The 114312-nt window shown below is 73.4% G+C and carries 93 protein-coding genes, 2 pseudogenes and 1 riboswitch (2 of these 96 only partly in view); of the genes and pseudogenes, 50 read left to right on the forward strand and 45 right to left on the reverse strand.

Going from position 1 to position 114312, the window contains the following annotated elements; all coding sequences use genetic code 11:
- Window positions 1–355: the 5' portion of a winged helix-turn-helix domain-containing protein gene (locus ACFYVL_RS03235; RefSeq protein WP_389241041.1), read on the reverse strand. The gene continues 266 nt to the left of window position 1, outside the view; only the first 355 of its 621 coding nucleotides appear in the window; the start codon lies at window positions 353–355; its stop codon lies beyond the left edge, outside the window.
- A gap of 240 nt (window positions 356–595) precedes the next feature.
- On the opposite strand from ACFYVL_RS03235, the gene def reads away from it, so the two are divergent.
- On the forward strand, window positions 596–1273 hold the full coding sequence (def, locus tag ACFYVL_RS03240; RefSeq protein WP_389241042.1) for a peptide deformylase: 678 nt from the start codon (window positions 596–598) through the stop codon (window positions 1271–1273).
- A gap of 244 nt (window positions 1274–1517) precedes the next feature.
- Window positions 1518–1916 carry a GNAT family N-acetyltransferase gene (locus tag ACFYVL_RS03245; protein WP_389241043.1) on the forward strand — a complete coding sequence of 133 codons (399 nt, stop codon included), beginning with the start codon at window positions 1518–1520 and terminating at the stop codon, window positions 1914–1916.
- Between the two features lie 250 nt (window positions 1917–2166).
- On the opposite strand, the gene ACFYVL_RS03250 is transcribed toward ACFYVL_RS03245, so the two are convergent.
- The 5 genes from ACFYVL_RS03250 to ACFYVL_RS03270 all read right to left on the reverse strand — a co-directional run bounded on the left by ACFYVL_RS03250 (window position 2167) and on the right by ACFYVL_RS03270 (window position 9875).
- Window positions 2167–5214 carry an alpha-mannosidase gene (locus ACFYVL_RS03250; protein ID WP_389241044.1) on the reverse strand — a complete coding sequence of 1016 codons (3048 nt, stop codon included), beginning with the start codon at window positions 5212–5214 and terminating at the stop codon, window positions 2167–2169.
- Window positions 5215–5311: 97 nt separating this feature from the next.
- Window positions 5312–6583, reverse strand: a complete 1272-nt coding sequence (locus ACFYVL_RS03255; protein WP_389241045.1) for a glycosyl hydrolase — start codon at window positions 6581–6583, stop codon at window positions 5312–5314.
- A 57-nt stretch (window positions 6584–6640) separates the two neighbouring features.
- Window positions 6641–7546, reverse strand: coding sequence for a carbohydrate ABC transporter permease (locus ACFYVL_RS03260; protein WP_389241046.1), 906 nt, complete (start codon window positions 7544–7546; stop codon window positions 6641–6643).
- Window positions 7546–8562, reverse strand: a complete 1017-nt coding sequence (locus tag ACFYVL_RS03265) for a carbohydrate ABC transporter permease (protein WP_389241047.1) — start codon at window positions 8560–8562, stop codon at window positions 7546–7548. Before ACFYVL_RS03265 ends, ACFYVL_RS03260 begins: the two co-directional genes overlap by 1 nt.
- A gap of 17 nt (window positions 8563–8579) precedes the next feature.
- Complete coding sequence (locus tag ACFYVL_RS03270; protein WP_389241048.1) at window positions 8580–9875, reverse strand: ABC transporter substrate-binding protein; 1296 nt, start codon at window positions 9873–9875, stop codon at window positions 8580–8582.
- A 364-nt stretch (window positions 9876–10239) separates the two neighbouring features.
- Here ACFYVL_RS03270 and ACFYVL_RS03275 point away from each other — a divergent pair, with 364 nt between their 5' ends.
- Window positions 10240–11391, forward strand: coding sequence for a LacI family DNA-binding transcriptional regulator (locus ACFYVL_RS03275; RefSeq protein WP_389241049.1), 1152 nt, complete (start codon window positions 10240–10242; stop codon window positions 11389–11391).
- Between the two features lie 291 nt (window positions 11392–11682).
- A complete protein-coding gene (locus ACFYVL_RS03280) occupies window positions 11683–12690 on the forward strand; it encodes an ROK family protein (protein WP_389241050.1) in 1008 nt (335 codons plus the stop codon).
- 315 nt (window positions 12691–13005) lie between these two features.
- Here the strand turns inward: ACFYVL_RS03280 and ACFYVL_RS03285 are convergent, their stop codons facing one another.
- Entirely contained in the window at window positions 13006–14097 is a 1092-nt protein-coding gene (locus ACFYVL_RS03285; protein WP_389241051.1) for an ABC transporter ATP-binding protein, read from the reverse strand.
- A gap of 530 nt (window positions 14098–14627) precedes the next feature.
- Between ACFYVL_RS03285 and ACFYVL_RS03290 the strand changes: the two genes are divergently transcribed.
- The gene (locus ACFYVL_RS03290) at window positions 14628–14909 is read left to right on the forward strand and encodes a WhiB family transcriptional regulator (protein ID WP_389241052.1); all 282 of its coding nucleotides are present in this window, start codon (window positions 14628–14630) and stop codon (window positions 14907–14909) included.
- Between the two features lie 109 nt (window positions 14910–15018).
- Here the strand turns inward: ACFYVL_RS03290 and ACFYVL_RS03295 are convergent, their stop codons facing one another.
- The gene (locus ACFYVL_RS03295) at window positions 15019–15609 is read right to left on the reverse strand and encodes a TetR/AcrR family transcriptional regulator (RefSeq protein ID WP_389241053.1); all 591 of its coding nucleotides are present in this window, start codon (window positions 15607–15609) and stop codon (window positions 15019–15021) included.
- 130 nt (window positions 15610–15739) lie between these two features.
- Here ACFYVL_RS03295 and ACFYVL_RS03300 point away from each other — a divergent pair, with 130 nt between their 5' ends.
- The gene (locus tag ACFYVL_RS03300; protein ID WP_389241054.1) at window positions 15740–16813 is read left to right on the forward strand and encodes a saccharopine dehydrogenase; all 1074 of its coding nucleotides are present in this window, start codon (window positions 15740–15742) and stop codon (window positions 16811–16813) included.
- 42 nt (window positions 16814–16855) lie between these two features.
- Window positions 16856–17524 (forward strand): class I SAM-dependent methyltransferase, encoded by a 669-nt coding sequence (locus ACFYVL_RS03305; protein WP_389241055.1) that lies wholly within the window; start codon window positions 16856–16858, stop codon window positions 17522–17524.
- Here the strand turns inward: ACFYVL_RS03305 and ACFYVL_RS03310 are convergent.
- The gene (locus ACFYVL_RS03310) at window positions 17496–19748 is read right to left on the reverse strand and encodes an MMPL family transporter (RefSeq protein WP_389241056.1); all 2253 of its coding nucleotides are present in this window, start codon (window positions 19746–19748) and stop codon (window positions 17496–17498) included. The genes ACFYVL_RS03305 and ACFYVL_RS03310 overlap by 29 nt on opposite strands.
- A gap of 341 nt (window positions 19749–20089) precedes the next feature.
- Here ACFYVL_RS03310 and ACFYVL_RS03315 point away from each other — a divergent pair, with 341 nt between their 5' ends.
- Together ACFYVL_RS03315 and ACFYVL_RS03320 are read left to right on the forward strand one after the other, a co-directional pair.
- On the forward strand, window positions 20090–21400 hold the full coding sequence (locus ACFYVL_RS03315) for a sensor histidine kinase (protein ID WP_389241057.1): 1311 nt from the start codon (window positions 20090–20092) through the stop codon (window positions 21398–21400).
- Window positions 21397–22161, forward strand: coding sequence for a response regulator (locus ACFYVL_RS03320; RefSeq protein WP_389241058.1), 765 nt, complete (start codon window positions 21397–21399; stop codon window positions 22159–22161). The genes ACFYVL_RS03315 and ACFYVL_RS03320 overlap by 4 nt, the downstream gene beginning before the upstream one ends.
- A gap of 19 nt (window positions 22162–22180) precedes the next feature.
- Here ACFYVL_RS03320 and sigJ read toward each other — a convergent pair whose 3' ends face one another.
- Window positions 22181–23167 carry an RNA polymerase sigma factor SigJ gene (gene sigJ, locus ACFYVL_RS03325; RefSeq protein ID WP_389241059.1) on the reverse strand — a complete coding sequence of 329 codons (987 nt, stop codon included), beginning with the start codon at window positions 23165–23167 and terminating at the stop codon, window positions 22181–22183.
- 186 nt (window positions 23168–23353) lie between these two features.
- On the opposite strand from sigJ, the gene ACFYVL_RS03330 reads away from it, so the two are divergent.
- The 3 genes from ACFYVL_RS03330 (at window position 23354) to ACFYVL_RS03340 (ending at window position 25371) form a co-directional block, all read left to right on the forward strand.
- Window positions 23354–23827 (forward strand): carboxymuconolactone decarboxylase family protein, encoded by a 474-nt coding sequence (locus tag ACFYVL_RS03330; protein ID WP_389241060.1) that lies wholly within the window; start codon window positions 23354–23356, stop codon window positions 23825–23827.
- Window positions 23828–23959: 132 nt separating this feature from the next.
- Window positions 23960–24517 (forward strand): YceI family protein, encoded by a 558-nt coding sequence (locus tag ACFYVL_RS03335; RefSeq protein ID WP_389241061.1) that lies wholly within the window; start codon window positions 23960–23962, stop codon window positions 24515–24517.
- A complete protein-coding gene (locus ACFYVL_RS03340) occupies window positions 24514–25371 on the forward strand; it encodes an endonuclease/exonuclease/phosphatase family protein (protein WP_389241062.1) in 858 nt (285 codons plus the stop codon). The genes ACFYVL_RS03335 and ACFYVL_RS03340 overlap by 4 nt, the downstream gene beginning before the upstream one ends.
- Window positions 25372–25496: 125 nt before the next feature.
- On the opposite strand, the gene ACFYVL_RS03345 is transcribed toward ACFYVL_RS03340, so the two are convergent.
- Together ACFYVL_RS03345 and ACFYVL_RS03350 are read right to left on the reverse strand one after the other, a co-directional pair.
- A complete protein-coding gene (locus ACFYVL_RS03345; RefSeq protein WP_389241063.1) occupies window positions 25497–25853 on the reverse strand; it encodes a hypothetical protein in 357 nt (118 codons plus the stop codon).
- A gap of 134 nt (window positions 25854–25987) precedes the next feature.
- Complete coding sequence (locus ACFYVL_RS03350) at window positions 25988–26650, reverse strand: TetR-like C-terminal domain-containing protein (protein ID WP_389241064.1); 663 nt, start codon at window positions 26648–26650, stop codon at window positions 25988–25990.
- A gap of 292 nt (window positions 26651–26942) precedes the next feature.
- Between ACFYVL_RS03350 and ACFYVL_RS03355 the strand changes: the two genes are divergently transcribed.
- Entirely contained in the window at window positions 26943–28451 is a 1509-nt protein-coding gene (locus tag ACFYVL_RS03355; protein WP_389241065.1) for an MFS transporter, read from the forward strand.
- A gap of 236 nt (window positions 28452–28687) precedes the next feature.
- On the opposite strand, the gene ACFYVL_RS03360 is transcribed toward ACFYVL_RS03355, so the two are convergent.
- The 4 genes from ACFYVL_RS03360 to ACFYVL_RS03375 all read right to left on the reverse strand — a co-directional run bounded on the left by ACFYVL_RS03360 (window position 28688) and on the right by ACFYVL_RS03375 (window position 33606).
- Complete coding sequence (locus ACFYVL_RS03360; protein WP_389241066.1) at window positions 28688–29503, reverse strand: polysaccharide deacetylase family protein; 816 nt, start codon at window positions 29501–29503, stop codon at window positions 28688–28690.
- Window positions 29504–29659: 156 nt separating this feature from the next.
- Window positions 29660–31051 carry an META domain-containing protein gene (locus ACFYVL_RS03365; RefSeq protein ID WP_389241067.1) on the reverse strand — a complete coding sequence of 464 codons (1392 nt, stop codon included), beginning with the start codon at window positions 31049–31051 and terminating at the stop codon, window positions 29660–29662.
- A gap of 93 nt (window positions 31052–31144) precedes the next feature.
- Window positions 31145–33133: an ABC transporter ATP-binding protein gene (locus ACFYVL_RS03370; RefSeq protein WP_389241068.1), complete on the reverse strand. Its 1989-nt coding sequence runs from the start codon at window positions 33131–33133 to the stop codon at window positions 31145–31147.
- Complete coding sequence (locus tag ACFYVL_RS03375; protein WP_389241069.1) at window positions 33130–33606, reverse strand: NUDIX domain-containing protein; 477 nt, start codon at window positions 33604–33606, stop codon at window positions 33130–33132. The genes ACFYVL_RS03370 and ACFYVL_RS03375 overlap by 4 nt, the downstream gene beginning before the upstream one ends.
- 437 nt (window positions 33607–34043) lie before the next feature.
- On the opposite strand from ACFYVL_RS03375, the gene ACFYVL_RS03380 reads away from it, so the two are divergent.
- Window positions 34044–35270: a glycosyltransferase gene (locus tag ACFYVL_RS03380; RefSeq protein ID WP_389241070.1), complete on the forward strand. Its 1227-nt coding sequence runs from the start codon at window positions 34044–34046 to the stop codon at window positions 35268–35270.
- 111 nt (window positions 35271–35381) lie between these two features.
- Here ACFYVL_RS03380 and ACFYVL_RS03385 read toward each other — a convergent pair whose 3' ends face one another.
- Together ACFYVL_RS03385 and ACFYVL_RS03390 are read right to left on the reverse strand one after the other, a co-directional pair.
- Window positions 35382–35804 (reverse strand): hypothetical protein, encoded by a 423-nt coding sequence (locus ACFYVL_RS03385; protein ID WP_389241071.1) that lies wholly within the window; start codon window positions 35802–35804, stop codon window positions 35382–35384.
- The gene (locus ACFYVL_RS03390; RefSeq protein WP_389241072.1) at window positions 35798–36478 is read right to left on the reverse strand and encodes a TIGR03086 family metal-binding protein; all 681 of its coding nucleotides are present in this window, start codon (window positions 36476–36478) and stop codon (window positions 35798–35800) included. The genes ACFYVL_RS03385 and ACFYVL_RS03390 overlap by 7 nt, the downstream gene beginning before the upstream one ends.
- Window positions 36479–36537: 59 nt before the next feature.
- On the opposite strand from ACFYVL_RS03390, the gene ACFYVL_RS03395 reads away from it, so the two are divergent.
- A complete protein-coding gene (locus tag ACFYVL_RS03395) occupies window positions 36538–37113 on the forward strand; it encodes a MarR family winged helix-turn-helix transcriptional regulator (protein WP_389241073.1) in 576 nt (191 codons plus the stop codon).
- A gap of 387 nt (window positions 37114–37500) precedes the next feature.
- Here ACFYVL_RS03395 and ACFYVL_RS03400 read toward each other — a convergent pair whose 3' ends face one another.
- Window positions 37501–38067: a DinB family protein gene (locus tag ACFYVL_RS03400; protein WP_389241074.1), complete on the reverse strand. Its 567-nt coding sequence runs from the start codon at window positions 38065–38067 to the stop codon at window positions 37501–37503.
- Between the two features lie 148 nt (window positions 38068–38215).
- On the opposite strand from ACFYVL_RS03400, the gene ACFYVL_RS03405 reads away from it, so the two are divergent.
- Window positions 38216–39163, forward strand: coding sequence for an aminoglycoside phosphotransferase (locus ACFYVL_RS03405; protein ID WP_389241075.1), 948 nt, complete (start codon window positions 38216–38218; stop codon window positions 39161–39163).
- Between the two features lie 542 nt (window positions 39164–39705).
- On the opposite strand, the gene ACFYVL_RS03410 is transcribed toward ACFYVL_RS03405, so the two are convergent.
- Entirely contained in the window at window positions 39706–41238 is a 1533-nt protein-coding gene (locus ACFYVL_RS03410; protein WP_389241076.1) for a hypothetical protein, read from the reverse strand.
- A gap of 364 nt (window positions 41239–41602) precedes the next feature.
- Here ACFYVL_RS03410 and ACFYVL_RS03415 point away from each other — a divergent pair, with 364 nt between their 5' ends.
- Complete coding sequence (locus ACFYVL_RS03415; RefSeq protein ID WP_389241077.1) at window positions 41603–42844, forward strand: MFS transporter; 1242 nt, start codon at window positions 41603–41605, stop codon at window positions 42842–42844.
- Window positions 42845–42921: 77 nt separating this feature from the next.
- Here ACFYVL_RS03415 and ACFYVL_RS03420 read toward each other — a convergent pair whose 3' ends face one another.
- The 3 genes from ACFYVL_RS03420 to ACFYVL_RS03430 all read right to left on the reverse strand — a co-directional run bounded on the left by ACFYVL_RS03420 (window position 42922) and on the right by ACFYVL_RS03430 (window position 45926).
- Window positions 42922–43395: a GNAT family N-acetyltransferase gene (locus tag ACFYVL_RS03420; protein WP_389241078.1), complete on the reverse strand. Its 474-nt coding sequence runs from the start codon at window positions 43393–43395 to the stop codon at window positions 42922–42924.
- A gap of 27 nt (window positions 43396–43422) precedes the next feature.
- The gene (locus ACFYVL_RS03425; protein ID WP_389241079.1) at window positions 43423–44013 is read right to left on the reverse strand and encodes an anaerobic ribonucleoside-triphosphate reductase activating protein; all 591 of its coding nucleotides are present in this window, start codon (window positions 44011–44013) and stop codon (window positions 43423–43425) included.
- Window positions 44010–45926: a ribonucleoside triphosphate reductase gene (locus ACFYVL_RS03430; RefSeq protein ID WP_389241308.1), complete on the reverse strand. Its 1917-nt coding sequence runs from the start codon at window positions 45924–45926 to the stop codon at window positions 44010–44012. Before ACFYVL_RS03430 ends, ACFYVL_RS03425 begins: the two co-directional genes overlap by 4 nt.
- Window positions 45923–46076: riboswitch (cobalamin riboswitch) on the reverse strand. It overlaps the preceding gene by 4 nt.
- 329 nt (window positions 46077–46405) lie before the next feature.
- Here ACFYVL_RS03430 and ACFYVL_RS03435 point away from each other — a divergent pair.
- On the forward strand, window positions 46406–46912 hold the full coding sequence (locus tag ACFYVL_RS03435) for an NUDIX domain-containing protein (RefSeq protein WP_389241080.1): 507 nt from the start codon (window positions 46406–46408) through the stop codon (window positions 46910–46912).
- Between the two features lie 234 nt (window positions 46913–47146).
- On the opposite strand, the gene ACFYVL_RS03440 is transcribed toward ACFYVL_RS03435, so the two are convergent.
- The 3 genes from ACFYVL_RS03440 to ACFYVL_RS03450 all read right to left on the reverse strand — a co-directional run bounded on the left by ACFYVL_RS03440 (window position 47147) and on the right by ACFYVL_RS03450 (window position 49689).
- The gene (locus tag ACFYVL_RS03440; RefSeq protein WP_389241081.1) at window positions 47147–47332 is read right to left on the reverse strand and encodes a hypothetical protein; all 186 of its coding nucleotides are present in this window, start codon (window positions 47330–47332) and stop codon (window positions 47147–47149) included.
- Between the two features lie 108 nt (window positions 47333–47440).
- Complete coding sequence (locus ACFYVL_RS03445; RefSeq protein WP_389241082.1) at window positions 47441–48358, reverse strand: class I SAM-dependent methyltransferase; 918 nt, start codon at window positions 48356–48358, stop codon at window positions 47441–47443.
- Window positions 48355–49689, reverse strand: coding sequence for a cytochrome P450 (locus ACFYVL_RS03450; RefSeq protein WP_389241083.1), 1335 nt, complete (start codon window positions 49687–49689; stop codon window positions 48355–48357). Before ACFYVL_RS03450 ends, ACFYVL_RS03445 begins: the two co-directional genes overlap by 4 nt.
- 421 nt (window positions 49690–50110) lie before the next feature.
- Here ACFYVL_RS03450 and ACFYVL_RS03455 point away from each other — a divergent pair, with 421 nt between their 5' ends.
- The 9 genes from ACFYVL_RS03455 (at window position 50111) to ACFYVL_RS03495 (ending at window position 59992) form a co-directional block, all read left to right on the forward strand.
- Window positions 50111–50479 (forward strand): hypothetical protein, encoded by a 369-nt coding sequence (locus ACFYVL_RS03455; RefSeq protein ID WP_389241084.1) that lies wholly within the window; start codon window positions 50111–50113, stop codon window positions 50477–50479.
- 46 nt (window positions 50480–50525) lie between these two features.
- The gene (locus tag ACFYVL_RS03460; protein ID WP_389241085.1) at window positions 50526–51470 is read left to right on the forward strand and encodes an ABC transporter ATP-binding protein; all 945 of its coding nucleotides are present in this window, start codon (window positions 50526–50528) and stop codon (window positions 51468–51470) included.
- Window positions 51461–52342 (forward strand): ABC transporter permease, encoded by an 882-nt coding sequence (locus tag ACFYVL_RS03465; protein ID WP_389241086.1) that lies wholly within the window; start codon window positions 51461–51463, stop codon window positions 52340–52342. The genes ACFYVL_RS03460 and ACFYVL_RS03465 overlap by 10 nt, the downstream gene beginning before the upstream one ends.
- A 29-nt stretch (window positions 52343–52371) precedes the next feature.
- Complete coding sequence (locus ACFYVL_RS03470) at window positions 52372–53661, forward strand: cytochrome P450 (RefSeq protein ID WP_389241087.1); 1290 nt, start codon at window positions 52372–52374, stop codon at window positions 53659–53661.
- Window positions 53654–54955 carry a flavin monoamine oxidase family protein gene (locus ACFYVL_RS03475; RefSeq protein ID WP_389241088.1) on the forward strand — a complete coding sequence of 434 codons (1302 nt, stop codon included), beginning with the start codon at window positions 53654–53656 and terminating at the stop codon, window positions 54953–54955. The genes ACFYVL_RS03470 and ACFYVL_RS03475 overlap by 8 nt, the downstream gene beginning before the upstream one ends.
- On the forward strand, window positions 54952–56010 hold the full coding sequence (locus tag ACFYVL_RS03480; protein ID WP_389241089.1) for a Rieske 2Fe-2S domain-containing protein: 1059 nt from the start codon (window positions 54952–54954) through the stop codon (window positions 56008–56010). The genes ACFYVL_RS03475 and ACFYVL_RS03480 overlap by 4 nt, the downstream gene beginning before the upstream one ends.
- A complete protein-coding gene (locus ACFYVL_RS03485; RefSeq protein ID WP_389241090.1) occupies window positions 56010–56858 on the forward strand; it encodes an alpha/beta fold hydrolase in 849 nt (282 codons plus the stop codon). The genes ACFYVL_RS03480 and ACFYVL_RS03485 overlap by 1 nt, the downstream gene beginning before the upstream one ends.
- Before the next feature lie 122 nt (window positions 56859–56980).
- Window positions 56981–57949: a hypothetical protein gene (locus ACFYVL_RS03490; RefSeq protein WP_389241091.1), complete on the forward strand. Its 969-nt coding sequence runs from the start codon at window positions 56981–56983 to the stop codon at window positions 57947–57949.
- Window positions 57950–58582: 633 nt separating this feature from the next.
- The gene (locus ACFYVL_RS03495) at window positions 58583–59992 is read left to right on the forward strand and encodes an NAD(P)/FAD-dependent oxidoreductase (protein ID WP_389241092.1); all 1410 of its coding nucleotides are present in this window, start codon (window positions 58583–58585) and stop codon (window positions 59990–59992) included.
- Between the two features lie 139 nt (window positions 59993–60131).
- Here ACFYVL_RS03495 and ACFYVL_RS03500 read toward each other — a convergent pair whose 3' ends face one another.
- Window positions 60132–63077 (reverse strand): AAA family ATPase, encoded by a 2946-nt coding sequence (locus ACFYVL_RS03500; protein WP_389241093.1) that lies wholly within the window; start codon window positions 63075–63077, stop codon window positions 60132–60134.
- Window positions 63078–63164: 87 nt separating this feature from the next.
- Here ACFYVL_RS03500 and ACFYVL_RS03505 point away from each other — a divergent pair, with 87 nt between their 5' ends.
- The 6 genes from ACFYVL_RS03505 (at window position 63165) to ACFYVL_RS03530 (ending at window position 73982) form a co-directional block, all read left to right on the forward strand.
- On the forward strand, window positions 63165–65417 hold the full coding sequence (locus ACFYVL_RS03505) for a TOMM precursor leader peptide-binding protein (protein ID WP_389241094.1): 2253 nt from the start codon (window positions 63165–63167) through the stop codon (window positions 65415–65417).
- 104 nt (window positions 65418–65521) lie between these two features.
- The gene (locus ACFYVL_RS03510) at window positions 65522–67135 is read left to right on the forward strand and encodes a SagB family peptide dehydrogenase (RefSeq protein ID WP_389241095.1); all 1614 of its coding nucleotides are present in this window, start codon (window positions 65522–65524) and stop codon (window positions 67133–67135) included.
- A 32-nt stretch (window positions 67136–67167) separates the two neighbouring features.
- Window positions 67168–67980, forward strand: coding sequence for an HlyD family efflux transporter periplasmic adaptor subunit (locus ACFYVL_RS03515; protein ID WP_389241096.1), 813 nt, complete (start codon window positions 67168–67170; stop codon window positions 67978–67980).
- Window positions 67981–67995: 15 nt separating this feature from the next.
- Window positions 67996–70530 carry an NHLP family bacteriocin export ABC transporter peptidase/permease/ATPase subunit gene (locus ACFYVL_RS03520; RefSeq protein ID WP_389241097.1) on the forward strand — a complete coding sequence of 845 codons (2535 nt, stop codon included), beginning with the start codon at window positions 67996–67998 and terminating at the stop codon, window positions 70528–70530.
- Window positions 70527–73625, forward strand: a complete 3099-nt coding sequence (locus ACFYVL_RS03525; protein WP_389241098.1) for an NHLP bacteriocin export ABC transporter permease/ATPase subunit — start codon at window positions 70527–70529, stop codon at window positions 73623–73625. Before ACFYVL_RS03520 ends, ACFYVL_RS03525 begins: the two co-directional genes overlap by 4 nt.
- 171 nt (window positions 73626–73796) lie before the next feature.
- Window positions 73797–73982, forward strand: coding sequence for a hypothetical protein (locus tag ACFYVL_RS03530; protein ID WP_389241099.1), 186 nt, complete (start codon window positions 73797–73799; stop codon window positions 73980–73982).
- On the opposite strand, the gene ACFYVL_RS03535 is transcribed toward ACFYVL_RS03530, so the two are convergent.
- The 4 genes from ACFYVL_RS03535 to ACFYVL_RS03550 all read right to left on the reverse strand — a co-directional run bounded on the left by ACFYVL_RS03535 (window position 73943) and on the right by ACFYVL_RS03550 (window position 79131).
- Window positions 73943–75367: a cation:proton antiporter gene (locus tag ACFYVL_RS03535; protein ID WP_389241100.1), complete on the reverse strand. Its 1425-nt coding sequence runs from the start codon at window positions 75365–75367 to the stop codon at window positions 73943–73945. The genes ACFYVL_RS03530 and ACFYVL_RS03535 overlap by 40 nt on opposite strands.
- A 103-nt stretch (window positions 75368–75470) precedes the next feature.
- A complete protein-coding gene (locus tag ACFYVL_RS03540; RefSeq protein ID WP_389241101.1) occupies window positions 75471–76574 on the reverse strand; it encodes a protein kinase family protein in 1104 nt (367 codons plus the stop codon).
- The gene (gene nadE, locus ACFYVL_RS03545; RefSeq protein WP_389241102.1) at window positions 76571–77401 is read right to left on the reverse strand and encodes an ammonia-dependent NAD(+) synthetase; all 831 of its coding nucleotides are present in this window, start codon (window positions 77399–77401) and stop codon (window positions 76571–76573) included. The genes ACFYVL_RS03540 and nadE overlap by 4 nt, the downstream gene beginning before the upstream one ends.
- 296 nt (window positions 77402–77697) lie before the next feature.
- Window positions 77698–79131 carry a GMC oxidoreductase gene (locus ACFYVL_RS03550; protein ID WP_389241309.1) on the reverse strand — a complete coding sequence of 478 codons (1434 nt, stop codon included), beginning with the start codon at window positions 79129–79131 and terminating at the stop codon, window positions 77698–77700.
- A 528-nt stretch (window positions 79132–79659) separates the two neighbouring features.
- Between ACFYVL_RS03550 and ACFYVL_RS03555 the strand changes: the two genes are divergently transcribed.
- The 5 genes from ACFYVL_RS03555 (at window position 79660) to ACFYVL_RS03575 (ending at window position 85034) form a co-directional block, all read left to right on the forward strand.
- Window positions 79660–80961, forward strand: a complete 1302-nt coding sequence (locus ACFYVL_RS03555) for a serine hydrolase domain-containing protein (RefSeq protein ID WP_389241103.1) — start codon at window positions 79660–79662, stop codon at window positions 80959–80961.
- A gap of 391 nt (window positions 80962–81352) precedes the next feature.
- A complete protein-coding gene (locus tag ACFYVL_RS03560) occupies window positions 81353–82009 on the forward strand; it encodes a carbonic anhydrase (protein WP_389241104.1) in 657 nt (218 codons plus the stop codon).
- A gap of 65 nt (window positions 82010–82074) precedes the next feature.
- Window positions 82075–83646, forward strand: a complete 1572-nt coding sequence (locus tag ACFYVL_RS03565) for a SulP family inorganic anion transporter (RefSeq protein WP_389241105.1) — start codon at window positions 82075–82077, stop codon at window positions 83644–83646.
- A 173-nt stretch (window positions 83647–83819) separates the two neighbouring features.
- Entirely contained in the window at window positions 83820–84227 is a 408-nt protein-coding gene (locus ACFYVL_RS03570) for a RidA family protein (RefSeq protein ID WP_389241106.1), read from the forward strand.
- Window positions 84228–84410: 183 nt separating this feature from the next.
- Window positions 84411–85034, forward strand: coding sequence for an RraA family protein (locus ACFYVL_RS03575; protein ID WP_389241107.1), 624 nt, complete (start codon window positions 84411–84413; stop codon window positions 85032–85034).
- A gap of 10 nt (window positions 85035–85044) precedes the next feature.
- Here ACFYVL_RS03575 and ACFYVL_RS03580 read toward each other — a convergent pair whose 3' ends face one another.
- Window positions 85045–85479: a PPOX class F420-dependent oxidoreductase gene (locus tag ACFYVL_RS03580; RefSeq protein WP_389241108.1), complete on the reverse strand. Its 435-nt coding sequence runs from the start codon at window positions 85477–85479 to the stop codon at window positions 85045–85047.
- 150 nt (window positions 85480–85629) lie between these two features.
- The gene (locus ACFYVL_RS03585) at window positions 85630–87027 is read right to left on the reverse strand and encodes an MFS transporter (protein WP_389241109.1); all 1398 of its coding nucleotides are present in this window, start codon (window positions 87025–87027) and stop codon (window positions 85630–85632) included.
- A 71-nt stretch (window positions 87028–87098) separates the two neighbouring features.
- On the opposite strand from ACFYVL_RS03585, the gene ACFYVL_RS03590 reads away from it, so the two are divergent.
- Complete coding sequence (locus tag ACFYVL_RS03590) at window positions 87099–88178, forward strand: GlxA family transcriptional regulator (protein WP_389241110.1); 1080 nt, start codon at window positions 87099–87101, stop codon at window positions 88176–88178.
- Here the strand turns inward: ACFYVL_RS03590 and ACFYVL_RS03595 are convergent, their stop codons facing one another.
- Window positions 88179–91736 carry a DUF4157 domain-containing protein gene (locus ACFYVL_RS03595; RefSeq protein WP_389241111.1) on the reverse strand — a complete coding sequence of 1186 codons (3558 nt, stop codon included), beginning with the start codon at window positions 91734–91736 and terminating at the stop codon, window positions 88179–88181.
- A 125-nt stretch (window positions 91737–91861) separates the two neighbouring features.
- Entirely contained in the window at window positions 91862–92167 is a 306-nt protein-coding gene (locus tag ACFYVL_RS03600) for a putative quinol monooxygenase (protein ID WP_389241112.1), read from the reverse strand.
- 146 nt (window positions 92168–92313) lie between these two features.
- Between ACFYVL_RS03600 and ACFYVL_RS03605 the strand changes: the two genes are divergently transcribed.
- On the forward strand, window positions 92314–92649 hold the full coding sequence (locus ACFYVL_RS03605) for an ArsR/SmtB family transcription factor (RefSeq protein ID WP_389241113.1): 336 nt from the start codon (window positions 92314–92316) through the stop codon (window positions 92647–92649).
- A 103-nt stretch (window positions 92650–92752) separates the two neighbouring features.
- On the opposite strand, the gene ACFYVL_RS03610 is transcribed toward ACFYVL_RS03605, so the two are convergent.
- A complete protein-coding gene (locus ACFYVL_RS03610) occupies window positions 92753–93931 on the reverse strand; it encodes a DUF1266 domain-containing protein (protein ID WP_389241114.1) in 1179 nt (392 codons plus the stop codon).
- Between the two features lie 5 nt (window positions 93932–93936).
- Window positions 93937–95220, reverse strand: coding sequence for a DUF1266 domain-containing protein (locus tag ACFYVL_RS03615; RefSeq protein ID WP_389241115.1), 1284 nt, complete (start codon window positions 95218–95220; stop codon window positions 93937–93939).
- A gap of 374 nt (window positions 95221–95594) precedes the next feature.
- Between ACFYVL_RS03615 and ACFYVL_RS03620 the strand changes: the two genes are divergently transcribed.
- Window positions 95595–96356, forward strand: a complete 762-nt coding sequence (locus ACFYVL_RS03620) for a DUF1838 family protein (protein ID WP_389241116.1) — start codon at window positions 95595–95597, stop codon at window positions 96354–96356.
- A gap of 113 nt (window positions 96357–96469) precedes the next feature.
- Here ACFYVL_RS03620 and ACFYVL_RS03625 read toward each other — a convergent pair whose 3' ends face one another.
- A complete protein-coding gene (locus tag ACFYVL_RS03625) occupies window positions 96470–97213 on the reverse strand; it encodes a TetR/AcrR family transcriptional regulator (protein WP_389241117.1) in 744 nt (247 codons plus the stop codon).
- A gap of 166 nt (window positions 97214–97379) precedes the next feature.
- Here ACFYVL_RS03625 and ACFYVL_RS03630 point away from each other — a divergent pair, with 166 nt between their 5' ends.
- Window positions 97380–98144: an N-acetyltransferase gene (locus ACFYVL_RS03630; protein WP_389241118.1), complete on the forward strand. Its 765-nt coding sequence runs from the start codon at window positions 97380–97382 to the stop codon at window positions 98142–98144.
- A gap of 200 nt (window positions 98145–98344) precedes the next feature.
- Here ACFYVL_RS03630 and ACFYVL_RS03635 read toward each other — a convergent pair whose 3' ends face one another.
- The gene (locus tag ACFYVL_RS03635; RefSeq protein ID WP_389241119.1) at window positions 98345–99388 is read right to left on the reverse strand and encodes a GNAT family N-acetyltransferase; all 1044 of its coding nucleotides are present in this window, start codon (window positions 99386–99388) and stop codon (window positions 98345–98347) included.
- 53 nt (window positions 99389–99441) lie between these two features.
- On the opposite strand from ACFYVL_RS03635, the gene ACFYVL_RS03640 reads away from it, so the two are divergent.
- Window positions 99442–100038 (forward strand): TetR/AcrR family transcriptional regulator, encoded by a 597-nt coding sequence (locus ACFYVL_RS03640; protein ID WP_389241120.1) that lies wholly within the window; start codon window positions 99442–99444, stop codon window positions 100036–100038.
- Window positions 100039–100110: 72 nt separating this feature from the next.
- Here ACFYVL_RS03640 and ACFYVL_RS03645 read toward each other — a convergent pair whose 3' ends face one another.
- The 5 genes and pseudogenes from ACFYVL_RS03645 to ACFYVL_RS03665 form a co-directional block, all read right to left on the reverse strand.
- Window positions 100111–102708 (reverse strand): ABC transporter permease, encoded by a 2598-nt coding sequence (locus tag ACFYVL_RS03645; protein WP_389241121.1) that lies wholly within the window; start codon window positions 102706–102708, stop codon window positions 100111–100113.
- A gap of 130 nt (window positions 102709–102838) precedes the next feature.
- A complete protein-coding gene (locus tag ACFYVL_RS03650; RefSeq protein ID WP_389241122.1) occupies window positions 102839–103684 on the reverse strand; it encodes an ABC transporter ATP-binding protein in 846 nt (281 codons plus the stop codon).
- 159 nt (window positions 103685–103843) lie between these two features.
- A pseudogene (locus ACFYVL_RS03655) lies at window positions 103844–104164 on the reverse strand (sensor histidine kinase); the annotation flags it as partial.
- 843 nt (window positions 104165–105007) lie between these two features.
- Window positions 105008–105823, reverse strand: a pseudogene (locus ACFYVL_RS03660) (HAMP domain-containing protein); the annotation flags it as partial.
- A 5-nt stretch (window positions 105824–105828) separates the two neighbouring features.
- Window positions 105829–106527, reverse strand: coding sequence for a response regulator transcription factor (locus tag ACFYVL_RS03665; RefSeq protein WP_389241310.1), 699 nt, complete (start codon window positions 106525–106527; stop codon window positions 105829–105831).
- Between the two features lie 433 nt (window positions 106528–106960).
- Here ACFYVL_RS03665 and ACFYVL_RS03670 point away from each other — a divergent pair, with 433 nt between their 5' ends.
- The 4 genes from ACFYVL_RS03670 to ACFYVL_RS03685 all read left to right on the forward strand — a co-directional run bounded on the left by ACFYVL_RS03670 (window position 106961) and on the right by ACFYVL_RS03685 (window position 111411).
- Window positions 106961–107860 (forward strand): ATP-binding cassette domain-containing protein, encoded by a 900-nt coding sequence (locus ACFYVL_RS03670; protein ID WP_389241123.1) that lies wholly within the window; start codon window positions 106961–106963, stop codon window positions 107858–107860.
- Window positions 107857–109536, forward strand: a complete 1680-nt coding sequence (locus ACFYVL_RS03675; protein WP_389241124.1) for a DUF6297 family protein — start codon at window positions 107857–107859, stop codon at window positions 109534–109536. The genes ACFYVL_RS03670 and ACFYVL_RS03675 overlap by 4 nt, the downstream gene beginning before the upstream one ends.
- Before the next feature lie 169 nt (window positions 109537–109705).
- Window positions 109706–110056 carry a YciI family protein gene (locus ACFYVL_RS03680; protein ID WP_389241125.1) on the forward strand — a complete coding sequence of 117 codons (351 nt, stop codon included), beginning with the start codon at window positions 109706–109708 and terminating at the stop codon, window positions 110054–110056.
- A gap of 2 nt (window positions 110057–110058) precedes the next feature.
- Complete coding sequence (locus ACFYVL_RS03685) at window positions 110059–111411, forward strand: RNA polymerase sigma factor (protein ID WP_389241126.1); 1353 nt, start codon at window positions 110059–110061, stop codon at window positions 111409–111411.
- Here ACFYVL_RS03685 and ACFYVL_RS03690 read toward each other — a convergent pair.
- Window positions 111395–111973 (reverse strand): helix-turn-helix domain-containing protein, encoded by a 579-nt coding sequence (locus ACFYVL_RS03690; RefSeq protein ID WP_389241127.1) that lies wholly within the window; start codon window positions 111971–111973, stop codon window positions 111395–111397. The two genes, ACFYVL_RS03685 and ACFYVL_RS03690, sit on opposite strands and share 17 nt — an antisense overlap.
- Before the next feature lie 47 nt (window positions 111974–112020).
- Between ACFYVL_RS03690 and ACFYVL_RS03695 the strand changes: the two genes are divergently transcribed.
- The 3 genes from ACFYVL_RS03695 to ACFYVL_RS03705 all read left to right on the forward strand — a co-directional run.
- Window positions 112021–112998 carry a class I SAM-dependent methyltransferase gene (locus tag ACFYVL_RS03695; RefSeq protein WP_389241128.1) on the forward strand — a complete coding sequence of 326 codons (978 nt, stop codon included), beginning with the start codon at window positions 112021–112023 and terminating at the stop codon, window positions 112996–112998.
- A gap of 108 nt (window positions 112999–113106) precedes the next feature.
- On the forward strand, window positions 113107–113892 hold the full coding sequence (locus ACFYVL_RS03700) for an ArsR/SmtB family transcription factor (protein ID WP_389241311.1): 786 nt from the start codon (window positions 113107–113109) through the stop codon (window positions 113890–113892).
- A 122-nt stretch (window positions 113893–114014) separates the two neighbouring features.
- On the forward strand, window positions 114015–114312 hold the 5' end (the start) of the coding sequence (locus tag ACFYVL_RS03705; protein WP_389241129.1) for a transglutaminase domain-containing protein. 638 nt of this gene lie beyond the right edge of the window; the window shows 298 of its 936 coding nt (coding positions 1–298); it begins with the start codon at window positions 114015–114017; its stop codon lies beyond the right edge, outside the window.

A 114312-nucleotide genomic window follows, 5' to 3' on the forward strand; every position in this document is an offset into this window, starting at 1 on the left:
CCGTCGGCGACCCGCCGTCGTCCGTCGGCCCGGCTTCCGACTCCCAGCGCAGCTGCCACGGCCTGGCCCTGCCCCCCTCGTGCGGGGCCTCCTCGATGAAACCGTGGCGGGCCAGTTGGCGCAGATGGAACGAGCAGAGGCCGGAGCTGTACCCGAGGCGTCCGGCGGCCTGGGTGGACGTCACCGTGCCGACCTCGGCGAGCAGGTCCAGAAGGGCGAGGCGTACGGGGTGGTCCGGGAGGGTCGACTGCCCTGCGCCGGAGCGGAGTTGGGGCGGAACTGGTGATTTGGGTGATTCTGTGGCCCGTACCGGCTGCCGGGGTGGAGTCTTCTTGGCATTCCCTCGCTCGCTCATTTGCAAAGAGTGCTACTTTGCAAAGCACTTGGTCAAGCTCGCTGCGGGTGGCTGAGGGCTCGTACCCCTGGCCTCAAGGTCTCCGGTCTCAAGGGCTCAAGGGCTCAAGGGCACGGAGGTTCCGGGGGCCAAGGGCTCAAGGCTTCGGGGGTGCAGGTTCCAGGACGCGGTTTCCGGGTTCTGGGCTCTTCGGTGCTCGGGCCCACTCCTGGCGGGATGCGTGGAAGGCATCGGTATCTCATGGCAGTTCGGTTCGATGACAGCGGTTCGCACGGGGACGGTTCGCGGGACCGCCGGGTGCGTGTGCTCGGGAAGCCCGTCGACTCCTTTCCCGTACTCGCGCCCGAGGTCGAGCGGGGAGCGGTCCGCCGCATCACCGTTGTGGGGGAGGACGTCCTGCGGCGGCGGTGCCGGGAGGTCACCCGATTCGGTACACCGGAGCTGTCGAAGTTGATCGACGACATGTTCGCCACGAACCAGGTGGCCGAGGGCGCGGGGCTGGCGGCCAACCAGGTCGATGTGGACCTCCAGCTGTTCGTCTGGGACATGACCGACGACTGGGGCGTCCGCCATGTCGGGCACATCGCCAACCCCGTTCTCGACGAGGTGCCGGCCGAGGACCGGGTGCTGATCGAGGAGTCGGAGGGGTGTCTGTCCGTGCCGGGCCCCTACCGGGTGGTGCCACGGCTCGACCGTGCGGTCGTACGGGGCCAGGACAAGGACGGCAATCCGCTGGTGATCGAGGGGCGCGGCTACTTCGCCCGGTGCCTCCAGCACGAGACGGACCACCTGCGCGGGCAGCTCTACCTGGACCGGCTCGCGCAGCGGGAACGGAAGACCGCGCTGAGGGAGATGGCGGAGGCCAAGGAGGCGATGTTCGCCAAACGGGCCGCCCGCGCGGAGAAGCTCGGCAAGTGACACCGCCGCCGTACGGCATCGACCGCTGGGCATGGTGCGCAACCCGCAGTTCGGTACGGAGTTGACGCGCTCCCGGCATCCTCCGCCGATACGGCTCCCGGCGTCGACCGCCGACACGGCTCCCCGCGTCGACCGCCGACACGGCTCCCCGCGTCCTCCACCGGTACGCCCCCGGCCGCCCGTCCCGCCCTCCGGCCGGAAATGGCCGGGCGGCGTCCGCCGCACCGGGCCTACGATGCGGCGCATGACGATCACGTACGAGTGGCGTGGCGATTTCGAGAACGAGGCCGTCAACGCCCTTCACTCGGAAGCCTTCGACCACGCCCCGCTGCCCATCGACTGGTGGGTACAGGTGAACCGGCACAGCCTCGGCTGGGTCTGCGCCCGGGTGGCCAGCAGGCTCGTGGGGTTCGTGAACGTGGCCTGGGACGGGGGCGTGCACGCCTTCGTCCTCGACACGATGGTCGTCGAGGACATGCGCAAGGCCGGTGTCGGAACGGAGTTGGTGGCGGTCGCGGCGCGCCACGCCCGCGCGGCGCACTGCGAATGGCTCCACGTCGACTTCGACGACCACCTGCGCCCCTTCTACTTCGACGCCTGCGGCTTCGAGCCCACGGATGCGGGGCTCATCGCCCTCCGCTGAACCCTCCCCCCGCTGTCCGAGGCGATCGTGACGACCGGGTCCGCGTCCGCGACCGCACTCCGAGCACGACCGCGGGGCCGCCCCCGACCCATGTCGGCGACGGCCCCGCTCACTCGGGCCAATAGGACCACTGGGACTGCTGGGACTACTGGGGCCACTCAGGCTTCTCAAGCCACCTGAGCCACCCGGGCTGCTCAAGCAACCCGAGCCACTCCAGCCCCCCCCGGAGCCCCCCGAGCCCCCCAAGCCATCAGCCCCTGCGGAACCGCAGCGTCCGCAGTTCGAACGGGCGCAGGCCCACGGTCACGCCGCCGGCCACCGGCTCCGGCTCCGCACCCTCCAGCGGGCGCTCCAGCAGGTCCGTGGCGACCACGTCCACCACCGGGAAGCCCGGGGTGAGGACGGTGTTCGCCCGGCCGCCGTTGGCCTCGTGGAAGCGGACCACCACGTCGCCGCTGCCGTCGTCGGCCAGCTTCAGCGCGGTCACCACGACCGCGTCGTCGTCGACGGTGACCAGCGGCGCGACCTCGCCCGCACCGGCCAGCACGCGCTCGGGCAGGTTCACCCGGTAGCCCTCGCGGACCGCGTCGCCGATCGTGGCGCCCGGCACCAGCGAGTGCCGGAAGCGGTGCACGCCCTGGTCGGTCTCCGGGTCGGGGAAGCGCGGGGCGCGCAGCAGCGAGGCCCGCAGGGTCGTCGTCGTACCGCCGTCGGCGTTCTCGTCGTCCTTGCCGTCCCGTACCGCGCGGGTCACGTCGTGGCCGTACGTCGAGTCGGTGACCAGGGCCACGCCCCAGCCCGGCTCCTCCAGGTGCACGAAGCGGTGGTTGCAGGCCTCGAACTTGGCGGCCTCCCACGAGGTGTTGGTGTGGGTGGCCCGGTAGAAGTGCCCGAACTGGGTCTCCGACGCGTACCGCTCGGCGTGCACGTCCAGCGGGAAGGAGAGCTTCAGGAACTTCTCCGTCTCGTGCCAGTCCACCTCGGTGTCGATGTCGAGGCGGCGCGAGCCCGGACGCAGGCTCAGTACCTGGGTCGCCTTCGAGTCGCCGAAGGAGCGCACGATCCGTACCGCGGCGGCGCCGTCGCCGGACGGCTGCGGGGCCGGAGCGACCTCGTCCGCGTCCGTCAGGTCGGTGACGGTGTTGCGGTAGAAGGCGTCGACGTCCCAGGCGTCCCACATGTTGGGGAAGTCCGGGTGGATCTGGAGCAGGTTCGCCGGGGCGCCGGGGGCCAGTGCCTCGCGTCCGTTGACCAGGTCGTACGCGGAGACGACCAGGCCGCGCGGGTCGACGACGACGCGCAGCAGCCCGTTGTCGAGGACCAGGTTGCCGTCGTCGGAGCGCGTCAGGTGCGCGCCGTCGCCGCGTACCGCGGTCGAGGCGCCGCCGGCCGCGACGCCGTCGCGGGTGTGCGGGGCGGAGTTGAAGACCAGCGGGGTGCTGCCCTCGCCCGCCAGCGCGGCCTGCGCCGCGTCGATGATCGCGTCGAGCTCACCGGCGATCCTGCGGTACGTGGCCTCGGCCTCGCGGTGCACCCAGGCGATGGACGAGCCGGGCAGGATGTCGTGGAACTGGTGGAGTAGGACCGTCTTCCAGATCCGGTCGAGGTCCTCGTACGGGTAGGGGAAGCCGGCCCGCACGGCGGCGGTGGCGGCCCACAGTTCGGCCTCGCGCAGGAGGTGTTCGCTGCGCCGGTTGCCCTGCTTGGTGCCGGCCTGGCTGGTCAGCGTCGCGCGGTGCAGTTCCAGGTACAGCTCGCCCACCCACACGGGCGGCTTGGGGTACTCGGCCTGTGCCTTCTCGAAGAAGTCGGCGGGGGTGCCCCACTCGACCTTCGCGGAGCCCTCCAGGTCCCGCAGCCGGGCCGCCTTGGCGATCATCTCGCGGGTGGTGCCGCCGCCGCCGTCGCCCCAGCCGGTCGGGGCGAGGGACTGCGAGGCGACGCCCTTGTCCTTGAAGTTCTTCGCCGCGTGGGCGATCTCGCTGCCCTTCATCGAGCAGTTGTAGGTGTCGACGGGCGGGAAGTGGGTGAAGATCCGGGTGCCGTCGATGCCCTCCCACTGGAAGGTGTGGTGCGGGAACTTGTTCACCTGCGACCAGGAGATCTTCTGCGTGAGGAGCCACTTGGCGCCCGACGCCTTGATGATCTGCGGCAGTCCGGCCGCGAAGCCGAAGGTGTCCGGCAGCCAGGCCTCGTCGTTCTCGACGCCGAAGTTCTCCATGAAGAAGCGCTTGCCGTGCACGAACTGACGGGCCATCGCCTCGGAGCCCGGCATGTTGGTGTCGGCCTCGACCCACATGCCGCCGGTCGGTACGAAGCGGCCGTCCTCGACGGCGGCGACGACCTTCTTCCACACCTCGGGGCGGTGCTCCTTGATCCACGCCCACTGCTGGGCCTGCGACATCGCGAAGACGAAGTCGGGCTCGTCCTCCAGCAGTGCCGTCATGTTGGACGTCGTACGGGCGACCTTGCGGACCGTCTCGCGCAGCGGCCACAGCCAGGCGGAGTCGATGTGGGCGTGGCCGACGGCGGTGATGCGGTGGGCGGACGGCTCGGCGGGCGTCGAGAGCACGTCCTCCAGGCAGGCGCGGGCGGCGGCGGCGCTGCCGCCCACGTCCTGGAGGTCGACGGCGTCCAGCGCCCGGTCCACGGCGCGCAGGATGTCGTAGCGGCGGGCGGACTCGACGGGCAGCTCCGCCATCAGCTCGCCCAGCACCTCCAGGTCCACGACCAGCTGCCAGACCGTCTCGTCGAAGACGGCGAGGTCCATCCGCTCCAGCTTGTAGAGGGGGTTGGAGTGCGAGGTCTCGATGTCGCCGAGCTGGGTGGGGAGGAAGGGGTGGTAGTCCAGGAGTACGGGGTTGGAGGCGCCCTCGATGCGCAGCTCGACCTTCTCGCCGCCCTCCACGGGGGCGCCGACGCGCACCCACTGGTTGCGCGGGTTGAGGCCCTTCACCGGGGTGCCGTCGGGGCGGTAGACCAGGCCCTCGCACTGGAAGCCGGGCATGTTCTCGTCGAAGCCGAGGTCGAGGACGGCCTCGACGTGGCGGCCGGCCCACTCCTGGGGCACGGTGCCGGTCACGGTGAACCAGCTGGTGCCCCACGGCTTGCCCCACATGTCGCCCACGGCGACCGGCTTCGGCTCGGCGGCCAGGCCCTCCTCGACGGGCACCGGCTCGCCCGGCGCGTCCCACACGGCGACGTCGAGGGGCACCGACACGGGGTATACGGCAGGACGGATGCGTTCGTCGAGTACGCGCTTGAGCCTGGCCTCGACGAGTCCGCGGTCGTCGTGCATGGGGAGGTCTCCTTCGGTGCGGTGGTGCTGGTGTGACGAGAATGAGGGCAGGGAGGTGAGCGGGGCGTGAGGCGTACCGGTGCCCCGCGGGGGTGTGTCAGGCGACCTGTTCGACGGTGAGTACGTCGGTGATGCCCCGCGCCGCCAGGTGCTCGGTGTCGGTGGCCCGTTCGGCGAGGACCGCGGTGGGGCGGGCGCCCTCGGCGGTGAGCCGGAAGAACGCCTCGTAGAAGGCGCCGCCCGGGGCGCACACCGACCGGGCGGGTGTGGTGAGGGTGTCGCCCGCGTCGACCACCAAGGCGGTGGTGCGCGGGGCGGGGGCGAAGGTGCGGGACCCGTCGGCGTACTCGGCGGCGACCCGGGCCAGTACCTGCGCGGTGTCCTTGGGCTTGCGGTCGTTGGTGAGCAGTCCGAGCCCGTACTCCAGCTCGGGGAAGTCGGCCAGGGAGCGCGAGACGTCGTGCGAGCACCACCAGGTGACGCCCCACAGGTTCGGGCAGTCCAGTGCGGCCCGCAGCGTCGCCTCGGTGAACTGGGCGGCGTGCTCCGGCGGCACCAGCGGGGCGGGGGCGCCCACCTCCTGGAGCCAGACCGGGCGGTGCGGGTCGCGGGCCCACGCCTGGGACAGCTCGACGAGGTACGCGGCGTGGTGCTCGCTGGGCACCGAGGCCCGGCCGTGCAGCTGGGCGGTGCCGTTGAACACCCAGGAGTGCACCGCCGTCATCGCCCCGTGCCGGGCGGCGTGGTCGGGGGTGAAGGGCATGTCGTCCTGGTACCAGGTGGCGTCGTACTCGGCGTGCAGGTGGGGGCGGCCGGGGGCGCCCTCCTCGCAGGCGGCGAGCATCGTCGTCAGCCAGGCGTCGATCTGCTCGGGGGTGGCCCGGTCCGGGTCGGGGTGCGGGTCGGCGGAGAACTGGTTGACCTCGTTGCCGACGGTCATGCCGATGAAGTTGGGCCGGTCGGACAGGGCCTGGGCGAGCGTCCTGAGGTACTCGGCCTGGCCGGAGACGACGTCCGGGTCGGTGAACAGGTTGCGGCGGTGCCAGGTGCGGGTCCAGGCCGGCAGGAAGTCGAAGCTGGACAGGTGGCCCTGGAGGCCGTCGACGTTGACGTCGAGGCCCAGTTCGGCGGCGGCGTCGGCCATGTCGAGCAGCTGCTCCACGGCCCGGGGCCGGATCAGGGAGCGGTTGGGCTGGAAGTACGGCCAGAGCGGGAAGACCCGTACGTGGTCCAGGCCGAGCGTGGCTATCGACTCCAGGTCGGCGCGGACGGCGCTCGGGTCGTAGTCGAGCCAGTGGTGGAACCAGCCCTGGCTGGGGGTGTAGTTGACGCCGAAGCGGGGTGCGCGGGGTGCGGGAGGGGCAGCCATGGGGGGCTCCAGAAATCGGTGCGGGGCGGGGGCGGGGAGGGCGAGGGGGCAGGGCGGTCAGCCCTTGACCGCGCCTTCGCCGACGCCCTTGAAGAAGAAGCGCTGCAGACAGGCGAACATCACGATCAGCGGTGCGACGGCGATGATGGTGCCGGCCGCGACCACCCGCTGGTTGTTGGCGAAGGTGCCGTGCAGGAAGTTCAGTCCCACGGTGAGCGTGAAGTTCTCGGAGTCCGAGAGCACGATGAGCGGCCACAGGAAGTCGTCCCAGGCGCCCATGAAGGAGAAGATCGCGACGACCGCGAGGGTGCCCTTGACGGCGGGCAGTGCCACCTTGGTGAAGCGCTGCCACACGTTGGCGCCGTCGACGATGGCGGCTTCCTCGATCTCGTACGGGATGCCGCTGAAGGCGTTGCGCATCAGCAGGACGTTCATCGCGCCGATGCAGCCGGGCAGCACCACGGCGACGAGGGTGTCGTTCAGGTCGAGGCTGCGCATGGTCGCGAACTGGGCGATCATGATCGCTTCCATCGGGACCAGCAGTGCCGCCACGAACACCAGGGAGGCGACCGCGCGCCCCTTGAAGCGGAGCCGGGCCAGGGCGTAACCGGCCATGGCGGCGCCGACGATGTTCGTCAGGACGTTGGTGACGGCCACCTTCAGGGAGTTCAGGATGTAGTCCCAGACCGGGATGATGTCCGCGACGCCCTTGTAGTTGTCGAGGGTCGGGTGCTGGGGCAGCAGCTGCGGCGGCGAGGTGAAGATGTCCTCGGTGGCGCCCTTGAGGGAGGTGGAGAGCTGCCAGAGGAACGGGCCGATCATCACCAGCAGGACCAGGGTCAGCGCCAGGTAGCGCACCACGAGTCCCCAGGTGGAACCGGTCCGGCGGCGCGGCTTGCGGCGCGGGGCCTTGGGGGGAGCGGGAGCTGCCGGGACGCCCGCGGATTGGGTCGTGGTGCTCATCAGTCCTTGTCCTTCCGGTCGGCCCGCAGCACGAAGAGCATCAGGATCAGCGTCAGTACGAACAGCGTGATCGAGATCGCCGAGGCGTATCCGGTACGTCCCTGGAGCCCGGTGCCGACCCGCTGGATCAGCATCACGAGCGTGGTGTCCTGGCCGCCGGGACCACCGGTGGGACCGGCGATCATGAAGACCTCGGAGAAGACCTTGAAGGCGGAGACCGAGGAGAGCGCGCCCACCAGCACCATGGTCGAGCGGACCGCGGGCACCGTGATGGAGAAGAAGCGGCGGATCGCGCCGGCCCCGTCCACCTCGGCGGCCTCGTGCAGCTCGCGCGGCACGTTGGTCAGCGCGGCCAAGTAAATGATCATGTAGTAGCCGAGGCCCTTCCAGACCGTCAGCAGCATCGAGCTCAGCAGCAGCAGCCACTGGTTGGAGAGGAACGGCACCGGGTCGATGCCCAGCATCTGCAGGACGCCGTTGACGAACCCGCGGTCGTCCAGCATCCACACCCACATCAGGGCGACGACCACCACCGACGCCACCACGGGGGTGTAGTACGCGGAGCGGAAGAACGCGATGCCCGGCACGTGCTTCTGCACCAGGAGCGCGAGCAGCAGGGGCAGGAAGACCAGCAGGGGGACGACCACGACGACGTACAGCGCGCTGTTGCGCAGCGCCACCCAGAACTGTTCGTCGCTGAACAGCGCCTGGAAGTTCTCCAGCCCGACGAACTTGCCCTCGGTGAGGGTGCGGGCGTCGGTGAGGGACTTCCAGACCGTGGCGAAGAACGGGTAGAGGTTGAACGCCAGGGTGATCAGCAGGCCCGGGGCCAGGAACAGCCAGGGGCTGAGCGGCCGGTGGGTGCGCCGCCCCCGCCCGCCGTCGTGCCCGGAGGCACGGCGGCGGGCGGGCGAGCCACCGGTCGCGGAGGCGGCCGGGGCCGCGGGTGCGGCCTGTGCCGCACCGGCCGCGGGTGCGGCCGATGCTGCGGGGGCCGCTTCGGAGGACGTGCTCACGGGGGGCTGACCTCCTGTCAGTTCTGCTCGAGGAGCTTGTCCATCTGCTCCACGGCGCTGTCGAGCGCGGCCTTCGGGGAGGCCTTGCCCTGGAAGCACTTGGCGATCTCGTTGCGCAGGATCGTCTTCATCTCATCGCTGAACAGCACCGGCGTGTAGTTCACCGCGGTCGGCAGCATCTTGGCCGAGGCGACGCGGATCTTGCCCTCCTCGGTGCCGTCCTCCTTCGTCCAGTACTCCTTGTCCAGCGAGCCCTTGGTGGAGGGGAAGACCGCGACCTTCTTGCCGAAGGCCTCCTGGTTCTTCTCGTTGGTGAGGAAGTGGGCGAAGGCCACGGCGGTGGCCGCGTTCTTGCTCTGCGAGTTCACCGACAGACCCTGGAGGTACATGTTCTGCTTGCCGGTGTTGGTGGGCACCTCGGTGATGCCGATGTTGTCGTACAGCGACGGGGCGTTCTTCTTGAAGTTGTCCAGGTCGTGGGCGCTGCCCGGGTTCATGGCGATTTCCTGCTGGAGGAACTTCTGGCCCGTGGAGTCGTCCTTGAGCGTCAGCGTCTGCTTGTGCAGGCCGCCGTCGTCGTACAACTTCTTGTACTTGGTGAGGAGTTCGACGCCCTTCTCGCTGTTGAGCGTGAACTTCTTCCCCTCCTTGTCCATCGCCTCGACGCCGTAGCGGCCGAAGTCCTCGATGGTCGGCGGCTGTCCGAGGGTGGCCTCACCCTTCTTGGCGAGCTGTTCCGCCGTGCTGAACAGCTCGTCGAAGGTCTTCGGCGCCTTTTCCGCGTCGACCCCGGCCTTCTTGAACATCGTCTTGTTGTAGAACAGCGGGCCGCTGTTGAGGTACCAGGGGAAGGAGTAGGTGCCGTCCATGCCGGGCATCTCGAAGCCCTTCCAAGCACCTTCCAGGTACTCGGGCTTGAACTTCGAGGCCGTCTTGTCCTTGTCCAGATTCAGCAGCAGTCCCGCCTTGGCGAGCGGGAACGCGAGGTCCGGCGACACGTTCATGACGTCCGGCAGCGAGCCGGCCGAGGCGTCGGCACTCAGCTTGTCGGGGTAGCCGTCGGCGGGCTGGTCGACCCACTTGACACTGGTTCCGGGGTGCTGCTTCTCGAAGTCCTTGATGACTCCTTCGAAGTAGTCCTTGAAGTTCGCCCGGAGATTCCAGGTCTGGAACTTGATGCTGCCCTCGATCTTGCCGTCGGTGGCCGAGGCCTTGTCGGAACCTCCACCACCGCAAGCGGTGACAACGGAAAGACAGAGGACTGTGCCGAGGCCGACAGCTGTCCGGATCGCGACGCTGCGACGAATGGACATAGGAACTTACTCCTTGCCTGGGTTCTTGCCTGGTGCGAAGAGCTCGGCGTCAGCCTGTAGTTCAATTCCCTTTACGTCAACGCTAGATAAACGACTAAAAATCGTAAAGCCGCAGGTCAGGCCAACTAAAAAGGACTAAATTCTCTAAAGTTCGGGTCGTGGGACAGCTGTGGAGCTGCATAGGAGGAGGAATATGGGAGGCGATACTGTGGCGCGTAGGAGCTACCCGAAGGGATTTCTGCGGACATGGGTGTGCCCAGGGCAATGGAGCCCTCACACATAGCGAGCGGCCGGGCCCGTACGTCGTACGGGCCGCGGCATGCGGGGGCGCGGCAGGGGTGTGCCGCACGGCAGGGGGTGCCGGATGAAGGGGCGCGGTAACCCGTGGGGCACCGGCGCGGAGAGCCCGCCGCCGCGGGTGCCGACGCTCAAGGAGGTCGCCCGTGAGGCCGGGGTGTCCACGAGCGCGGTGTCCTTCGCCCTGAACAACCGGCCCGGGGTGTCCGACGCGACCCGCCGCAGGGTGATCGCCGTCGCCGACCGGCTCGGCCGGCGCACCGGCCCCGGCAGCGGCGGCGGCCCCGGCGACGAACGCTCCCGGGCGATCGGCATGGTGCTGGCCCGCCCGGCCGGCAGCCTCGGCGTCGAGGCCTTCTTCCTCCAGGTCGTCTCCGGCATCCAGGCCGGCCTCGCCCCGCACGACCACGCCCTCGTCTTCCAGATGGTCGACGACATCGAGGCCGAGTGCGACCTCTACCGGCGCTGGTGGGCCGAGGGCCGGGTGGACGGCGTGATCGTGGTCGACCCCCGGGTCAGCGACCCGCGGCCCGAGGTGCTCGCCGCGCTCCGGATGCCCGCCGTGGTCGTCGGGGCGATGGAGGCACCGGGCACCGCCCGCCCCGGAAACGGTCCCGTCCCCACCACCACCTACGGCCGCCGCGCCCGGCTCTCCAACCTCTGGGCGGACGACGCCGGCGCGATGGAACTGATCATTCAGCACCTGTACGACCTCGGTCACCGCCGCATCGCGCACATGGCGGGTCCCCCCGGGCTCGCCCACACCGCCCGCCGGATCGCCGCCCTGCGCTCCACCGCCCGGCGCCTGGGCCTCGACCACACGGTCTCGGTGACCACCGACTTCAGCGACCACCAGGGCGTGCGGGCGGCCCGTCGGCTCCTCTCGGGCCCGATGTGCCCCACCGCTCTGATCTGCCACAACGAGGTGATGGCGGTGGCGGCGGCGGGCGTCGCCACCGAGCGCGGACTGCGCATCCCGCAGGACGTGTCCATCGTGTCCTGGGAGGACTCGGCGATCTGCCGCACCTTCCACCCCCGGATCACCGCACTGTCCCGCGAGCCGGGCGCGTTCGGGCACCGGGCGGCCACCGAGGTGCTGAGCCTGCTGGCCGGTTCCGAACCGCGCTGCCTCCAGGACCCGCTGCCCCGGCTGGAACCGCGAGAGAGCGTGGGACCGCCGCCGTCGCCGGAGATGCCGGCCCAGCGAACGGCCTCCTGACCGGAGCCCCCGCCGAGCCCGGCCCGTACGCCCCGAGGCGCGGATGTACGGGACCGGGACCGCCGGCCCGTACGGCCGCGCACCACGGGCCGGTCGGTCCGTACCCACGTACCCGGCCTCGGCCCGTGCGTACGTACCCGCCGCCCCGGCCCGTGTGTACGAGTCCCGGCCCCGCGCACGAGCTTCCGCCCGGCCCACGAGAACCGCCCACGAGATCCGCCCACGAGAACCGCTCACGAGATCCGCCCCCAAGCATCCGATCCGCCCACGAGACGAGCGAGCGCCAAACCCATGACTCTTCCTCTTCCGCTCCCGCACAGCCCCTCCCCGGCCGACTCCGCAGACGCCCTGGCACTCGACGCGCTGGCGCCCGACGCCCTCGTCGCGGCCATCGACATCGGCGGCACCAAGATCGCCGGAGCGCTCGTCGACTCCTCCGGCGCGCTGCTGGTCCGCACCCAGCTCCCGACCCCCGCCACCGAGGGAGCCGACGCCCTGATGGCCCAGGTGCACCTGGTGCTCGACGACCTGCGCGCCCACCCGGGCTGGAGCAGGGCGGTCGGCGTCGGCATCGGCTGCGCGGGCCCGGTCAACACCGTCAAGGGCACCGTCAGCCCGGTCAACATCCCCGGCTGGCGCGACTTCCCGCTGGCCGACCGGGTGCGCGACGCCGTCGACGGTCTGCCCGTACGACTCATCGGCGACGGCCCCGCCATCGCCGCCGCGGAATTCTGGTGCGGCGCCGCACGCGGCCGTACCAACGCCCTGTGCATGGTGGTCTCCACCGGCGTCGGCGGCGGACTGCTCCTGGAGGGCAAGCTCTTCACCGGGCTCTCCGGAAACGCGGGCCACATCGGTCACATGAGCGTGGACCTGGAGGGCGAGGAGTGCCCCTGCGGTTCCCGGGGCTGCGTCGAGCGCATCGCCAGCGGTCCGAGCATCGTCCGCTACGCCGTCGCCCACGGCTGGACCCCGCCGACCGGTGTGCCCGCCACCGCCCAGGCGGTGGCCGAGGCGGCGCGGGCGGGTGAGCAGGTGCCGCTGGCGGCCTTCGACCGGGCCGCCCGCGCGGTGGCGGCCTCGGTGGCGGCCACCGCCGCGCTGGTCGAGCTGGAGACGGTGGTGATCGGCGGCGGCGTCGCCAGGGCGGGCGACCTGCTCTTCGACCGCGTACGCCGGGAACTCCAGCGGTACGCGACGCTCTCCTTCACCCGTGACGTACGGGTGGAGCCCGCCGAGTCGGGCACCGACGCGGGCCTGGTGGGAGCCGCGGCGGTCGCCTTCGGCGCGGCACTCTGACGGAGGGGCGGAGGCGCGGCGCTCCGACGGAGGGGTAACGGCAGGCCGCATCCCCGCACCTCTGCACTCCGGCGCCTCGTACGCCTCGTACGTCGCACCCGCACCCGCACCTGCGCCTGCACCCGCACCCATGCCCCGGTCCCGCGCTCTCTCGGGACCGGGGCACAGCCCGTCCTCCCCGCGCGGGGCCCGTAGGGGAGGCCGTACGGCTCCGCAGGGGAACGGTGACCGGCAGGGGCCCGGCACCGTCGTGTGACGGTGCCGGGCCCCTGCCGGTCGTTTGCCGCTGCTCGCGTTCGCCGCCGCCCTGCCGGGTCAGTCGGGCAGCCGCTCGCCCGTCACGTCGGAGAACAGGTGCATCTCCTCCTGGCGCGGTATGACCCGGATCGTCTGGTCGCGCAGACCGCCCTCGCGGCCGAACGTGCGCACGGTCAGCGGGACTTCGGTGCCCCCCTCCACCGCGAGCGTGCCGTACGCGTATCCGTCCGAGCCCAGCTCCTCCACGGTGAAGAAGGTGACCGGCAGCCCCTTGTCGCTGTGCTTCGCGTGGAAGTCGAGGTGCTCGGGACGGATGCCCAGCGTGACGGTCGGGCCGCCGGCCGCCGCGCGGGCGGCCGGGCTGATCTTGAGGATGGTGCCGCCGAACCGGATGCCGTCCTCGTGCAGCGGCAGCGAGATCAGGTTCATCGCGGGGGAGCCGATGAAGCCGGCGACGAACTTGTTGGCGGGCCGGTCGTACATGGTGCGCGGCGAGGCCACCTGCTGGAGGAGTCCGTCCTTCAGCACGGCGACCCGGTCGCCCATCGTCATGGCCTCCACCTGGTCGTGCGTGACGTAGACGGTCGTGGTCTCCAACCGCCGCTGGAGCCGGGCGATCTCGGCGCGGGTCTGCACCCGGAGCTTGGCGTCGAGGTTGGAGAGCGGCTCGTCCATCAGGAACACCTGGGGCTCGCGGACGATGGCGCGGCCCATCGCGACGCGCTGGCGCTGACCGCCGGAGAGCGCCTTGGGCTTGCGCTCCAGGTATTCGGTGAGGTCGAGGATCTTCGCGGCCTCGGCCACCCGGCGGGCGATCTCGTCCTTCGGCTTCTTGGCGATCTTCAGGGCGAAGCCCATGTTCTGAGCGACCGTCATGTGCGGGTAGAGCGCGTAGTTCTGGAACACCATGGAGATGTCCCGTTCCTTGGGCGGCAGATGGGTGACGTCACGGCCCCCGATGCTCAGGGTGCCGCTGCTGACGTCCTCCAGACCGGCCAGCATGCGCAGCGTGGTGGACTTCCCGCAGCCGGAGGGGCCGACGAGCACGAGGAACTCGCCGTCCTCGATGTGCAGGTCGAGCGCGTCCACCGAGGGGCGCTCGGCCCCCGGGTAGATGCAGGTGGTCCTGTCGAACGTGATGTCAGCCACGGGTACGTCGTCCCTTTCACCGGCGGTACGTGCCGGACGATCCGAATGAGGAGGGGGTTCGCCGAACAGGCGCGGTGCACGGGTCGGAAGTGAACGGGTGCACGGGGCGGTGCGCGCGAAACGCACTACCGGAATCACCCTGCGGGGTGCCTGCCGAATTGTCAAAAAGCAATCGGACGGCCGGAAAAGGCGAAGAATCCGCTGCACTCCTTGTCCGTGGCGGAATTCTGCGGCATTCCGTGATTCCGGTCCGGCCCCATGGGAGAAACAGGTGACGAAGGTCCCGGCCGGGCAGAGCCGAAGGTCCCGCCGCGGGCCGGCGCGCCCCGCCCGACCTGCCCCTGTGTCCTCCGTGTGCCGCCGCGCGGCCCGTTCGGGCCGATGGTCCCGGGGGAGAGGACCTTCGGCGGCTTGACCCTCCCGGTGCGGCTCACAAGGGTGGAGGTAGTCGGACCGGTCGGCGAAAAACAATATTCAGGGCCCGGAGCGCGGTTCGCGCAGTGCAGGGGCCACGACCAGAGGGGTTCACCATGACCCGAATTCCCGGACTGCCGCCACAGGTTCGCAAGGACCTCAACTGGCAGCGGCAGGCACTGTGCGTGGAATCCGATCCGGAAATATTCTTCCCGGTGGGCACGTCCGACGCGACGGAACTCGACGAGCGCAGGGCCAAGGACGTCTGCGAGTTGTGCGAGGTGAGGGCGCGCTGTTTCCAGTGGGCCATGAACCACGGTGTTCCCGAGGGAATCTGGGGCGGCTACACGGCGAAGGAACGCCGCGACCTGGCCGCCAGGCTGCACGGCCTGCGCTGACGCCGGCCCGCCGCCGGGCGGGTTCCGGCGCGTGCCCGGCGGCGGTGCTTTCCCGGGCCCGGCGACTTCCGGGCCCCGGCGCGCCTCCCCGCCTCAGCTCTTGCCCGCCTCAGCTCTTGCCCGGCCTGCCGAGGCCGCCCAGGATCAGATCGGTGAGTGCGGCGATCACCTCCGGCGCGGAGGCGCGGCCCCGGTGCAGCGCGGTCGCCAGTTCCTCCGCCGCGCCCAGCACCCCGACGCACCGCAGCCGCAGGGCGCCGGGTGCGACATCGGCGTACGGCAGCAGCGCGGTGGCCATCAGGCCGATGTACTCGTCGAGCATCTCGCGCTGGGCCGCCTCCATCTCCGGGTTCCCCTTCAGTGCGGCGGAGACCGCGTTGAGCTCAGGCATGTCCGTGGCGCAGGCGAAGTAGGCGGCACTGATCACGCGGGCGACCCCGTCGGCGGAGGGCGCGGCGTCCCGCAACGCCTCGGTGACGGCTCTCCGGTGGCGGGCGTCGAGGCGCCGGCAGAGCGCGAGCAGCAGGCCGGAGCGGGTCTTGAAGTGGTCGTAGGCGATGGGGCGGCTGACCCCGGCCGCCTCCGCGAGGGTGACCAGGGTCAGGCCGTCGGCGCCCCGGGCGCGCACCAGTTCAACGGCGGTGTCGAGCAGTTGCTCCCGCCGTGCCTGCTTGGACAGCCGGGCCGGAGTGCTGGCCATGGTTCTTCCCCCTGCTGTGGTTCCCCGGCCGTGAGCCGGTCGTGGCGGGCCTCTGTTGTGCTGCCTCCCAGCCTATGTTACAAAACGTAGGCTACAAAGTGTAGCTTGATGGATGCGAGGAGAACTCCCCATGCCCGAGCGGCAGTTGACGTCCTTATCCGAGAAGCCGTTGCTGATCCTGGGCGGTTCCGGGCAGGCGGGTTCGGACACCGCGGCCCTGCTGCGCCGGTGGTACCCCGAGTTGCCGCTGACCCTCGCGGGCCGTGACCTCGGACGTGCGCGACGGGTGGCCGACGCACTGGGCGGGGCCACCGCCGTCACCGTCGACCTGCGGCGCGCGGATCTGGGCCTGCCGTCCGGCCCCGGCTGGTCGGCCGTGGTCGCCGCACTGTGGGACCAGCAGCAGAACGCACTGCACTACGCCCAGCAGCACGGCGTGCCGTACCTCAGCATCTCCAGCGGCCTGGTGGAGATCGCACCGGAAGTCGTCGCCACCGCGCACCGCCCGACCGCCGCACCGGTCCTGATGGCCAGCCACTTCTGCGCCGGGATCCTCACCCTCGCGACGCTCGGACTGGCCCGGGAGTTCGACCGGATCGACACCCTCCGCGTCCGTGCCGCCCTGGACGAGTCGGACGTCGGCGGGCCCGCGGGAGTGGCCGACCTGGCACGGTGGACCACCGCGGGCACGGCGGGCCTGGTGCGCCGTGACTCCGTCTTCACCTGGGTCAACGGCCCCGACGCGGAGGCGGACGTACCGACCGGCGACGGCACGGTACTGCCCGGCGTGAGCGTCGCGGTCCTGGACGTGCCGAGCCTCGCGCGGGCGACAGGGGCGCCGAACGTCCGCTTCGACATGGCCGTCGGCCGGTCCCCGGCCCGGCGGCACGGCGAACCCGCCCCCTTCGAGGCCCGGATCGACATCGAAGGCGTCGGCCCGACGGGCGCGCCGCTGCGGGTCGGCCGCCGTCTCGTCCACCCGCGGGGCCAGCGGCCGGTGACCGCGCTCGGGATCGCGCTCGGCGTCGAACGGCTGCTGGGCCTGCGCGGCGAACCCGTCCCGCCGGGCCTGCACACCCCCGAGTCCCTGATCGACCCGGCGCACGCGACGCGGCGCCTGCGGGAGACGGGCGCCACCTTCCTCGAAGCGGCGGACGGCGGGAATTCACCGTCGGGCGACCGTGCGGCTTGTACGGTCCGATGAGCCGGACGGACCGGGCCCCGGACACCGATGGAGGCACCCGCCATGCCCGAAACCGACCTCGACCGTCAGACCGCCTACTGGGACGCGGTCGCCGACACCAAACGGTTCGCGCATCCGCTGCACGAGCCGTGGCTGGCGGAGGTCGACCGCGCCGCCGCCGTCCTCGACTACGGCTGCGGGTACGGCCGTACCCTGCACCACCTCGAACAGCTCGGCTTCCGCCGGCTGTCCGGCGCCGACACCTCGCCCGGCATGATCGCCCGCGCCCGCGACCTGCACCCCGCGCCGCGCTTCGAGGTGCTCGACGAGCCGCCGGCCCTGACCGGAACCGCCGACGGGAGCGTCGATCTGGCCGTGCTGTTCGCCGTACTGACCTGCGTACCCGGCGACGAGGCACAGCAGGGGCTGATCGCCGAACTGGGCCGGGTCCTGGCACCGGGCGGGCTGCTGTACGTCAGTGACCTGCTGCTCCAGGACGACGAGCGCAACCTCGACCGGTACGCCAGGTTCGCCGGACGGTACGGCACGCACGGCGTGTTCGAGACCGGCGACGGCGCGGTCTGCCGCCACCACTCCGCCGACCGCCTCGCCGCCCTGCTGGCCGCCTTCGAAACGGTCCACACCCGCCGGATCACCGTGCCGACGATGAACGGCCACGAGGCGCAGGGCATGCAACTGCTGGTCAGGAAGCCGCTCGACGACGGGCGGTGACATACGGGGAGGTGTCCTCTCCGCGCTCCGGATCCCGCGCCGCGGTCGTGCCGTGACCCGGATCCCGGGGCCCGGTGGTGCGCGGGGCGAACGGCCACCAGAGGGCCCGGCCCAGCAGAGCGGCGACGGCGGGGACCAGTACCAGGGAGACGATCAGCGCGGAGAGCAGGATGCCGAGGGTCATGGCGAACGCCGTCTGGCCGTTGCCGGGAGCGGTGGCGAGGGTGGCGAAGGAGGCGGCGAGCACCAGACCCGCGGTCGCGACGGCGGGCGCCGTGTGCCGCACGGCGCGTGCCACGGCGGCGCGCCCCGTTCCCGGCAGCCGCATCTCCTCCCGGATCCGGTCGGTGACCAGGATGTTGTAGTCGGTGCCCAGGGCCACGACGAACAGGAACAGCACCAGCGGCAGGGTGTAGTGGAGGCCCGGCCCGCCGAGCCCGTGCTGGAACAGGAGCGTTGTGGCGCCGAGCGTCGCGGCGAAGCCCAGCCCGACCGAGAGCAGCAGCACCACCGGCGCCGGCAGGCTGCGCAGGAGGAGCAGCAGGATCAGCGCGATCAGCCCGGCCGCCACCGGGAACACCGTCCGCAGGTCCTGCGCGACGGCCGTCGAGATGTCGGCGTGGATGGCCGCGGTGCCGCCCACGTGCACCGTCGTCGTGGCGGGCGCGTACCGGGCGACGGCGTCGCGGATCGGACCGGACACCAGGTCGCGGGCCTGCTGGGTGCGCGGGTCCGCGGCCGGGTGGAGGTTGATGCGGGCGGCGCGGTGGTCCTTGTTCAGGACGGTCGCTGCGACGTGCTCCACCCCCTTGACGTGCCCGAGCGCGCGGGAGAGCTCGTCCAGCGCCCCGACGGTCAGGGGGCCGCCGTCCTTGGCGGTGACGTACACGCTCGTCGGGTCCGAGGTGCCCGCCGGGAGCGTGCGGGAGATCTCGGCCGCGGTGACCGCGGCGGGGATTTTTTCCCCGGACGATCCGCCCGTGGAGCCGCCGTAGTCCATGCGCATCCCGGCGAGTCCGGCGGCAAGAGCGGCGAGCAGGGCGACGGAGGCGGCCAGCAGGGCGAGCGGCCGTCGTGTGAGCAGCGAACCGAGGCGGGCGGACCGGCCCTCGGGCGGCTCGCGGTCGAGGGAGCGGGAGGGCCAGAACAGGGCGCGTCCGCACGCCGCGAGCAGCGCCGGCAGCAGGGTGAGGCTACCGAGCAGCATCACCAGTACGGCGACGGCGATGGCGGGCCCCAGCGAACGGAACTGCCCGAAGGCCGCCACCCCCAGCGTCGCGAACGCGGCCACGATGGTCAGCGCGGCCGAGGCTATCGCGGTGCCCACCCGGCCCGAGACCTGCTCGGCCACCTCGCGGACCGGCCGCCCCGGCGCCTTCCGCAGCTGCTCGCGGAAGCGGAACATCAGGAACAGCAGATAGTCGAGGCCGATGCCGAGCAGGACCACGTTGATCAGGTCCGTGCTGCCCGCGTCGAGTTCGCGTCCGGTGAGCAGCGCGCCTCCCGCGACGGCGCCCACCGCCACGAAGCCGATCACGGCGACCGCCAGCAGGGGCAGCAGGGCGGCCAGTGCGCTGCGGAACACCAGCACGTTGAGCAGGACGATCAGTCCGACGGCGAGACCGCCCGCGACCTTGGTGAGGGTGGCGTTGCCGTCGGCCGTGTCCACGGTCCCGGCGAGGTCACCGGTGAAGCCGGTACGCATCCCCGTCTCGGCGAACTGGGTGCGCGCGGAGTCCCGGAAGGCCCGGTAGACCCCCTGCACCCCCTTGTCCGCAGGACTGCCGGTCAGTTCGACCGAGAGCAGCAGGAAGCTCCGGTCCGGGGCGGTGGCTGCCGGGGCGACACGGGGCGTCTGGGAGCGGTCCGGCACCAGGAACCGCGGGCCGTCGTCCTGCCTCGGCATCACCACCCGCCGTTTGCCGAGCTTCGCAGCCTCGGCCCGGATCCGTCCCAGGTCGGCCGCGCCCAGGGACCTGCCGTCCGAGCGGGCGACCAGCACCGTGACGGTGGTGGCGTCGGGGTTCGCCCCGAACCGCTCCCGGGCGATGTGCTGCGCGGCGGCCGAGTCGTAGCTCCGGGGCAGGAAGTTCTCGGTCGGGCCCTGGGTGACGCGGTCCATCAGGGTCGGGGTCAGGGCACTCAGTGCGACACCCAGCACCGCCCACAGGGCGATGACCTTCCAGGGGTGCCGGGTGGAGCAGCGGGTCAGGGCGCGGATCAAGGGGGTCCTCCGGCGGACGGATGGGAAGGGGGAAGAGGGAAGGGGTAAGAGGGATCGGGGAAGAGGGAGTCGGCGTACGGGCCCACGGTTCGGGTGCGGGCCGGTGACACGGACCGGGGTACGGATCGCGGATGTCTGCCGGGGGTTTCCGGCCGGTCTCCAGACCATCAGCCCGGGGGCCCGCGGACGTCGGGACGGCGGATGATCCGGACCGGGGACCCGGGGCCCGGTCACGCCCGCCACCAGGACCGTGGTCCTGGTCCCGTGGCCGGTGCCGTCGCTGCGTTGGCCGTGCAACCCTGTTCCGGGGCCGGGAGGCCGTACGCAGGGAGAACGCAGACATGCCCAGGAGCCGACAGTCCGGACCCGCCGACGCCGACATCGCCACTGACACCGACGCCGACGCCGGGAAGCAGCCGCCCACCGCACCGCCCCCCGGGCGACCCGGCCGCGCCGGTCGACTTGAGCCGCCCTGGACCCGCAACGACGCGTTCGTGACCGGCGGGGCCTGTGTGATGAACCTGCTCAGCTATGTGTTCTTCGACGACCCCGACGGCCGGTACGCCGTCAGCGCCGGCGGGATCCTGCTCGTCGCCGTGGCGGCACTGCCCCTGCTCGCGCGGCGCCGGTATCCGGTGGCCGCGCTCGCCGCCGTGCTCGTCCTCGACGCGACGGCCACTCTCGCCGTGCCGCTGCCCAGCCACTTCGGCGCGGTGCTGCTCGTCGCCCTGTACTCCGTGGCCCGAGCCTGTTCCGCACGGGTGACGGGTGTCGCCGCGGTCGCCGCCGTCCTCACGGTGTGGCTCACCCTGCTGGGAGGCTCGGGCGGCCGGATCCCGCCCTGGCAGGACGTCGCCCTCATGCCCCTGTCCACCCTGATCGTCGTCGGCACCGCCCTGGCGGTCCGCCGCTGGCAACAGGAGGTCGCGGTCAACCGCAGGCTCCTCGCCGACCGCGCCGTGGCCGAGGAACGCCGCCGCATCGCCCGGGAGTTGCACGACATCGTGGCGCACCACATCACCACCATGCAGCTGATGTCCGGCGGTGCCAGGGCCAACCTCGGCCGCCCGGAAGTGGCCCGGGACGCCCTGGTCACCCTGGAGGCCTCCGGCCGGCTCGCGCTGAGCGAGATGCGCCAGCTCCTCGACGTACTGCGGGCCGGTGACGAACCGGAGGACGCGCCCGCGCAGCCGCAGCCCGGCGAGGGCGACCTCGGACGGCTGGTGGCCGAGTCCCGGCTGGCCGGTCTGCCCACCGGGTTCGACGTCGACGGGGTGCGGCGCCCGTTGCCGCCGACGGTCGGGCTCACCGTGTTCCGGATCGTCCAGGAGGCCCTCACCAACTCCCGCAAGCACGCGGGGCCCACCGCCCGCGCCCGGGTGCGGCTGACGTACGGTCAGGAGCGGATCACCGTCGAGGTGCACGACGACGGCGGGGGCGGGCCCCCGCCGGAGGAGCAGACGGACGGGGGTGCGGGCCGGGGCGGTTACGGGCTGATCGGCATGCGGGAGCGCGTCGCGCTGCACGGCGGCACCCTCACCGCGGGCGCACCGGCCGACGGGGGGTTCGCCGTGCGGGCCGAGCTGCCGCTCGCCCCCGGGGAGACGACGGAGGAAGCCGCGCGGCAACGGCACGAAGGGGTACGGCGATGACCACGGGAACCACGGCGGGAGACGGACCGCCCGGGGCGGACGGCAGAGGGGCGGCCGGGGGTGCGGCGCCGCCGTCGCGCATCAGGGTGCTCATCGCGGACGACCAGCCGCTGGTCCGGCGCGGGCTCTCGCTGATCCTTGCGCCGGACCCCTCCTTCGAGGTGGTGGGGGAGGCCGAGGACGGCGGCCGGGCGGTGGCCCTCGCCGAACGGCTCCGCCCCGACGTGGTGGTCATGGACATCCGGATGCCCGTCCTGGACGGGGTCGCCGCCACCAGGGAGCTCGCCGCCGCCGTACCGGGCTGCCGGGTCCTGGCCCTCAGCACCTTCGACATGGACGAGTACGTGGTGGGCGCGCTGCGCGCCGGAGCGTACGGGTTCCTGCCGAAGGACAGCTCCCCGGAGGAGCTGGCCGCCGCGATCCGTACCGTGCACACGGGCGAGGCGGTGGTCGCGCCGCGCCTGCTCACCCGGCTGATCTCCGCCTATGTGAGGACCGCCCCGGCTCCGGCCCGGCCGCCGCACGGCGAAACGGGCGCACTGACGCCCCGCGAGGCCGAGGTGTGGCGCCTGATGGCCACCGGCCTCGACAACGCGGAGATCTCCCGCACCATGGACCTCAGCGTTTCCACGGTCAAGAACTACATCACGAGCATCTTCGACAAGCTGGGCGTCCGCGACCGTGCCCAAGCGGTCATCGCGGCCTATGAATCGGGCCTGGTGACCGCGCGTTCGGCCGCGGGGCCCGAACAGGGCGGGTGAGGGCCGGGCCTCCGGCGTCTCAGCACATCGGCCAGGTCCGGAGCTTCTCCGGGTTGCGGACGGCCCAGCAGCGGACGATGCGGTCGTCGGCGATCTCGAACGCGAGGACCCCGATGGTGGCGCCGTCGAGCTGGGTGACCAGGCCGGGCTGGCCGTTCACCGTGCGCTCCAGGACGGTAAGGCCCGGGACCGCGGTGGCGGCCAGCAGGTAGCGGGCGAACTCCTCACTGCCCGTCATGGGGCGCAGCGCCGCCGCGACCAGACCGCCGCCGTCGGCGAAGCCCGTCACGTTCGGGTCGAGGAGGCCGACGAGCGCCTCGATGTCCTTGGCCTCCCAGGCCTCCTTGAAGGAGCGGACGATCTCGGTCCGGCGGACCGCCGAAGCGGCCGGGGGAGTGTGCGAGTCGCGTATCCGCCGCCGGGCCGAGGTGGCCAGCTGGCGGCAGGCCGCCGGGGTGCGGCCGACGATCTCGGCGACCTCGGCGAAGGAGTACCGGAAGACGTCGTGCAGGATGAACGCGACGCGCTCCGCCGGAGTCATCTCCTCCAGCACGACGAGGAACGCCATGTTCACCGACTCGTCGAGGGTGACCCGGTCGGCCGGGTCCGCGGTCCCGAGGTCCGGGCCCCCGCCGTCCCACTCCGTCCGGTCGGGCAGCGGCTCCGGCAGCCATTCGCCGACGTAGCTCTCCCGGCGGGCCCGCGCGGAGCCCAGCAGGTCGAGGCAGATGCGGCCCGCGACCTTCGTCAGCCAGGCCCCCGGCGACTCGATCGCCTCCTGCCGCTCCCGGGACATCGCGTACCAGCGGGTGTACGCCTCCTGGACGACGTCCTCGGCGTCGGCCAGCGAGCCGAGCAGCCGGTACGCGAGGTTGATCAGCTGGCGGCGCTCGCCGATGATCGCGACCAGGCCCGGGTCCAGCGGCTGCGACGCCCGGTCGGTCGGTTGCGACGCCCGGTCGGTCGGCTGCGCGCCCGGCTCGGACGGGTCGTGCGGGGTTTTCATGGTGTGCCTGCTCCCTGGTGCCGGTACGGGGCCTCGACGGATCTCCCACTCGTCCGACGACACAGCCCCGCGAAATGTGAGGCGGGTCGCGGCGCCTCACATTCCGGCGGGCCGCCTCGTCGGACCGGTGTGGGACGCACACGGTCCCGCAGTCGCTCACGGTTCCGCAGATCCAGGGAGATCATCATGGACACCCGTCTCAATTTCCACGCCAACCCCGTCGGCGCCAAGTACCTCAAGTACCTCGTCTCCGCAGGCCGGTCCGTGATGGAGTCGTCGCTGCCGGACGTGACGCAGCAGCTGGTGGCACTGCGCATCAGCCAGATCAACGGCTGCGGCTACTGCATCGACATGCACACCAAGGACGCCACCGCCGCGGGCGAGACCTCGGTGCGGCTGCACCTGGTCGCCGCCTGGCGCGAGGCCACCGTCTTCACCGACGCCGAGCGCGCCGCGCTGGAACTGGCCGAGCAGGGTACCCGGATCGCGGACGCCGCGGGCGGGGTCCCCGACGAGGTCTGGGCGAACGCGGCCAAGCACTACGACGAGGACCAGCTCGCCGCGCTGCTCGGCCTGCTCGCCGTGATGAACGCGCTCAACCGGCTGAACGTCGTCGCCCAGCAGCCCGCGGGCAGCTACCAGCCGGGCCAGTTCGGCTGACCGGCGGCCGGGAGCGCCGCCGTGGGGGGAAGGGGACCGTCCCCTTCCTCCGCGGCGCCGCCCCGGTACCCGCTCCCACGGAGCTTCCTCGCAGCAACCACGTACCGCGGCACAGTCAGGAGTGACCACCCGATGTCCACCCCCGCTCCCACCCCCACCGACCTCACCTCGCTCACCGGCGACCACGTCCTGGACGTCGCCGCCTCCCGGATCGGCTTCGTGGCGAAGCACACGATGGCCGGCCGGGTGCCGGGGACGTTCGAGGAGTTCGAGGGCGGTGCGCACCTGGACGGCGGCCGGCCGGAGAACTCCAGCGCCTGGCTCTCCGTACGGGCACAGACCCTCGGCACCGGGAACCCGCAGCGCGACGGCCTGTTGCACGGCAAGTTCCTGGACGTCGAGCACCACCCGGCGCTCACCTTCACCTCGACCCGGGTCAAGCAGACGGACGCCACCCACTTCAAGGTCACCGGTGACCTCACCGTGCGCGGCACCACCCGACAGGTCACCCTGGACGTCGAGTTGACCGGCGGTGCGGGCGGTGCCGGGGACGACGGGCGGATCCGCTTCCGAGGCAGCGCCCTGATCAACCGCAACGACTGGGACGTGAACTGGAACGCCACGACCACGTTCCTGGTCAGCGCGAAGGTGCTGCTGGAGTTCGACGCCACCCTCGTGCGGCAGCCGTGACGCCGGAAGCCGGTGGGCCGCTGCGGCTGCGCGTGCTCACGCTGAACGTCTGGAACGACCGGGGGGACGCCGCCGCGCGCACCGCGGTGGTCAACGCCGGTCTGCGGAGCCTCGCCCCGGACCTGCTGGCCCTCCAGGAGGTGCTGCCGGGGCAGTTGCCCGCGCTGCTCGACGGGACCGGGCTGCACGCCACCCACCAGGAAGCGGCCCACCCGACCCGGCCGCCGCACGCGGACCGGTTCGGCGGGACGGCCCTCGCGACGCGGTGGCCGCACCGGATCGTCGAAGTGCTCGACCAGCGCGGCGCGGACGCCCCGGACGTCCCCTGGCTGACACTGGCGGCGCACGTTCCGCTGCCGGAGCTGGGCGACGTCCTGTTCATCGCCCCGACCTCCTCGTTCCGCCCCGACATGGAGGCCCAGCGGGAGCGGCAGTCGGTGGCCCTGAGCGACCTGGCGGCCCGGCACCGTACGGCACTGCCCACGGTGATCGCCGGGGACTTCAACGCGGACCCGGACGCGGCGAGCATCCGCTATCTGACCGGCCGTCAGTCCCTGGCGGGCCGCAGCACCCACTTCCACGACGCCTGGGAGGTCGCGGGTTCGGGCCCCGGCCACACCTGGACCGCCGACAACCCCCGGGCGGCCGAGGACATCGCGTACCTGATCCGCCAGCCCGGCCACCGGCGCCGCTTCGACTACGTGTTCGTCGGCTCGCCGTGGGCCCATCCGCGAGCCTACGCCCGGGTACGGAGCGCCCGGCTCGCCTTCGACGAGCCGGTGGACGGCGTCCGGGCGAGCGACCACTACGGCGTGGTGGCGGACCTGGAGGTGGGGCTGCTGCCGCCGGGGTGAGGCGGACGAGGAAGGGGGGAGGGCGCGGGCGGCCGGGGAGCGTCCGTGCGGCAGAACGCCCCGGCGGCACCCGAGGAAGGGCTCGGGTGCCGCCGGGGCGTCGGCCGTTGTGCCGGTGTTCCGGCTCAGTGGCGGCCGGTCAGGTAGACCGAGCGCAGCTTGAGGCGGTCCGAGGCGGGCTGGCCGTGCGGGCGCAGCGTCCAGGAGTCGCCGCTGCAGTCGGGCTCGGTGAAGACGATCGCCCATTCGTCGGTGTCGTTGTGCGGGGCGAACGCGGGATCGGAGGAGCCCGGGTCCGCGGCCTCGGGGATCGTGACGCAGCCGGGGCTCTGCGGGTCGTGCAGGGTGATCGACTGGGGATACCCGCCGAGTCCGACGAACGAGTACGAGAAGTCGCCGGTGGCGGCGCTCGCGGACGCCGACTGCGTGACGACGAGAGCGAGCGCGCCGAGTACGGCGGCGGCGGTGTGGCGAAGGCGCATGAAACCCTTTTCGATCGGAGGAGTTGGCGGCTTCCTGACGAGCCGGACCCGGCGGGCCGCCGGGTCTGCCTGCGCCTTCCCCCGGTGGCGGACCGCTGATGCGCGATGTCACCCGCGCGGGGCCGCCGAATCGATCATTCCTGGGCCATGTGGGTGAGCGGGGTGCCGGCATCGCGCCACACGCCCTCCCGTGCCGCCGTGCACGCAGCGCGGGCGGCGCGGTCCGCGTCGGCCTCGGTGAGCGGGCGGCCGGTGTTGAGCAGGGCGTAGTACAGGGGTGCGGAGACCGCGGCGACGACCGCGTGCGGGTCGGTGCCCGCCGGCACCTCGCCCCGGGCGACGGCGTCGCGCACACAGCCGGCCCACTCCTCGATGCGCACCGCGTAGAAGTGGTGCAGCGCCTCGGCGGCCTGGTCGTTGCAGAGGGAGGCGGCGATCAGCGCCTTGAAGAGGCGGCTCTGGCGGGACTCGGTGAGGGTGCTGACGACCAGCCGCGCGTTGGCCCGCAGGTCCTCCTCCAGGGTGCCGTGGTCGGTGCGCGGCAGCGACTGCTCGGCCATGTCGGTCAGCAGGTCCGCGGCGAGGGCGCCAGGGTTTCCCCAACGGCGGTAGACGGTCGTCTTGCCGACGCCCGCGCGGCGGGCCACCTCGCCGAGGTCGAGGGTGCTGAAGCCGTCGGCGGCGAGGGTGTCGCCCGCGACCTGGAGGACGGCCTCGCGCACCCGGGCGGTGCGCCCGCCGGGACGCAGGGTGCCGGGGGCATCGGGGGTGGGGGCGGGGGCGGGAGTGTCGGGCACGGCGGGCTCCTTCAGGGGTGTCGGGGGTGCGGCGGACGCGGGGTGTGCCGCACCGCACCGGACTTCGCGGGGCGGACGGGCGGACGGGGGGACAGGCACGGGGCGGACGGGTGCGAGCTGACCGGCGTACGTGCGGTTCACGAGTGCATGCACCCACCTTATCGGAACCACAGTTCCCTTACGGCGATGCGCGTGCTAACTTCTTCGACGTAACGGAACCGCAGACCCGTTAAGGGGGTGGTTCCCGTCTCCTCCGTCTCCGCCCGTCTCCCGTCTGGATGAGGAATCCGCCATGTCCGCAACGAACACCGCGCCCCGGTCGGCCACCCGCACTGCCGCCGGCAGTCCCGTCCCCGAAGCCCAACCCCCGCAGCTCACCGGCAGGTTGAAGCTCGTGCTGGCCGTGCTGCTGGTCGCCCAGTTCATGCTGGCCGTCGACTTCTCGATCCTGAACGTGGCCCTGCCCGCGATCGGCGACGGGCTCGGCTTCTCCCTCGCCGACCTCCAGTGGATCGCCACCGCGTTCGCGCTCTCCGCCGCCGGGTTCACCCTCTTCTTCGGCCGCATCGGAGACCTGGTCGGCCGGAAGAAGATCTTCATCGGCAGCCTCGTCCTCCTGGGCGTCGCCTCCCTGGCGGGCGGCCTGGCCACCAGCTCCGAGGTGCTGCTCGTCGCCCGGGTCGCCCAGGGCCTGGCCACCGCCGCCGCCACCCCGGCGGGACTCTCGCTGCTCACCACCGCGTTCCCCGAGGGCCCGCTGCGGCAGAAGGCGCTCGGCATCAACGGCGCGCTGATGTCCGCCGGGTTCACCACCGGAGCGATCCTCGGCGGCGTACTGACCGAACTGCTCTCCTGGCGCTGGGCGTTCTTCATCAACGTGCCCGTCGCGCTGGCCGTCGTACTGATCGCCCCGGCCGTCATCAAGGAGTCCAGGCCCACCGTCCGGCCCAAGCTGGACCTGCCCGGCGCCCTCACCGTCACCCTCGGACTGCTCGGCCTCGTCTACGGGCTGACCCAGGCGGGCGAGTACGGCTGGACGCACCCCCACGCGCTGGGCGGACTCGGCGCCGGAGTGCTCCTGCTCGCCGCGTTCTTCGCCGTCGAACGCAGGGTCGCGGCCCCGCTCGTCCCGCTGAAGACGCTCGGCCGCCGCAACGTCGCCTGGGGCAATGTCCTCGGCCTGCTCGCCTTCGTCACCGAGACCTCCCTCGTGTACCTCCTGACCCTCTACCTCCAGAAGACCCTCGGCTTCTCCCCGCTCACCGCCGGCATCTCCTTCGGCGTCCTGGGCATCGGCACGGTCGTCGGCGGGCTGCTCGCCCCGAAGGTCATCGCCAGGACCTCGACCCTGACCGCACTGGTCGCCGGCGGCGTCGTCCAGACCGTCTTCACCGCGGCCCTCCTCTTCCTCGGCACCACGACCACGGCCTCCATGGCGCTGCTGCTGCCCGCCACGTTCTTCGGCGGCGTCGGCAACATGCTGGTCATCGTCGGCTTCATGGTCACCGCCACCAGCGGGCTCCCCGACCGGGAACAGGGCCTGGCCACCGGACTGGCCTCCATGTCGCAGCAGGTCGGGATCACCATGGGCACCCCGATCATGGCCGCGGTCGTCACGGCGGCCACCGCAGGAGCGGCCACCGCGTCCGCCGTGCACACGGGCGTCGTGACCGCCATCGCGGTCAACGCGGGGCTGGTGCTGCTGGGAGTCGTGCTCGCGGCGGTCTTCCTGCGGCCCGCCCGCCCGCACCGCACCCGCGCCGCGGAGGCGGCCCCCGAAGCGGCCCCCGAAGCCGCCTGAAGCGACAACTCCCGCGAGACGCGTACGGGGCCAGAGGGGCGGCCCGGGATCCACCGGCCGCCCCGGCCCCGCATCCGCATGTCCGCACCCCGTCCGGCGGCGTGAGAGACCGGCCTCACGAGCCGTCGCACACCGCGCTCAGGGCCGGTGCCGCAGCCACCGGCGGGCGGCGGCCGGGGTCACCTCGATGCCGTCGCTCCAGGAGCAGACCTCCAGCCACGACAGGTGGGCGTGGGTCACCGCACCGGGAAGCCGAACGAGTAGCCCTGCTGCTTGAGCCGGGGCAGCAGCCGGGTCAGGGCCTGGACGGTCTGGGTGCGGTCGCCGCCCGCGTCGTGGAACAGGAGCGTGGGACCGTTGGGCAGTTCCCGCTCGACGGTGGCCACGATGGCGTCGGTGCCCGGACGCTCGAAGTCCTTGGTGTCCACGTTCCAGCCCAGCGGGCGCATGCCCAGCGAAGCGGCGAGCTTGCGGCTGTACGGGGTGAACGCGCCGCCGGGCGCCCGGTAGTACATCGGCCGGACCCCGCCGGACGCCTTGGTGATCATGCGCTCGGCGTCGCGTATCTGCTGCGCCTGGTATGCCTGGGAGCCCTTGTCCATCGCGGTGTTGTGCGACACCGAGTGGTCGCACAGCCGGTGCCCGGCCGCGACGACCTTCTTCACCAGGTCCGGGTGGGCCTGCGCCTGGGTCCCCACCATGCAGAAGGTGGCCTTCGCCCCGTACCGGCGCAGCAGGTCGAGCACCCGGGGGGTCCACACCGGGTCGGGGCCGTCGTCGATGGTGAGGTTGACCCCGCGCCGGCCCGCGTCCGAGGCGTGCACGATGGTGTCCGGGACCTTCTTGACGGCGCTCTCCGGGCTCGCGGTGCTCCCGGGTGCGGCGGGGGCGTCGGGTGCCGGTGCGGGAGCGGCGGAGTTCGGCGCGGCCTTGTCCGCGGGCGGCCCCGCCTGCGCGGTCCACACCGAGGCACCGGTGGCGAGCAGGACCACCCCGAGCGCCGCACCGACGACCTTGCCGTACCAGCCACGCCTCTCGCTGTGCCGTGCCATGTCCGCCCCACTCTCTCGCAGTTCCCCGCCCGGTCCCGGCCGCCTCGCGACCACTCGTGAGGACGAGTGGAACGGGCCGGAGGCTCCATCCGTTACCGTTCGGGGACAGTTTTCGGAAGGTTCGCGGACACACCGCGAAGGGCCGGGGCCCGCGGGTCAGGGGCGTACGAGAGTGAAGCCCGCGCTGCCGTTGGAGGGTTCGGCCCGCCAGCCGGTGCCCGAGGGGTCGCGGGTGTAGCGGAAGCCCGCCGCGAACCGGGCCAGGAAGTCGCGCCCGGCGGCCCGTTCGCCCGGTGTGCAGCGCCCCTGGTCGCCGTTGACGGTCGCTTCCGCGACGTGGGAGGCGTTCAGCTCGGCCGACGAGACCGCGGCGCGGGCGGTGAAGACCTCGCAGCCGGTGTGCCCGAGCACATGGCCGTCCCGCGCCACCTGGAAGTACGCTCCCGAGCCGTCGTTCCCCGAGCTTCCCCGCACCTTCCAGCGGGGGCCGACCAGGCCGTCCGTGTCCGACGGGGGCGGGGCGGTCCGCCGCACGGGGCCGGGCGGCCCGGGGGTGTACAGGACGAAGGTGCCCTTCTCCCCGGCCGTGTTCAGGTACAGGGTGCGGAAGCGCTGGGTGTAGGTCCACGGGGAGTCGAGCCGGTCGAGGAACTTCTTCTCGTACGTGCGCTCATCGGTGTCCGCGCAGCCGTCCCCGCCCTGGGCGCGCACCTCGCCGAACGCCATTTTCCGGGGGCCGGGTTCTACCGTCAGCCGCGCGGTGAAGGGGCGGCAGCCGGTGTGGCCGTGCACCGCCCCGCCCTCCTCGAACCAGAGGTACGGCGCGGTCCGGTCCGCGCGCACGGGCCAGTTGGGTTTGTCCGGATACCACTTGGTGCCGGTGACCGGACCGAGCTCCTGCGCGGTGAGCGGGCGGTGCTCGGCATGGACGCCCTTCTCGTCGACGCCTTCGCCCTCGCTGAGGGTCAGGGTGCTCTCGTAGGGCATGGTCGAGTACTGCCGGACGCGCGACTCCAGCTCCCGCTTCACGGATTCCGGCGTTCCGCTGGTGCCGGCCGCCGTGCAGCCTTCCTTCGTGCGGACGGTGATGTCGTGGAAGGCGAGCGGAACGCCCGTCAGCAGGGGCCGGCCGAAGGGGTCCTGTGCCGCCCCGGGCGCGCTCCCGGGCTCGGGGAACGACGCCCGGCCCGTGTAGTAGTGGCAGCCGTAGTTCCCCTGGACGGAGAGGTCGTCGGAGAGGTAGAGGTACGCGTTCTCCAGGTCCGGAGCCTGGTAGTTGTCGTAGGTGTACGGGTCGGTGAACCTCCACTGCACGCCGGTCAGCGGGAACGGCGCGCCCGGCGGGAGTTCGGCCGCCCTGAACGGCCGGGCGCCGGACGGAACGGGCGCGGGCGGCGCCGCCCCGGGCGAACGCGCCCCGCTGCCCGCCGCCCTGCCCTCCGCGCCGCCGTCGCACGCGGCGGCGAGGCACAGCAGGGCGACCAGTCCCACCGACGCGCGGCGCCGGGCCGGGAGACCGCGAGGGCCCTGAGAGGTCCGAAGGATCATTGGCCAATGGTAGCCAACACCCCTGCGCGGGCAGAGGTGTTGGCCGGTGCGGAGGGTGCGGAGGGTGCGGAGGGTGCGGGCGGTGCGGGCGGGTCAGGCGGGGTCGGCCACCGTCCGGGACGCGGGTTTCGGGATGGGCGGGGCGGGCGCGTACTGGGCGGCCTGGGCCTCGAACATCGTGCGGTAGCGGCCGTCGGCGGCGATGAGTTCGTCGTGGCTGCCCTGTTCGGCGAGCCGGCCCTCGTGCAGGACGTAGATGCGGTCGGCGCGGCGGACGCCGGACATGCGGTGGGTGACCAGGACGACGGCCCGGTTCGGTGCGGCCAGCCGCCGGATGCGGTCGAACGCGGCGATCTCCGCCTCGGGGTCGAGCGCCGAGGTCGGCTCGTCCACGATGAGGATGCTGTCCGCCTCGCACGTGGTGCTGCGCCAGTGGGTACGGGCCAGCCCGACCTTCTGCCACTCGCCGCCGGACAGTTCCACGGCCCCGCGGAACATCCGGGCCAGCAGGGTGCGCAGGCCGTCCGGCAGCTTCGCGACGACCGGCCCCGCCCCCGCGTACTCGACGGAGGGCTCCAGGTCCCCCGGACCGGCCTCCTGGGCGGGGCGGCCGATCCGGATGTTCAGCCCGGCGGTCACGGGCCAACGCTGGAAGTCCTGCGTGAGCAGCGAGACGCGGTCGAAGACCTGGGCACGGTCCAGCGAACGCACCTCGGCGTCCCCCCACCGCACCGTCCCTTCCTGCGGCAGCAGCAGCCCCGACAGCACTTTCATCAGCGTGCTCTTGCCGGAGCCGTTCTCGCCGACGACGGCGGTGACCGAGCCCATGGGCAGGGCGAGCGACACCCCTTCCAGCGCCGCGGCGTCACGGTCCGGGTAGCGGTAGGTGACCTTGTCCAGCTCCACCCGCGCCACCCGCACCGGCACCGGTTCGCCGCCGCCGGGGACGGTCCTGCGCGCGGCCTCGGCCAGGAAGCGGGAGTGGTCGCGCACGTAGAGGGACTCCTCGTGCATCTTGTTCACGTTCATCACCAGCGCGCCCAGGCTCGCCGAGCCCGACCGGACGGCGACGACCGCGGTACCGGCCACGGCGAGGCCCATGTGCCCGCTCGTGATCAGCCAGAACATGATCGCGTACGTCGCCGCCATGGCCAGCCCGGAGAGTGCGGCGGCCACCCACTCGGTCACCGCCTTGCTCTTCGCCAGCCGCTCCTGCTCGGTCTCGGCGCTCTCCGCCATCCGCGCGTAGCGGCTGAGCAGGAAACCGCCCACGGAGTGGATCCGCACCTCCTGGGCGGCGGTGCGCTCGGTGAGCAGGTTGCCGATGAGGCGGGCGGCCCTGACGTGCTCGATCCAGCTCATCACCGAGACGTACCGCTCCTGCGCCACCCGCATCGCGCCCCAGCCGCGCGGTGCCGCGATGAGCAGCAGCATCGGCAGCAGCGCCGGGTGGAGGATGGTGAGGACACTGGCCGTGGAGATCAGCGAGATGGTGCCGTTCAGGGCGGCCACACAGGCGCCGATCATGTGGCGGGCCGATCCCGCCCCGTACTGGGCGACGTCGATCAGCCGCCTGAACTGCGGGTCCTCGATGGCCTCCAGCTCCACCGAAGCGGCGGCGGCCAGGTACTGCGTGGTCGCGATGCGCTCCACCAGCGGCTCCAGGCGGCCCGCGTGCGAGGTGGACCAGCCCGCCAGGACCGAGTTGACGACGGCGGCGCACGCGGCGAGCAGCAGACCGGGCACCAGCGCGTGCAGCCGTTGTACGGGAGTGCCGTCGTCGAGCAGCGCGTGCATGACGCTGTTGACGGCGAGCAGTCCGACGGCGGCGGCGATGCCCTGCCCGACCTCGCTGACCATGACGGCGCGCAGGGAGCGCCGGTTCGCCTGCCAGGCGAGCCGCAGGGTCGCCCCGACCAGCCCCGGCATGGTGCGCAGCGCGGACAGCAGGGTCAGGTCGAGCCGTGCGTGCTCGTGCTCCGACCAGCCGAGGTCGTAGCGCAGCGGGCCGCCGAACAGTTCCTTCTCGGCGTCGGAGACCCGGGGATCGACCATCCGTACACGTCCGAAGAATCTCTTCACAGAACACCTTTCGGGACGGGCCAGTTCAGTGCCCGGTAGGAGGGCCCTTGCGTGAGCAGCCGGAAGACGGCGGCGGTGTGGGAGTGGCAGTCCGGCGGGGGCTCCTCCATCGATACCCAGTAGAGCCCCTCGTGCGCGTCCGGCTCGGCGTTGTGCGGCTCGCCGGTCCAGGACTGGGCGACGAACACGGCGGTGACCAGGTCGCTCCCGCCGGGGACGCGGCGGTGGGCCAGCCCGCAGAACTCCTGCTGCGCGGGCCCCACGCGCACCCCGCTGACGTCCTCGGTCACCCGCCGGGCGGCGGCGTCCAGCGGCTCGCCCGCCCGCAGGAGCCCGCCCACCACGGCGAGCGGCCCCCGACCGCCCGCCGGGCCGGCCTTCGCACGTACGCACAGCGCGAACCCGTTGGTACGCAGCAGGACTTGGGCCACCTCGGCGGCCAGCAGGTGCGGTGCGCTCGCGGACTCCCTCATGCCAGGCACCTCGTATCCGCCCATGACCCGGCGGCCCCGAGCCCGGTGCCGCCCGTCGCGGGGGTCACGGCGGCGGCCGGGCGGACAGCGGTGGGTTCGAACACAGGATGAACGGGCGCAGGGCGATGCACAGGATGCACGGATGCTCCTCGGGACGTGATGCGGACAGGTGGTCGGGTAACCGGAGGGTTCCTGTCGCCGTCACGGGTGGGCGGGGGCGAAATCCCGGATCGGATTTCGAATAGCCGGGCAGCCCCCGGGACGGCAGTGGTTCCTGTGCCGTGATGCTGCGTTCGATCACTCATGTGGGTCTGGGTACTGCTTCAGGGGGATTGCCGGAAGTCGTCATCGGCTTCCGGGGCAGGGGCCTTGCCACCGCACCCCTGTCGTGGCAGAGAATCTCCCGTCCAGGAAATGATCTACGGGGGAGTCTCCTCATGCGTGTTGCACTGGTGACGTACGGGTCGCGCGGCGACATCGAGCCGATGCTGGGGTTCGCGGGCGAACTGCGCGCGCTCGGCGTGGACGTGCGGATGTGCGCGGCGCCGGACTTCGCGGAACTGCTGGCCGCGGCCGGCATACCGCTGACGCCGATCGGCTGGTCGGTGCGCGAGATGGTGAAGGGCGAGGTCGGCGGGGACGCGCCCCGGCCGGCCGACAGTCTGTCCGAGCGGGCGCGGGTGCTGGCCGCGTCGACGTACGAGGCGGTCACCGAGGTCGCCGCCGAGGGGTGCGACGCGGTGGTGGCGACCGGGCTGATCCCGGCGGGGGCGGGCGCGCGGGCGGCGGCGGAGAAGCTCGGCGTCCCGTACGTGTCGGTGTCCTACTTCCCCACCTACCTGCGCTCCCCGCACCACCCGCCGCTGGAGTGGCCCGGTCTGGCGATCCCCGAGGGCGCGATGGACAACCGGGCCCTCTGGGAGCGGAACGCCGCGCACATGAACACCCTCTTCGGCGGGGCGGTCAACGCCCAGCGGGAGTCGGTGGGTCTGGCGCCCGTCGGCGACGTCATCGACCACGTCTTCACGCTCCGGCCGTGGCTGGCGGCCGACCCCGCCCTGGCCCCGTGGATCGAGCCGGCGGACCTGGACGTGGTGCAGACCGGTGCGTGGATCCGGCCGGACTCGCGCCCGCTGCCCCCCGAGGTGGCGGCGTTCCTGGCGGCGGGCGAGCCGCCGGTGTACGTGGGCTTCGGCAGCATGCCGCTCCAGGACGCGGCCGGCGTCGCACGGGCGGCCGTCGCGGCGGCGCGGGCGCACGGCCGGCGCGTACTCCTCGGCAGCGGGTGGGCGGACCTCGCGCTGTCCGACGAGGGCGACGACTGCCTGGTGGTCGGCGAGGTCAACCAGCAGGACCTGTTCGGCCGGGTGGCCGCCGCCGTGCACCACGGCGGTGCGGGCACCACGACGACGGCCGCCAGGGCGGGTGCGCCCCAGGTGGTGGTGCCGCAGATCGCCGACCAGCCGTACTGGGCGGGCCGGGTGGCCGAACTGGGCATCGGCGCGGCCCACGACGGCCCGAACCCGACCTTCGCGTCCCTGTCGGCCGCGCTCGGCATCGCCCTGGCCCCCGAGACCCTCGTACGGGCGAGGGCGCTGGCGGACACCCTCGTCACGGACGGGGCCGCGGTCGCCGCGAAGCTGCTGGTCGGCCGGATCGGCTGAGGGGCGGGCGGGGCGTCCCCGGCCGGCGGCGGCACCTCGCTGCCCCTGCCGGGAGGGGACGCCCCGCCCCCGTACCGCACCGGGCGGGTGCGACCGTCCGGCGATCGAACCTCAGTCGAGCAGCTCCGTGCGGAGGGAGGTGCGGGCGCGCCGGTGGATCGCGGGTACGTCGAAGCTGTCGATCCGCCAGCTGACCGAGGCAAGCTCGCCCCGGCCCACGTACTCCTTCATGATCCGGACGTGCGGCGGCCAGCCGATGAACCCGCGCAGAGCCTCCTCGTCGCGCCAGACCGCCACCGCCCCGCACCGGCGCGCGAACGGCGCCAGCCACAGCCACATGCCGTACGCCCCGTCCAACTCGCCCCATCCCGAACCGAGTTGCCGCCCCGCGCGATGGATTCCCGGCAGGTCGGCGGCCCGGTGGGGGCGGAAGTCGGTGACGCTGACCAGGAGCGGCGCCCCGGGAGATGTCCCGTGCTCGGGCCCCGGGGTCCACCGCGACCGCAGGACGGGTCCCGGCGCCGGCCTCAGCACGGGGACTCCGTACGGGAGGCGGCTGCCGGGCTCCGCCAGTCGGCCGGGCGGCCGAGTTCCGCGAGGAGCGTCTCCAGCGGGTCCGCGTCGTGGGCCGGGGCGAGAGCCGGGGCGAAGGGTCTGTGGGGGGCGAGCCGCGAGGCGCCGCCGGGAACCGCGCGGGCGATCGGCAGGACGGCGGCGAGCAGCTCCGGGCCGGGCGCGTACGGCAGGTCCAGGCTGCGGGCCACGTCCCAGCCGTGCACCACGTAGTCGAGGCAGTGGAAGCCGAGGGCGCGGATCGCGGGGAAGGTGCGGCCGGGGCCGAACTCGGGCAGTACGCAGGGGTGTTGAGGGTCGTCGAGGTCCGCGAAGGCGGCGATGACGCGCTCGGCCTCCTCGGCGTACCGCACGGCGACGTCCGCGCCAGGCGGGGGGCCCGCCGCCCAGTGCGCCGGATCCGCGCCCTGGCCGCGCGCGGCGGCGGCGAATCCCCGGTGCTGGGCGGTCATGTGGGCGAGCAGTGCGCCCAGGTCCCAGTCCGCGCAGGGCGTCGGCCGGGCGAGGTCGTCGGGGACGGCGACCCGGGCCACGAGCGCCGCACTCGTCCGGACGGCCGTCGCGTGCAACAGGCGTAACTCCTGGAACTCCTGGAACTCCCCTAGCGATCGGAGCCCGTTCAAATTCATAGGCATACGCTTACGATGTGCTCGCGCTTACGATCTGTCAACGGGCAGCGGGTATTTTCGTCGCCATGTCGGAGAGAACAGCCGGGGGGAAGCCGCCCCACGGGAAAGCGGTGCGCGCGAAGGCCGCACCCGGGAGCGCGGCCCGCGCGAGGACGCCGGAAGGGGTCGCCGAGGGGGAGAGGGACGGGCCCGTGCAGCCGGTCGGCGGCGCGCCGCGGCGGCCCGATCTCGCGGCGATGGTCGTGCCGTTGGGCCGCGCGCTGATGGCTGCCGAGCAGCCGGTCCTCGACGCGCACGGGCTGACCATGTGGGCGTACACCGTGCTGCTGCGGCTCGACGCGACCGAGTCGCCCGTGCGCACCCAGGCGGCACTCGCCGAGTCCGTACGCGCGGACAAGACGCGCATCATCCCGGTGCTCGACGATCTGGAGGCGCGCGGCCTGCTGGACCGCCGCCCGGACCCCGGGGACCGCCGGGTGCGGCTGCTGTCGCTCACGCCGGAGGGCCGACGGCTGCGGGAGATCGTGCAGTCCGCGATCCAGGAGAGCGAGGAGAGCCTGCTGGCACGGCTGCCGGCCAAGGACCGCGAGGGCTTCCTGCGCGGCTTGCGGCTGCTGTACGAGAGCGAGGGCCAGCCGTAGGGGCGGCCGGTGACGGGCCCGCCGCGCGCGGGGCGGTACGGGGTTCGGCGGGCAGCGGGAGCTTCTCGGGCCGACGCGATCCACCGGGGGCCGCTGGTGCCTTGCGGGGGCGCGCTGGAGTGCTGCGGCCCGCACCGATGGGGGCGACGACGGCCGGTTCTGCGCCCTGCGAAGCTGTGCCCGGCGGCGCCGATGCGTCACTCTGCGGGCGGCCGGTGCCTTGCGGCAGCCTTGGGTCTTGCGGGGTGGCCGTGCGTTGCGGCAGACCCGTTTTTGGGCCCGGCCCGCCCGTGCCCGGCGGCGGACCCGTCTTCTGAGGGCCGTCCGTCCGTGCCTGCCGCCCGCCTTCGTCCGGTGGCCCGCCCGGTCCGGCGGGCCACCCGCGTCCTACTGGCCCACTCGCCCGTCGACGCACTCCCGCAGCAGGTCCGCGTGGCCGCTGTGGCGGGCGTACTCGTCGATCCGGTGCACCATCAGCTCCCGTACCGCGATCTCCTGGCGGCCGATGACCTTGCCCAGGTCCCCGTCCAGGTGTTCGGCGAGTACCGCGTCGGTGGCGGCCTGTTCGCGTTCCAGGTCGGCGAACGCGGCGTCCACCATGGCCTGGTCCGCGACCGCTTCGAGGAAGTCCGCGTCCTTCTTGCCGTACAGCTTCGGCTGCGGCTCGCCGTGGGTGATCCAGTTGCGCCAGTCCAGTTCCACCTCGGCCAGGTGCCGGACGAGACCGAGCAGCGACATCGTCGACGGCGGCACCGACCGCCGGGCCAGCTGCTCCGCGTCCAGGCCGTCGCACTTCATCCGCAGGGTCATGCGGTAGCCGTTCAGGAAGTCCAGCAGCGTCGCGAGTTCGCCCTCCGGTCCGTCGTCGTCGCTCTCGCGGGGGTCGTCGTCCGGGTCGACCCACATGTCCTGGTAGACGGTCGACCGGGTCCATCGCTCTGGTAGATCGCTCATGGGCCCATCGTCGCCCCCGTGGCGCGACCCTGCCAACGCATTTGTACGGAGCGGTACGGCGAGTGCCGGCCCGGCGATCACCGCACGCGGAACTCCGCCGACGCTATATCGGGTTGAGGCGCACGGGAGGCGTCGCCAGGATGCTCTGGTGACCGAGCCGCCGAGTACTCCGCCGAACACCGTGCCGATCCCTTCCCGTGCCGTGCTCGACGCCTTCCGGGTGCCGTCGGACGGGCCGGGGAACAGTCCCGTTCCGCTGTCCGGCGGACAGGGGCGGAGCGTCCTCGTCGGCGGGTACGTGTTCAAACCCGCCGAGGGAGCCGAGGAGGAGGCCGAGTGGGGTACCGCCGTGTGGGAGGAACTGGTGCCGAACGGCGGCTTCCGGGTCCCCCGGCCGCTCCGCGCCGCCGACGGCCGGTGCGTCGTGGACGGCTGGACCGCGAGCGAGTTCCTGCCGGGGGAGCCGGGCCCGCAGGGGCACTGGGACGGAGTGCTGGCCGCCGGACGCGCGTTCCACGCCGCGCTGAAGGGCGTTCCCCGGCCCGCGTTCCTCGACCGGCGCACCCACCCGTGGGCGGTGGCCGACCGGGTCGCCTGGGGCGAGCGGGACATCGAGGCCGCCGCTGACCTCGCCGCACCGCTGGCGGCCCTGCGGGAGGCGTGGCGCCCGGTGAACGAGGAGGCGGCACAGCTCATCCACGGCGACCTCACCGGAAACGTCCTCTTCGGTGGTGGTGGTGGCGGTGGCGGCACGCAGGGGGCCAGTTCGTGCGGGGCGGCCTCGTACGAGCCGCCCACCGTGATCGACTTCTCGCCGTACTGGCGCCCTCCGCTGTTCGCCGAGGCGGTCGTGGTCGTGGACGGTCTGCTGTGGTTCGACCGCCCGGCCGGACTGCTGACGGACGGCGGCGCACACCCCGACTGGCCGCAGCTGCTCATCCGCGCCCTGATCTTCCGGCTCGTCGCCCAGAGCGAGTTGGCGGCTGCGGGCGGCCTCGCGCCGGGCGAATGGGAGCGGGAGCGGGAGCGGTACGAGGTGGCGGCGGACGCAGTGGTGCGGATGGCCCGGCGCGGTCCGGGTGACCGGGTGCGGTGACAGGGCGTCATGGCGCGGCGGCCGGGCAGCGGGCCACACCTGCCGGACGGCGCCTGCCCCGGCCGACTCCGCCTGCCGCCGGGGGACCGTACGGCAACTCCGGCCGGGGGCGCCACGTTCCCGGCTCGGCGGCGGCGCCGTGCTCCCGGGCCGGGTGGCGGACCGCGCTCCCGGCCAGGTAGCGGTACCGCGGTCCTGGTCCGGGTGGCGGACCACGTTCCCTGTCCGGCGGCGGCGCTGCGCTCCAGGCCCGGGTGGCGGACCGCGCTCCTGGCTCGGTAGCGGTACCGCGCCCCTGGCTCGGTAGCGGCACCGCGCTCCCGGCCCGGGTGGCGGACCACGCTCCTGGCTCGGAAGAGGCACCGCGTTCCCTGGCCCGGGTGACGGACCACGCTCCCGGGCCGAAAAGGGCACCACGCTCCGGGCGACGCACCGTGCCCCTCGCCCGGGTGACGGACCGCCCTCCCGCCCGGGGTGGCACCACGACCCCAACCGGGGCGTGACGGACCACGCCCGGCACGAGGACCTGCGCAGCCCCCGCCTCACGGCAGCAGTTCAGCCAGGAGTTCGGCCATCACCTCCCGCGGCAGCGACGGATTGGCCGCTGCCGTCCGTGCGGTCTGCGGGTCGGGGTCGGAGAGGAGGGTGACGAGGGCCGACGGGGGCAGTTCCGGGCGGGCGGCTGCCGTGCGCCGGGCGCGCTTGTCCGTCAGGCAGGCGAGCAGTACCGGAGCCGTCGCACGGGGGTGCCCGGCCAGCTCGCGCAGCGCCCGTACCGGCGGCTCCTGCCGTGCCCACTCCGCGAGCAGCGCCGGCGGCGCGTCCGGGTTCGCCGCTGCCCCGGCCAGCACCTGGGAGCCGTGGCGGTCGACCATCGACCGCAACAGGGCCTCCGTCAGGCCGGGTTGGGGAGCGACCGTCTTGGCCACGCGGGCGTCGGCGTCCCCGGCCAGCGCGTCGCGCAGCGCGGCCGGCAGATCGTTCCGCCGGGCCGCCAGCATCCGCGCAACCGGGTCCGCCGACCGGGCCAGCCGTGCCATCTCGGCCGGGGATGCGGCGGTGATCCGGGGCAGCGGAGCGTCCCCGAGCCGGGTGACGGCCGCCAGCCGGACCAGTACGTCGAGGGGCACCCGGGGATGCTGCGCCAATTGGCGCCGCACGTCGTGGTCCCGGTCGTCGGCCAGCAGCCGGATCAGCGGCTCGTCGATCGCGGGATTCCGGGCGAGATCGGCCCGAACACCGGGTACGGGGTCGGTGGCCAGCCGTGCGTACGCGGCCGTCGGCAGGTCCGTACGGCTCGCCAGGGCCCGGCGCAGCAGCGAGCAGGGATGGTCGGCGAAGGCCGCGGCGGTGGCGCCCGGAGTGGCCGGGTTCAGCAGCGCCGCCTGCCGCAGGCCGTGCACGGTGGACTCGTGCGAGCCGTCGCAGGCGGCGTCCGGCCGCAGGTCGCAGTCGGTGCGCGGACAGTTGCGGTCGTGCGCGAAGGGGACCTCCTCCCGGACGCACACCAGGCACCACCGCGCGGGCGGCAGGCCCTCGCCGGTGAGGAGCGCGGCCAGCACGGCGGCCGGCGTCGACTCGTTGGCGGCGACTGCGAGGCGGACCTCGGCGTGCGGATGCGACGCGAGCCCCACCACCAAGTCCGGCCCGGCGACCCGCGCCAGCTCCGCGACGACCTGTACCTCCGGATCGGCGGCGAGCACCGCCACCACGTCGGCGGGCAGCCCGGGGCATTCCGCCAGCCGCTCCCGGCAGTCGGCGGACGCGTCCGCCGCGAACAGGCGTGCCCACCGGGGATCGCCCGCACCCCGGTCGAGCAGCGCGAGGGCGGCGTCCCGCTGGGTGACCGGATCGATGTCGGGCGCGGTCAGCCGCCCGTTGTACGCGAGCCGTACGGCACTGTGCGGCACGCGCGCGGCCAGCGCGAGCGCCTGCGCGTGGGTGAGGTCCGCGCGGTCGGCCAGCTCCGGGGCGAGGTCATCGACGAGGGCGTCGTCCGCGACCGCGAAAAGCCGGTCGACGAAGGAGGACGGCAGGGCCGGGTTGGCGGCGAGACCGCACAGCACGTCGTTCACAGAGGGCATCCTGCCCGGCAGTTCGGCGGCCCCGGGAACGAGCCCCCGTCAGCAGACCGACTTGACCGGGGAATTACCCTATGTGCAGATGTGTGCCGCTGGTAATGGAGTGGCGGGTGCGTGGGTGCCGGGGAGAGGATCGAGGGCTGTGACCTCCAACGAAGAGCAAGCCGCGGCCCAGCGGTCCGCGTCCGCACAGGCTTCCTCACAGGCTTCCTCCCCGGCGTCCGACCCGGCCTCTTCCCGGACCTCCCCTCGGGCTTCCTCCCGGACTTCCTCCCGGGCTTCTTCTCGGACCTCTTCCCCGGCTCTCGACCCGGCTGCCGTTCCGCCCCTCGACCCGGTTCCGGGCGGGTCCGCCGTCGTGCCGGCCCTCCTCGTGCCGCCCCTGGTGCCGGCCCGCCCCCTCCGCTCGCGTGCCTTCGGGCTCTTCTTCGCCGCCAGGGCCGCCTCCAAGCTGGGCGAGACGATGCTGCCCGTGGCCCTCTCGGCGGGGCTTCTCCAGTACGGGATGGGGGCGAGCGAGGTCGGGCTCGCGATGGCGTCGACCATCGCGACCACAGCCGTCTTCATCATCTTCGGCGGGGTGTTCTCGGACCGGTTCAACACCCTGCGCCTGATGGTGGGTTCGGACGCGGTACGGATCGTCACGCAGGCCGTTGCCGCGCTGCTCTTCCTCACCGGGCACGTGGTGCTCTGGCAGATCTGCCTGATCGGCGCGGTCAACGGCATAGCCACCGGCCTCTTCCAGCCCGGCGTGGCCAGCACGATCCCCCGGGTCGCCGACGACGTGCAGGCCGCCAACGGCACGATTCGCATCGGTGAGTCCCTGGCCATGCTCGCCGGACCGGCCGTCGCGGGTCTGCTGGTCGCGGTGGCCGACCCGGCGGCGGTGTTCGCCGCGCACGCGGCGACGTACGCGATCAGCACCCTGTGCCTGGCGCTGCTGCGGCTGCCCGAGAGCCCGGGGAGCGGAGAGGCGGCACCCGGGCCGAAGCCCCCCACCACCTACTGGTCCGACCTGGCCGAGGGCTGGCGGGAGTTCCGCTCCCGGACCTGGCTGTGGGCGACCATCGTGATCTGGATGTTCTTCATGATCACCGCCTGGGGGCCGCTCGTCCCGCTCACCTCCGTGGAGCTGATCGGCGGGCACGGCGCCCAGACCTACGGCCTGATCAGCTCCGCCCTCGGCCTCGGTACCGCCCTCGGTGCCGTGCCCGCGATGCGGCTGCGCCCCGACCACCCGCTGCGTGCGGGCGCGCTCTCCCTGCTCGGCACGGCCACCTTCCCCGCCGCCGTCGGCGCCCAACTCCCGGTGAGCGCACTGCTGGTGGCCGCCGTCCTGACCGGGGCGGGCATGGGCTTCTGGAGCGTCATGTGGGCCACCAGCATCCAGACCCGGGTGCCGGGCCCGGTACTGAGCCGGCTGCACGCGTACGAGGTGGCGGGATCGGTCGCGATGCTCCCGGTGGGCCAGGCCCTCGCGGGCCCGGCCGCCGGACTGTTCGGCGCCCGTACGGTGCTGCTGGCGGGCGGTGTGCTGACGCTCCTGGTGGTGGCCGCGCTCGTCTCCGTACCGGCGATCCGGGGGCTGAAGCGGGCCTGAGACCACGGGCCGGCCCATTCCCCTCCTCGGGTCATGGGCCGGCCCCCGCCCCCCTCGGGGGGTCTCCCGCTCCGGGTTCAGCCGACGGTGCGGCGGTAGACCTGGCGCGAACCGCCCTCCGGGCCGGGGTCGGTGGCCTCGGCCGGGGCGAAGCCCAGGCGCTCGTAGAAGACGCGCGCACCGCTCTCCACGGCACCCGGGTGATCGGCCCCGAACGTCACCACCTCCAGGGTGCCCGGCCCCTGGACGAACCTGCTCACGGCCTCCGCCATCAGCGCCCGCCCGGCCCCCGTCCCGCGCGCCTTCTCCGAGACCACGAGCCAGTGGACGTGGTGGACGGGCGGCTCGGCACCGAACAGCAGCCCGCCGAGCAGGGCCGGTTCCGAGGGATCGGACGGCACGGCGACGAGCGCGGCCGAGCCGCGTATGTGCTCCCGCACGGCGTCGTGGAAACCGGGTTCCCCGACCATCGCGCCGAACCAGTGCTCGACCTGGGCGGCGAGGTCGAGGAAGCCGGGGAAGTCCTGTTCCTGAGCGAGTCTGACGATCATCCGAGGAGTCTGACAGACCCCGCGGCGTCAGCCGGTGCGCGCCTCCTGCCACACGTGGCCCTCCGCCCCCCGCTCCGCCAGCCAGCCGCGCAGGGCGGTGACGTCGGCGGCGGTCAGGACGGACGGGTCCACGGTGGTGCGGAGCTGGTGCGCGACGCCCGAGTCGCGCAACAGCCGCAGACTGCGTACCGCGGGGGCCGCGCTGTTGCGTACGCCCGTGACCTTCTCGTACGTATCGGGGTGGGCCTTGACGTCGAAGCCGACCCAGTCCAGGAGCCCCGCCTCCAGCAGCGCCCCGAACCTGCGGGGGAGGGCGCCGCCGGTGTGCAGGCCGACGCGGTGCCCGAGCGCGCGGGCGGCCCGTGCCGCGTCGGCCAGGCCCGGCTGGAGCAGGGGCTCGCCGCCGGAGAACACGATGCCGTCGAGCAGGCCCCGGCGGCGGGCGAGGTGCGCCGCCACGTCCGGCCAGCGGACGGCCGGGGCCGTACGCGGGTCGAGCAGGTCCGGGTTGTGGCAGTAGCCGCAGCGCCAGGGGCACCCCTGGCAGAACACGGTGGTGACCAGGCGGCCCGGCCAGTCGCAGGTGGACAGCCGGGACCAGCCGCCGATCCGGATCACGGCGCGGGGGCCGGTGCCGGGGCCGATGCCGGGGCCGGGACCTGTGTGCGTACCGGCTCCGGGGACGGCGTGCGGACCGGTGGCGTCGTGGCCGGTTCCCGGAAGTGCCTGCGTTCGGCGTGCTCGCCCCGCTTGCCGATGTTGAACGAGGCGACCGGCCGGTGGTAGCCCATCACCCGCGTCCACACCTCGCAGCCGCGCCGGCAGGTCGGGCAGCTGGTGTGCTCACCGGCCAGATAGCCGTGCGCCGGGCAGATGGAGAAGGTCGGGGTCACCGTCAGATAGGGCAGCGAGAACCGTTCCAGGGAGCGCCGCACCAGGTTCCGGCAGGCCTCGGCGGTGGAGACGCGTTCGGACAGGTACAGGTGCAGGACGGTGCCGCCGGTGTACTTGGTCTGGAGCTCGTCCTGCCGCTCCAGGGCCTCGAAGGGATCGTCGGTCCAGCCCACCGGCAGCTGCGAGGAGTTGGTGTAGTACGGGTTGCCGTACGGGCCCGCCTGGAGGATGCCGGGGAAGCGGCGCCGGTCCTCCTTGGCGAACCGGTACGTGGTGCCCTCGGCGGGGGTGGCCTCCAGGTTGTAGAGGTGGCCGGTGCGCTCCTGGAACTCGACCATCCGCGCCCGTACGTGGTCCAGCAGCCGGACCGCGAGCGCGTGCCCCTCGGCGGCCGTGATGTCGTGCGCGTCGCGGGTGAAGTTGCGGATCATCTCGTTGACGCCGTTCACGCCGATGGTCGAGAAGTGGTTGCGCAGGGTGCCCAGATAGCGCCTGGTGTACGGGAAGAGGCCCTGGTCGATCAGGTCCTGGACCGTCACCCGCTTGATCTCCAGGCTCTGCACGGCGAGTTCGAGGAGCCGGTCGAGCGCCGCGAACAGGCCCGCCTCGTCGCCCGGATGCAGATGTCCCAGCCGGGCGCAGTTGACGGTGACCACGCCGAGCGAGCCGGTCTGCTCGGCACTGCCGAACAGGCCGTTCCCCCGCTTCAGCAGTTCGGTGAGGTCGAGCTGGAGCCGGCAGCACATCGAGCGGACCATGCCGGGCTCAAGACCGGAGTTGAGGAAGTTCTGGAAGTACGGCAGTCCGTACTTCGCGGTCATCGCGAACAGCCGCGTGGCGTTCTCGCTCTCCCAGGGGAAGTCCCGGGTGATGTTGTACGTGGGGATCGGGAAGGTGAAGACCCGGCCCGCCGCGTCACCGGCCGTCATCACCTCGATGTACGCCCGGTTGATCAGATCCATCTCGGCCTGGAGCTCCCCGTACCGGAAGTCCAGCTCGACGCCGCCGATCACCGGCACCTGGTCGCGCAGGTCGGCGGGGCAGGTCCAGTCGAAGGTGAGGTTGGTGAACGGCGTCTGGGTGCCCCAGCGCGAGGGCACGTTGAGGTTGTGCACCAGCTCCTGCACGCACTGGTGCACCTGCGCGTACGACATGGAGTCCTGGCGCACGAACGGCGCCATGTACGTGTCGAAGGAGCTGAACGCCTGGGCGCCGGCCCATTCGTTCTGCAGGGTGCCCAGGAAGTTGACGATCTGTCCCACGGCGGAGGAGAAGTGCCGCGGCGGCGCGGAGTCGATCTGCCCCGCGACCCCGTTGAACCCCTCGGTCAGCAGGGTGCGCAGCGACCAGCCCGCGCAGTAGCCGGACAGCATGTCCAGGTCGTGGATGTGCAGGTCGCCCTCGCGGTGGGCACGGCCGACGGCCTCGGGATACACCTGGTCCAGCCAGTAGTTGGCGACCACCTTGCCCGCGGTGTTCAGGATGAGTCCGCCGAGCGAGTAGCCCTGGTTCGCGTTGGCGTTGACCCGCCAGTCGCTGCGGTCCAGGTACTCGGTCACCGAGTCCACGGCGTCGATCTGCGTCACGTCGGCCCTCCCACGAGGCGTCCGGGGTGTGTGCCTGCGGTCGCGCGGGATGCGCGGCCGGGGCCGGCAGGTATCGGACTCGGGCCCGTCCGCGGGCCCACACCGTTGCGGGGCAGCTCCGGATTCGCACCGGATTCCCTGTTTCCTCGGCCGCGCACACGAGGGGTGCGCCGACGCCGAACCGACCTTTAGGACACTACATCTTGTGCTGGTCCGACACGCCCGGTACGACATGTGGGGGTTCGTTGGGCCCGGAAGGTGAGGACCTTCGTCCCGGGCGAGGGGGGGGCAGGCCGTGCCCGGTCAGGTGCGGTCGGTCTCCTGCGCCCAGCGCCGGCTCCACGCGTCCAGCGGCGCCCGAGCAGGTCGAGCGCGGCCATGACCGGGCGGCCCGACTCCGAGCCCCGTACCGGTGTACCGGGGCGGGGCGGGCCGGCCGCCGTCCCGCCGTCGCCCCGCCCCGGTGCCCGGGGATCCGGCCGTCCCGTAAACCCGGTGGCCGTCGCGTGCCGTCTCGTTAGGCTGCCCGGATGTCCGAGATGGAGAAGTACTCCCGCCGTGCCGCCCGCGTTCTGCTCTTCGACGCCGCCGACCGTCTGCTGCTGCTGAAGTTCCGTGTCGACCCGGACGTGCCCGCCGGCGGCCACGGCTGGTGCGCGCCCGGGGGAGGGCTGGAGGACGGCGAGAGCGAGGCCGAGGCGGCGGCCCGGGAACTGCGCGAGGAGATCGGCCTCGCGGTGACCCCGGAGGCGGTCGGGCCGAAGGTCGCCCTGACCGCCGGGTACGCCGACCTCGGCTGGGCGGAGGGGATGTTCCAGGACAACTTCTTCCACCTCAGGGTGACGGGCCACCAGGTGGATGTCAGCGGCCAGGGGGCCGAGGAACTGCGATACCACGCCGGGCACCGCTGGTGGACGCTCGACGAACTGGCCGCCAGCACCGAGCGGATCCACCCTCTCGGCCTGTCCGGCCTGGCGCGCGATCTGGTCGCGGGCCGGATACCGGCCGAGCCGGTGCGACTGCCCTGGCACCACTGAGGCCGCCCGCCGCACCCGCCGCATCCGGCTCGTGGAAAGGGGCGAGCCCGGCATCAGGGTGGTGGTGGGCTGATGCCGGGCTCTGGTCGAACCGGAGAGGCACTCTTCCCAGGGCGGCGGGACGGTCGCGTTTCCGCGTCCGGCCTCGATCCGCGTTCGACCGGATCAGAGTAACCGGTGTGCGGACCTCTTTTCCCCCGGGGTGCCGTTCGGGTTCGGGACGGGGCAGCGCCGTCAGAGGCGAGGGCGGCGGCTGAGGGCGATTCCGGCGAGCAGGAAGACGGCGCCGATCACTCCCGCGACGACGGCCGCCGTGGTCTGGGTGGGCTGCTGGCTGGCGTTGAGCACGGCGGTGACCACGCCCATCACGCCGCTGATGTAGCAGAAGATGGTGATGAAGATCTTGACGTTGGGGTGCATGGCGACTGTTCCCATCGGATCGGTTGCGGGTTTGAGGGCTTGCGGCTCGGGGGCTGGGGGGCTCGGGGGCTTGCGGGTTTACGGATTGCGGGGCCGGTCCGCTCGCGTTCAGCGGGGCGGTGCGGGCGGGGTCGCCGGTGAGTGCGCCGGTGCGGGCGCAGTCGTGGGTGCGCAGGCCGGTGCCGTGCCCGCGGCGGTGAGGCCCAGCAGCATCACGTAGGCGTCGGGGTCGGTGCGGAAGCGGTTCCAGCGGTCCGCCGCCAGGGCGAACTCGCCCAGCGAGAGGGCGCCGGAGGCCACCAGGGGCTGGAGCCGCCCGGGGCCCAGGTGCGGGGCGAAGTCCGCGGTGGGGCGGTCGTCGTTGGTGGTGGCGAACGGCCGCAGGACGACGTCCGCGCAGCCCGCCCCGCGCAGCAGCCGGGTGAGCCGGCGGCCGATGGCGCGGTCCCCGCCCGCCGCCTCCTGCGCCTTCGCCAACTTGGCGTGCACCGAGGCCAGTTCGGGGAACGCCGGATCGGCGAGGCCCCAGCACGAGGCGTCCACCTCGGTGACGACCAGCAGGCCGCCGGGCCGTAGTACACGCAGCGCCTCGGCCAGCGCCGGGCGCGGGTCGGCCAGGTGCTGGAGTACGTAGCGCAGCAGTACGTACCCGGCGCAGGCGTCCGGGAGGGGGAGCGCGGCGGCGTCCGCGACCAGGAGTTCGGCCCCGCAGCCCGCCGCGTGCGACAGCAGGCCGCCGTCGATGTCCACGGCGGTGACGGACAGCTCGGGGTGGGCGGCCCGCAGCCGGCGGGTGACCGCGCCCGAGCCGGCGCCGACCTCCACCAGGGGGCCTCGGGCGGGGTCGAGCCCCAGCTCGTGCAGGATGCGCAACTCCTCGGGAAACGACAGGTCCGCCTGCGCCTCCAGCCGGGCCAGTTCGCCGGTCAGGCCGCCGGAGGTGGTCGCCGCGGGGTCGTAGGAGCCGCCCGGCGGGGCCGGGGCAGGCGCGGAGGAAGGGGCCGGGGCGGGCGGGAGCGTGGTCATCGCGGGGTCACCGTCATTCGCATTCCGTGTTTGGGGCGCAGGGTCACCAGGGCCTCGGGTTCCACCGGGAAGCCGGGTTCGAGGGCGAGGTCGGCCGACTGGAGGAGGGTGGCCAGCACCAGCGTGGCCTCGACCAGGGCGAAGTGGCGGCCGATGCAGGTGCGTTCGCCGCCGCCGAACGGGAGGTAGAGGTGGCTGGGCAGATCGGGGGCGGTGAAGCGGGCCGGGACGTAGTCGTCGGGGCGCTCCCAGAAGTCCGGGTGGCGGTGCAGGACCCACTGGCTCACGCAGACCAGGGCCCCGGCCGGGACGTCGTAACCGTCGAGGACGTCGGCGCGGGCGGCCCGCCGGGAGATCAGCCACACCGGCGGGTAGAGCCGCATCGCCTCCTCGATGGCGCGGCGGCAGTGCGGCAGGGCGGGGAGGTCGGCGGCGGTCGGGGTGCGGCCCGCCAGTACTCCGTCGAGTTCCACGCGGAGCAGGGCCGCCTCGGCGGGATGCCGGTCGAGGAGGTAGAGCGTCCAGGTCAGGGCCTTGGCGGTGGTTTCGTGACCGGCCATGATCAGGGTGAGGACCTGGTCGCGCAGGTCGATGTCGTCGAGTTCGCCGATCATCGTGTCCATCAGCGTGCCCCGGCCCGCGGCGTCCCCTCCGGCGGCCCGGCGGGAGGCGATCACGGTGCGGGCGACGAGCTGGAGGAAGGACCGCGCCTGTACGTATCCCCGGCGGCGCAGCGCGGTGTCCTGGGGGTCGGGGTCCGGGTCGGGTACGTAGTGCCCCATGAAGAGGTTCGCCGCGTCCACCGCCCGGCCGAAGCCCTCGCCCGCCGCGCCCAGGTCCACGCCGAGCACCGCCCGGGTGAGGATCGCCAGGGTCAGGGAGGTGAGGTGGTGCTCCACCGGGAGGGCGGAGCCGGGTTCCGCGGCCGACCGCCAGCGCTCCAGGAGGGCCCGGGTCTCCTCGGTGATGATGCCGTCGAAGGTGGTGACGGCGGTGCGGCGGAACGCCGGTGCGCAGAGCCTGCGCTGCCGGGCCCACTCGGCGCCGTCGCTGGTGAGCAGCCCGTTGCCGAGCAGTGGGCGCAGCATCGCGTCGTCCGGGGTGTTCGCCTTGGTGTAGTTGGCGACGTTGTCCTTGAGCACGTGCCTGGCCAGGTCGGGGCGGTGCAGCATGTAGACGCGCTCGCCGTCGCCGACGTGGCTGGTGAGGTCGCCGTACTCGCGGTTCATGCGGGTCACGAAGGCCAGTGGGTCGGCGCGCATGGCCGCCATGTCCACGGGTTCTGCGGGCCCCGGCGGCACGGTGGCCGCCGGTGCGGTGGTGGGTGTCACGTGAACCTCCGTGAAGAGCGGGGCGGCCGGGTGCGCGGGGGCCGGTACGCAGGGCCCCGTACGCAATCCCGAATCCGCATTGCGTATGCGGCGTAAGTAATTCCGTAATCGTCGCGGAATTGCCGCTACCGCCCTCCGGGCACGCGCTCGGAAGGCGGGTGACGTGAGAGTATGCGTTTCCCGGCGGGCGTCAACCGGCCGAAGAACAAAGGTGGTTGATTAACCGTAACGCCGGTCGGTGTTCTGCTCAATGCTTATTCGGAACGGTCAGGGGCGACGCACAATACGTCAGGCCCCGGGGGTTTCGGATTACGTTTCTTTGCGTCTTGGCCGGGCCGTCGAATTCATGTGAATGTTTGTCCGTCGCCGGCACAACGACCGAATCACCAGAACAAGAAACGCCAGACAAGGGAGAGTTCGCATGTCTCTGGACCCCCAGCAGCGGGCAGAATTCGTCAACGCGTACACCCGTGTGCTCATCAGCTCCTGGTCCGACGAGGCGTTCGCCGCCCGGCTCCAGTCCGACCCGAAGGCCGCGCTGGCCGAGGCCGGCCTGGAGATCCCCGAGGGCAGCGAGATCGTCATCGTCACACAGGCCCCCGAGGGTCACCAGGAGGGCAACCTGGACGTCCAGGTGTCCCTGTGGGAGCTCGGTCTGGCCACCGGACGCTACGAGTTCCACATCCCCGAGACGCCGACCGTCGACGCCGCCGAGCTGAGCGAGGGCGACCTCTCGGACGTCGCCGCGGGCTGCAACTACTGCTGCTGCCCCTGCTGCTGCTGCACCTGATCAACAGGTGTGAGCGCGCCACATTCCCACTTCGCTGGAGTGATCCATGCCCACTGCGCAGAAGGCGCATCCGGTTTCCGTCCGCGGTCTCGTCAAGCGCTACGGCGACACCTTCGCGGTCCGCGATATCAGTCTCGACATTCATCGGGGTGAGGTATTCGCACTGCTCGGGCCGAACGGCGCGGGCAAGACCACGACCGTCGACATACTGACGGGCGTAAGACGGCGCACCGGCGGAGAAGTGCGGGTCCTCGGCCGTGATCCGGCCGAGGACCCGCGGGAATGGCGCGCGAGGATCGGCGTGGTTCCCCAGTCGACGGGCGCCTATGTCGATCTGAACGTCCGGGAGGTCGTCGCGCATTTCGCGGCGATGTACCCCGCACCGCTGCCGGTGGGGCAAGTGCTGGACATGGTCGGCCTCGGCCGCCACCAAGCCGCACCCGCCCTGTCGCTTTCCGGCGGCCAGCAGCGCCGGCTCGACGTGGCCGTCGGCGTCGTCGGCGACCCCGAACTGATCTTCCTGGACGAGCCCACCACCGGGCTCGACCCGGTGGCCCGGCGCGAGGCCTGGGACCTGGTCCGCTGGTTCGCGGACCGGGGCCGCACCACCGTCCTGACCACCCACTACCTCGACGAGGCCGAGGAACTCGCCCAGCGGGCGGGCGTCGTCGTCGGTGGCCGGCTCGTCGAGTGCGGCACGCCCGCGGAACTCGGCGGACGGGACACCACCCCGGCCCGTGTCACCTTCCGCCGCTGCCACCGGCTCGCGGACCGGGCACTGCCCGACGGGCTGCCCGCCGGCACCGGGGTGGAGCAGCGGGGCGACGTCGTCACCCTGCGCACCCCCCTGCCCATGGGCGTGCTCGAAACGCTGCTGCCGTGGGCGCGGGAGGCGGGCGTGGCCGAACTCGCCGAACTGAGGGTGCACCGGCCCACCCTCGAAGAGATCTACCTCGACCTCATCGCGCGGGAGGCAGCCACATGTCCCTGACCAGAGCCGCCCAGCTGCGCGAGAGCCCCCGGGCTCCCGCGACGGCCGCACCGCCCCTCGCGGGCCCCGGCCCGGTGCCGGGGCTGCTGCGGGCGAGCGCGGCCCGCTCCTCGGTCGAACTCAAGGCGTTCTTCCGCAACAAGCAGTCCCTCGTCTTCACCCTGTTCTTCCCGGTGATCCTGCTGGTCGTGTTCGGTTCGATCTTCTCCGGGAAGGTCGAGGGCACCGACACCGACTTCCGCCAGGTGTTCATGGCCGGGGTGGTCGCGGCGGGCGTGATGAGCACCGCGTTCTCCGGCCTCGCCATCAGCGTCGCCATCGAACGGGACAACGGCACCGTGCGGCGCCTGGCACTCACCCCCATGCCCAAGGCCGCGTACTTCCTCGGCAAGCTGGCGCGGGTGGTGGTGACCACCGTGCTGGAGACCGTGCTGCTCATCGGCATCGCGGTCGCCGCCTTCGGCCTGCCGCTGCCCGCGACCCCGGGCCGCTGGCTCACGCTCGCCTGGTGCGTCACCCTGGGCACCGCCGCCTGCGCGCTGGCCGGGGTCGCCTACAGCGCGGTGATCCCCAACAGCCGGTCGGCGTCCGCGATCGTGACGCCGGTGTTCATGGTGCTCCAGTTCATCTCCGGGGTGTTCTTCCCCTTCCACCAGCTGCCGCTGTGGATGCAGAACACCGCCGCCCTCTTCCCCGTGAAGTGGATGGCGCAGGGCTTCCGTTCGGTGTTCCTGCCCGACTCCTTCACCGCCGTGGAACCCGCCGGGTCCTGGGAGCTGGGGCGCATCGCCCTGGTCCTCGCCCTGTGGGCGGCCGGCGGTCTCGTCGCGACCGCACTCACCTTCGGCTGGCGCGGACCGCGCGTGCGCTGAACGGCCCATGGAAAGGATGGTGGACCTCCGTGACCACCGCTGCCCACCTGCCCGCCGGCATCGCCCACCCCTTCTCCCCGGCCGGACGCGTCGACCCCTACCCGGCGTACGGCTGGCTGCGGGCGCACGACCCGGTGCACCGGGACGCGATGACCGGCATGTGGCTGGTCACCGGGTACGCCGACTGTGCCGCGCTGCTCAAAGACCCGGCGTTCTCGGCCGCCGCCGGACAGCGCGAGCGGGCCAGGGAGGACGACCTGCCGGTCTCCATGCTCACCTCCGACGGCGCCGACCACGCCCGGCTGCGTGCCCCCGGCGCCCGGCTGCTGGGGCCCGCCGCCATGGCGTCGATCGCCGACGGTGTCGCCCGCGACGCGGACGACCTGCTGGTACGGGCGGGCGAGCGGGGCGATCTCACCGACGCGGTCGAGCAGCTCGGGGCTCCCCTCGCCACCGCGGTGCTCGCCCGGCTGTTCGGGCTGCGCGACGAGCAGCGGGCGCCCTTCGAGCAGCTCGCGCGCGCGGTGGCGGTCAACCTCGACCCGCTCGCCCCGCCTCCGCTGGCCCGCCTCGGCCGGGCCGCGATGGGCGAGCTGACCCGGTACCTGGACGCCCACACGGACCAGGCGCTGCCCGGCCCGCTGCGGGACTTCGCCGCCGACGGACGGCTGACCCGCGGGGAGATGCTCGGCGTGCTCGGGCTCGCCGTCGTCGGCGGCTGGCAGCCGCTCGCGGAGTCCCTCGGCAACGCCCTGTACTGGCTGCTGCCCCGCCCCGGGGCGCGCGAGGCACTGCGCACGGCGGACCCCGCGGCGGCGGAGACCGCCATGGACGAACTGCTCAGGCTCGAAGCCCCCATTCCGTTCACCGCGCGCGTCACCGTCCGCGACGCCGAGCTGCCCGGCGGGCGGATACCCGCCGGTTCCCGGGTGCTGGCCGTGCTCGCCGCCGCCAACCGCGACCCCGCCGTCTTCACCGACCCCGACCGGCTGGTCCTGGACCGCAGCCCCAACCCGCACCTCGCCTTCGGCGGCGGCCCGCACTTCTGCCTCGCCGCCCGCCTGGTGCGGCAGTCGGGCGCACTGCTGCTGACCCGTCTGGTGCGGCGGTTCCCGGCGGCGGCCCTGTCCGGACCGCCGCCGCGCTGGGCGGCGACGCTGATCCCCCGGCGGCTGACCTCACTGGGGGTGGCGCTGCACGGTACGGGCACGGCGGCCACCGGGACCGCCCCGCCGGCCGAATCCGCCGCGTCCCCCGAATCCGCCGCGTCCCCCGAGTCCGCCGTAGCCGCCGCGCCCGTGGAGGCCGCTCGTGCCTGAGGTGATCGTGATCGGCGCGGGTGTCGCCGGGCTCGCCTGTGCGGCGGACCTGGCGCGGGCCGGTGTCGACGTACTCGTCCTGGAGGCCCGCGAGCGGATCGGCGGGCGCGTGCGCACCCACCGGCCCGCCGACGGCGGTCCCGCCGTCGAACTCGGCGCGCAGATCGTGCACGGCGACCGCAACCCCGCGCACACCCTCCTCGGCCAACTGCCCGCCGCCCCGCGCCCGCAGTCCGCGTCCGTCATCAGGGGCCGGATCGCCCGCCCCATGGCGACGCTGGCCGCGAGCCCGCACGCCCCCTGGCTGCTGGAGGCGTCACTCGCACACCACGGGGGCGAGGACCGGGCGGGCCAGGGCACGGGCCGTACGGACGGGACCGGGGACCGGGCCCACGACGGTGTGGCGTCCGGCCCTGTCACGGTCGCCGACCGGCTGGCCCGCAGCGGTGCGGGCGACGCCGAACGGGCGACGGCGGGGGAGTGGCTGCGCCAGACCTGGGCCGCCGACCCGGCACGGCTCGACGCGGCGGCCGTCGCCGGGGCGATGCGGGGGGACGACGGCGGGCGGGGCGAGTTCACCGTGCCCGGCGGACTCGACCGGATACCCGCCGCGCTCGCCGACGGCCTCGCGGTGCGCACCGGCACCCCCGTCCACCGCGTCGACCCGGACGAGGGCCCGGACGGGCTGCGGCTGACCACGGGCGGCGGCACGTTCGTCGCCCGGCAGGTCGTCGTCGCCGTACCGCCGGTCGTGGTGGACCGGGGTGTCCTGGAGATCGGCGGGCTGGACGCGGACCGGCGGGCGGCGGCCCGCACCCTGCGCCCCGGCGACGGCTTCGTGGCCGTCGCCACCCTGTCGGCGCCCGCGCCCGTCGGCGCCTCGGTGTTCGACGCCGACGGCGTGGGCGGCTTCCTGTCCTGTGTGCGGGGGCGGCCCGAGGTGCTGGTGGTCGCCAAGGACGGCGCCGCCCGTTACGTGCGCACCGCCGTCGCGGGCGGACAGCTGGCCGCACTGCTCGCGGTGGGGCTGCCGTGGACCCGTACCGCAGAGGTGACCGCGGTGGACAGTGCCGACTGGGGCGAGGACCCGTTCTCCGGCGGCGCGTTCTGCGCACCCGGGCCCGGCGCGGCCGACGCGGCCCGGTGCTGGGCGCGGCCGACGGACGACGGCCGGCTGTTCTTCACCGGGGAGGCAGCCGTGGTGGGCCGGGCACTGCCCTGGATGCAAGGGGCGATCGCCGATGGACGGCGAGCCGCCGACGACGTGATGGAGGCAAGGAAGCAGTGGCTGTGAACGTGCACTCGGGCTGGTACCTGGCGGCCTTCACCTCCGAACTCACCGACCGGGTGAGCCCGTTGGACATCGGCACCCGACGGCTGACGGCGGTGCGCAGCGGCAGCGGGGTCCGGGTGTTCGACGCCGACTGCCCGCACCGGGGCGCCCACCTCGGCCACGGCGGACGCCTGGACGGCGACTGCCTGGTCTGCCCCTTCCACGGGCGGCGGGTGCTGCTCGGCCGCCCCGAGCGGGAGGGGCGGCGACCCTGGGTGCGCGAGCACGAGGCGGTGGTCTGCGGCCAGGCCCTGTTCGTACGGCTCACCGACGGGCCCGAGGACGACCGGGGGATGCGTACCGTACTGAAGGAACTGGCGGGCAGCCATTCGCTGGTGGCCGCCGTGCACCGGCCGGTCGCCGCCCCCGCCGCGCTGATCGTCGAGAACGCCTTCGACACCGACCACTTCACCGCCCTGCACAAGGTCCACCAGGTGCGCGAGATGCGCCACCGGGCGGGCGCCGAGGGCGAACTGGTGATGGACGGGGTGTTCCCGATGCCCGCCTCGCCGTGGCGCGGCCCCGGCGCGGCCGGGCCGGGGGCCGGGCCCTACGTGCCCAGGTTCTACGCGCGGGCCTTCAGCCCCGGAGTGGTGGTCACCGAGTTCGGGCCGCCGGACGAGGTGCACGTCATCGTCACCGCCGCCGTGCCCGGCGCGGACGGCGGATGCGTCGCCCGGGTGGCCATCGGCGTCCGGGAGGGGCGCGAGCGCGAGCTGCCCATGCTGATCACCGGCAGCAGGCGGGCGCTCGCCGAGGACATCGCGGTGTGGGAGCACCTCGCCCCCGGCTCGGAGTTCGGGCCGCTGGGTCCTGACGCGTCCGACGCGGCGGTGGTCGCCTACCGGGAGTTCTGCACGGGCTTCGCGGACCTCGGCAGCCCGGCCCCGACGGCCGCCCCCGTGGGCCCCGCGTGCCAGGACCCGGCCCGGGGGCCCCAGGACTCGGCCCGGGTGTCCCAGGACCCGCCCCGGGTGTCCCAGGACCCGGACTCTCCCACAGGCGCGGAGGCGTGATGGGCGGCGACCGGTACGCGCTCCCCCTGCCCGGCGAACTGGCCCGGATGCACGACGGGCTGCGCGTCCGCAGCAGCGGCAGCGGCCCGACCGTGCTGTGGGTGCACGGCTACACCATGGACTCCACCCTCTGGCGCCCGCTCTGGGAACTGCTGCCGGGACTGCGCCACGTCGGGGTGGACCTCCCGGGGCACGGCGGCTCCGCACCCCTGGAGCCGGGTACCACCCTGCCCGCGCTGGCCGCCCGGATCCGGTCCGTCGCACGCGCCGAGGGCGCCGCGCGGCTGGTCGGCCTCTCCTTCGGCTCCACCGTCGCCCTCCAGATGGCCATCGACGCACCGGATCTGACGGAGCGTCTGGTGATCGGCGCGCCGACCCCGGCCGGAGGTCCGCCCGACCCGGCCGCCCGCAAGCGCTACATCGAGATGCTGATGCTGCGCCGGATGCGCGGCGCGGCGGCGGCCGACGGGCTGGCCGACCTGTGGATGTCCGCGCCGCCCGACATCTTCCGCGGCACCGAACAACACCCGGCGCTCCGGGCCCGCATCCGCTCCGTCGTCGCCCGGCACTCCTGGGCGGAGCTGGACAACGGGGCGATGGCCGCGCTCAGCGCCCATGTGCACACGCCCGGCGACCTGGCCCGGATCGGGGCCGACACGCTCGCCCTGACCGGCAGTGCCGACATGCCGGTCTTCCACGCCAACGCCGCCCTGCTCGCGGACACGGTCCCGCGCTGCCGCACCGGCGTCGTGCCGGACAGCGGACACCTGCCGTTCCTGGAGCGGCCCGAGGAGGTGGCCGGGCAGCTGGCGGCCCAACTCACGGACGGAGTAAGGCAGTCGACGTAAAGAACACACAAAGACTTTATTGACCGACCCTCAAGAACCCTATCGGTGAAGAACGTTCGGGGTTATCCGCACAAGTGTGCCGTTAGGGTGAGGGCCGGTCCATTCGGGGGAGTTGGGGGACGATGCCGATATTCATGCTGGACTTCTTCGGGGTACTGCTCAATGTGATGGGAGCGGTGGACCTGGCCGATCTGAGCTTCCTCTTCGGACCGCATCTCCGTGACGAGCTGGGGTTGCTCAACCAGGCCGAACTGACCGTCCGTTTCGCCGCCGTCGACGGCATGGGCTCGGAAGTACGGGTCCACGACGGCGACGGCCGGCTGCTGCGCAGGCACGCCTACCACGGACTCGGCGGGATACCGCCCCTGCTGCCGCCGTTCGCGGTGCTCGGCGACCGGTTCGGGGTGCTCCAGGCCGCCGTACTGGCCAAGGGGGACGTGGTCGTGGCGCTCGTCGGGGGCGTGGAATCGCCGCGCAGCGTGCTCGCCCTCGCGCTGGGCGTCCGGGGCTGGCGCATGGTGTCCGGACAGCGCCTGATCGTCGACCGGTTCACCGGCGAGACACTGCCCTACCAGGTGCCGCTGGAGCTGCGCGGCGCCGCCCTGGAGGCGGCCCACGCCTCCGGCCTGCGCGACGGCGACCTGCGCACCGCCACCTCTCCGCTGACCGGCTCCTACCTTCAGGTGCGGCCCGAGAGCCTGCTGGAGACCGTGCCGGTCGACGCCCGGCTCGAACCGGCCAGGATCGTCCGGCTGTGCACGGCGGGCGGCCACCGGGCGAGCCTGGAGGACTGGGGGCGGGCCCCCTCGGTGTGGCCCGCCGACGCCGCCGGACTCCTCGACGGCAACCCCCGGATGCGGCTGCTGCTGCCCCCGGCCGGCGGTGTCGAGGAGGCCGCCGACCTGCTCGACGCACGCCTGTGCCCGCCGCTGGTGAAGGGATACCCGCCATGCCCCGCAGACTCTCCTACGACGAGGGAACGGCCTGCTGGGTCGATCACGTCGGTGTCGATCCGACGGGAGCCAAGGAGTTCTACGGCCCGCTCCTCGACTGGGAGTTCCGCGCCGAGGGCCGCCGCGGCTACCACCTGATCCTGCGCGGCGGCGAGATCGTCGGCGGCCTCGGCCCGAGCCCGCTGGGCCCCGGTTACGGGTCCGCCTGGACGGTGTACCTGGCGGCGAAGGACCTCGCGCACACCCAGCGCCGCGCCGAGGAGCACGGCGCCCGCTTCACCGTCCGCGGCGTGCCCGCGGGCGGCGACGGGCGGCTCAGCCTGGGCACCGACCCCCAGGGCGCCGCCTTCGGCCTCTGGGAGGGGCACCACGACGAGGGGGTGGTGCTGGTCGACGAGCCGGGCGCCCTCGTCGGCGCCGTGCTGCACAGCGCCGAGCCCCAACCCCAGGAGCGCTTCTACCAGGACGTGTTCGGGACTCCGGTCACCGCCGAGCCGCACGGGGCCACCCGCTGGGTGCCCTTCTACGGCGTCGCCGACGGCGCCGGTTTCGAGACACGCGCGCGTGCGGCCGGCGCACGGGTCCTGGCGCCGGGGCTGTTCGGCGACCCCTGGGGCGCGGTCTTCGGCGTACGCAACACCGCGCCGCAGTCCTCCGGTACGTAATCCGCGGTCTGCGTATCGCCCGCTGTTCTCCCGACTTCCCTTTCCGTGGAACTGTTTTCCCGGACGAGACCAACCGGAAGAGATACCCGGAAGAAAAGGGAATGCCATGGGACCGAAGGTAGTGGTGATCGGCGGCGGACCGGCGGGTTCGATCGCCGCGGCATTGCTGGCCCGGCAGGGCGCACGCGTCAAGGTGCTGGAGCGTGCGCATTTCCCGCGCTATCACATCGGCGAATCCGTGGCGACGTCCTGCCGCTCCATCATCGAACTCGCCGGGGCCCTGGAAAAGGTCTCCGAGCGCGGGTACCAGGTGAAGGAGGGGCTGCTGCTGCGCTGGGGCGCCGAGCAGGACTGGGTGGTCGACTGGCCGGAGATCTTCGGCACCGGTGCGCAGACCTCGTGGCAGGTGGACCGGGCCGACTTCGACGACGTCTTGCTCAAGCACGCCGCGTCGCAGGGTGCGGAGGTGGTCGAGGGAGCCCAGGTGCGCAAGGTGCTCTTCGAGGACGGGCGTGCGGTCGGCGTCGAGTGGGACCGGCAGGGCACCACCCTCACCGAGCGCGCCGACTACGTCGTCGACGCCTCGGGCCGGGCCGGGCTGCTCTCGGTCCGGCACTTCCACGACCGGGTCCCGCACGACGTGTTCCGCAACGTCGCGGTGTGGGGCTATTACCGGGGCGGCTCGCTCCTGCCCCGTACACCGCGCGGCGGCATCAACGTGATTTCCGCGCCCGAGGGCTGGTACTGGGTGATTCCGCTGAAGGACGACGAATTCAGCGTCGGATTCGTCACCCACCAGGACCATTTCCTGCGCCGCAAGCAGAAGTACCCCGACATGGAACAGCTCTTCCTGGAAACGGTGCGGGAATCGGAGACCGTACGGGAACTGGTGGCACCCGGCGTCTTCCGGCCCGGCGTGCGCGTCGAACAGGACTTCAGCTACGCCGCCGACAGCTTCTGCGGGCCGGGCTACTTCCTGACCGGCGACTCCGCCTGCTTCCTCGACCCGCTGCTGTCCACCGGCGTCCACCTCGCCATGTACAGCGGGATGCTGGCCGCCGCCTCGATCCTCGGGGTGCACGACGGGGACGTGTCCGAGGACGAGGCGCGCGCGTTTTTCGAGTCGCTGTACCGCAACGCGTACGGCCGGATGTTCTCGATGGTCGCCGGTTTCTACGAGCAGTACCGGGGCAAGGCCACCTACTTCTGGCTCGCCCAGCGCCTCGCGCGCGGGCGCTACCCGGAGCTGGTCCGCAGGCACGACACCGAGACCCCGTTCCGCTCGGCCCCCGACAGCGAGGCCTTCGCGGCGATCACCTCCGGGGCCGCCGACATGGACGACGCGAGCAGGGCCGGCGGCAGCCGCCCGATCAGCGGCCAGGTCCTCGCCGCGCAGGTCGCCCAGCGGGCGATGGAGGGCGACCAGTACGACACCACCACGGGCCTGTACCTGGTGACCGAACCCCGGCTCGGTGTACGCCGCACCCAGCAGCCGGCCGAGAACGCGCCCGCCTGATCCCCCTTCGCGGGCGCACACGCCGGAGGGCGGACCCCGCAAGGGTCCGCCCTCCGGCCGGTCTGCGACGGTCAGCCCCCGGACAAGGTGACGGGGGAGGCCCCGAGGGGCGGCGCACCCGTACCGGCCGGCGCACCCGTCACGCCGTCACCTCCGTGCCCAGCGCCGCGATCAGCTCGTGCCTGCTGCGGATCTTGAGCTTGCGGTAGATCCGGCCCAGATGGGTGTCGACCGTGCGCTTGCTCAGGAACAGGCTCTCGGCCACCTCCAGGCTGGAGTGCCCGCGCACCACCAGGTCCACCACCCGCAGCTCGGCCGGGGTGAGCAGGGCCCGCCCGCGCACCGGACCGGGCGCCTGCCGCGGGGACGGCGGGGACGCGTCCGCGCCGGGCCCGCCGCCGGTGCCGCTCATGATGGTCACCGCCGCGGCGTGCTCGCCGAGCGCGGCGTACGACTGGGCGGCGTGCGCGCGCCACAGCAGTACCTCCGGGTTGGTGATGCCGCGCAGCGCGAGCCGGTGCCCGCAGTCGAGGAAGAGACCGACGGCGGCGGTGTGGTCGCCGCGGGCCGCGGCCACCATGCCCTGTGCCTGGAGGTGCAGGGCCCGGACGAACGGGTGGGTGCCGGCCGCCAGGGGTTCCCGCGCCAGCGCGGCCGCGGCCTCCTCCGCCCGGTCGAGCCCGACCAGCGCCCGTGCCGTGCAGGCGAGGGCGGCCGAGGTCAGCGCGGCGGAGTGCAGCTCGCGGGCGTGGCCCGCCGCCGCCCGCGCGTCGGCCAGCGCGGCCCCGTACTCGTCCTGCCGGTAGGCCGTCTCGGACCTGACGAGCAGCGCGAGCGGGGTCAGCGCGAAGTCGTCCGAGGCGCGGGCGGTGTCCACGACGCGGTGCGCCAGGGCGCTCGCGCGGTCGATCTCGCCGGTCCAGGCCAGGGCGAGGGCGGCGCCGACCAGCCCGCCCGTGGAGGTGGCCGCCCGGCGGCCCGCGTCCGGCCGGGCGGTCGTCTCGGCACGGGCCGCGAGGCGGCGTGCGGTGCCGAGCCGGCCGGTGGCCGCGGCCGTCGCGGCGAGCGCCCCGGCGAAGGTGCGGGCCGCCGCGTCGTCCGGGCGGCGGGCCGCCACCCGGGCCGCCTGCCCGAGCCGGGGGCGGTGCCCCGCGAGCAGCGCCTGCGCGGTCAGCCGCAGCAGGTGGTCGGGCGAGGGGGCGGGCTGCGAGGCGAACTCGCCGCAGGCCCGCAGGAAGGGCCGGGCGCCCTCCACCGAGGCGACGAGCGACGGCGAGGCCAGCGCGACCAGGGCCGCGGCCCGCCGGGCGGGGTCCGGTGCGGTGTCGGCGGCGGCGGCGACCTGGCGGGCCGCACCGTCGAGGTCGCAGTGCAGTTCGACCGCCGCCAGCCAGGCCGTCAACTCGTGGAACGTTTCGGCAAGATCGGCCGCGCCGTCCGTCCGCTCCTCGCCGAACAGCCCGCCGAACGACCCGCCGTCCACGACACCCGCGTCCACCAGCTCGCCGTGCACGAGCTCCCCGTTCACGAACTCCGCGTTCCCGCGGACCCCGTCCGCGCCGCCCTCCCCGGGCACCGCCCCGGCCGGCGCTTCCTCGGCGGAAGCACCGCCGTCCGACGTGTCCAGCAGGGCCAGCGCCCGCCGGAGGTAGCGGGCCGCGGACCGGTGGTCCCCGGCCGCCGCGGCCTGGCCGCCCGCGCTGCGCAGGACGTCGATACCCCAGTCGCTGCCCGCCTTGAGCAGATGCTCGGCGGTCTGCCGGGCGGGCGCACCGGTCCGGCACAGCACGGTGGCCGCGCGAGCGTGCAGTTCCAGCCGAGTACGGGCCGGTACGCGCGCGAGCACGGCCGGCCGTACGGCGGGGTGCACGAACTCGGCGACGCCCCGGTCCGCCCGCAGCAGCCCCGCCCGTACCAGGGAGTCGCGGGCCTGCTGCACATGCGCCTCGCCCCGGTCGGACAGCGCGCCGCACAGCGGGACGTCGGTGCCGGGGCCGAGCACCACCAGCTGGGTGAGCAGTTCGCCGGCCGCCGGGTCGTCCTCGTCGAGCCAGCTCAGCGTGGTCGCCGACAGGGCCTGCGCGGCGATGGCCAGCACCTGTTCGGGATCGGGCGCCCCGGGCTGTACGTGCGCCCTGCGCAGCCGGGACACCAAGTCCTGGAGCACCAGCGGATTTCCGTACGACACGGCGTGGCAGAGCGCCGCCAGGTCGCGGTCCACCGGGGCGTCGAAGGCCTGGTCGACCACGTCGGCGGTGCAGGTCGCGCACAGCGGTTCGGGCCACAGCCTGCGCAGGTAGGGCAGCGAGCCCAGCTCCTCGACGACCCGGGGTGCGGCGGTGGGCAGTGTGGCCACCACCAGGACCGGGAGGTCGTCGAGCCGGCGGGCGATGTAGGCGAACCAGCGCAGCGAGGGCGCGTCGGCGTGGACGAGGTCGTCGACCAGGAGGGCGAGCGGCCGGTCGGCGGCCAGCGAGCGGGTGGTGTGCAGCAGTTGCCGCAGCGCCTCCTGGGCGGGTCCGTCCGCCGAGCCGCGCTCCCCGCCCGGTTCGGGCAGGGCCTGGTCACCTCGGTGCACGGCGCCGCTGAGCACCGGGTCGAAGAGCTGGCGGACCATGCCGTACTCGAAGCCCTGCTCGCTGGGGTGGCAGCGGGCCCGCAGCACCAGGGCGTCGGGCGGCAGCAGTGGCGGCACGGCGCGCAGCAGTGCCGATCTTCCGGTGCCGCGGGCTCCGTGGACCAGAGCGACGGTGGGCCGGCCCGCGGCGAGTTCGGCCATGGATTCACGCAACTGGGCAGTATCACGTTCTCGGTGGTGCAGTTCCCCGTTCGGTTCATGCATTGCGTCAATGTCGCAGCAGTGTGGGGTCAGATCAAGGCTGGAAATGATCCCGGTGGATTTTATCGGGTGGATGCTGGGGTGTGGATCAGCGGTGGAGCGGTTGTGAATGAAATGGGAATTCCAAATTCCGCTTTCTGTTGGTTTCTGTGCGGGCTCCCGGTACGTACGCGAGGGGCCGGTCGGCGTACGTATCGCCTGCCCCCGTACGTATCCGGTGAAGCATTTACCCCCGGACCTCCCCATGTTTGAGTTGCCGCCAAGGTGCCGATTTCAGCGCGGGACCGGCGATCCGTGGGCCGGGAACCGTGGGCCGGAGAACTGGGGGATTCGATGGAAAAGCCGCGTCTCAAGGCGCATTTCCACGTCGAGGTGACGGAAGGGGAGCGCGTCTTTCTTTATGCGGAAGGACAGGATTTCCTGGTTCCGGGAAAGGCGGCTGCCGCCGTCGTGCCGTATCTCGACGGACGCCGGACGGTCCTGGAGATCGTCCAGGAACTCGCCGGCACCCTGCCCATCCCCGCCGTCTTCGCCGCGATCACCCGCTTCGGCGCCGCCGGACACCTCGCGGACGGCCGCCCCGACCTGCCCGAGGAGACCCTCGCCTACTGGGACGCCCTCGGCATCGACCCCGCGCGCACCCTGGACACCGCCCCCGTCACCGTCTGCGCGGCCGAAGGCACCGACCCCGCACCGGTGCTCGACGCCCTGCGCGCGCTCGGCCTGAGCGTCCGCACCGGAGACATGGACACCGTGCCCGCCGAAGGGCTCTCGATCGTCCTCGTCGCGGACTACCTCGACCCGGTCCTGGAACGGCGCAACACCGCCCAGCTCGCCGCCGGACGGCCCTGGCTGCTGGCCAGGCCCGGCGGACTCGCCCCGTGGATCGGCCCGTTCCTCAAGCCCGACCACACCGGCTGCTGGTCCTGCCTCGCCCAGCGCCTCACCGGCAACCGCCAGCTGGAGCGCTACCTCGCCACCCGGCGCGGCGAGAGCGTGCCCCGCCACCCGGCCCGCGCCGGCCTTCCGTCCGGCGCGCTGGCCGCCGCCGGAATCCTGGCCACCGAAGCCGCCATGATCGCCGCCACCGGCGAACCCGCCGCGCTCTGCGGCCAGATGGTCACCCTGGAACTGCCCACCCTGCGCACCGAGACCCACACCGTCGTCCGCCAGCCGCAGTGCCCCTCCTGCGGCGACCCGGCGCTGGTGAGCGAACGCAGCCCGAAGATCGTGCTGTCCGCGCAGGAGGCCAGGCACACCGGCGACGGCGGCTACCGCGTCGACCGCCCCGAGGACACCCTGGCCCGCCTGGAGAAGCACATCAGCCCGTACTTCGGCGCGATCACCCGGCTCGTCTCGCACACCCCCGAGTCCAACACCCTGACCTACAGCTACTCGGCCGGGCACAACTTTGCCATGGTCAACGACAGCATGGACCTGCTGCGCCGCAACCTGCGCGGCCAGAGCGGCGGCAAGGGCCGCAGCGAGATCCAGGCCAAGGTCAGCGCCGTCTGCGAGGCCATCGAGCGCTACTCGGGCGTGTGGCGCGGCGACGAGGCCGTGCGCCGGGCCGCCTACACCGAACTGGACCCCGGCCTCGCCGTCCACCCGCGCGGCCTGCTGCACTTCTCCGAGGCCCAGCAGGCCCACCGCGAGACCTGGAACCAGGACCCCGCCAACCGGCTGCACAAGGTGCCCGACCCCTTCGACGAGAACACCCCCGTCGACTGGGCGCGCGGCTGGTCCCTCACCCACGACGAGGAGCGGCTCGTGCCGGCCGCGTACGCCTGGTACGGCCACCCCGACCTCGACGACCACTTCTTCTGCATCTCCGACTCCAACGGCAGCGCCGCCGGCAACACCCTGGAGGAGGCGGTGCTCCAGGGGCTGTGCGAGCTGACCGAGCGCGACGCGGTCGCCCTGTGGTGGTACAACCGGCTGCGCCGCCCGGCCTTCGACATGGACTCCCTCGACGACCCCTACGTGGACCAACTGCGCGCGCACTACGACGCGATGGACCGCGATCTGTGGATGATCGACATCAGCTTCGACCTGGGCATGCCGGTGTACGTCGCCGCGTCCCGGCGGCGGCACGCCGTCGAGGACATCATGGTCGGCTTCGGCGCCCACCCCGACCCCCGGATCGCGGCCTTCCGGGCGCTCACCGAGCTGAACCAGTTCCTGCCGATGGTCGAGCAGCGCGACGAGAACGGCGACACCGCCTACCTGGTCGACGACCTGGAGACGCTGACCTGGCTGAAGCAGGCCACGGTGGAGGCCGAGCCGTGGCTGCTGCCCGACCCCGGACAGCCCGCGACCGCGGTGGGCCCGCAGGCGGGCTTCGACCTCTCGGCCCGCATCCGCGACCAGGTGGAGCGCATCCGCGAAGCCGGGTCCGAGGTGATCGTCCTCGACCAGACCCGGCCCGACCTGGAGCTGAACGTGGTCAAGGTGATCGCCCCCGGCCTCAGGCACTTCTGGCGGCGGCTGGGCGAGGGGCGGCTGTACGACGCCCCGGTACGCCTCGGCCTGCTGGCGGAGCCCACCGCCGAGGCCGACCTGAACAGCTGGAACGTCTTCTTCTGAGCCGTTCCCGACGGCCCCCAGGGACCGTCGCCCCGAATGTCGTCGCGCAGCACGGGCGGGCCACGGCACTGCCGCGGCCCGCCTCCTCTCAGGGCGGGGAAGCCATGACCACCACAGCACCACGACACCTCCCGGACCACTCGGACCTTCCGGCCGGCGCCGCCGCCGGGACACCGGACCTCCACACCACCACGTACCGGCTGATCCCCGGTACCACCCTCGACGACCAGGTACTCACCACCCGCTTCGGCGAACTGCGCCTCAAGGGACTGACCCCGGGCGCGCTGGCCGCCCTGCGCGCACTGGCCGAGGGCGACCTCACCGAGGCGCGGACCAGTGCCCTCGTCGTCCACGGGGACGGCGAAACGGGCCTGCTGCGCTGGCAGATGCTGCGGGCGCGACTCGAATCGGCGGGCCTGTTCGAGCACGCGGTGCACCGACGCGAGACCGCACCGGGCGAACCAGGCATACCAGGTGTACCAGGCGCAGTCAGCGGCGAATTCGCTGCCACGCCCGGTGAATTCGAGGCCGCGCCCGGAGCACCCGGCACCGCTTCCGGCGCGCCCGGCACCGCGCACGAGGGCTCGCCGTACGGCACCCTCCTGGCCCGGCTCACCCGCGTCGGCCGGGGCGGCACCGCCCTCAGGCCCACCCCCGCGGGTCCCGCCCGCCTCACCCGTCACGCCGTCGTCCGGCCCGCCGACGGCGGCCTCGTCCTCCAGGCCCCGGGCAGCCCGCTCGCCGTCCGGTTCACCGCCGGCGCGGCCCCTTTCCTCGCCCGCCTGAGCGACTGGACCGACGCGGTGCCCGCCCCCGTACTGCGCCTGCTGGCCACCGCCGGGGCCCTCGCGCCCGGCGGCCCGGAGCAGGATCCGGAGGCCACCTCGCGCGGCAGCGTCCAGTGGGACCCCGTCGACCTCGCCTTCCACACCCGCACCAGGGTCCCGGCATCGGCGCCCGGATACGGCGGCACCTACCGGCACGCCGAACGCTTCGGGCCGCTGCCCGTCTCCGTACCGCCGGGGGAGGGCGAGCGGGTGCCCCTGCCGGTGCCCGACCTCGACGCCGTCGCGGCCCTCGACCCGCCCCTCACCCGGGTGCTGGAGGAGCGCACCTCGGTCCGGGAGCACGACGAGGACGCCCCGCTCACCCTCGCCCAGCTCGGCGAACTCCTCTACCGCACCGTGCGGATCCGCTCCACCTTCACCGGCGGCGACGGCCAGGAGCTGGCAGACCGGCCGGTGCCCGCCGGGGGATCGCTGCACGAACTGGACGTCTACCCGCTGGTCTCGCACGTGGACGGCCTGACACCGGGCCTCTACCGCTACTCGGGCGACCGGCACGAACTCGAACTGGTCGCCCCCGCAGGGCCGTTAACCGCACCTCTGGTCAAGGAGGCCAGGGGCGCCGCGATGATGGCGGCCGACCCCCAGGTGGTCCTGCTCGTCGCGGCCCGCTTCGGCCGCGTGATGTGGAAGTACGAGACGGTCGCCTACCCGCTGATCCTCAAGCACGTCGGCGTGCTCTACCAGACGTTCTACCTGGTGGGCACCGCGATGGGGCTCGCCGTGTGCGGGCTGGGCGGCGGGGACACCGCCGCGTTCGCCGCCGCCACCGGGCACGACCCGCTCCTCGAAGGCACCGTCGGCGAACTCGTGCTGGGCAGCCGCCCGAGGACCGCCGGAGCACCGCACGCCCCTGTCGCCGCGGGCGACTGAACCGACCGTAGAAGCGTGGGGGGAGAACCACCGTGCAGTTCCGCTACCAGGCCTTGCAGCGCAAGCGGGAACCCGACGAGCTGGACGCACCGGTCCTGCTCGCCGCGCCCCGCGGCTGGATAGCCGTCTTCGTCGTCATGATCGTGATGGCCGGGGCCTGTGTCTGGGCCGCGTTCGCCAAGCTCGACGTCACCGTTGACGCCCCCGGCGTCCTCAGCCACCCCGGCGGCACCAGCCAGGTGCAGAGCCCCTACACCGGGATGGCCCGCGAACTGCTCGTCAAGCCCGCCCAGCAGGTGCGGGCGGGCCAGGCGGTGGCCAGGGTGACCGACGACGCGGGCCGCGTGCGCACCGTCACCAGCCCGTTCGCGGGAAAGGTCATCAGCGCCACGATGACCAGCGGCCAGCTCGTCCGGGTCGGCGCCACCCTCGCCACCGTGGAACGCACCGATCTGCCCGGCGACCGGCTGGTCGCCCTGGTCTTCGTCCCCGCCGACCAGGCCGCCCGGCTGGTCCCCGGCCGCCCCGTCTCGCTGTCGGTGTCCACCGCGCCCCCGGCCGCGTACGGCCTGCTGCGCGGCAAGGTCGCCCGCGTCGACCCCTACCCGCTCACCCGCGAGGCCCTCGCCTCGCTGGTCGGCGGCGACCTCGCGGCGGACGGCTACCACCGGGGGCAGGCCCCGCGCCTGGTCACCGTGGACCTGCTGGCCGACCCCGGCTCGGCATCCGGGTACGCCTGGTCGACCACCCACACCCCGCCCGTCACGCTCGGTTCGCAGACCTCGGTGTCGGCCTCCATCGAGCTGCGCACCCAGTCGCCGTTCGATCTGGTCCTGGGCCGCTGAGTTGAGGAGGCACCCATGAGCGACACCAGGATTCCCGCGCCCGGCGACGAGGGCACGACGGCCCCCACCGGGGGCACGACTGCCACCTCCGGGGGCGCGGCGACCGCCGCCCCGGCCACCGCCACCCGGGCGTCGGCCCCGGGCACCCGGCCTCCCGGGAAGAAGGCCGACCCGTCCCCGGCGGTGCGCCGCCCGCGCCGTGCCGCGTCGCGGGCCCGCCGCCGGGCCAGAAGGCGTGCCCACCGCGTGCCCACCGTCCTGCAGATGGAGTCGGTGGAGTGCGGCGCGGCCAGCCTCGCCATGGTCCTGGCGCACTACGGGCGCCACGTACCGCTGGAGGAACTGCGCGCCCTGTGCGGGGTCTCCCGGGACGGCGCCAAGGCCAGTTCGCTGATCGCCGCAGCCCGTTCCTTCGGGATGGTCGCCCGCGGCTTCCAGGCCGAGGCGGAACTGCTGCGCGCCCAGACCGGGCCGGTCATCATCTTCTGGGCGTTCCAGCACTTCATGGTGGTCGAGGGCATCTCCACCCGGTTCGGCCGCACGCTGGTGGCGGTCAACGACCCGGCGGGCGGGCCGCGGCTGATGGAGTGGTCGGAGTTCGACTCCGGCTTCACCGGCATCATGCTCACCTTCGAGCCGGGCCCCGACTTCCGGCCCGGCGGGCGCCGCACGTCCACCGCCGCGGCCCTGCTCGGCCGCCGGCTGCCCTCCGGACGCGCGCTTCCGCTGGTCCTCCTGGCCAGCCTGCTGCTGGTGGTCCCCGGCATCATCGGTGCCGCCTACCAGCGCGTCTTCATCGACCGGGTGCTCGGCTCCGGTTCCACCGGCGCGGTGCTGCCGCTGCTGGGGGCGATGACGGGCACCGCCGTCATGATCTTCGTGCTGACCTCGGTGCAGCAGCACTACCTGCTGCGGATGGAGATCCGCGCGGGCCTGATCGGCTCGGCGCGCTTCTTCCGCCATCTGCTGCGGCTGCCCATCGAGTTCTTCCTCCAGCGCAGGCCCGCCGAGGTCGCCAAGCGGGTCGCGGGCAACGACACCGTCGCGATGATCCTCTCCCGCGACCTCGCCGCCACCGTCATCAACCTCGTCCTGGTCGTCTTCTACGGCGGGCTGATGCTGCGGTACGACGCCCTGCTCGGCGCCATCGGCCTGGCGAGCGTCGCGCTCAACATGGTGGTGCTGCAACTGGTCGCCCGCTCCCGCAAGGACGCGGTCGGCGCGCTGCGCACCGACCGGGGCAGCCTGGTCGGCACCACCTTCGCGACCCTCTCCACCATCGAGTCCGTCAAGGCGACCGGCGCCGAACCCGACGCCTTCACCCGCTGGGCGGGCTTCCTCGCCAAGGTCACCTCCGCCCAGCAGCGGCTGGGCCAGGCGACGGCCGTCCTGGTCGTCGTCCCGCCGCTGCTCGCGGTCGTCAACATCGGTGTGCTCCTGCTGGTGGGCGGCCTGCGGGTGGTCGACGGCGCGCTCAGCGTCGGCATCCTGGTCACCTTCCAGACCCTGCTGGCCGCGCTGAGCCGCCCGGTCACCCAGCTCACCAACCTGGGCAGCCGGCTCCAGGACCTGGACGCCGACCTCAAGCGCATCCACGACGTGGAGAAGTACCCGCAGGCCCGCTGCTTCGAGCCGACCGCCCCCGCCGCGCAGCCCGCATTCGCCGCACCGGACGTACTGGACGCACCTGCCGGACCCGATGCCCAGAGCACACCCACCACATCAGACACACAGACCGCACCAGACCCGGCCACCCCAGCCACCCCGACCCGCACCGCCCCCGCCGCCCCCGCGCAGGACAACCGCCTCGACGGCGAACTCACCCTCCGGGACGTCACCTTCGGCTACGGCCCGCTGGCCCCACCGGTTGTCACCGGCCTCAGCCTCACCGTCGCCCCCGGCTCGCGGACCGCCATCGTCGGCGGCTCCGGCAGCGGGAAGTCCACCGTGGGCCGCCTGCTGACCGGTCTGTACGAACCCCGCTCCGGCCAGATCCTGCTCGGCGGACGCCCCCGCGAGGAGATCGGCCGTACGGTGCTCGCCGCCTCCATGGCGTACGTCGACCAGGACATCGCCCTCTTCGCCGGCACCGTCCGCGACAACCTGACCCTCTGGGACGACACCGTCCCCGACGAGGTCGTCCTCGACGCGCTGCACGACGCGGCCGTCTTCGACGAGGTCATGGCCCGCCCCGGCGGTCTCAACGCGACCGTCTGGGAGCACGGCGGCAACTTCAGCGGCGGCCAGCGCCAGCGGCTGGAGCTCGCCCGCGCGCTCGCCGCCCGCCCCACCCTGCTGGTCCTCGACGAGGCCACCAGCGCCCTGGACCCCGCCACCGAACGGACCGTCATGGACAACCTGCGCCGCCGGGGCTGCTCCTGCCTGATCATCGCCCACCGGCTGTCCACGGTGCGCGACGCGGACGAGATCGTCGTACTCGACCGGGGCACCGTCGCCGAACGCGGCAGCCACGACGAACTCCTCGCGGCGGGCGGCAGCTACGCGGCCCTGTTCGAGTCCAGCGACGCGGAGGAGCGTGACGCCCTGTGAACACCCCGCCCCCACGCCCCGCGGACCCCACCCGGCCGCCCGGCACCACCCGCGCCGGCACCACCCGCGCCGGCACCACCCGCGCCGACGCCACTCCCGCCGACGCCACCCCCGCGGAGCCCGCCGCGGGCGGCACCTCCACCGCCACCCTCGCCCCGGCCCGCACCCTCTGCCTGGACACCCCCGGCAGGCTCCTCTACGTCGAGTCCGGCAGCGCCGACCTCTTCGCCGTCGACCGGGGCACCGACACCGCGCGGGCGGGCCGCCGGCACTTCCTGTGCCGGGCCGAAGCGGGGGCCCTGCTGCTCTGCGGGACCACCGACGAGCGGCGGCACACCGTGATCGCCAGGCCCGTACTGGACTCGCGGCTGGTGCAGTTGCCGCTGTCCGTGCTGGACGACATCAGGGCGGGCCGCGCCACCCTCCCGCAGCCCGCCGACGCCCGGCCCGTCGAACTCGACCACGCCCGCCTCCTCGACGGGCTCACCGCCGGCCTCGGCGCCCTCGCCGACGCGTTCCCCGGCTCGCTGCCGCCGCGCCAGTTCACCTCCCTCAGCCCCGCCGGGGTCACCGAACTGGCCGAGCACGACGTGACCCGGTCCGTCGACGGACTGCGGTTCGTGCGGGTGGAGTCCGGACTGCTCGACCTCGGCGACCCGGCCACCGAGAACGGCGCCCCCGACGGCCTCGGCACCGCGACCGACGAACTGCCACTCGCCGCGGCGGGCCCCGGCGCCGTGGTCTGCCTCACCGAACGCGACTGGCTGCGCGCCCGCACCCCCGCCCGCCTCACCTCCGGATCCCTGCTCGACGTGTACCGCGAGGGCCGGCTCATCCCCGTCCTCACCGAGCACGCCGACCGGCTGCGCGCCACCGTCGACCACCGCATCGCCGTCCGGCGCAGCGGCGAACGCGCCGAACTGGCCGCGCGCGCGGCCAAGGACGACGCCGTGCTGTCCACCACCGTGCGCAGCTTCGACGCCGTACTGCACGACACGGAGGCCCGGGTCAGGCTCGCCGACGTCGCGGCGGACCCGCCGCTGCTCGCCGCCGTGCGGCTGGTGGCGTCCCGGCAGGGCTTCTCGGTACGTCCCCCCGTGCGCGGCAGCGGGCAGCGCAGGTCCGACGGCGACGACCTGCGCGCCATCGCGCTGGCCTCCGGGGTGCGCACCCGGGGCGTGCGGCTCGACGGCCGCTGGTGGACCACCGACCTGGGCCCGATGGTCGGCTACCGCACCGCGGGCCGCCCGGTCGCCCTGCTGCCGCTCGGCCGCGGGTACGTCATGGTCGACGACGGCCGCATCACCCCCGTCACCGACCGGGCGGCGGCCCTGCTGCGCAACCAGGCCGTCGTCCTGTACCGCCCGCTGCCCGAGACCGTCCGCGACGTGCCGGGTCTGCTGCGGTTCGGCCTCTCGCCGTCGCTCGGGCACGGCCGGGACCTGACCCGGTTCGCGCTGACCGCCGTCCTGGTCGCGGTGATCGGCCTGGTCATCCCGGTGATGACCGGCAAGGTCCTGGGAACCTTCGTCGCCGCCGCCGAACGCGACCTGATCGTGCAGGGCGCCCTGGTCGTCATGGCGTCCGGCCTGGTCACCGCCACGCTCTCGGTCGTGCAGAACCTCGCCGTGCTGCGGATGGAGAGCCGGGCCGGCGCCGCCATGCAGGCTGGTCTGTGGAACCGGCTGCTCTCGCTGCCCGCCGCCTTCTTCACCCGCTACTCCACCGGTGAACTCGGCACCACCGTCCTCGGCGTCACCGCCGCCCAGGAACTGCTGTCCGGCATGCTCACCACCGCCGTGCTCGCCCTGATGACCGGCCTCGCCAACCTGGCGCTGGTCTTCGCCTACGACGTGCGGCTGGCCCTGCTCGCCGTCGTCCTCACCGGCTTCGGGGTGCTCGTCGCCGCCGTCGCCGGACGTCTCCAACTGCGCTGGTCGCGCCGCGAGTACAAGCACGAGCAGGCCATGTCCGCCATGGTCTTCCAGATGCTCACCGCGATGCCCAAACTGCGGGTCGCCGCCGCCGAGGAGCGGGCCTTCGCCGAGTGGACCCGGCTGGCCGCGCACGGCCACACCCTGTCCGCCCGGGTCCGCCGCATCCAGAACGCGGTGACCACCTTCAACGCGGGCTTCCCGCTGGTGTGTTCGGCGATCGTGTTCGCCGTGACGGCGGGGGTGCTGCACGGGCAGATCCCGCTCGCGTCGTTCCTGCCGTTCTACGCGGCCTTCAACCTGCTGCTGTCGGCGGGGCTCCAGTTCACCGCCGCCGCGGTCACCGCCGTGGGCACCGTACCGATGCTGGAGAAGCTCGCGCCGATCCTCGAAGCGGCCCCGGAGAACGACGGCACCAGGGCCGACCCGGGCGACCTGTCCGGCCGGGTCGCGGTGTCCCACCTGTCCTTCCGGTACGGGCAGGACGGCCCGCTGGTCCTCGACGACCTCAGCCTCAGCGTGCAGCCGGGGGAGTTCGTCGCGGTGGTCGGCGCCTCGGGCAGCGGCAAGTCCACCCTGCTGCGGCTGCTCCTCGGCTTCGAGACCCCGCTGTCGGGCAGTGTGCTGTACGACGGCCAGGACCTCGCCGAACTCGACATCTCGGCGGTCCGCCGCCAGTGTGGGGTCGTCCTGCAGAACGGGGCGCTCCAGCCGGGCGGCATCCAGGCCAACATCGTCGGCTCCGCCGGGCACACCCTGGACGACGCCTGGGCGGCGGCGGAGATGGCGGGCCTCGCCGACGACATCCGGGCCATGCCGATGGGCATGGACACCGTCCTTTCCGAGGGCACCAACACCCTCTCCGGCGGCCAGCGCCAACGCCTCATGATCGCGCGGGCGCTGGTGGCGCGGCCCCGCATCGTCTTCTTCGACGAGGCGACCAGCGCCCTCGACAACCCCACCCAGAGCCTGGTCGCGGAGAGCACCCGGCGGCTGAACGCCACCCGGCTGGTCATCGCGCACCGGCTGTCCACCGTGATCGACGCGGACCGCATCGTGGTCATGGAGGGCGGCCGGATCGTCCAGCAGGGCACCTACGAGCAACTGCTCGCCGAGAGCGGCGGACTGTTCGCCCGGCTGGCCGGACCCCAACTGTCGTGATGCGAGGCCCTGTTGCGCTCGGCCGCCCAAGGCGGGTGCACTGTGCAAGGAGATTGCAAAGCGGCTCCTGCCGCACGGACCGCGATGTCACGATCACCCGAGTTTCACCACCCCCACACACCGCACGCGCCCCAGGGGCGCCGCACCGACGAACAAGCAGAGGACACCACCATGAGCCAGCAGCCGCGGTCCGCAGCCACCAACCCCAACGTGATCCTTCCCGTCCTCTACGCCCTGGTCGTCATCGTGGTCGGCACGCTGGCCGGCGGCACGGTCACGGCCGTGGTGGCGGTGGCGGGCGCCGTACTGCTGGGGCTCTACTTCGCGTTCGGCCGCAAGGGCCGCAACCGGGGCTGAGCCGCCGTACCGGGTACGGGCGGGGCCTGCCCGGTGGCGGGCCCCGCGCCCGTACGCCGGGCCGGCTCCGGTCGGGCGGCCGGTACGGGCCGGCCGCCGCCCGGGGGTGTCCCGCCGGGGGCCCGTCGTCCGGCGGTACGGTCCACCAGCCCGAGCAGCGGGCCGGTGGCGGCCGTGGTCACCAGCGCCATCACGATCAGGGCGAGCACCAGTGGAGCGGGCAGGAGCCCGGCACTGTGCCCCGCCTGGAGCACGATCAGCTCGGTCAGCCCGCGGGTGTTCATCAGCGCCCCGACGCGCAGCGCCTCCGCCTTCTCCAGTCCGCCGGCCCTGGCCCCGGCGTAGCCGCCGACGAGCTTTCCCGCCAGACCGAGCACGAGCGCGGCGGCGACCAGCGTCCACGAGGCGGCGGCGAACGCCTGCGTCAGCACGGTGATTCCGGTGACCACGAAGAACACCGGGGTCAGCGCGAGTCCGGCCCGCGAGACCCGGGCCACCGCGGGCGCCCAGGGCTCGGGCGCCGCCCACCGCACGTCGGTGGGCACGGCCAGTCCGACCAGCGCCGCCCCGACCACGGCGGTCAAGCCGAGGTGTTCCGTCTCCAGGGCCGTCGCCAGCGCGACCGACCCCACCAGCAGGGCGGCGGCCAGGGGCCGTCCGGCGAGGACCCGGCGCATGCCCGCGCCGCGCAGCACCCACCGCAGCAGCAGCGCGACCACCGCCGCGAACAGCAGTGCCCGCCCCGCACCCGGCAGCCCGGACGCCTCTCCCGCGCCCAGCCCGATCGCCAGGGTGAGCAGCACCCAGCCGATCCCGTCGATGACGACGGCGGCGCCCAGCGCGAGGTTCCCGGCGGCCGACTCCGTCATCCCCCGGTCGACGAGGATCCTGGACAGCACGGGCACCGCGGTGATCGACATGGCCACGGCCACCATCACGACGAAGGCGGGGAAGGGGGCGGTGCCCCGGGCGGCGGTGTCGCCGGTCGCGCCGATCACCGCGACCAGCAGCAGGCCCGCGGCCAGGGGCACCAGGAGCGCCCCGCAGACCAGCGAGGACAGTGCCCGCCGGGAGGCCCGCCGGTCTCCGGCCCGGAGCCGGTGCGTGAGTCCCACCAGGAAGAGGACGAGACCGGCCTGTCCGAGGACCTTGAGGTCCGCCAGCACCGGTTCCGGCAGCACCTGGCGGAAGAACCCGGCGCCGAACAGCGCGAGCACCGCGGGCCCCGCCAGCAGCCCCGCCGTCACCTCCCCGATGACGGCGGGCAGCCGCACCCGCCGGGCCAGCGCCCGGCCCCCGGCGGCCAGCAGCAGTACCGCGGCGAGCGCGGCCCCGGTGTGGGCGAGCCGCAGGGGCAGGAGCGGCAGAAGTCCGTGAAGTTCCATGCGCCAGGACCCTTCCTTCTATGTCGAGTTCATGACATATCCGGAAGCGTAGGGTCGGCGGCGCGGGAAGCCGGTACGTCAACCCGGCCTCCCGCTACGTAAATCAGGCTTGCGTACCGTCGCGCGACGCGTCGTACGACGCGAGGAGCCGGCCGACGGCCCCGGCCGGGTAGGGGACGTCCCGGCTCTCCTTCTCGAACCGTCCGACGAAGTCCGTGACGGTCGCCGCGAGCGGGGCGAGACGGGAGAGGAGCGCCGTGGCGCCCGGCGGGCCCGCGGGTGGCGGCTCCCCCTCGGCCCAGGCGCGGATCAGCGCCTCGCGGGCGTCGCGCCGGTGCCCGTACAGGCCCAGGACCAGCCAGTTCACCAGATAGCTGAGCGCGTAGGCGCGGTCGTAGGTGCGGTGCCGGTCGAAGAAGTCCGCCTCGGCGGGGGACAGCGCGAAGCGGGAGGAGAGGGCCAGGCCGAAGTCGGTGAAGTAGAGGCGCCGGCCGTCGGTGAGGATGTTCCCGAAGTGGGCGTCCATGTGCAGCAGCCCGCGGCCGTTCATGAAGGCCACGGTGGCCTCCAGCTCCCGCTCCACGAAGGCACAGGCCCGGTCGACGGCCTCGGCACCGGCGGCCATCTGCCCGTCCAGCCACTCGTGCAGGTTCTGCGGGACGTGCTCCAGGAACAGCACGAGGCTCGCCGGGGAGTCCCGCAGCCCCTCGATCCGCTCGCGCATCCCGGGCCCGCCGCCCCAGTAGTCCACCGCCCGCCCGATGTCGGCCAGCTCCTCGGGGAGCGGCGGTGCGGCCTCCGGCAGTACGCGCCAGTGGTACAGCAGCGGAAAGCCGGAGTGCTCTCCCGAGAGCACCCAGTCCGAGGCCGCCTCCTGCGCCGCCAGCTCCCGCCAGACCCCCGGGCCCGCGTGCCCGATGCCGCCGACGCCGTACTGGCAGAAGACCGGCAGCTCGAACAGGTTCGCCGTGGAGCGGACGTGCTCGGGCCGCAGCTCCCGCGCGGTGAGCGGCACCCGCTTCACGAAGACCCGGGTGCCGCCCACCTCCAGCAGCACGGAGCGTCCGCCGATGCCGGAACCGAGCGGGGCCGCCGTGCGCACCAGCGCGGCCAGGCGGTCGTCGTCGAGCGGGGCCAGCGCGGCGGACACGGCCGTGTGCGCCGCCCGGCGCGCGTCGTCACGGTTCACCCCGGTGCCGCGGCTCACGGCGCGGTCGGAAGCTGCCGCTTGTGCTCGGTGAGGTGGTAGCGGCGCACGATGGTCCCGAAGACGGACTCGGAGACCGGCCTGCCCTCCAGGAAGTCGTCGATGTCGTCGTAGGTCACACCGAGCGCGTCCTCGTCCAGCTTGCCCGGGGACAGCGACTCCAGGTCCGCGGTCGGGGCCTTGCCGACCAGCTGGGCCGGGGCGCCGAGGGCCTCCGCCACGGCACGCACCCGCCGCTTGGTGAGACCGGTGAGCGGCACCAGGTCGGCCGCGCCGTCGCCGAACTTGGTGAAGAACCCGGAGACCGCCTCGGCGGCGTGGTCGGTGCCCACCACCAGACCGTCGTGGGCGCCGCCCACCGTGTACTGGGCGATCATGCGCTCGCGGGCCTTGATGTTGCCGTGCACGAAGTCCTGGTGGTGCGCGTCGCGGAAGACCGTACCGCCGGCCACCGCCGCTTCCAGCGAGGCGTCGCTGGCGGGCTTCACGTCCACGGTCAGCACCTCGTCCGGCCGGATGAACTCCAGCGCCAGCTGTGCGTCCTTCTCGTCGGCCTGGGCGCCGTACGGCAGCCGCATCGCGAAGAACTTCACGTCCCCGCCGCCGGCCCGCACCCGCTCGACGGCCAGCTGGCACAGCCGGCCCGCGGTCGTGGAGTCCACACCGCCGCTGATGCCCAGCACCAGCGCACGCCGGTTCGTGGAGGTCAGCCGCTCGGCGAGGAACGCCACCCGCCGCTCGATCTCGTGCTGTACGTCGAAGGACTCGCTCACCTGGAGATCACGGGCGATCTCCTGCTGGACGGACAGGGGCGCCAGGTCGGTCACGGTTGCTCCTCGTTCGGTGCTCTGGACGGTGCCGCCCCGTCCGCCGGGCCGTGGCCACAGGCGTGTGCGGGGACAGAGTCACTCTAGAGGCTGAAGCCGAAGAGCCCAGTTCAAGGAGGGGAGGACCCCGGTGCGGAGGGGTGACCGGGCGCCGCACCGCTTCTGACGCGAGGGCTCACCGGTGACGCGAAGGCTCACCGGCCACGGGGACGGTCGGGCCGGAGCGTCCCCGAGGGAGGGTCCGGCCGCCCGACCCGGTGCGGAGGGTCAGGGGTGCCGCCTGCGTCGGCCGCGCGCTACGGGCGCAGGTCCTCGGCGAGGATGCGGTCGATGTTGCGCTCGGCGAGGGCCGTGATGGTGACGAACGGGTTCACTCCCGCGTTGCCCGGGATCAGCGAGCCGTCCATCACGTACAGGCCCGGATGGCCGTGCAGCCGGCCGTAGTTGTCGGTGGCCCGGTTGAGGACCACGCCGCCCAGCGGGTGGTAGGTCAGGTGGTCGCCCCAGATCTTGTAGGTGCCGAAGAGATCCGTGCGGTAGATCGTGCCCTCCTTCTTGTTGATCTTGTCGAAGATGGTGCGGGCGGCATCGATGCCCGGCTGCTTCCAGGCGGTCTGCCAGCTGAGGTCGACCCGGCCGGCCGCCGCGTTCCAGCTGAACTCGGCGCGGTGCGGGTTGTTGGTGATGGTCAGGTACAGCGAGGCGTACGTCTCGATGCCGGTGGGCAGCGGGGCGACCTCGGCGAACGCGCCGCCCGCCTCCCAGTTGTCGATGGCGGCCGTCGGCATGGACGCCTGGAGCTTGCCGGTCGCGTCCCACATGTGGTTGGCGCGCCCGCACATGATGTTGCCGTTGTCGCCCCAGCCCTTGCCGATCTCGTCGTTCAGCCGGGGCAGCTCCCCGGTGGCCTTCAGCCGGGTCAGCAGTTTCGAGGTGCCCACGCTGCCCGCCGCGAAGAACACCCGCTCGGCCGTCACCGTCTTGGTGGCGCTCACCGCGCCCGTGGTGTCCAGTTGCTCGACGGCGACGGTGTAGCCCCCGCCCTCGGTGGCCGGACGCACCGAAGTGACCCGGTGCAGCGGCGATATGACGACCCGTCCGGTCTCCCTGGCCGCCGCGAGGTAGGTCTTCTGGAGGGACTTCTTGCCGTAGTTGTTCCCGTACAGCACCTCGGCCGCCAGCGCCGACTTCGGCACCTCGCCCGCCGCCTCCCGCTTCATGTAGTCCCAGTCGTACACGTTCGGTACGAAGACGAACGGGAACCCGGAGCGCTGCGCGTGCTTGCGGCCCACCCGCGCGTACTGGTAGCACTCGGCCGACTCCCACCAGGCGGGGTCCACGTTGGTGACGCCGAGCCCGGCGTTGGCGCGCGGGTAGTACGTGCCGTACATCTCGTCGGCGTTCACCGACGGGAGCACGGCGCTGAATCTCTCCCTGCGGGGAGTCACCGCCATCCCGCCGTTGACCAGCGACCCGCCGCCCACGCCGCGCCCCTGGTAGACGGTGATGCCGCTGAAGTCCTCGGCGTCCAGGATCCCGGTGTGCTTCGGCACGTCCTTGTCGAGCGGGAAGCCGAGGAAGTTGCTCAGCGGCTGCTTGGTCCTGGTGCGCAGCCAGAAGGAGCGGTAGTCGGGCGCGGTGGTGTTGGCGAAGATCTTGCCGTCCGGTCCTGGCCCGTCCCAGGCCATGCCCATCTCCACCATGTGCACGGTGATCCCGGCGCGGGCCATCCGCAGGGCCGCGACGGAGCCGCCGTAGCCGGTGCCGATGACCAGGACGGGAACGCGGTCCCCGGCGGACAGCACCCCGGGCGCGGGGACGGCCGCCCGCGCCGGTACGGCGAGCGGGCCGGAGAGGGCCACGGCCCCGAGGAGGGAGCCGGTGCCTGCGATGAACCGGCGCCGTGAAACACGTGGGGTCCACGGGGAGTTGGGGGAGGGGGTTGAGCCGGAGGATTGTGTGGTTTCGGAGGACTGGGTGGTTTCGGTTGACTGAGTGGTGTGCGTGATCGATCCGCTCATGCGAGGTTCCTCACTCTCATGGGGAAGAGGTGGGAGTTCTACTGCTACGGGCGTGAAGAGTCGACTCATACCTGTAAGTAACTTCAATTCCGCCCCGAAGAGCGCAGGTCGGACCACTTCTCCCGGCGAACCACTGGCCGCCCCCCGCCCCCAACCGTCAACCTGGAGATCCACGTTCGGTGTCCCACCCATCACCGGGGGAACACCGGACACTCGGTTCTCCGGAAGGCGACATCCATGCAGCACCGGCCGGTCTTACGCACTGCCTCCCTCACCCTGGCGCTGGCGGCGGCCCTGACGGCGGCGACGCTCGCCCCGACCGCGTACGCACAGCCCCAAGCCCCCGCGCGCGACCGGCCGTCGGCCGACGGGGCGGCCGGGGCGGACCAGCGGGGCGGCGGGCACACGGCGACCCGGGCAGCCCTGCGCGCCATGGTCGAGGAGGGCACCCTGCCCGGCGTCGGGGCCCAGGCCCGGGACGACCGGGGGCAATGGTTCGGCGCGGCCGGAGCGGCGGACACCGCCACCGGCCGCGCGCGCACGGCGGGCGACCACTTCCGCGTCGCCAGCATCACCAAGACGTTCATCGCCACCGTGGTGCTCCAACTGGAGGCGGAGGGCAGACTCGACCTGGACGACACGGTCGAGAAGTGGCTGCCCGGCCTGCTGAAGGGCAACGGCTACGACGGGCGCACCGTCACCCTGCGCCGGCTCCTCAACCACACCAGCGGCATCGCCAACTACACCGACGACCCCGCGTTCCTCCACAAGGTGGCGGGCCCCGGCTTCCCGGAGCACCGCTACGACACCTACACCCCCGAGGAACTCGTCGCCGTCGCCCTGAAGCACGCCCCGCCGCGCCCCGACCCGCAGAACTCGCCGTACTACTCCAACACCGGCTTCGTGATCGCCGGAATGGTCATCGAGAAGGCGACCGGCCGGTCCTACGAGCGGGAGGTCGCCCGCCGCATCCTCAACCCGCTGAAGCTGCGCGAGACCTCGCTGCCCGGCACCTCGCCGCACCTGCCCGACCCGCACCCGGTGGCGTACTCCCGGTTCCACCAGGAGGGCCCCGGCGGCCAGATCCACGACACCACCGAGCAGAACATGACCTGGCTGGGCGCGGCGGGCGACGCCATCTCCACCACCGGCGACCTCAACCGGTTCCAGCGCGCCCTGATCCAGGGCCGGCTGCTGCCGCGCGCGCAGATGAAGGAGATGCTCACCGAGGTGCCGTCGGATGAGGTGACGGGCTACGGGCTCGGCGTCGAGTTCGCGAAGCTGTCCTGCGGGGTGAAGGTGGTCGGCAAGAGCGGGCGCACGAACGGCTCCCTGTCGGCGATGGTCGGCACCCCGGACGCCAGGCACCAGCTGACGTTCAACGTCAACGGCGACTGGCTGACCGACGGACGGCTCTACGTCAACGTGATCGAGGCGGAGTTCTGCGGCAAGCCGCTGCCCCCGCGCCCCGCGCAGCCGTCCCTGACGGGCGCACATGACGCGGACTCCCTGGCGAACGCCTTCGCCCGGGTCCGGTAGGTCCCGCTGTCCCGCGGTACGTGAGGGGTGTGCCGGTGGCCGTCGGCGGACGGCGGGCGCCCCTCCCGTACCGCCCTCGCACCACGCTCGCCGGGGGCCGTAGCGGAATGTGTGCGGGGCTTCACCGAAGCTCTCCGGAAAGCCTTGACCAACGGTTGAGAGTTGGATCAACTCCCAGCTCAGGGGCGGTAATTACTCATTCTTTGGCAGAAATTTGCTCTGTCATGAAAGGTTAATGAGATGGCAAAGTGAGAGTCACGACAGCCCTGCAAGCTGTTCCCGGGAGCGACGCGGAACCGGCCGTCGGACGGCCGCCGCGACGCACCTCGTGACCATCGACCCGACCACACCGCGTCCGCCCCCACGGCAGGGACGCAGGAGGCAGGCCACCTTGAAGTCCCTGATCGACCACGCCCGTTCGTTCGCCGAGACCCATGTGGCGGACCCCCGGAACACCGCGGCCTTCCGCGCCCTGCGGACCGGACAGGCGCCCGAAGCGCTGTTCGTGACCTGTTCCGACTCGCGCGTCGTCCCCGCCCTCATCACCGGCGCACGCCCGGGAGAGCTCTTCGAACTCCGTACGGCGGGCAACGTCGTCCCGCCCTACCCGTCGTCCGCCACCGCCCCCGGGCGGCCCGACGCCCCCGCCCACCCGCAGAGCGAGGCCGCCACCATCGAGTACGCCGTCCGCGTGCTCGGCGTCCGCGACATCGTCGTCTGCGGGCACTCGCACTGCGGCGCCGTCGGCGCCCTGGTGCGCGGCGAGGACCTGTCCGCCGTACCGGCGGTGCGCGACTGGCTGGAGCACTCGGTGGCGCCCGACACCGCCGTCCGCTCCACCGCCCCCGCCACACCGGACGTCGCGGAAGCCGTCCAGGCCCACGTGCTCGCCCAGGTGGAGCGACTGCGCGCGTACCCCTGCGTCCGGGAGCGGCTCGCCGAGGGCACGCTCACCCTGCACGCCTGGTACTACGAGGTCCACACCGGAACCGTCACCGCCGGCCGGCCGCAGGCCCACGGCCCCCGGCCGGTGTTCGGCCCGCTGTGAGCGCGCCGTCGCGCCCCGCCGACCGGCCACCCGCTCGCCACGACAGTGACAGGACCCCCACAGCCATGTCCGCACAGCCCGCTTCCGCGACACCCCCGCCGTCCCCGCCCGAACCCCCCGCCCCCTCCCTCCGCACCACCCTCCTCGCCCCCTACCGCGAACTGCGCAGGCCCGGCGTCCTGCGGCAGGACCTGCTCGCCTCGCTCGTCGTCTTCCTGGTGGCCCTGCCGCTGTGCGTGGGCGTGGCGGTCGCCTCCGGCGTACCCGCCGAACTCGGCCTGGTCACCGGCATCGTCGGCGGTCTCGTCGTCGGCTGCCTGCCGGGCAGCGCCCTCCAGGTCAGCGGCCCGGCCGCCGGACTGACCGTGCTCGTCCTCGAAGCGGTACGGGAGTTCGGGCTCGGCGTGCTCGGCGCGATCGTGCTGCTCACCGGGGCGCTCCAGATCGTGCTCGGACTGCTGCGCTGCGGCCGGTGGTTCCGGGCGATCTCGGTGTCCGTCGTCCAGGGCATGCTGGCCGGCATCGGACTCGTACTCATCCTCGGCCAGCTCTACAGCATGACCGGCGCCGCCCAGCCGCTCACCGGAGTCGCCAAGGTCACCGGCCTGCCGGGGCTGGTGGCCGACACGTTCACCGCGCCGGGCGCGCTGACCGCCGCGGCCGTCGGACTGGGCACCGTCGCGGTGCTGGTGCTGTGGCCCAGGCTCCCCGCGAAGGTGCGCGTGGTGCCCGCCCCGCTGGCCGCCGTCGCCCTGGCCACCGCGGCCACCGCCGCCCTCTCCCTCGACCTGAGGACGGTCACCGTACGGGGCCTGGCCGACGCGATCCAGCCGCCGGGGGCCTCGGACCTCGCGGCCCTGGGCAGCCTCGCCGTCCTCGGCACCGTCCTCGCCTTCACCCTCATCGCCTCCGCGGAATCGCTGTTCAGCGCGGCGGCCGTGGACCGCATGCACGACGGGCCCCGCACCCACTACGACAAGGAACTCGTCGCGCAGGGCGTCGGCAACACCGTCTGCGGCGCTCTCGGCGCGCTCCCGATGACCGCGGTCATCGTGCGCAGCTCCGCCAACGTCCGGGCGGGCGCCCGCACCCCGCTTTCCCGGATCGCGCACGGCGGCTGGCTGCTGCTGTTCGCGGTGCTGCTGCCGGTCGCGCTCGGCATCATCCCGCTGGCCGCGCTCGCGGGCGTACTGGTCCACGCGGGGTTCAAGCTCCTGCCGGTGAAGGAACTGGTCCCGCTGGCCCGCGCCCACCGGGGCGAGGCGCTGGTGCTCGTCACCACGGCCCTCGCCATCCTGCTCACCAACATGTTCGAGGGCGTCCTCATCGGCCTCGCCCTCGCGGTCCTGAAGTCCGCCTGGGAAACCTCCAAGGCACAGGTCTCGGTACGGGAGCTGACCGGCGGGCGCCTCGTCGTCACCCTCACCGGGAACGCCACCTTCCTGCGGCTGCCCCGCATCCTGGAGACCCTGGAGGCGCTGCCCAAGGACCGCCCGATAGAGCTCGACCTGACCGCCACCCACCACCTCGACCACGCCTGCCGCACCACCCTGGAGAACTGGGCGACCCGGCACAACGACAGCGGCGTGGAGGCGGTCCGCATGACCACCGAGCGGGTGCGGGACCCGGCGGACTGAGAGCTGGCCCCGGGGCGGCCGGAGGGCGGTTGCCCCGGGGCGGTCACCTTGTGGTGACCGGGGCACCAAAAAGTGCGTTCTTCCATGTCAGAGGCGGTTCTCCTACGGTTTTCGGTGGCAGCGGGCCACCGCCGTCGCCTCCGGGAACAGCACGAGAAGGAAGCAGACCCACCATGCCCCTCACCCTGATCAACCCCAGCGGCCTGCCCGAGGCCGACGCCTACCGGCAGGTGTCGGTCGCGACCGGATCGAAGCTGGTCTTCGTCGCCGGGCAGGTCGCCCAGGACGCCGACGGCACCACGGTCGGCGCGGGCGACCTCGCCGCCCAGGTCGAGCAGTGCTACCTGAACGTCGCCACCGCCCTGGCCGGCGCGGGCGCCACCTTCGACGACGTGGCGAAGCTGACCGTCCACGTCGTCGACTGGACGCCGGAGAAGATGCCGCTGTTCCTGGAGGGGGTCGCCAGGGCCGCGGCCACCCTGGGCACCACCCCGGTGCCACCGGGCACACTGCTCGGCGCCGCCGCACTCGCGGCCCCCGACCACCTGGTGGAGGTCGAGGCCACGGCGGTCCTCGACTGAAACGCGGCCGGCCGGGGCCGGTGCGGCCCGCGCGCGGCCGGTCCAACCGGAAAGCGCGCGGCCGGTCCGCCCGGAAAGGGGGAGGGGGCACCGCACGCGTCCGGACGCGGAAGGTACTGTCCACCGCGCCGGAAGCCACCGGGCCTCCGCGCACACCGGCGCACGAAGGGCAGGCACCCACCCATGCGGCACCCGCACGAGTTCCAGGACGTTCCCCCGACCACCCTCGCCGACATCCTGGGCCGCGACCAGGTCATGGACATCGGCATCCGCCCGCTGTGGACCCCGGTGCCGCGCGTCGCCGGTCCCGCCTACACGGTCCGCTGCCCGCCCGGCGACAACCTGATGCTGCACGCGGCCATCCACCGTGCGGAGCCCGGTTCCGTCGTCGTGGTGGAGTCCGGCGACCTGGACCACGCACTCGCCGGCGGCAATGTGTGCGCGGTGGCGCAGCGCAGGGGCATCGTCGCTTTCGTGCTCGACGGCCTGATCCGGGACCTCGCCGAGGTCCGCGAGGCGGGCTTCCCGGTCTTCGCCCGCGGCGTCGTCCCGATCCCCGGCACGAAGAAGGCGCTCGGCGAACTCAACGGCCAAGTGCGCTGCGGCGGAGCCCTGGTGAACCCCGGCGACATCGTGGTCGCCGACGAGGAGGGCATCGTGGTCACCCCCGCCGCCCGCCAGGAGGAGACCCTGGGCGCCGCTCGGGCGAAGCTGGCGAAGGAGGCCGCGGAGTCCCTCGACGAGTGGGAGGCCCAGCACCGGGCCCGCATCGAGAAGGCCCTGGAGGAAGTCGGCTTCACCGGCTGACGGACGGGTGCTACGCCGGAGGCAGCACTCCCGCCGGGAACGCCTCCACACCCACGATGTGGCGCACGTGCACCGGCTCGATCAGGACGCTGACCCGCTGCTCCCCGGGAACGGTCCACTCGTAGTGGTCCGCGCCGGTGTACTTCTTCGCCAGCCGGTCCATCGCCCGGTCCGCCTCCGGTCCCTCGACGAAGCGGACGGCCCGGCCGCGGATCTGTACGCGGTCGTACGGGTTCTCGGCGTCGGCGTGCGAGAGGTACAGCCGGGGGTCGCGGCGCAGGTTGCGCTCCTTGATGCGCCCCACCGAGGTGTTGAACATCAGGTGCTCGCCGTCGAAGTCCAGCCACATGGGGGTCACGTGCGGCGCCCCGTCGGCCTCCACCGTGGCCACGTACCAGAAGTTCGGCGCTTCGATCCTGGCGCGGACTTCCGGGGTCAGGGTCATGATTTGCTCCCTCTGCTCAGCGGCTCGGTGCTCTGTGGTGCGTACGGGGTGATGCGTACACGGTGCCGTGTACGCGCTGTCGCGTGCACGACTCGTGCACGACTCGTACACGGGCGAAATGTCGTCCGCCCCTGCGATCGTGACATCCGCTCAGGAGCAGGGGATACCGGGGGGAGGTGCCTCGCGGTCCACCGGACGTCCCGCGGCCCCGCAGCGGGCCCGCGCGGCAGGGGCGGCCCGCACCTCCGACGGGTCCCGCGCGGCCGGTGTGCCGCGCATCGCCAGGGACATCAGCGCCGCCGCCGCGCACAGCGCGCCCGTGGCCGTCCAGACAGGGTCGTACGAGCCGAAGAGGTCGCGGACCGTGCCGCCCAGCAGTGCCGTCGACGCGGCGCCGACCTGGTGGGCGGTGTTGACCCAGCCGAAGACGATCGCGCTGTCGTCGCCGTAGTGCGTGCGGCACAGGGCGAGCACCGGCGGGACCGTCGCCAGGTCCAGCAGGCCGAAGAGGACGACGAAGGCGAGCAGGGAGGGGGTGGCCGTCGCGGTCAGGAGCAGCGGCAGGACCAGCAGGAGCGCGCCGCGCAGTGCGAAGTACACCGCGAGGAGCCGGCGCGGGGAGCCCCGGTCGGTGAGCCAGCCCGACGCGACGGTGCCCGCGAAGTTGCAGACGCCGATCAGCGCCAGCAGGGAGGAGGCGGTGGTGGCGGGCATCCCGTGGTCGTGGGCGGCCGGGGTGAAGTGGGTCCACAGGACGCCGTTGGTGGAGGCGCCGCAGACCGCGAACGCCCCCGCGAGGAGCCAGAAGGGGCCGGTGCGGGAGGCGCGGCGCAGGGTACGCAGGGCGCGGCGGGCGGCCCCCGGCACCGGGGCGGGCCTGGGGACGAAGTCCGTTGCCCCGTACGGCTTCACGCCCGCGTCCGCGGGATGGTCGCGCAGTACGAGGCGGAGCAGCGGGACAGTGACGAGGGCGGCCAGCGCGACGGTGACGAGGGCGGCGCGCCAGGAGTACTGGCCGACCAGCCGGGCGAGGAGCGGCAGGAACGCCATCTGGCCGAGCACGCTCGCGGACGCCAGTACTCCGGTGACCAGGCCGCGACGGCGTACGAACCAGCGCTGGGTGACCGTCGCGCCGAACGCCATCGCTGTCGCACCGGTGCCGAGACCGACCAACAGGCCCCAGTACAGCGTCAGTTGCCAGGGTTCGGTCAGGACGGTCGCGGTGAGGAGGGCCCCGGCGGCGACGGTCGCGAGTGCGGTGACGGCGATCCGGCGGATGCCGAACCGGTCCATCAGCGCGGCGGCGAAGGGCGCGGTGAGCCCGTACAGCAGCATGTTCACCGAGGCCGCGAAGCCGATGGAGCCTCGGGACCAGCCGAGTTCGTCGTGCAGGGGGTTGGTGAACAGGCCGGGCAGGGTGGAGAAGGCCCCGGTGACGAGGATGGCGAGCGCGGCGGCGGCGGCGACGGGCCAGGCGCGGTGAACGCGGCGGGTGCGCTGCGGATGCGGGGTCCCGTCGTCGGTGCCGGTGGCTGGATCGGTGGTCATGGGAACGATCCTTCGCGGCGGCGCGGGCCGCGACCACCGGCCGGATGGCCACCCTGTGAAAGAATCTGGCCATGAGTCCGGCCGAGCACACCGCCCCGCCCGAAGCCCTGGGACAGCCCCGGTACGAAGACCCCGGCAGGGCCCCGGAAGACCCGGGCAGGGCCTCGCGCGAAGGCCCGCACCGGGTCGCCGTCCTGGTCAGGCCGGGGCTGCTGCCGATGGAACTGGGCATCGTGCACCGGCTGTTCGGGCAGGCCCGGTCGGCGGCGGGCGAGCCGCTGTACGACGTGGTGACCTGCACCCCCGAGCCCGGGGAGGTCGCCACCGACACCGACTTCACCGTCAACGTCGCGCACGGCCCCGAAGCCCTGGAGGCCGCGCGGACCGTCGTCGTACCGGCCGCGCAGGAGGACTACGGGCCCCAGGAACGGGGCCGGCTGAGCCCGTTGCTCGCCGCCGCGCTGGCCCGGATCCGCCCCGGCACCAGAGTGGCGTCCATCTGCACCGGGTCCTTCGTGCTCGCGGCGGCGGGACTGCTGGAGGGGCGGCGGGCCACCACCCACTGGAAGTCCTGCACCGAGTTCCGCGAGCTGTACCCGGAGGTGGACCTCGACCCCGACGTCCTCTACACCGACGACACCGGAGTCCTCACCTCCGCCGGGGTCGCCTCCGGCATCGACCTGTGCCTCCACATGATCCGCAGCGACTTCGGGGCGGCCGTGGCGAGCGAGGTCGCCCGCTCCACCGTCGTACCCCCGCACCGCGAGGGCGGCCAGGCCCAGTACGTCCGGCGCCCGGTCCCCACCCCCGAGGTCTCCTCCACCGGCCCCGCCCGCGCCCACGCCCTGGCCCACCTCGACCGCCCGCTCACCCTCGCCGAACTCGCCCACGAGGCGTCCATGAGCGTCCGCACCTTCAGCCGCCGCTTCCGCGAGGAGACCGGCCTCACCCCGGTGCGATGGCTCTCCCTCCAACGCGTGGACCGGGCCAGGCAACTCCTGGAGGAAACGGACCTCCCGGTCGACCGCATCGCCCACGAGTCCGGTTTCGGCACGGGCACCTCGATGCGCCAGCACTTCCAGTCGGTGCTGGGGGTGTCGCCGCACGCGTACCGGGTGACGTTCCGGGGGCCGGGCGAGGGCGTGGGGTGACTACGGAAGGGTCGGTTTGCCCAGGTCGAAGCTCCGCTTGGTGTACCCGACGTACTTTCCGCCGCTGGAGACCGCCTTGATGAGGACGTAGTCCAGCTTGCCGTCGGCGAAGGCCTTTTCGAGTTTCTCCGCGAGAGCCCTGTCCTCCTCGCGGTCCTTCATCTCGCGGACGATGTCGAGGAAGTACTCCCTGCTTCCCTGTGAGACACGTCGTCCGTCGGGGAGTCTGCGGGAGCCGAGTTCGGTCCGCCGGTCACCCTTGTACTCGATGACGGTGTACCGGCCGTCGGGGTGGCTGACCACCTTGTCGAACTGGTCGTTTCCGTTGGCAGGGCCGTGCAGGGGCTCTTCCTTGGCGTCCGGGTGGTTCTCGGCCAGGTAGTGGTGCCTCGTCGCCGCCGCTCCGAGGGCTTCGGAGGACTTTGTCCTCCTGGTGTGCGCCGCCTTGAACGCCGTGGTCGCTTCGGCGAGCTGGGCGGCCGACTCAGGGGTGTTCAGGGCGGCGTGCTCGTCGGTCGCCTTCTTCCTCAGTTCCGTCGCGTCGAGGCTGGCGCTGTTGGAAGTGAACCGCTCCAGCGAGATGTCGTGCAGGCCGGGGAGTTCCGAGGTGTTCTTCATGGTGCTCGTGTCCACCGAGGTGCTTCGCTTCTCTCGGTAGTGCGGGCCGGGCGGCGAGGGCTCCTTCGAGCCGAGTTCGAGCGCGGGCCCGGGGAGGTCGGGCTCGACCACCGGGGACCGGACACCCGGATCGGGGGCCGGGGCCGACCTCGTGTCCCCCGGAGTGGGGTCGGTCATCGGGGTGGCGGAGCCGACGGGCTCGGGTGCTCGGCGCTCCTGGGGGTCGGGGTCCTGGCCGGGCAGGCGGAGCGGGAGCAGCGGGGGCCGGGGGCCGGCCGCCGCGCGGACCTCGGTTCCGGCCCCGGTCGGGGCCTCGGCCCGGGGAGCGGGGGCGGCGGGCGGCTCGGGCGTCGCGGTGGCGGTGCCCGGCACGTCCCAGGGGCGGCCGGTGGCGATGTCCGTCGTCGGCTTCGGCCGCTTCCACACCGAGTCCTGGAAGGCCGACTGTGCCACTGCCCCGGTACCGGCCCCGGCTCCGTCCCCGGCTTCGGTGCCGGGACCGCTGGGCCGCGCTTCCGCGGACCGCCGTGCCGGCCGTGACGCGGTCGAGGGATCGAGTGCCGTGCCGGGTGGCGCGTTCCGCACGGGAGCGCGGCGTACGGCCGCCGGCTTCTCGCGCTCGCCCGCCGCGAGCAGCAGGGGCGCCGTCTCGTCGGGTGCCGCCACGTTGACGGGGGTGCCGTCACCGGTAGGGCCCCGGGACGGCCCGGAGCGCTTCTGGTGCGGCGGGGGCTCCACCGGTGCCACCCCGGAAGAAGCGGCACTCCGTGGCAGGGGCTTCGACGGAGCGGGTTCCTGCGTGGCGGCCTGCTGTGGGGTGGGCTCGGCCGGTACGGGTTCCTGCGACGAGGCCTGCTGTGGGGTGGGCTCGGCCGGTACGGGACCATGCGGGGCGGCCTCGGCCAGTAGGGAACCCTGCGGGGCTGGCTCGACCGGTACGGAATCTGGCGGCGCGGTCCTCTGCGGGGCTGGCTCGGCCGGTACGGAATCCTGCGGCGCGGCCATCGGAGGCACGGGTTCCTGTGCCGTCGCCCCGCCTTCCCGCGACGGCGCGAACTCCTTCGGAGCGGCCTCCCCTTGAGCCGCGTCCCGGGCCGTCGGTTCCGACAGTTCCGCGAAGTGCTTCTCGATCGCGTCCAGCGCCGCCTTCCGCTCGGGCGGCAGCGTCGGGTCCAGGCTGCTCCTGACCTTCTTGAGCTCCGCATGCCGCTTGCGCAGGTTCACCACGAACTCGGGAGCGGACTGGGCCAGCCGGGCGAAGCCGTACCACTGGCTCAGCGAGTTCACCCGGTCGAAGGCCTCGACCGCGCCGCCGAGTTCGTGCTCCTGGAGCCACGCCCGGTTCTCGTCCACGATCGGGGCCGCGACCGCGAGCGCGAGTGCCGTCCGGTCCGCCCAGCGGAGCACCTTGCCGACCTTGGTGGCCGGGGCGGGGGACTTGCCGCCGATGGCCATGCCGACCGCCGCGGTCAGCTGCAACCGCTCCATGGAGTGCCGCCGGTACTCCTCGTGCAGGTGCAGCAGTGCCCGCGCCGGCATCAACTCGGTGCGCCCGCCCGCGTCGTACCGCCGCACCTGGACGATCTCGTCCGGATCGAAGTCGTAGTGCAGCGCGTCGACCTTGTTCCGGAGGGTCGACACCTCGTCCCGGTAGCTGCCGGGAGTGCCCGCCGTCAGTTCCACCCGGACCTTGCCCTGCGGGGTGATCCACGACGTCAGCGGCGACTGGGCGGTGGAGGTGAAGTTCACCGTCTGGAAGGGGAGCGTCTGGAGTTGCTCCGTCTGCGCGGCGGCCTCCGACAGCCGTTCGTCGGGCACGGCCGACAGCCGGGCCGTCATCACGCGCTTCGCCGACCTCATCAGGGCGTCCGAGTCGTCGATGAGGGGGACGGGGGACATGCCGTGCAGGAACGAGCCGAGGACTCCCGTCGTACCGGCGACGAGCCGTGCGTGCAGCCGGTCGAGCAGATGGCGGCCGTCGGGAGTGCGGGCGAGGTCGTGCAGCGCCCGGTTCGACGACAGGAGAGGTGAACGCAGCAGGGCCGCCGCGAGCCGCTCGGGGTCGTCCGCCGCGTCGAGCGCGTCGGCGACCTCCCGGGGAGAGCGGCTTCGGGTGGCCAGTGCCTCGGCGAGGGCCACGGCCTCCCTGGCGGGGCGTTCCGCGAGCATCTCGCGGACCTGACGGTGCCCGACGAGGGTCGAGCCGGCGACCGCGGCGTACTCGGAGACCTTCGCCAGCGCGGACGGCTCCGGTTCCGCCTCCTCCGCCGGGCTCGGAGCGTACGGGGACGTGGGTTCGGGAGCGGCGGCCGGACCGGGTTCCGGTGCCGGGCCCTGCCCACCGGGGGAGGGCGCCGGCACGGGGGACGGGGGTTCCGGCAGGAGGCGGAGCGGGGGCGGCACCGGCGGCCCGTAGTAGCCCCGGCGCCCCAGCTGCGGCGGTGCCGCCTGGACCGTGCCCGCCGCGACGGTGCCGGGCGTCGGCGCCGGACCGCCCGAGGCGGCGGACTCCGCCTCCGCCTCCGCCTGCTGCGGTGCGCGCCCGGTCGCGCCACGGGAAGCGCCGCGCTGCTGCACCACGTGCGCCAACTCGTGCAGGAGGAGCCGGAACCCACCCGGGCTGTCGGGGGCGTGCTCGCCGCGCGCCAGCAGCACGTGGTGGCCCCGGGTCACCGCCGGAGCGCCGAGCACCTGCGGCGACTCCGCCTCCACATGCAGCCGTACGTCGCCGAAGTCCGCGCCCAGCGCTGCTTCGAGCCGCTCCCGCAGGCCGCCCTCCAAGGGGCGCCCGAGCAGTTCCCCGACGGCCCGGTTCCCGCAGGCCGCCTGGGCCGCGAGCACGGCGGACGGTCCGCCGTCCTGCCGGGCGTGCGCCGGAGCGCGGGGCGCGGCGGCGCGTTCGCCGGTACGGGGCGGTGTGCGCCCATGTGCCCTCACCACGGTTCGTCCGCCACGGTGTGCGTCCTCGGCGTCGTACGTCAACGGCCGGCCCGGCGAGCGGCCCTGCCCGTACTGGTCAGATGACCGCCGTACGGCCCCGCTGTCAATCCGTCCCGCCGGGCCCGTTACGCGTAGGGGCTGTGCATCGTCAGGTACCGGATGTCCAGGTCCTCCTGGAGGTAGTCCAGCCGCCGCTCCCAGAAGTCCCGCATGTGGGGGAGGGCGAGGTGGGCGTCGAGGTCCTGCTCCGAGCGCCACGCCTCGTAGAAGACGAAGAGGCCGGGCTCGTCGCGGTCCTCGTGGAAGTGGTACGCCAGGCAGCCGGGCTCCTGCCGGGTCGGTTCGACGAACGACAGGAGCAGTTCCCTCAGTTCGCCGGCGCGCTCCGGCTTGGGGCGGGCGGTGCCGACGAGGGTGAACGGCTGGGGCATGTGTGGTCCTTGGGGTCTCGGTGATGGCCTGTATAGGTACGGTTCGAGTCGTACCTCTGACGGGTCGGACGCTAGCAAGCCCGCAAGGTAAGATGCAAGCCGTACCTATGTGTCCAGGAAGGCCGGGAAGGCCAGGAGGAGTGCGGATGCCCGACGAGGAGGGCCACCCGGCCGTCGAGGAGATGGAACTCGGCGCGGTGCTCGCCGCGCTGGCCGACCCGCTGCGCCGCCGGGTCGTGCGCGAACTGGCCGTGGCCCCCGACGACACCGCTCGTACGTGCGTCTCCTTCGCGCTCCCGGTGTCCAAGGCGACGGTCACCCACCACTTCCGCACCCTGCGCGAAGCGGGTCTGGTCCGGCAGGTCGACCGGGGCAACAGCCGGATGGCGACCCTGCGCAGACAGGACGTGGAGTCCCGGTTCCCGGGGCTGCTGGGACTGCTGGAGGCGGAGGAGCGCCAGGAGCGGACCCGGGCGCGGTAACGGGGCCCGAGCGGACCGGGGCCCGGCGGCTCCGGGCCCGCGCCCGGCGGCTCCGAGCGCGCGCCCAGCGGCTCCGGGCCCGCGCCCCGCGCCCGGCGTCCGGTCAGCGGAACGGCAGGTTCCGCCAGGGGCTTCCGGCGTGCTCCGTCAGCAGGCGGTGGGCCGTCAGGTTCTGGTCGTAGACGTGGCCGTACTCCTCCTGGTCGAAGCGCAGGACCCGGCCCAGGGCGTAGCCGGCCGAGAAGGACTCCCAGGAGGTGTACGAGGACTTGGCCAGGGCGCCCGCGTACACGATGGCCTGTTCCGCTTCCGGCGGGGCGCAGTAGCGGGCGGACAGGCCCCAGCGGGCGAGGTTGACGGCGCGGCCGTAGTCGTAGCCGACCGTGGTGGAGACGCGGCCCTCGGGCGGGAGCAGGCCGTCGGCGCGGAAGCGGGACTCGTAGCGCAGGATGCGGCGGACCAGTTCCTCCATCGACCGCACCGCGTCCTGACCGGCGCCGTTGTCGTGCAGATGGCCCGCGGCGGTCTCGCGCCACAGGTCCGCGGAGGGGAGTTCGCCGCCCAGGGCGTTGCGCAGGGACTCGCGGACGCGCAGGGCGTAGTCGGGTTCGGGCGGACTGTTGTGGGCGTCGAGCAGGGCGTCCAGCTGCCGCCGCCAGCCGGGGTGGTCGGTGATGCCCCAGGAGTCGCGCAGCGCCTCGCGCTCCTCGGTGTACTCGCGGTAGACGGTGCCCACCTCGTTCCACGGCACCCCGTTGCCGACCGCCAGGTGCGTCCCGCAGGCCAGCCCGTACGCCAGCGGCCCGTGCAGGGCGCCGTGCCGCAGGGCCAGGAAGCGGTCGCCGCCGGGGGTGTCGTGCTCGGCGTAGCAGCGCAGCCAGTGCGCGCGGTGCACGGGAGCGGCGGGCAGCAGGAGCTGGGCCGGGGTGCCGATGTTGACGGCGAACAGCTGGTCGGGGTCGGGCCACTTCGCCTCGGCGATCCACTTGAGACTGACCCCGTGGAACACCATGTCCGGATGCCACGGCGGCAGCATCCCCCGGGTGAGCACCGGTTTGCAGCTGCGGCCGGTCGCCGGGTCCGGGTGCGGAAGCCAGCGGACGAGGTCGGGTTCCGCGTCGACCTGGGCCCTCGGGGCGGGGATGTACAGCTCGGCACCCGCCAGCACCCGGATCTGGGCGTCGACGTCACCGCGCAGCCCCGCCTCGTGGAGGAGGCGCTCGGTCTCGGAGGGCGGCGCCCAGGGTGCGGCGGCGTACGGAACCGGGGGAGGGGTGTTCATGGGGTTCACGACCAGGGGATGTTCCGGTAGGGGCCGGCCGGGTCCTGGGTGAGGATGCGGTGCTGGGCCAGCGACTCCTGGTACTTGGTCTCCGACCTGGGGTCGAGGGGGCCGGGCGCGCCGGAACCGCCCTCGCCCCGCGCGGCTTCGGCCACGGCGTCCTGCGTGAAGTAGATCAGCCGGGTCATCGCGTACCCCAGCGAGAAGTCGGCCCAGGAGCCGTAGGCCCGCCGGGCCCGCTCGTCGATGCGCAGGACCGCTTCCTCGGCCTCGGGCGGGGTGATGTACCGAGCGCCCAGGGCCAGCCGTACGACATTGACCGCCCGCCCGTAGTCGAAGGCCTTCAGGCTGTCGACGCGGCCGTCCGGCGCGAGCGCCCCGTCCGCGCGCAGCCGCGCCTCGAACCGGAGGACGCAGCGCAGCGAACCCACCGCCTCCGCGAGGTCCTCGGCGTCGGTGCCGCGGTGGCGCAGCGTGGTGGTGACGGCGCTCGTCCACTCCTCCTCGGAGGGGGCCCGGCCCAGCTGCCGGACCATGCCGTGCCGGGTGCGCAGCGCGAACTCCTGGAGGGTGCCGATCATCCGGGTCTCCAGCAGCGCTTCCAGCGTGCGCCGGTAGTCCGCCCGGTTGTTGACGTGCCACGGATTACGGAGGCGGTCGATGTCGGTCGCGTAGTCCTCGTAGGCGGCGCCGAGCTGGTTCCAGACGAGGCTGTTGTGCACGGCGAGCTGGGCGCCGAGGGCGAGGCCGTGCGCGAGGGGCCCGTGCAGGTGGCCGCCGCCGTGGGTGAGGAGCAGGCCCGCCCGGTGGGTGCGGCCGTTGCGCTCGTACGCCTCGGCCCACGCCTTGCGGTGCTTGGGCCGCGCTTCGAGCGACATCGCGTACGGGGTACCGGGGTTGACGGCCAGCCGCCATGTGTTGTCCGGCCAGACACGGGCCAGCTCGCCGAGCGGGACCTGCCGGAACACCCACTCCGGATGCCACGGCGGCAGCATGCCCGGCGTCAGTACGGGGACGCAGGTGCGACCGGTGGCGGGGTCGGGGTTGGCGGGCAGCGGCGGGGCGTAACCGGGGGTGTCGGCGTGCAGGCGGGGGACCAGGAGGTAGAGCCGGGTGCGGGCGAGGACGTCGAGGACGGCGTCGGGCACGGGGTGCGCCCCGGCCCCGCCGGTGCCGCTCCCGTGCCGGGCAGCCGCGTACAGCTCGCGCTCGATCTCGGTGGGCGGCGGGGCGGGCGCCCCGCCCTCGGCCGTCCCCGTCGCTCCCTGCGTGCCCGCACCCGTGATCACCGCACGATCCTACGAAACGGGCCCCGGCCACCGGGCCGCAGGGCCCCGCCACGGCGACCGCGGGAGCCGTGCCGAGCGCCCGCACGAGGCGCACCGCATGGCAGAGGGGGCGCGCTTCTCCGGGGCGAGCCGGGCCGCGGGCTGGTGGAGGTGTGCTCTTTCGGGACGGGCCGTGCCGCGGGCTGGTGGAGGCGCGCTTCTCCGGGGCGAGCCGGGCCGCGGGCTGGTGGAGGTGCGCTCCTCCGGGCCGAGCCGGGCCGCGCGCCGGTGGAGGCGGGCGCATCGCGGGGCGGGCCGTGCCGCGTGCCCGGCCGAGGGCAACGCTCGCGTCAAGAGGTGCACTGCGCGGCGGCGGGCCGGGCAGAGTACTCCGTATGACCTTGACGACCACACCCGCGGAACTGCTCCGCGCCTTCGCCCGCACCCGTGCCTCGCTCGACGGCGAGGAGGTCACCTACGCGTGGTCCGGCGACGTGTACTCCTGGGCCCCGGACGAGCCCTACCAGCGCGTCTTCGGCTTCGAGGGGCTCAATGTCGCCCGCCTCGTGGCGGACCCCGACAACGGCCCCGACGCCTACCAACTCCTCACCCGCGAGGCCGCGTTCTATCTGGACCCCGCCTCCCGCGAGATCCTGGAGACCTGGCAGGACCTGCCGGTGACGCACATCTGGAACGATCCGGCGAACCAGAAGTGGCGTCCGTTCCCGATCCCGACGACCGAGCTGGGCGGGCAGGTCTGCTTCAGCATGGAGATCCCGCTCGCCTACCCGTCGCCGCTGCCGGTCGCCGACTACCCGGTGCACTCGGCGGGCGACACGTACAAGGCCCTGGAACTCTTCCAGTTCTTCGCCGACCGCGCCGACCTCGCGGGGACCGCCCCCAGTGTCCCGGCGACCATGTCGTGGATGCGGATGTCGCCGTGGCTGCCGTGGATGGCGCGCGGCCAGCGGCCCGGCGGGCTCACCTTCCACTGCCGGGGGCGCAAGCTCGGGTCGTACGAAGAGGTGCCCGAGCGGACCCGGGCGTACATCGCCGAGCGGCACCCGGAGTTCGCCCACGCGCCGGAGAAGTGGAGCGAGCCGAACGAGACCAGCTGGACGTACTGGCGGAAGCTCCACCCGCCCAAGCAGGGCTGACGGAGGAACTTCCTCCGGCGGCCGGCCCGCGGCCGGCACCGCCGCCCACGCACACGAGTGCCCAGAGGGCGGCCGGGCCGGCCACCGGCAGCGGCCGTACGGGTCCTACGCGTTCACCGGGCCTGCGGGGTTCCGGTGCTCCCGGGGTGCTGCTTCGCGGGGTCGAGCGCGCCGTGGAGGAAGAGGTCCACGAGTTCGCCGGTGGTCAGGGGTTCGGGGGCGCTCGGGCGGCCGGATGCCATCAGCAGCATCTGGAAGGTGTCCGCGAGGCGTTCGGGCGGCAGTCGCAGGGCGTCCCGGTCGGGTGCGAACAGGGCGGCCAGGGCGGCGCGCGGTGCGGCCAGCCCCGCTTCGCGGTCGGGCAGCGGGCCCCTGGTGCCGCCGTGACCGGCCCGGCCGTCGTCGCCGGTCCCGCTGTTCCTGCTGTCGCTGCCGTCCGTGCCGTCCCCGCTGCCGCCGGCGTCGCCGTGCGTCCTGGGGAGGTCGGGGCGACGGAGCCTGCCGACCGAGGCGAGGGCCCCGGCGACGTCGCCGATGCGGTCCATGTGACCGCGCATCACCTCGGCCGCCTCGGTGAGGCGTGCGGCCAGCGGCTGGTCGCGGGCGATCGCTTCGAGGTGGGTCACCGTGTCGTCGGGCCGCAGCACCTCGGCCATGCAGGCGGCGAGCACGGCGTCCTTGTCCTCGAAGACGCGGAAGATCGTGCCTTCGCCGATGCCCGCGGCACGGGCGATCTTCGCGGTGGTCACCGCGGCGCCGTACTCGACGACGAGGGGCAGGGCCGCGGCGACGATCATCGCGCGGCGCTGGTCGGGTTCCATGGCGGGCGCTCGGCGCCGCGAGGGGGTCTCTGTCATGCCCTCACCGTACGGAGTGAGTACTCACTCCGTCAATGGGTTTGGTCGCTGCCGCCACGGCCACTGGGTTAAACCGCTGGTCGGGGCCCTTTCGTCGTGGCAGGCTGCGGTGTCGTAACGGACCGGCGGACAACCGCACCAGCCGCACAGCAAAGGGCGAGGCACCATGACCAGCGAGCGGGACGACCTGCGCATCAGCACCTTCGCCGAGCGGCCCGCGCTGATCGGCCGGGCGTACGAGATCGCCGACACCTGGCCGGAGTTCACCTCCCACGAGCCCGTCGTCGGCGCGCTGCTGCACCGGGTGGTGGAGGAGTTCCCGCAGTACTGCGTGGTCGCCACCGACGGGGACCGGGTGGTCGCGCGCGGGTTCAGCGTGCCCTTCAACGCCGTACTGGACGGGCGCGAGCCGATGCCGGACCAGGGGTGGGACCGGGTGCTGCTGTGGGCGTTCGCCGATCTGAAGGAGGGCCGGCCGACGACCGTGGCCAGCGCGCTGGAGATCACCGTCGACGCCGGCCACCTCGGCCGCGGGCTCTCCTCCCGGATGCTCGCCGCGATGCGCGAAGCGGTCGGGGCACAGGGGCACGACACCCTGCTGGCGCCCGTACGTCCCAACGCCAAGCACCTGCGCCCGCGCGTCCCGATGGCCGACTACCTCCGCGAGCTGCGCGACGACGGGCTCCCCGCCGACCCCTGGCTGCGCGTCCACGTCAAGGCGGGCGGCACGGTCGAGAAGATCGCCCCCGCCTCGATGACCACCGCCGGCACCCCGGCGCAGTGGCAGAAGTGGACCGGGGTGCCGTTCGACCGCGACGGCGCGGTGGAGGTGCCGGGAGCGCTGGTCCCGGTCCACTGCGACCTCGCGCACGACCACGCGGTGTACGTCGAGCCGAACGTCTGGGTACGGCACCGGATTTCCCGCCCGTAGCGGCGGAACGGGGGAGGGACGGACGGTGCGGCCCGGTCGGCTCGGCTTGGCTGAGCCACCCCGGTCGGCTCAGTCCGGGGTGGCTCGGCCCGGGTCGGCTCAGCCGCCGCCCCGGGGTCGTGGCGCCGTCGGCCCTGGGGCCGTTTTGGCGGGCGCCGTACGAAGGTGTGCCGCCCCGTGCCGGACGACGTCCGGTCCGCTCAGAAGTCGTCCCAGGCCATCGAGCTCATCCGCCACCCCTCCGGGGTCCGTACGAACTGCGTCGTCTTCCGGCCGCCGCCCTCGAACCGTTCGCCGTCCCTCACCCCGGACTTCCGGTACTCGGCGAACCGCTGTGCGACCGAGCCGAAGACCTCGGTCCGCTCCGAGACCTCCCACTCGGAGAACTCCGTCAGCGTGCCGTCGGTGAGCATCTTCTGCCGCGGCCCGATGAACGCGTCCAGGTCGTAGAACACCGGCCGTCCGCCGACGGTGCTCACGATGCTGCCCTGCGGGACGAACACCTCGCGGATCACCCCGAGGTCGGGGACGCGGCCGTCCGTGTTCGTGAACGCGTCCATGAACACGCCCACCAGCCGGTCGAGTTCCGCCTTCGCGCCGGCCCCGGCACCGTGCGCGGCGGCGGAGTCCTCCGTGCCGTCCGGCTTCCACTCGTCCGCCAGCAGCGACCACAGCTCGCAGTCCTTGCGCACCCCCTCCGCCTCGCCCGCGCCCCGGTACCCCGAGAGCTGCCGCATCACGCCCTCCCGGGTCATCCCCAGCCGGCGGGCCACCGCGCTGCTGCGGGTGTTGCCCACGGCGGCGATCCACTCGATGCGGCTCATCCCGCGTTCGCCGAACGCCCAGTCCACCAGCAGCCGGCACGCCCGGGTCACCAGACCGCGGCCCTCACCGGCGGGCTCCGTCCAGCAGCCGATCTCGCACACCCCGGACGCGGCGTCGAAGCGCGGGAACATGACCCCGCCGACCAGCGTCTCCGCCGCCGCGGAGCCCTCCGTGGAGCCTTCTGCGGACAGGTGGTCCGTCGTCCAGATCCCGTAGATCCGCCCGGTGTCCGACGCCTGCCGGTCCGCGTACCGCTGGAGGACGGCCGTCGCGGAGGTCAGGTCGGTGCTGAAGGTCGCCCACGGGATCCAGGGGTCCACGGTCGGCCGGGCGCGGTCGATGTGGGCCAGGAACTCCGGTGCTTGCCAGGGTTCCAGCGGGCGGAGCCAGGCGTTGTCGCCGAGCGGGACGGTGAACACGGATACCTCGATCCCTGGGTGCGTAACAAGCGTTCGGTACGTAAGGTAGCAGCATGCCACCTGCACCAGGAGACCGTGAAGCCCGCCGTGAGGACGTATCGAAGGCGGTGTGGGAGGTCCTCGCCGACAAGGGGTTCGGCGGGCTGACGCTGCGAGCCGTCGCGAAGGCCATGGGCGTCTCCACCGGGATGCTCATGCACTACTTCCCGACCAAGCGCGCCCTCATCGCGCACGCCCTGGCCGTCCTGGAGAAGCGCACCGCCGAACGCCCCCGCCGCACGCCCTCCGCCGAGGGCCTGGCCACCGTACGGGCGATGCTCCTCGACATCCTCCCGTTCGGCCCCGACGACACCGGCCGCAACCGCATCTGGGTCAGCTCCTGGGACCTGGCCCTCGCCGACGAGGGCTTCAGCGAGGACCAGGCCGCCCGCTACACCCGGCTGCGCGGCACCCTGGTGCCCCCCTTCGAGGCCGCCCGCGACCTGGGCGAACTCCCCGCCGACGCCGACCCCGAGCAACTCGCCGCCACTGCAGTCGCGTTCGTCCACGGGCTGGTGGTGCAGGCGCTCTTCGACCCGGCGCGCTTCCCCGAGGACGTACAGACGGCGATGGTGGACGGGCTGCTCGCGGCACTGCGCGGGCCGGGCTGAGGCCCGCTTTCCCCGGCAGTCCGGGGTCAGGCGTCGGCCAAGGACCGGATCGGGCGTCGGCCACCGCCCGGGTCAGGCGTCGGCCACCGCCCGCAGTGGGCCGAGTGCCGCCGCCCGCCGGGCCGGTACGGCTGCCGCCGCCACACCCGTCGCGAGGGCCAGGACGACGGTCAGGGCGAGGGTGCCCCAGGGCAGCGAGAAGGAGTACTGCGGGATCGCCCCGTTGGCCAGGCCGCTGATCCGCCAGGCGCCGAAGAGCCCGAGGGCCAGCCCGAGAAGGGTGCCGAAGGCGGCGACGGCCAGCGATTCGAGACGGATCATCCGCCGGACGCCCGCCCGGTCCAGGCCGATGGCGCGCAGCACACCGATCTCCCGGGTGCGTTCGGCGACCGACATGGCCAGGGTGTTGACCATGCCGAGCGCGGAGATCACCGTGCCCAGCGAGAGCAGGCCGAACATCAGCGTCATCAACTCGCCTGCCGTGCCCGCCTGTTCGGCGACCAGCCGGGCGCGGTCCTGGACCTTGACGAGCGGGCTGTCGCCGACGGCGGTGCGCAGCCGGCGTTCCAGGGCGGGGGAGGTGGCGTGGTCGTCGGTGGTGACCAGGATCCGCTGGACGGAGCCGGGCAGGAAGCCGTGGCGCTGTACGTCGGACCGGTCGGCGAGGGCGTCGCCGGCGGTCGGGTTGTCCTCGTACACGCCGACGACGGTGGCGGGCCGGGCGGTGTCGGCCGTGCCGGACCGGGGGCCGATGGAGGCCTCGACGCGGTCGCCGGCGCCGATCCCGCGTTCCCGCGCGGTGCTTGCGGAGACGGCGATCCGTCCCGGCCCGAGGTCCTTCGCCGAGCCGCTGACGAAGTCGAGCCGTACGACGTCGGCCAGCGTCGCCGGGTCCACGCCCGCAACCGACTTGACGGAACCGCCGAGCGTGATCGTGGAGTCGGCGACGGCGGACGCGGTGCGTACGCCGGGCACCTCGGCGACCCGCCGTGCGCCCGCCGCGTCGACGGCGGTCGTGGTGGTGCCGGTGCCGATCACGTAGTCCGCGGCGAGCCCGGCGGCGGCCTGGGAGTCCAGGGCGCGGGCGGAGGAGTGGCCGATGACGGCGAGGCCCGCGACCAGCGCGGTGCTGATCATCAGGGACACGGCGGTGGCCGCGGTACGTCGCGGATCGCGCCGGGCGTTCTCCCGGGCGAGCACGCCCACCACACCGGACCGGGCGCCGAACCGTGCGGACAGCGGGGCGGCGAGACGTGCCAGGAGCCGGACCGCCGGGCCCGCCAGCAGCGGGGCCAGCAGCAGCACCCCGACGGTCAGCAGGCCGCAACCCAGCATCGCCGTCCGCAGGTTCTCCTCGGACGCGTCCCGCGCACCGCCCAGCGAGACGAGCAGGGCCGCCCCCGCGACGGCGAGGACCGTGCCGCCCGCGCCCCGTACCCGCGACCGGAGTGCGGAGGGCGCCTGCCCGGCGGTGCGCATCGCCTCGACGGGCGCGATCCGGGCCGCGCGGCGCGACGGCAGCCAGGCGGCCAGCACGGTGACGCCGACGCCGACGAAGAGGGACGCGAGGACCGGCGCGGGGCCGATCACCAGGGGGCCCGCGGGGAGCCGGTTCGCGTCGCCGCCGAGTACGGAGGGCAGCGCGGCGGCGACCGCGAGCCCGAGCCCGAAGCCGGTCACCGAGGCCACCAGGCCGACCGCGGCGGCCTCGACGAGCACGGAGCGGACCACCTGGCGCCGGGTTGCACCGATCGCGCGCAGCAGAGCGATCTCGCGGGAGCGGCGGGCGAGAAGCATGGTGAAGGTGTTGACGATCAGGAACGTGCCGATGAAGAGCGAGACCGCGGCGAACATCAGGGGCGGCCGTGCGTAGCTCCTGGTCCTGGTGTCGACGAATACGGACTGCCGGCTCACCTGCGCGGCCGTACTGACGACCTCGGCGCGGTCGGCGGGCAGCAACGGCTCGACCCGCCGGGTGAGTTCGACCTGGTCGGTGCCGGGGGCGGCGGACAGTTCGATGCCGGTGTAGTGGCCCGGGGAGGCGAACAGCCGCTGCGCGGTGGCACGGTCGAACAACGCCAGGGTGCCGCCCGAGGTGATCCGGGTGTCGTGGGTGGTGACGGTGCCGACGAGGCGTTTGCGCAGTACGGGGCCGTCGACGGCGAGGGTGACGGTGTCGCCGAGCGCGTACCCGCCGGCCTCCGCGGTGCCCCGGTCGAGGGCCACTTCGCCGCTGGTGCGCGGGGCGCGGCCGGAGTGGAGCGGGTAGCGGGAGTCGGTGCCGTCGGCGCCCGGGAGGACGGCCGCGGCCAGCTTCCCCGTCCGGTTGTCGGCGCGCAGCGGGGTGCCGTCCTTGGCGGCCAGCGTCACCGAACCGTCCGCCAGCGGACGCGCCCCGGCGACCCCGGGCACGGCGGCCAGCCGTGCCACGAGCGCGTCGTCGAGCGCCGTACGCCCGCCGTCGGAGGGGGCGCCGGGGACGAACTTCGGCTCCACGGTGGCCGCGACCCCGGCGCGGTTCGCGGTCAGTGAGGCGCGGTAGGCGGCGGTGGTGGAGTCGGCGAAGACCAGGGAGCCGGAGACGAAGGCGACCCCGAGACAGACCGCGAGGACGGTCATGGCCAGCCGGGCTTTGTGCGCGAGGAGGTTGCGCAGGGTGGTTCGCAGCATGGAGGGAGAGCTTCCGGGAGGTTGTCCGTCCGGACGGGAGATGTGGACGGGAGAGGTGTGCGCGGGCGCGCGCGGAGCGGGCGTGGGCCTGCGAGGTCCGTGGGCCTGCGAGGTCCGTGGGCGTGCGGCGTCAGTGGGTCGTCAGTGGGTCGTCAGTGGTACGGAGGCGGTGGTCGAGGCTCTTCATCGTGTCCAGCACCCGGTCCGGGGTGGGGTGGGCCATCTCGTCGACCAGCCGGCCGTCGGAGAGGAAGACGACGCGGTCGGCGTAGCCCGCGGCCACCGGGTCGTGGGTGACCATCACGACGGTCTGCCCCAACTCGCGCACCGAATCGCGCAGGAAGCCCAGGACTTCGGCGCCGGCACGGGAGTCGAGGTTGCCGGTGGGTTCGTCGGCGAAGACGAGCGCGGGCCGGGAGACCAGGGCACGGGCCACCGCGACCCGCTGCTGCTGGCCGCCGGAGAGCTGTCCCGGCCGGTGCCCGAGCCGCCCGGACAGCCCGACCATGGCCACCACCCGCTCCAGCCACTCCGGGTCGGGCCGCCGGCCCGCGATGGCGGACGGCAGCGTGATGTTCTCCAGCGCGGTCAGCGTCGGGACCAGGTTGAACGCCTGGAAGACAAAACCGATCCGGTCGCGGCGCAGTTCGGTGAGCCGCCGGTCGTCGAGCGCGGACAGCTCCGTACCGCCGATTCGCACCGATCCCGCGTCGAACGAGTCGAGCCCCGCCGCGCAGTGCATCAGCGTGGACTTGCCGCAGCCGGACGGCCCCATGATCGCGGTGAACTCGCCCTCCCGGAAGGCGATGTCGACGCGGTCCAGCGCGACGACCCGGGTGTCGCCACGGCCGTAGACCTTGGTCAGACCGACGGTGGCGGCGGCGATGCCGGGGGTGCCGGTGGTGCCGGACGAGTGCGGCGGGTGTGCCGGTCCCGGCTGGTCGGGCGGGCTCGACGCGAGGCGTTCACGGGTCATGGGGGGACTCCTCTTCGGGTGCGGACGGATGCACTCCGAAGGGTGTCGGCGGAACGTATCGGCGCCTGAGCCGCTTCGTATCGACGAGGGCTCAGGCACGCGGCGGTTGTGCGGCGGGTCGCGGGACCGGGGGGTCGAGGGGCGGGGGAGGGGGCCGGGTCAGCCGGGCAGGCGCAGGGTGGCAACGGCGCCCTTGCCCTCGCCGGCCGCGTTGGCCAGGTGCAGCTGGGCACCGAGCAGCCGGGCCTGCCCCAGGGCGATGGTCAGACCGAGCCCGTGTCCGGTGCCGCGTTCGACCGCGCCGGTACGGAACCGGCGCGGCCCTTCGAGCAGCAACTCCGGGGGAAATCCGGGGCCGTGGTCGCGCACGACGACGGTCCGGCCCTCGACGGTGACCTGCACCGGGGCGGCGCCGTGCCGGTGGGCGTTGACGACAAGATTGCCCACGATCCGCTCCAGCCGACGCGGATCGGTCTCCACCAGCCCGAGAGCTGGGTCGGCGGGGGGCGGTGGGTCGGCCGGGTGGGCGGGGTCGGTCGATGGGTCGGTGGCGAGCGCCGGGCCGGTCGGGTGGGCCGGGGCGGTTGATGGGTCGGTGGGGAGCGCAGGGCTGGTCGGGTCGGCTGGGGTGGTTCCGCGTAGCTGCCCGAGCGACGGGCTGGTCGGATGGACCGGTCTGGTCGGATGGTCGGCGGGGAGCGCCGGGCCGTTTGGGCGGGCCTGGTCGGTCGAGTTGGCCGTGTGGACCGGTCTGGTCGGTGGGTCGGCCGGGAGCGCCCTGTCGTTCGGGTGGGTCTGATCGGGCGGGTTGGCCGTGTGGACGGGTCTGGTCGGTGGGTCGGCCGGGAGCGCCCTGTCGTTCGGGTGGGTCTGATCGGGCGGGTTGGCCAGCCCGTTCGGGTCGGCAGGGCTGGTCGGGCGGACCGGGCCTGGCGGTGGTGTGGTCGCGTCGGCCGGGGCGAGCGGCGGACCGGGCGCGTCGGCCGGAGCGAGCGCCGGACCGGGCGCGTCGGCCGGGCCGAGCTGCGGCGTGGTCGGGTCCACCGGGCCGTTCGGGCGGACCAAACTGTCCGGGTGCGCCGGGTGCGCCGGGTGCGCCGGGTGCGCCGGGTCCGACGGGTCCGCCGGGTCCGACAGGTGTACCCGGTCCCTCGCGTCCGCCCCCGGCGCGCCCTCGCTCCCGGTGCCGGTTGTGGCCGTGATTCCCGGCTTCCGTACAAGTACTTCCGTCGTCCCGCCCAGCCCCGTCCTGGCCACCGCCTCGCGGACGACCTCGTCCAGTGGCACCCTCGCCCGGACCGGTTCTTCCGCGCCCGCGTCCAGTCGGGAGATTTCCAGCAGGTCCTCGACCAGGCCCCGCAGATCGCGCACCCGTTGCCTGAGCAGGTCCTCCGTCTCGCCGGGCGGCAGCAGGTCGGTCGCTGCCAGCAGGCCGCCGACGGGGGTGCGCAGTTCGTGGGCGACGTCCGCGGTGAACTGCCGTTCGGCGCGCAGCTGTCGGCCGAGCGTGTCGGCCATCGTGTCGACGGCCGCGGCGATGTCCGCGACCTCGTCGCCGCCCCTGGCCGGCCCCGTCCTGGCGTCCAGGTCCCCGGCCGAGATGCGGGTCGCCGTCTCGGACACCCTGCGCAGCCTGCGGGCGATCAGCCCGGCCCCGTACACCGCCGGCGGCAGGACCGCCGCGAGGGAGACCAGCGAGGCCCCCACCATGATCATGTCGAGTCGCCGCACCCCGTACAGGTCCGTGCCCATGTTGACGCGCAGGGCCAGTACCGGGCTGCCCGGTCCGGCCACCCGCTGGGCGGCCCACACGCTCGGCCCCGAGTTGCCCTCGACCCGTTCGTCGAAGGTTGTGTGGCGGTCGCCGTCGGCCGGCTGCCGCAGGGCGGCGGGGAGTTCGGCGGGGTCGAGTTCGGCACCGCCGGCCAGGGCGCCGGTGGCCCGGTAGGTGCCCATCGCGGAGTAGACCCCGTTGAACGCCTCCCGTTCGGCCCGCTCGCGTACGTCGTTGACCGACCACACGTGCACCAGCACACCCACCACCGTCACCACCAGACAGGCGGTGGCCCCGGCCAGCGAGGCGATCTTCCAGCGCAGGGGCATACGACGGCCCTGCCGCACGCGGCGCAGCGGACGCATCCCGCTCAGCGCCTCAGCTTGTAGCCGAAGCCGCGGACCGTCTCGATCCGGTCCCGGCCCAGCTTCTTGCGCAGCCGCTGCACGCACAGGTCGACCACCCGGCTGTCCCCGTCCCAGCCGTACTCCCAGACGTTGCGCAGCAGGGTGTGCCGTTCCCGTACGACGCCGGGGTGGGCGGCGAATTCGAGGAGGAGCTTGAGTTCCGTGGGGGTGAGCGCCACCGGCGTTCCGGCCAGCGCGACCTCCAGGCCGCCGGTGTCGATGGTCAGGTCGCCGAAGACCAGCAGTTCGCCCCCGGTGGACGGGGCGGCCCCCTCGGCCGGGCCGCCGGACCCGTCGCCGGGCGGGCCGGAAGGGCCGGGTCCCTCGGTCGGGGCGTAGGTGGCGCGCCGCAGCAGCGAGCGGATGCGGGCCACCAGGACGTAGGTGTCCACCGGCTTGACCACGTAGTCGTCCGCCCCGGCCTCCAGCCCTGCGACGACGTCGAGCCCGTCGCCGCGCGCCGACATCATCAGTACGGGCACGAGGCTGGTCTCGCGGACCCGGCGGCACAGCCCGATCCCGTCCAGGCCGGGCAGCATCACATCGAGGATCAGCAGGTCGAAACCGTGGTCGCGGAAGAGTTCGAGCCCGGTCAGCCCGTCGGGGGCGGCCGTCACCTCGTAGCCGTAGCGGTCGAGCGCGACGGCGAAGGAGCGGCGCATCAGGTCGTCGTCCTCCACCAGCAGCACCCGGGCGGGCTGCGCCGGGGCCGGGGACGGGTGGGGCGAGGACACGGTGGCGGGTCTCCAGTTCGCGGATACCGGGCGGGCTTCGGGCGGGGGCGACGGCCCCGGCGGTACGTCGGCGGCCGGTGACCGCAACGGAACGATACGGCAGACTCCCGGGCCCGCCACGACACCGGGCAGCCGGCGGACTCCGCTCTTCCGGATGGCCGACTCCTCTGCGAAACCCCAGTTCAGGGCGGTGTACGTCGAGGAGAGGGGGCACGGGAAGCGACGCTTCTGCACTGGTGCGGGCGCGCCCGCCCGCCCACTTCGACGGCCGATCGAGCACCCGCTGATACGCGACGGACACATACGGGACCCCACCGCCCGGCCCGTGCGTCCCCTGCGCCCCGTGTAACGTCACGAGCGAATGTTCGATCAAGGTCGCCGGTCACCACCGGTCGTCGCCGCTCGCCCGGTGGCCGCCGAGGAGGGCCGTACGAGGGGGAAGCACCGCGACATGGACACCCGCCCCGGCGAAACCGCCGCCGCCCGGCCCCTGCTGGACCTGCGTGATGTCAGCCGCAGCTACGGGGACCGCGTGGTGCTCGACACCGTGTCGCTGAGCGTCGCGCCGGGGGAGTGCGTCGCCCTCGTCGGCGAGAACGGCTCCGGGAAGTCGACCCTGCTGCGGATGGCGGCGGGCCGCGAGACACCCACCTCCGGCACCGTGCTCTTCGACGGCGACCCGTTCGACGAGGACTCGGCCACCGCCCGTGTGCGCATCGCGACGGTGATGGACGCCGGTGCCTTCTATCCCGACCTGACCGTACGGGAACACCTCATGCTGATCGCGCTCGGCCACGGCCTGGCCGACGGGGCGGACCCGGCCGTCGACGAGGTGCTGGCGCACCACCGGCTGTCCGGCCACGCCGACGTACTCCCCTCGGCGCTGTCCTCGGGCCAGACGCAGGCGCTGCTGCTCGCCGCCGCCTTCGTCAGGCCGCACGACCTGCTGGTGCTCGACGAGCCCGAACAGCGGCTGGACGCCCAGGCCCGGCGGGAGCTGGCGCGGAGGGTGGCCGCGCACCGGGACGCCGGGGTCGCGGTGCTCCTGGCCACCCACCACCCCGCGCTGAGCGCGGTCGCCGACCGGGTGGTGGAACTGGACGCGGAGACGGGGACGGAGACGGGGCCGGATACGGGGACGGCCACCGAAGCGGAATCGGCCGAGGGCGCGACCACGGCCGCGGACCCGGCCGCCGCGGACGAGGCCGCCACCGCGGACCCGGCCGCCGCCGCGGGCGCCGGAGACCGGGAAACGGCTTGAAGGCCGGCGCCACCGAAGCGGCCCTCGCCCACCTCCACCGCGCCCGCACCGACTCCCGGCAGGAGAAGCGCAAGAGCGTCGGCCTGACGCTGTACGTCCTCGCCCTGCTGGGCGCGTGGTGGGTGATCCCCGCCCTCGCCCGCTTCGCCGGAGCCGGAGCCGGAGCCGGAGCCGGAAGCGGAAGCGGAACCGGGTTCGAGACCGGGACCGCCGCCCGACGCGGCGCACTCGCCGAGCACGTGTCGGCCGCGCTGCCCGCCCTGGCGCCGCCGCTCCTGCTGGCCGTCCTGCTGCTCACGGCACGCGGGGCGATGTGGCGGGGACCGGTGCTGTTCGACCTGCCGACCACGACCTGGCTGCTGCCCACACCCGTGGACCGGACCGGGCTGCTGCGGTCACGACTGAGGGCCTCCGCCCTGCTGTCCGGGACGGCCGGCCTCCTGCTCGGCGGTCTCACCGGTTTTCTGCTCCAAGGTCCCGGCACGGCGGCCCCCTGGCCGCTGCTCACGGCGGCGGGCGCCTGGGCGGGAGGCGCGACGGCCCTCGCGGGCTGCGCGGTCGGTGTGCTCGTCGAGCGCCGGACGGCCTGGGTGGCACGGCACGCCGTGACCGTCCTCGCCCTGGGCTGGACGCTCACGGCCGCCGGCCTGGCCGCCGCGGTCGCCGCGACGGTACGGGGTGCCGACGCGGGCACGGGTACGACCGGGCAACTGCTGCTCTGGTCCGGCCCGTGGGGCTGGGCGGTACAGCCGCTGGTCGCGGCACTCGGCGGCCCGGCGACGGGCTGGGCGGCGGCCACCGCCCTGACCGTTCTGGCCCTGGTCCCCGTAGTGCTGCTCGCCCTCCGCGACCTCCCGCGCATCCCGCTGGCCGCGCTCCGCCACCGGGCGGTGGTCGCCTCCCGGGTCGGCACCTCCCTCTTCGTACTGGACCTCCGCCAGGCGCGGGCGGGCGTCCCCGCGCTGCGGGAGCGCGGTTCTCGCCCTGCGGTGCGGCTGCCCGTGCCGCGCAGCCCCCGCCTCCTCGTACCGTGGCGCGACGCGACCTCGCTGCTGCGCCACCCGGGGCGGCTGGTGCGTGCCGCCGTCTGGGCGGTGACCGCGGTGGTCCTCACGGCCGCCGCGCCCTCCCGGGGAACGTCCGCGCAGCAGCTGACGGCACTGGCGGCACTCGTCGCCGCCTACCTCGCGGCGGCCCAGCTCACCGAGCCCGCGCGGCTGGAGAGCGACGACATCCGCCGCTCCGCCAACCTCCCCTGGACCGCCAGGGCCACGGCCACCCGGCACGCCGTCGTCCCCGGCACGCTCCTGCTGACCGTCCTCGCCCTGGGCGCCGCGGTGTGCGTGCTCACCGGCCACCGCACCCCCGGCCTGGCGGCCCTCGTCGGGTCCGTCCCGGCGATGACGGCGGCGGCCCTGGTCAGCTCGTACCGCGGCATCATGCCGGTCCACGTCCTCATCGGCACCCACACCCCGATGGGCAGCACCGGCCCCTGGCAGGCCGCCCTCTGGTACGCCCGCGGCCCGCTGGCCGCCCTGCTGCTGACCGCCCCCGTACTGATCACCGCCATCGGCCGCGGGGCGTACGGTCCCGTCCACCTGCTCTGCCAACTGCTGACCGCCGCCGCCGGCCTGTGGTGGACCCGCCGGACCGCCCACCGCCTGCACACGGGCTGAACGGCCGCCCGGGACCGCCCGGCACGGCCCGCCCGGCAGGTTCGCGGAAAAAAGTTCCGAGGGGCTGTCGATCCGGTCCCGGTCCGTTCGTCGTCATGGTGAAGGGACCCGCGCGGCGGTGCGCCGTGGCGGGGAACATGGCACCACAGGACCTGACAGGAGTCGGACCATGAAGTACATGCTGCTGATCAACGCCGGGGCGATCGACGAGAACGGCGGGGCCGCCGAGTGCACCGTCGAGGACTGGATGGCGTACGACAAGGAGGTTCAGGACGCGGGGATCCTGGTGGCCGGCGAGTCGCTCGCCGACCTGGTCACCGCGACGACCGTGCGGGTGGACGAGAACGGGAGGCGGAGCGTCACCGACGGGCCGTTCGCCGAGAGCCGGGAGGTGCTCGGCGGGTTCTACGTCATCGACGTACCCGACCTGGACGTGGCGCTGGACTGGGCCGCGCGGTGCCCCGGTGCACGGGGCAGCGGTTCGGTCGTCGTCCGGCCGGTCGCCGACTTCGGGGCCTGACGGTGCCGGGCGAGGGGACGGGCCGCCCGGCGGGCGGCGGAGCGGCCGGGCGTCCGGCCGCCCACACCTCGGTGGAGTCGGTGTTCCGCGAGGAGCGCGGCCGGCTGCTGGCCTCCCTCGTCCACCGGTACGGCGACCTCGACCTGGCCGAGGACGTGGCCTCCGAGGCCGTCGAGGCGGCACTGGTGCACTGGCCGGTCCACGGGGTGCCGGCCAGGCCCGGCGCCTGGCTGCTGACCACCGCGCGGCGCCGGGCCGTCGACCGGCTGCGCAGGGACCGGACGTACGCGGCCCGGCTCGCCGTCCTCCAGGTGGAGGCGGACCGGGCCGCCCCCGCCCCGTCGGCCGCCGACGGGGACGGCGGACTGCCGGACGAGCGCCTCCAGATGTTCTTCACCTGCGCCCACCCCGCACTCGCCGCCGAGGACCGCACCGCGCTCACCCTGCGCTGCCTCGCCGGGCTCACCACCCCCGAGGTGGCGCGCGCCTTCCTCGTCCCGCAGGCGACGATGGCCCAGCGCATCGTCCGGGCCAAGAAGAAGATCCGGGAGGCGCGCATTCCGTTCCGCGTCCCCGGCGCCGACGAGCTGCCCGAACGGCTGCCCGGGGTGCTCCAGGTCGTCTACTCGGTCTTCACCGAGGGCTACGCGGCCAGCTCCGGCCCGCAGCTGCTGCGCACCGACCTCGCCGAGGAGGCCATCCGGCTGGCCCGCATCCTGCGCCGGCTGATGCCCGCCGAGCGCGAGGTCGCCGGACTGCTCGGCCTGATGCTGCTCATCCACGCGCGCCGCGCCGCCAGGACCGGACCCGACGGCGCACTCGTCCTGCTGGAGGACCAGGACCGGGCCCGCTGGGACCACCCCATGATCGAGGAGGGGCGCGACCTGGTGGTCGTCGCGCTGACCGGCGGCCCGCCGGGACCGTACGGGGTGCAGGCCGCCATCGCCGCCCTGCACGACGAGGCCGCCGACCTCGCCACCACCGACTGGCCCCAACTGGTGGCGCTCTACGACGTCCTGCGCGTCCTCACCCCGTCCCCGGTCGTCGAGCTGAACCGGGCGGTGGCGGTGGCCATGCGGGACGGCCCGCAGTCGGGGCTGACCCTGCTCGACGCGCTGGCCGGCGAACCCCAGCTGCGCGGCCACCACCCCTACCAGGCGGCCCGGGGCGACCTGCTGTTCCGGCTCGGCAGGCTGCCCGAGGCGGCGGCGGCCTACCGGCTGGCACTCGACCTCGCCGGCACCGAACCCGAGCGGGCCCATCTGCGCCGCCGGATGGAGGCGGCCCTGCCGGCGGGCCCGGACGGTCCGGCCGGCCCGCAGGACCGGGGACCGGGGGCTACGTCGACGGCCTGAGGTGGGTGCGGCGGCCGTCGTGGTCGAGGATGCAGAGCAGTTCCGCCGGACCGCCGTGCGCGCCGAACGCGTGCGGGATCATCGTCGAGAACTCGGCCGCCTCACCCGTCTCGACCAGGATCGTCCGGTCGCCCAGGACCAGCTCCACGGTCCCGGACAGCACGGTCAGCCAGTCCTTGCCGGGGTGCACCCGCAGTTCCGCGTCGCCGCCCCGGGGGGCCGGTTTGGTGACCCGGAGCTTGGCCACGGTGAAGCCGCTCGGGCCGGAGTCGCGGTTGAGCAGCCAGGTGGTCCTGCCCTGGTCCTCGTCCCGGTGCGGCCGGATCACCACGTCGTCGTCGGTGGTGGATTCCACCAGCTGGTCCAGACTGGTACCGAGCGCACGGGCCAGCGGGGCCAGCTGGTCCAGGGCGATCCGGCGGTGGCCCGTCTCGATGCGGCTCAGCGTGGAAGGGCTCAGATAGCAGCGGGCGGCCAGCTCGTCGAGCGACCAGCCCTTGGCCAGCCGCAGCCCCCTCAGGCGCTTGCGGACCAGGTCGTCCAATTCTCCGTCTTGCGTCATAGGCAAGATTGTATGCGGTAGGCGCAAGGCGGTCGTACGCTCGTGGCATGGGAAATCAGCAGCAGGAAAACCAGCGGAACCACGAAGGCCACCAGCACGAAGGCCACGCCCACGGTCACCGGCAGGGCCACGGTCACGGCCATGACCACGGTCACGACCACGGGCACGGCTTCCCCTCCGACGCGGCGGCCGAGGCCGTCCTCGCGGAACTCCTGGAGCTCGACGCCGAGGTCCTCGGCTCGTACCTCTCCGAACTCATGGGCTGGCTCGAACAGCTGACCGCCGACGCGCCGCCGCGCCGGATCGTCGACCTGGGCGCCGGCACCGGCACCGGCACCCGGGCGCTGCTCGCGCGGTTCGAGGAGGCGGAGGCGGTGGCCGTCGACATGTCCGACTCGATGCTGGAGCGGCTCGCGGAGAAGGTCCGCGAGGCCGGGATCAAGGACGGCCGGGTGCGCACCGTGCGGGCCGACCTCGACGAGGGGTGGCCCGGGGGCCTCGACTCCGTCGACCTGATCTGGGCCTCCGCCTCGCTCCACCACATGGCGGACCCCGACCGCTCCCTCACCGAGGTGCTCGCCGCGCTCCGCCCCGGCGGCCTGCTGGTCGCGGCGGAAATGGACTCGACGCCGTTCCCGCGCTTCCTGCCCGACGACCTGGGCCCGGAGCTGGGCAGGCCCGGTCTGGAGGCGCGGCTGCACGCCGCCGTGGAGGAGTCCCACTCCTCCGACGTGCCGCACCTCGGCGACGACTGGGGCGTGCGGCTGGCGGGGGCGGGCTTCACGGTCGAGGCCGAGCGCCGTTTCGTCGTCGATCTGACGGAGCCGCTGCCCGCCGCCACGGGCGAGTACGCGCGAGGCACCCTGGGGCGGCTGCGCACCGGGCTGGCGGAGCGCCTGGACGCGGACGACCTGGCCACGCTCGACGCGCTGCTGGACGAGGACGGCCCGCACGACGTGCGCCGCCGCGACGACCTCACGGTCCGTACGAGCCGGACGGTCTGGGTGGCGCGACGGCCCGCGTAGCCGTGGAGGGGTGAGGGCGGATGCGGGTCGGCCGCTGTGCGCGGTGCCGCCGCCCCCTCTCTTTGACATGCAGGCATTTGCCTGCATGATGGAGGGGTGAGCAGCGACATGGACAAGGTCTTCAAGGCCCTGGCCGACCCGACCCGACGGCTTCTGCTCGACCGCCTGCGCGAGGACAACGGCCAGACCCTGGCCGAGCTCTGCGCGAACGTGACGATGACCCGCCAGTCGGCGACCCAGCACCTGGGTCTCCTGGAGGCGGCGAACCTCATCAGTTCGGTCAAGCGGGGCCGGGAGAAACTCCATTACCTCAACCCCGTACCGCTCCACGAGATCCAGGAGCGGTGGATCGGCCGGTTCGAAGAGCCCCGGCTGCGCGGGTTGAGCGCACTGAAACAGAAAGCGGAGTCCGCCATGAGCACCTCCAGCACCCCTTCCCCCAAGCCCGCGTTCGTCTACACCCTGTACATCGAGGCCACCCCCGAGAAGGTCTGGGAGTGCCTGACCGACGCCGAGGCGTCGGCCACGTACTGGGGCCACCAGAACGTCTCCGACTGGCAGCCCGGATCGCCCTGGGAGCACCGCCGGGTGGACGGTTCCGGCATCGCCGACGTCGTGGGCGTCGTCGTCGAGGCCGAGCCGCCCCGGCGCCTGGTCACCACCTGGGCCGCCCCCGGTGACGACAGCGCGGAGGGCACCTCGCAGGTCACCTTCGACCTCAAGCCGCACGGCGACACCGTCCGGCTGACCGTCACCCACGAGAACCTGCGCGACGAGGCGGACTTCCGGCAGGCGTCGCAGGGCTGGTCGATGGTCCTGTCCAACCTCAAGACGTACGCGGAGACCGGCAAGCCCCTGCCCACCTCCCTGTGGACCGGCGGCGGCCGGGGCTGACGGCCCGACCAGGCCGCCCCGGCCCGTCCGTCATGGGCGGACCTCACGGCTGGACATTCGGGCGAAATCGCTGACAGCGTGTGGGCGCATCGCGTTCGAACGTCCTCCCGGGGGGTCCCACCATGCAGCAGCACAGCGCCGGTCTCGCGCCGCGCACCGCCGCCTTCTACACCGCGCAGAGCGACGTCTCCGACCCCGGGCCCCTCGTCGCCCGCTTCGCCGGCCTCCCCTCCGGAGTGGGCGAACTCGCCCTCACCGTAAGGAACCTGATGATCCATCGGATGGAGCAGAACCTCTTCCACTGCACCCATCCGCCCGAGCGCCTGCACCACGACGCCGAGACCCGCTACCTCGACGGCATCCTGCGCCTGCTGCTGGCACGCGACGGCGCCCCGCTGACCCGGCGGCGCGCACCCGGCG

Source organism: Streptomyces sp. NPDC004111, from assembly GCF_042874215.1.
Classification (GTDB): domain Bacteria; phylum Actinomycetota; class Actinomycetes; order Streptomycetales; family Streptomycetaceae; genus Streptomyces.

Excerpts from the sequence above, each read along its gene's own strand:
- ACFYVL_RS03360 (WP_389241066.1), bottom strand. The coding sequence starts at position 29,503 with ATGGCACGGCACAGCGAGAGGCGTGGCTGGTACGGCAAGGTCGTCGGT.
- ACFYVL_RS03690 (WP_389241127.1), bottom strand. The coding sequence starts at position 111,973 with ATGACGCAAGACGGAGAATTGGACGACCTGGTCCGCAAGCGCCTGAGG.
- ACFYVL_RS03460 (WP_389241085.1), top strand. The coding sequence starts at position 50,526 with ATGCCCACTGCGCAGAAGGCGCATCCGGTTTCCGTCCGCGGTCTCGTC.
- ACFYVL_RS03380 (WP_389241070.1), top strand. The coding sequence starts at position 34,044 with ATGCGTGTTGCACTGGTGACGTACGGGTCGCGCGGCGACATCGAGCCG.
- ACFYVL_RS03610 (WP_389241114.1), bottom strand. The coding sequence starts at position 93,931 with ATGAACACCCCTCCCCCGGTTCCGTACGCCGCCGCACCCTGGGCGCCG.
- ACFYVL_RS03245 (WP_389241043.1), top strand. The coding sequence starts at position 1,518 with ATGACGATCACGTACGAGTGGCGTGGCGATTTCGAGAACGAGGCCGTC.
- ACFYVL_RS03625 (WP_389241117.1), bottom strand. The coding sequence starts at position 97,213 with ATGACAGAGACCCCCTCGCGGCGCCGAGCGCCCGCCATGGAACCCGAC.
- ACFYVL_RS03490 (WP_389241091.1), top strand. The coding sequence starts at position 56,981 with ATGCCGATATTCATGCTGGACTTCTTCGGGGTACTGCTCAATGTGATG.
- ACFYVL_RS03695 (WP_389241128.1), top strand. The coding sequence starts at position 112,021 with ATGGGAAATCAGCAGCAGGAAAACCAGCGGAACCACGAAGGCCACCAG.
- ACFYVL_RS03345 (WP_389241063.1), bottom strand. The coding sequence starts at position 25,853 with ATGCGCCTTCGCCACACCGCCGCCGCCGTACTCGGCGCGCTCGCTCTC.
- ACFYVL_RS03295 (WP_389241053.1), bottom strand. The coding sequence starts at position 15,609 with ATGGCCAGCACTCCGGCCCGGCTGTCCAAGCAGGCACGGCGGGAGCAA.
- ACFYVL_RS03590 (WP_389241110.1), top strand. The coding sequence starts at position 87,099 with ATGAGTCCGGCCGAGCACACCGCCCCGCCCGAAGCCCTGGGACAGCCC.
- ACFYVL_RS03305 (WP_389241055.1), top strand. The coding sequence starts at position 16,856 with ATGCCCGAAACCGACCTCGACCGTCAGACCGCCTACTGGGACGCGGTC.
- ACFYVL_RS03395 (WP_389241073.1), top strand. The coding sequence starts at position 36,538 with ATGTCGGAGAGAACAGCCGGGGGGAAGCCGCCCCACGGGAAAGCGGTG.
- ACFYVL_RS03670 (WP_389241123.1), top strand. The coding sequence starts at position 106,961 with ATGTTCGATCAAGGTCGCCGGTCACCACCGGTCGTCGCCGCTCGCCCG.
- ACFYVL_RS03555 (WP_389241103.1), top strand. The coding sequence starts at position 79,660 with ATGCAGCACCGGCCGGTCTTACGCACTGCCTCCCTCACCCTGGCGCTG.
- ACFYVL_RS03700 (WP_389241311.1), top strand. The coding sequence starts at position 113,107 with ATGGACAAGGTCTTCAAGGCCCTGGCCGACCCGACCCGACGGCTTCTG.
- ACFYVL_RS03530 (WP_389241099.1), top strand. The coding sequence starts at position 73,797 with ATGAGCCAGCAGCCGCGGTCCGCAGCCACCAACCCCAACGTGATCCTT.
- ACFYVL_RS03355 (WP_389241065.1), top strand. The coding sequence starts at position 26,943 with ATGTCCGCAACGAACACCGCGCCCCGGTCGGCCACCCGCACTGCCGCC.
- ACFYVL_RS03250 (WP_389241044.1), bottom strand. The coding sequence starts at position 5,214 with ATGCACGACGACCGCGGACTCGTCGAGGCCAGGCTCAAGCGCGTACTC.
- def (WP_389241042.1), top strand. The coding sequence starts at position 596 with ATGGCAGTTCGGTTCGATGACAGCGGTTCGCACGGGGACGGTTCGCGG.
- ACFYVL_RS03550 (WP_389241309.1), bottom strand. The coding sequence starts at position 79,131 with ATGGCCCGCGCCGGGATCACCGTGCACATGGTGGAGATGGGCATGGCC.
- ACFYVL_RS03535 (WP_389241100.1), bottom strand. The coding sequence starts at position 75,367 with ATGGAACTTCACGGACTTCTGCCGCTCCTGCCCCTGCGGCTCGCCCAC.
- ACFYVL_RS03495 (WP_389241092.1), top strand. The coding sequence starts at position 58,583 with ATGGGACCGAAGGTAGTGGTGATCGGCGGCGGACCGGCGGGTTCGATC.
- ACFYVL_RS03630 (WP_389241118.1), top strand. The coding sequence starts at position 97,380 with ATGACCAGCGAGCGGGACGACCTGCGCATCAGCACCTTCGCCGAGCGG.
- ACFYVL_RS03505 (WP_389241094.1), top strand. The coding sequence starts at position 63,165 with ATGGAAAAGCCGCGTCTCAAGGCGCATTTCCACGTCGAGGTGACGGAA.
- ACFYVL_RS03580 (WP_389241108.1), bottom strand. The coding sequence starts at position 85,479 with ATGACCCTGACCCCGGAAGTCCGCGCCAGGATCGAAGCGCCGAACTTC.
- ACFYVL_RS03650 (WP_389241122.1), bottom strand. The coding sequence starts at position 103,684 with ATGACCCGTGAACGCCTCGCGTCGAGCCCGCCCGACCAGCCGGGACCG.
- ACFYVL_RS03375 (WP_389241069.1), bottom strand. The coding sequence starts at position 33,606 with ATGAGGGAGTCCGCGAGCGCACCGCACCTGCTGGCCGCCGAGGTGGCC.
- ACFYVL_RS03520 (WP_389241097.1), top strand. The coding sequence starts at position 67,996 with ATGAGCGACACCAGGATTCCCGCGCCCGGCGACGAGGGCACGACGGCC.
- ACFYVL_RS03275 (WP_389241049.1), top strand. The coding sequence starts at position 10,240 with ATGAAGGGGCGCGGTAACCCGTGGGGCACCGGCGCGGAGAGCCCGCCG.
- ACFYVL_RS03270 (WP_389241048.1), bottom strand. The coding sequence starts at position 9,875 with ATGTCCATTCGTCGCAGCGTCGCGATCCGGACAGCTGTCGGCCTCGGC.
- ACFYVL_RS03335 (WP_389241061.1), top strand. The coding sequence starts at position 23,960 with ATGTCCACCCCCGCTCCCACCCCCACCGACCTCACCTCGCTCACCGGC.
- ACFYVL_RS03420 (WP_389241078.1), bottom strand. The coding sequence starts at position 43,395 with ATGATCGTCAGACTCGCTCAGGAACAGGACTTCCCCGGCTTCCTCGAC.
- ACFYVL_RS03315 (WP_389241057.1), top strand. The coding sequence starts at position 20,090 with ATGCCCAGGAGCCGACAGTCCGGACCCGCCGACGCCGACATCGCCACT.
- ACFYVL_RS03500 (WP_389241093.1), bottom strand. The coding sequence starts at position 63,077 with ATGGGGAGGTCCGGGGGTAAATGCTTCACCGGATACGTACGGGGGCAG.
- ACFYVL_RS03400 (WP_389241074.1), bottom strand. The coding sequence starts at position 38,067 with ATGAGCGATCTACCAGAGCGATGGACCCGGTCGACCGTCTACCAGGAC.
- ACFYVL_RS03485 (WP_389241090.1), top strand. The coding sequence starts at position 56,010 with ATGGGCGGCGACCGGTACGCGCTCCCCCTGCCCGGCGAACTGGCCCGG.
- ACFYVL_RS03255 (WP_389241045.1), bottom strand. The coding sequence starts at position 6,583 with ATGGCTGCCCCTCCCGCACCCCGCGCACCCCGCTTCGGCGTCAACTAC.
- ACFYVL_RS03605 (WP_389241113.1), top strand. The coding sequence starts at position 92,314 with ATGCCCGACGAGGAGGGCCACCCGGCCGTCGAGGAGATGGAACTCGGC.
- ACFYVL_RS03290 (WP_389241052.1), top strand. The coding sequence starts at position 14,628 with ATGACCCGAATTCCCGGACTGCCGCCACAGGTTCGCAAGGACCTCAAC.
- ACFYVL_RS03665 (WP_389241310.1), bottom strand. The coding sequence starts at position 106,527 with ATGCGCCGCTCCTTCGCCGTCGCGCTCGACCGCTACGGCTACGAGGTG.
- ACFYVL_RS03680 (WP_389241125.1), top strand. The coding sequence starts at position 109,706 with ATGAAGTACATGCTGCTGATCAACGCCGGGGCGATCGACGAGAACGGC.
- ACFYVL_RS03390 (WP_389241072.1), bottom strand. The coding sequence starts at position 36,478 with ATGCCTATGAATTTGAACGGGCTCCGATCGCTAGGGGAGTTCCAGGAG.
- ACFYVL_RS03260 (WP_389241046.1), bottom strand. The coding sequence starts at position 7,546 with ATGAGCACCACGACCCAATCCGCGGGCGTCCCGGCAGCTCCCGCTCCC.
- ACFYVL_RS03280 (WP_389241050.1), top strand. The coding sequence starts at position 11,683 with ATGACTCTTCCTCTTCCGCTCCCGCACAGCCCCTCCCCGGCCGACTCC.
- ACFYVL_RS03645 (WP_389241121.1), bottom strand. The coding sequence starts at position 102,708 with ATGCTGCGAACCACCCTGCGCAACCTCCTCGCGCACAAAGCCCGGCTG.
- ACFYVL_RS03455 (WP_389241084.1), top strand. The coding sequence starts at position 50,111 with ATGTCTCTGGACCCCCAGCAGCGGGCAGAATTCGTCAACGCGTACACC.
- ACFYVL_RS03330 (WP_389241060.1), top strand. The coding sequence starts at position 23,354 with ATGGACACCCGTCTCAATTTCCACGCCAACCCCGTCGGCGCCAAGTAC.
- ACFYVL_RS03510 (WP_389241095.1), top strand. The coding sequence starts at position 65,522 with ATGACCACCACAGCACCACGACACCTCCCGGACCACTCGGACCTTCCG.
- sigJ (WP_389241059.1), bottom strand. The coding sequence starts at position 23,167 with ATGAAAACCCCGCACGACCCGTCCGAGCCGGGCGCGCAGCCGACCGAC.
- ACFYVL_RS03445 (WP_389241082.1), bottom strand. The coding sequence starts at position 48,358 with ATGACCACGCTCCCGCCCGCCCCGGCCCCTTCCTCCGCGCCTGCCCCG.
- ACFYVL_RS03365 (WP_389241067.1), bottom strand. The coding sequence starts at position 31,051 with ATGATCCTTCGGACCTCTCAGGGCCCTCGCGGTCTCCCGGCCCGGCGC.
- ACFYVL_RS03320 (WP_389241058.1), top strand. The coding sequence starts at position 21,397 with ATGACCACGGGAACCACGGCGGGAGACGGACCGCCCGGGGCGGACGGC.
- ACFYVL_RS03300 (WP_389241054.1), top strand. The coding sequence starts at position 15,740 with ATGCCCGAGCGGCAGTTGACGTCCTTATCCGAGAAGCCGTTGCTGATC.
- ACFYVL_RS03465 (WP_389241086.1), top strand. The coding sequence starts at position 51,461 with ATGTCCCTGACCAGAGCCGCCCAGCTGCGCGAGAGCCCCCGGGCTCCC.
- ACFYVL_RS03435 (WP_389241080.1), top strand. The coding sequence starts at position 46,406 with ATGTCCGAGATGGAGAAGTACTCCCGCCGTGCCGCCCGCGTTCTGCTC.
- ACFYVL_RS03620 (WP_389241116.1), top strand. The coding sequence starts at position 95,595 with ATGACCTTGACGACCACACCCGCGGAACTGCTCCGCGCCTTCGCCCGC.
- ACFYVL_RS03440 (WP_389241081.1), bottom strand. The coding sequence starts at position 47,332 with ATGCACCCCAACGTCAAGATCTTCATCACCATCTTCTGCTACATCAGC.
- ACFYVL_RS03575 (WP_389241107.1), top strand. The coding sequence starts at position 84,411 with ATGCGGCACCCGCACGAGTTCCAGGACGTTCCCCCGACCACCCTCGCC.
- ACFYVL_RS03565 (WP_389241105.1), top strand. The coding sequence starts at position 82,075 with ATGTCCGCACAGCCCGCTTCCGCGACACCCCCGCCGTCCCCGCCCGAA.
- ACFYVL_RS03600 (WP_389241112.1), bottom strand. The coding sequence starts at position 92,167 with ATGCCCCAGCCGTTCACCCTCGTCGGCACCGCCCGCCCCAAGCCGGAG.
- ACFYVL_RS03570 (WP_389241106.1), top strand. The coding sequence starts at position 83,820 with ATGCCCCTCACCCTGATCAACCCCAGCGGCCTGCCCGAGGCCGACGCC.
- ACFYVL_RS03640 (WP_389241120.1), top strand. The coding sequence starts at position 99,442 with ATGCCACCTGCACCAGGAGACCGTGAAGCCCGCCGTGAGGACGTATCG.
- ACFYVL_RS03585 (WP_389241109.1), bottom strand. The coding sequence starts at position 87,027 with ATGACCACCGATCCAGCCACCGGCACCGACGACGGGACCCCGCATCCG.